Raw genomic sequence first — 109184 nt, 5'->3', positions numbered from 1 at the left:
GAGGAGTACCCAAGTCTGGCTGAAGGGGTCGGTCTTGAAAACCGAGAGGCGTCGAGAGGCGCGCGGGGGTTCGAATCCCTCCTCCTCCGCCATCAATATTAATAAGCTAATGATCATCGCGGGGTGGAGCAGCCAGGTAGCTCGTCGGGCTCATAACCCGAAGGTCGCAGGTTCAAATCCTGCCCCCGCAACCAAACAAAATGGTCCCGTAGTGTAGTGGTTAACATGCCTGCCTGTCACGCAGGAGATCGCGGGTTCGAGTCCCGTCGGGACCGCCATAAATGCGTATGGCTCGGTAGCTCAGTCGGTAGAGCAAAGGACTGAAAATCCTTGTGTCGGCGGTTCGATTCCGTCCCGAGCCACCATTTTTGTGTGAATGTTTGTAAATAAAGCGAATGAGTTGCTGAGAAAAGTGCTGTCTTTGGTGAATAATTTAGAAGAATAGCGCAAAAAAGCTTATGTCATGGCTGATTTTTCATAGAAATAAGCCGGCCTACCTCAATTGGTAGAGACGAGCGAAGCATCGGTGAAATGACTGCGAGTTGCCTCGACGCATTGGACATCTTGAAATATCTTGAAGAGGAAGAGGCACAGGACACATATGCTTTTATGGTTAGTTCTATGGATGAAGCCGACTTAGCTCAATTGGTAGAGCAACTGAATCGTAATCAGTAGGTTGCGGGTTCAAGTCCTGCAGTCGGCATTTTAACTTTTTTGAGTAATGGAGGGGTAGCGAAGTGGCCAAACGCGGCGGACTGTAAATCCGCTCCCTGTGGGTTCGGCGGTTCGAATCCGTCCCCCTCCACCAGTTAGGGGCATAGTTTAATGGTAGAACAGAGGTCTCCAAAACCTCCGGTGTGGGTTCGATTCCTACTGCCCCTGCCATTTTACAGCATGGCGGCTATGGCGAAGTGGTTAACGCACCAGATTGTGGCTCTGGCATTCGTGGGTTCGATTCCCACTAGTCGCCCCTTTTGAATATGAAGAGGATTGGGGTATAGCCAAGCGGTAAGGCAACGGACTTTGACTCCGTGATGCGTTGGTTCGAATCCAGCTACCCCAGCCAAATGCGGAAGTAGTTCAGTGGTAGAACACCACCTTGCCAAGGTGGGGGTCGCGGGTTCGAGTCCCGTCTTCCGCTTTGATGGCGGCATAGCCAAGTGGTAAGGCAGAGGTCTGCAAAACCTTTACCCCCGGTTCGAATCCGGGTGCCGCCTTTATCAAATGTAATGAATATAATTGTTGTTGTTTAATTAGTTGACTAATAGTTTGTTTTGTGGTATAATATATCATGTTCTGATGTTTGTGATTTGCCGATGTGGCGGAATTGGCAGACGCGCACGACTCAAAATCGTGTTCCCGTGAGGGAGTGTGGGTTCGACTCCCACCATCGGCACCATTTATTTTAACAGGGATGACCTGTTTTTTATTTTAAATTTGCTTCGACAAAATTTTACTTTTTTTGCTTCAAAAAATTACAATTTTGTTTAGCTGTGGTTGCTATTATAGTATATGCACGGGTGTAGTTTAATGGTAAAACCTCAGCCGCGAGCGATACATCATTGTATAGACGACGAGTTGCCTCGACGCACAAAGCATCTTAGAATGAACTGGTAGAGGAAGAGGCATGGCATATCGGGACACTAGAAATTTGTAATGAAAAATTTGATAATTATGCGGGTGTAGTTTAGTGGTAAAACCTCAGCCTTCCAAGCTGATGTCGTGGGTTCGATTCCCATCACCCGCTCCATTTATACATACATAGGGGACAACGCAGTGTTTCGTTTCTTAGGAGAACGGGGCATTGCGTTTTTTGTTTTTACATGCACGTTTATTGTATGATTTTCATTGTCGATTCTCCTCCATGAATCTGTGTGAACATGCTTTGAATGGAGCTAATCATTTTTGCACACTCGGTTTGCTCCATTGCTGGAGATAAGTATACGATTTGTATGGCTTGTTTGGTACTGTATGTAACGGCCGTGCGTTCAGAATCTACAATAGGGCTTCCAAATGGACCAAGCTCATCTTTGGCAATCAGTTTTTTAGCTAATTGAACATGGCGGCCATTGATCGCCTGATATTGATCTTCCTCTGTACCGACTTCAATCGAAATATCTCCCTTTATTTGGTCGGCGTCATAAATTCCGATCGGTATTTTATAATAAAGGGAAAAGAAGTTATTGATGTCGGCAGCTGAGTGAATGGAAGGAATAAATTGCTGTTTTTGTATACGCCGATATAAGCTTTCTGAAGAAGGACGATATCGACTTGGATCAGTTCCAATGGCTTTAAAAATTTGCCGCCATTCATTGATTTCTTTCATTTCAATAATAGGCTTCTCGTGCCATTCAAAATAAATGGATTCTTGAAAAAGCTGCAATCTTCCCTTCAACATTTGCGGAGAATCGTCTACTACGATATTGTTGTAAGTGATGACTCCTACTTTGAATGTTGGAATGATATGCTTGAGTGTTTGTGATATATTGATGTTCATATGTTCACCTCTAGTTTTTAATTTCATTTTACCATGAATTTAATATTTTAGCGAAAGGAGGGATTAGCATGGATGTGAAAAAATTGAAAGAAGATATTATTCAATACAGCCAAACCATCGGAATTGATAAAATTGGCTTTGCAAGTGCTGATCCGTTTGTGGAACTAAAGGAACGCCTTCGTCTTCAGCAACAGCTTGGATATCAATCAGGATTTGAGGAGCCGGATATTGAAAAAAGAACCGATCCCGCTCTGCTGTTGGATGAAGCGAAATCCATTATTTCTATCGCGCTTGCTTATCCTTCGAAAATGAAAAATGCGCCTCGAAGCACAAAAGAGGAAAAACGCGGAATTTTTTGCAGGGCGTCGTGGGGAACGGATTATCATATTATTTTGCAAGAGCGTCTGTTAAAGCTAAAGGAGTTTATTTTAGAAAGAGTGCCAAATGCAAAGGTTAAATCAATGGTAGATACGGGAGAATTAGCGGATCGGGCTGTGGCTGAGAGAGCCGGGATCGGTTGGAGCGGCAAAAACTGTGCGATTATTACTCCAGAGTTTGGATCATATGTGTATTTGGGAGAAATGATCACGAATATACCGTTTCCTCCAGATAATCCTATAGAAAATCGGTGTGGTTCATGTACAAAATGCCTCGATGCTTGCCCGACAGGAGCGCTTGTCCAAGGGGGACAGCTCAACGCTCAACGGTGCATTGCTTTTTTAACGCAGACAAAAGGTTTTATCGCAGATGAATTTCGTGAAAAAATTGGCAACCGTTTATACGGATGTGATACTTGCCAAACAGTGTGCCCAGAAAACAAAGGAAAGGACTTTCATTTTCACGAAGAAATGGAACCGGATCCAGAGGTGGTGAAGCCATTACTTAAGCCACTTCTCCATATGACGAATCGAGAGTTTAGAGAAAAGTTTGGGACTCTTTCGGGTGCATGGAGGGGGAAAAAGCCGATTCAAAGAAATGCTATTTTGGCATTAGCTCATTTTCAAGATCGGACAGCCATTCCTGATTTGTTAAAATTGCTAAAGGAAGATAGTCGGCCAGTCATCCGGGGAACAGCAGCTTGGGTATTAGGGAAAATTGGTGATGAAAATGTTATGCCCATTTTAGAAGAGGCCTTACAAATTGAAAAAGATGAAGAAGTATTGCGAGAAATAAAAAAAGGATTGCAGTTGTTGATGAATAGAAGGAAAGATGGAAAAAATCAGCCGACCATCACATAATGTAAAATAAAAAAGAAAAAGTGGTGGGCAATGTGAAAAAAGAGTTAGAAGAGCTGCTTAGAAAACGGGCACAATCCTTTGTTTCATTATCGAGATGCAAAGACGATCCAATGATTGAAAGAAAACTGCAATTATTCCAGAAACGGGATGCGGAAATCGTAAAATGTAGCATAAAGGGAACGGTTTGGCGAAAACAGAAGCTCAGGGAGAAGATCGATCTTGATTATATCGTGCATTATCAATTTTTAGTAAAGCAACGTGAATGGATGTATATAGAGGAAATGACAGAGCCAAGGCGCGCTTGTTTTGAGCAAAAACAATTAGTGGAAGATCATAAGCTGACGATTTTAGATAGAATAGAGCCTGAACATACAGTTGAACGAATGGCAAAAGGAGAAAAAAAGGCTTATGTATATGATCGAATCAAGGCTGTTCAATATGCAGAAACATGGTGGAACAGCTATAATCCCCGTTTCCCTAAATTTTCCGTTGATTGTACAAATTTTGTTTCTCAATGCTTGTACGCGGGAGGAATGCCGATGGTTGGCTATCCGGAGCGCGGCAAGGGATGGTGGATGCAAAATAACAATTGGAGCTATAGCTGGACCGTCGCTCATGCCTTTCGGTGGTATTTGGGAGGAGCGCATACCGGGTGGAACGCAGTAGAGGTTACCTCTCCAGAGCAGTTGTTGCCTGGCGATATTATTTGTTATGATTTTCAAGGAGACGGACGTTTTGACCACTCGACGATTGTAGTCGCGAAAGACCAAAAAGGCATGCCGCTCGTAAATGCTCATACAACGAATAGCCGGATGAGATATTGGTCGTATGAAGATTCGAGTGCCTACACTCCAAGTATTCAGTATAAATTTTTTCATATTGAGGATAAGGGATAGTATAATAAAACGAGAAAGATCAAATCTGAGGTGAGTAAACGTGGCTTTACATGTAGTATTGTATCAACCAGAAATTCCAGCGAATACTGGAAATATTGCACGTACATGCGCAGCAACGGACACAGTATTGCATTTGATCCGGCCGTTAGGATTTTCTACGGATGATAAAATGTTAAAGCGGGCAGGATTGGATTATTGGGAGTATGTCAATATTTTTTACTATGACTCGTTACAAGAGTTATTTGATCAGTATCAAGATGGGGAGTTTTATTTTATTACAAAATTTGGTCAAAAGCATTACGATTCTTTTGATTTTAGCGATCGCGAAAAGGACTATTTCTTTGTATTTGGACGTGAAACAAGCGGTCTTCCAAAAGAATTGATTGAAAACAATATGGATCGTTGCTTGCGCATCCCGATGAACGATAAAGTTCGTTCATTAAACTTATCCAATACGGCTGCCATTCTGGTGTATGAAGCCCTCAGGCAGCAAGGATTTAAAGGCTTATATTAACAAAAAACGACCTTCATGAGGAGGTCGTTTTTTATTGTTTAGTTTTTTACACTTGGCTTGTCGTCATATCCAGCTGTAAAAATGGCAGATAAAAAGGCAATGATGACCCCGAGCACGAGTAATGTTCTCATCGTGAATTTCCTCCTTATGTGATAAATAGTCGCTTCTCCTTACTATTATAGCCCATGGGACAAGTATTGTTTAGAGGAACAAGTAAATTTTTGTTTTATAGTGAATGATCAAGGACATCCTCGCATACATTGTAATAATCTCGTTGTTAGTCATCAAGTATTAAGGAGGTTCTTTATGGATATTTTAAAAAAAATCGAAAGATACAGGGAAGATGAGCAACGATTAAAGTGGGAAGGAACCTTCGCCGAATATTTGCAGGTTTTAAAGGAAAAGCCATGGGTTGCCCAGTCCGCTCATTCGCGTGTCTATAATATGATTAAAGATGCCGGGGTGGAGGAAGTAGATGGAAAAAAACGATACAATTTTTTTAGCGGGCAGTTGTTTGGGTTAGAAGAAGCACTTGAGCGCCTAGTAGAAGAATATTTTCACCCTGCCGCGAAACGATTGGATGTTCGGAAGCGTATTTTGTTATTGATGGGACCGGTCGGCGGAGGGAAGTCAACACTTGTTACGATGTTAAAGAGGGGATTGGAAGCTTATTCACTAACAGAACGAGGGGCTGTATACGCCATTAAAGGCTGCCCAATGCATGAGGACCCGCTCCATCTTATCCCCCATCACCTGCGTGATGATTTTTACAAAGAGTATGGAATACGGATTGAAGGAGAGCTTTCGCCACTTAACATGATGAGAGTGGAAAAAGAATATGGCGGTCGAATTGAAGATGTAATGGTCGAAAGAATTTTCTTTTCAGAAAATAAGCGCGTCGGAATTGGTACATTTAGTCCATCCGATCCTAAATCACAAGATATTGCCGATTTAACAGGAAGCATTGATTTTTCAACGATTGCTCAGTATGGTTCAGAGTCTGATCCTCGCGCCTATCGATTTGATGGTGAATTGAACAAAGCGAATCGCGGAATGATGGAATTTCAAGAAATGTTAAAGTGTGATGAAAAATTTTTATGGCATTTGCTTTCACTAACACAAGAAGGAAATTTCAAAGCTGGCAGATTCGCATTAATTAGCGCAGATGAATTAATTGTCGCTCACACAAACGAAACGGAATACCGCTCTTTTATCTCTAACAAAAAGAATGAGGCGCTTCATTCACGGATTATTGTGATGCCGATTCCATATAATTTAAAGGTGTCTGAGGAAGAACGAATTTATGAGAAAATGATTCGGGAAAGCGATGTTGCAGATGTGCATATTGCACCGCACACACTTCGTGTCGCAGCCATGTTTACGATTCTGACGAGATTGAAGGAGCCAAAGCGTCCAGATATTGATTTGCTGAAGAAAATGCGTTTATATGACGGTGAAACCGTAGAAGGGTTTAATGAAGTCGATGTAGAGGAATTGAAGAAGGAATATACCGATGAAGGAATGAGCGGAATTGATCCGCGTTATGTGATTAACCGCATTTCTTCATGCATTATTCGCAAGGAAGTGCCATCCATTAATGCATTAGATGTGCTTCGTTCATTAAAAGAAGGGCTGAACCAACATCCATCTATTTCAAAAGAAGATCGCGAGCGATATTTAAATTTCATTTCCTTGGCGCGAAAAGAGTATGATGAAATTGCAAAGCAAGAGGTGCAAAAAGCATTTGTCTACTCGTACGAAGAATCCGCTAAAACATTAATGGATAATTATCTAGACAATGTAGAAGCGTATTGCAATAAAACAAAATTGCGGGATCCGTTAACAGGAGAAGAAATGAATCCGGATGAAAAACTCATGCGTTCGATCGAGGAACAAATTGGCATTTCGGAAAATGCAAAGAAAGCATTTCGTGAAGAAATTTTAATTCGTATTTCAGCATATGCGCGAAAAGGGCAACGATTTGATTACAACTCCCATGAACGATTGCGGGAGGCGATTCAAAAGAAATTATTCGCTGATTTGAAGGACATCGTAAAAATTACAACATCCACAAAAACGCCGGATGAGCAACAACTTAAAAGAATTAACGAGGTGGTTGCCCGCCTTATCGATGAATATGGATATAATTCAACGTCTGCCAATGATTTGCTCCGTTATGTCGGAAGCTTATTGAATCGCTAGCATGCCTCAGCATCAGGCATGCTTTTTTCATCCATTGGGATTTTAGGCTTGTCTTACGGAGAAATGGGGACTAATTTTCTTAATTATTTGTCAATTATTTTTGGTTTTTGCATAGGATAGAGTAAACAACCGCCATTATTGTATGTTTGTAGACGCCAACACCAGTATATGATGAAAGGGTAAAAAATGTGATTAGGAGGGGAAACAATGAGTGGAAATTTTATTGTATCAAAAGAAGACTGGTCCCTCCATCGGAAAGGACATGATGATCAAAAAAGGCATCAGGAAAAAGTAAAAGAAGCGATAAAAAATAACTTAGCTGACTTAATTACTGAAGAAAGCATCATTATGTCAAATGGTCGCGATGTGATTAAAATTCCAATTCGTTCTTTAGATGAGTATAAAATTCGTTATAACTACGATAAAAATAAACATGTCGGCCAAGGAGATGGGGACAGTCAAGTAGGTGACGTGGTTGCTCGTGATGGTTCTGGAGAAGGACAAAAAGGACCAGGTAAGGGGCAAGGAGCTGGTGATCAAGCAGGAGACGATTACTATGAGGCCGAAGTTTCACTATTAGAGCTGCAAGAGGCTTTATTTAGCCAGTTAGAGCTTCCGGATCTAAAACGAAAGGAAGCAGATCAAAATACTGTTCAACACATTGAGTTTAACGACATTCGCCGAACCGGATTGATGGGAAATATTGATAAAAAACGAACGATGATGTCCGCATTTAAGCGAAATGCGATGAGCGGAAATCCAAGCTTTTATCCAATTTATCCGGAAGATTTAAAATTTAAAACATGGAATGAAGTCGTCAAGCCAGATTCGAAAGCGGTTGTTCTTGCGATGATGGACACGAGTGGCTCTATGGGTCTATGGGAAAAGTATATGGCTCGCAGCTTTTTCTTCTGGATGACACGGTTTTTGCGTACAAAATATGAAACGGTGGAAATTGCTTTTATCGCTCATCATACAGAAGCGAAGGTGGTAACAGAAGAGGAATTTTTCACAAAAGGGGAGAGCGGAGGAACCATTTGTTCATCAGCCTACAGAAAAGCGCTTGAATTGGTGGAAACTAAATATTCACCTTCGCGCTATAACATTTATCCGTTTCATTTCTCAGACGGAGACAATCTCACCTCCGATAACGCCCGATGTGTAAAGCTTGTGAATGAATTAATGAAGGTGTCCAATATGTTTGGATATGGAGAGGTGAACCAGTACAATCGCCATTCGACTCTCATGTCTGCTTATAAAAACATTAAAGATGAGAAATTTCGTTACTATATTCTCAAGCAAAAATCGGATGTGTTTCACGCGATGACCACATTTTTTAGAAAAGAGGAAAATAAAACACTTGTATAGCCCTTGCGTGATGCAGGGGTTTTTTATCATATCAGAATTTATGATCTTGCCTTTTTTAAAAGAAGTGAGGCGCTGTCTAGCTTCAAGCGCCATCGGCTCGAATCGCTCCTCTCCGTATTGCGGCGGTTCCTTCATTCAGCGACGGCGCAGGACCAAACTTGGCTTGGTTCGAGCTCTCCTCAGTGGGGCTTGTACGATCTTCGCCAGTAGGTGGATGTTTTGCCCTTTTCTTACGAAGCAGGCCATCGAGGTGTTGCTAGCTCCTCTCTCTCGATGATATGATAAACTCATATAGTAATAATTGGAATAGTGAGGATGATCATACATAGATGTTTATTTAAGAAGATGGCGTGGCCTGAATTCGCAGCAGAAGCCAGACCTGTAAAGATTGATCAATATGGGGAATGAAACGACAAAAGGATAAATGCAGAGAAGAAAGAGAGGGAATGGATCATGTCAAATTGGAAAGAAGAGATCGTATCATGGGGAAAGGCGGTTGGAATTGCCGTTATTATTGCAGTCGTAGTTAGAAATCTAATTTTTGCTCCTTATATTGTGAAAGGGGAGTCCATGCTGCCGACTCTGCAAAATGATAATCGCCTGATCGTGAGCAAGTTCAGCAAATGGGAGGGATACAAGCACTTTGATATCATTGTATTCAATGCTCCTGATTCAAAAGAAAAGTATATCAAAAGAATTATCGGCTTACCCGGAGATACCGTTGAAATGAAGCATGATACTTTATACATTAATGGTAAAGCCTATAATGAACCATATTTAAAAACATGGAAGGAGAAAAATGAGACGGAAGGCCTTGTGACAGGAGATTTTACTTTGCAGGAAATTACAAATAAAAAAGTCATTCCAAAAGGGTACGTTTTTGTGTTAGGGGATAACCGTTTAGTCAGCAAGGATAGCCGTTATTTTGGACTTGTGCCAATGAAGGATATTGTAGGTAAGGCTGTATTACGGATATGGCCAGTGGATGAGGCAGGATTAGTGAAATAAAGCAACTGTTTTTATACCTTTTAACATAATCCATCGAGGAGTCTCCCACTTCTTAACGGAGTGGAAGTGGGGCGGTTCATTAAAGATCATTTCTTTTATTTTCAAACTTATATAAATAACCCTCCCATCGTTTTTCGTTTTAAGCATTTGCGGGCGATCGCCGCGAATGCTTTTTTGTGTAAATAGGATCCTGTAAGATAAAGCGCTCCTGTCTTATCAGTCTGACATAAAGAATGGGTTAGTGAAACGCTAGGAAAGTGAAAGATTCAAGCTCCTCCCTCAGAAGGAAGCCATTTTATTAAGAAAAAATTAAGAAATGATTTGCATAATAGGACTAGCCAATTTAAATAGTTTCAATAAGGAGGAGTCTGTATTGAAAAAATGGATAGTTATATTCATTGTTGCCATTGTGGTGATTGGCGGAGGTGTTTGGATTTGGTCAATGGGCAAAAAAGATACTGTTGTAGCGCAAACACCTACAGCCTCTGTGCAAAAAGGAAAGTTGGAAGTGAAGGTAAGTGGCAATGGAACGATCCAGCCTGTTACAAGCGAAGATCTCAAAGCAAAAGCCAACAAGGAAGTAGACGAAGTCCTTGTTTCTGAAGGCGAGAAAGTGACAGAAGGGCAAGAGCTGATAACTTTTACAGATGGCAGCGATCCAATTACGGCGCCGGCAGCTGGAACGGTGACATCAGTAGCAGTAGAGCCAGGACAGCGAGTAACAATAGGTCAAGTTGTTGCTCATCTTACTAATTATGATGATTTACAAGTGACGGTACAAATCGATGAATTAGATATTCCGAAAATAAAAGCAGGCCAGACCGCAAGCGTGAAAATCAATGCATTTCCCAATACAACATACAGCGGCAAGGTGACCTCTATTGCAAATGAGGGAACCATCTCTAATGGTGTTTCAACATTTGATGTGACAGTGCATCTTGATAAATCAACCAATGTGAAGGTTGGCATGACAGCAGAAGCAAGTATTTTAGTAGAAAGCAAGGATAACGTGTTATACGTGCCGATTGAAGCTGTTAATACGATCAATGGACAAAAGTTTGTTGTTGTCACTGACCCATCTTCTTCGGAAAATGGCGAAGCTACTAGACGACAGATCATAAAAACAGGGATCAATAATGAAGATTACGTAGAAATCACTGAAGGATTAGAAGAGGGAGAGATTGTTCAATTGCCGAGAACGGCAGTTACAAGCTCAAATATGAATAACAGAATGGAGTTTGGCGGAATGATGAACCGTATGCCGCGAATGAATGGGGCAGGCGGTATGGGTGGCAGAAGCTACCGAGGAGGGGAGTAGGCAAATGGCCAAGTCAATTATTGAAATACAAAATATGACGAAAACATACCGCCTAGGCGGTGAGGTGGTCCAAGCCTTACAAGGAATTTCTTTGCAGATTCACAGTGGCGATTTCCTGGCGATTGTTGGACCCTCTGGTTCAGGAAAGTCGACTTTTATGAATATGATCGGATGCCTGGATCGACCAGATGCTGGCAGCTATTTTCTTGATGGAAAAGAAATTGCCAGATTGAATGACAATGAACTAGCAGCCATTCGAAATGAGAAAATCGGTTTTATTTTTCAAAATTTTTTCTTATTGCCGCGCCTAACTGCGCTGGAAAATGTCGAACTCCCTCTATTGTATAGAGGAATGAAAATAAAAGAAAGGCAGCAAATAGCGCAAGAATGCCTTAAAAAAGTCGGATTAATAGAACGTGCTCATCATTTGCCAAGCCAACTATCAGGCGGGCAACAGCAGCGTGTGGCAATCGCGCGAGCGCTTGTGGGCAATCCTCCTATTTTGCTGGCAGATGAGCCGACGGGAGCACTTGATAGTAAAACGAGTCAAGAGATTATTAACATTATGAAAGGACTAAATGAACAAGGGCATACGATTATTATCATTACCCATGATTGGGAAGTGGCCAAACAGGCGAAGCGCATCGTACGTATTCAAGATGGTCGTTTATTTGAAAGCAGAGGTGATTTCATTGAGGCTTCTTCAGTCGATTAAAATGGCGATGCGCAGCATTCGCGGCAATAAGCTACGTTCTTTTTTAACAATGCTTGGAATTATTATTGGCGTGTCTTCTGTCATTGTTTTAATTTCGATTGGCCAAGGATCAAGTAAAGCTGTAGCAGAGCAAATTAATCAATTAGGAACCAATTTATTAACGGTCAATGTGATGAATTCAGATATTGTAAAACTGACGGTAGAAGATACCGAAAAATTTCGTAAACTGGACGGGGTGAAGGAGATCGCTCCAGTTGTATCAGGGCGTGTAAGTGTTAAAAATGGCACGACCGCTACGCAAGTATCGTTGATCGGGACGACTGCTTCCTACCAGACTGTGCGAGAGGCTCAAGTTAGCCAAGGGCGCTTTTTGTCAGATATCGATGTAGAATATCGCCAAAAAATAGCTGTTTTAGGAGCTAATACTGCGCAAACGCTGTTTGGAATGGAAAATCCGGTCGGAAAATATATTCAGGTGGATGGAATATCTTTTAAAGTAGTAGGGGTGCTTGCATCCAAAGGAGGTTCCATGGGACAAAGCGGCGATGATGTTATTTTGCTGCCACTTTCAACGGCACAGCGTATCACGAAGAATACCAATGTACAAACCATGTATATTCAAGCAAAAAGTGCTGAACAATTAAACTGGATAATGGCAGAAATCGAACGAACTTTGATGCGCATGTTCCCAGACCATCAAGATAGCTATAGTGTTTTTAATCAGCAAGATTTAATGGATACAATGAGTTCGGTGACAAATACGATGACCATGATGCTTGGAGGAATTGCAGGTATTTCACTTTTAGTCGGCGGAATCGGGATTATGAATATTATGCTCGTATCCGTTTCAGAACGAACGAAAGAGATTGGAATTCGTAAAGCCATTGGTGCCAAACGAAGAGATATTTTACTGCAATTTTTAATTGAGGCCGCTGTGTTAAGTGCTTTTGGAGGGATAATCGGCATTGGACTTGGTTTAGGAATTGGCCAAATACTCTCTGTGACGCTGAAGTTATCTGTGTCTTATTCTGTGTCTGTCGTGCTCATTGCATTCTTGTTCTCGTTAATTGTCGGTATTGTCTTTGGGGTCTTTCCGGCTAGCAAAGCGGCAAAGCTCGATCCGATTCAAGCACTCCGTTATGATTGATTTTGGAAATGAAGCGATCGCCTTTTGCGACCGCTTCGTTTTGTTGTATATTGGAAAGAAGGAGGGGAACTGGGTGCGGCTATTAATCGTAGAAGACAATGTGGATTTATTGCAATCGATTATTCAAATTTTAAATGATGAGTTTACAGTAGACAGTGCGACAAACGGCGAGGAAGGGCTATTTTTGGCACGGCAAAATATTTATGATGCAATCATATTGGATGTGATGCTTCCTGAAATCGACGGCTTTGCGATTGTTCAGAAAATGAGAGCAGAAGAGATTCAAACGCCAGTTCTATTTTTAACGGCAAAAGATTCGCTTGAGGACCGGGTAAAGGGACTTGATTTTGGCGGGGATGATTACTTGGTAAAGCCGTTTCAGGCTGCGGAGCTAAAGGCGCGCCTGCGTGCTTTATTAAGGAGAAGCGGCAGCTTAACGACGAATCAAACCCTTCGCTATCGCGGGATTGAATTGCTAGGAAAAGAAAAGGATATTAAAGTCGATGATCATTTCATTCGCTTGACTGCGAAGCAATATGAGTTGCTGGAATATCTGATCAATAATAAAGGAACGATTTTAACGAAAGAACAAATTTATGATCGTGTATGGGGATTTGATTCAGATACGACGATTGCGATTGTCGAGGTATTTATTCATCATTTGCGCAAAAAACTGGAGCCGTTTGGCTATCATACAGATATTAAAACGATTCGCGGCGTGGGATACATGCTTGCGGAATCATAGGAGAGACCTCTATGTTTCGACGTACCCATATTCGACTGACGATTTTAAACTCATTTGTTTTTTTCATTCTTATTAGCATGCTTGGTGTTTTTTTATATTCGTATTTGCAAACGCGCTTATATAAAGATGTGGATGAGACCATTATTCGTGCGATGGAGCGAGTTCAATATGGGGAGGCGGGAGAAAGAATCGCTCCGCTGCGGGATCCTCGCCTTTTTATTATTGCTTGGAACGAACAAGGAAAAATCATTGATCCGAATGCGAACACAACATTGTTTCAACAGAACGAGCTCACCATTTATCCCCAACAGTTAAATGAGCTATATGATATCCAAATTGACCATTTATATTTTCGAACAATGGCTGTCTCTATAGATACGGCGTTTGGTAAAATAACTGTGCAAATATTGCGGAATATCAATTCGGAAAAAGAAATTTTAAATCGTCTGTTGCTGCTGATGATAGCAGGAGGCGGCGTCGCTCTTCTTTGCTCGGTGGCAGCGGGATATTTTCTTGCTGAACGAGCGCTGGTGCCCATTAAAAGCGCTTGGCAAAAGCAGCAGCAGTTTGTTTCCGATGCCTCTCATGAGCTTAGAACACCTTTAGCGGTTATACAGGCGAAAACGGATTTATTGTTTCGCTCTCCTTCGGCGACCATCGAAGAAAAAATTGTCGATATCTCCGTCATTGCTAAAGAATGCAGACGTCTTTCTAAGCTGGTAGCGAATTTATTAACATTGGCCCGTTCGGATTCAAATCAGATCGAGATGAAAAAGGAGCCATTTCGAATCGATGAGTTGCTGCGGGAAATTGTCAATCATTATGATGAAATTGCTTCCTATCAGCAAAAAGAAATGACGCTAGATAGTGAACCTTCTCTTTTATTTGCGGGAGATAGAGAAAGGATTCATCAGCTGATTGTGATTTTATTAGATAATGCCATGAAATATACAAAGGAAGGAGGAAAAATCCATCTTTCCTGCCATCAAAGCGCATCTTCTATTATACTAAAAGTACAGGATAATGGAATCGGTATTGCAGAAGAGGACATTCCGAAAATTTTTGATCGCTTCTACCAAAGCGATAAAGCTCGCGCCGCATCAGATGGAGCAGGTTTGGGGCTTTCCATTGCGAAATGGATTATCGACCAGCATTATGGGAAGGTGAAAGTGAAAAGTAAGCTAGGTGAAGGGACCTGTTTTGAAATTACCTTTCCTAAAAATCAAAAAATTTAACAGATCCACCGAGAAATCTCCCACCTTCCCATTGCCAAATCAAGCGAATTAATTCGTTTGGGAAGTATCCAGTTTTTGAATCGTCTCTAGCATTGCAAAAATAGGTTCCAGTACTTCTTGGTTACGCGGTGTCTGGATATTAACAATCATTGGAACGTTTCCTTTGATCCAAAGCACATTTACGGCCGTATCGTTTGTATAAGCTTTGTACCAGACCGCTTGATGAAGCATTCCTTGCAGGTTATTGGTTTCTTGCTGGACAGCGTCGGAGGTCACTGCCTTGGCTTGATCTTCGACCATTTTGGCATAGTCCGTTTCGTTGTCGTCTGGCTGCACTAGGCGGATTCTGACAAATGAACGATCTTTTAGGAGAACATCAGAATTCGGTTCTTCTGCTTCAAGCTTCCAGTTCCCTAAAACATAAAGAGAGAAGGATTGGTTTTCACTTGTTTCTAATTTTCCTGTTTCTTCATATGTTTTTCCATCTTTAGTATAAGATAGCTTTTTCTTAGTGGGAGGTTTGGCCTCTGTTTGAGATGCATTGTCCGTATTCGGGCTGTCAGTGCCTATGTTATGATGATCTGTCGAATTGTTATTATTCGTGCTGACGCTGCTGTCTTTGTTGCTGTTGTCTGTGCTACTGTTGTCTTGAGTGCTGGCAGTGTTAGCGTTTGGAGTTGTTGCCGTTTTTTCAGTTTCCTGCTTTGTGCCACAACCAGCTAGAAGAACAGTTCCTGCTACAAACAGTGTCAATATTTTGTATAGTGATTTCATAAAAAGCCCTCCTTAAATAAATGGAAGAATATCATTATTATATCATATGAAGAGTACGAATTATCCATTATTTTACTAAAAATGTGCCGCAATATGCGAAATAGAGGCTTTCTGCCTATTTTTTACTATAACCTTTTAACATCATCCATCGAGAAGCTCCTCATCTCTTAACGAAGTGTAGGTGGAGGGGGCGCTAGAAAATGGATGAAAATAGAAGTTCAAATGACGCTTATTACCTTAACGCTAATCGCTTTCTGAAAAATGGATAGAAAATCATTTAGAATCAAACTACTTTGTTGCTTGTTCTCCCACAAGCAGGGCATGGATATTCTTGATTTTGAATGAATCATGTGAAAAGGATGGATTATTCATCATTCTATCACAATCATAAGCTACATAGCATGATTGTATTTGTATGATAGAATTTGGCCGGTTTTGCGATGGTCTGGGCGCGGGCGGTCGAGCAGCGCTGCTTTCAGATCTTTATCTTACCTTCTTGTGACGAAAAGGCAAGTCGTAGATTTGTCTCCGACCATCGAAGAAAATAGAACTCTGCTTTTGGATGGGCCGTCTGTTCCCTTTTTTCGCGGGGCCTCGATCATTCGCAAATGGGGCCAATTGCTAAAGTCATTCATCACTTATATAGAAAAGCTAATGTTTTAACATATAGCGGTTAATAGGCCGGCCGACTCCGCCATATTGAATATCGATTTGCACTTTTTGTTGCTTTTCTAGATATTCTAAATAACGCCGGGCAGTGACGCGGGCAATTCCGACTCCCTCAGCTACCTCTTCTGCTGAAACAGGGATTGCCTGTTGCTGAAGGTAATTGATGATTTTTTGAAGTGTAATCTCATTCAATCCTTTTGGAAGTCCGCCATTTCTTTCGATCTGCGGCATTTGCAAAAGCCTGTCCAATTCTTGCTGTGTTAATGTGGTTTTAATAGTCAGCTTTTGTCGGAAAGTATGATAATTTTCTAATGCCTGTTTTAATCGTTCAAATTTGAATGGCTTCATAATATAATCAAATGCGCCGTTTTGCAGTACACGTCTTACCGTCTCTATATCGCTGGCAGCGGTAATGGCAATGACATCAACGGCGTGCCCCTCTGTTCGAATCTTCTGCAATGTTTCCAGTCCATCTTGGTGCGGCATATAAATATCAACGATGACTAAATCAGGATGAAGACGGCGCACCATTTCGATTCCTTGGATTCCATTTGAGGATATACCGATCACTTTAAAGTGCGGAACTTGCTCAATAAATTGTCGATTGACTTCTTGCACCATCGGGTCATCTTCGATTAATAGCACTTTGTACATTCTTTATTTTCCCCTTTTCTTACATGTCGAATGTAATAGTAAAAATGGTTCCCTTGCCCATCTCTGATTCTACATGGATTTTTCCGTTCCCTTTCCTGACGATTTGTTGAAGGAGATATAAGCCGATGCCCCGGTTCTTTTTATCCTTTGTTGAAAATCCTTCATCAAAAATATAAGGGAGATGGCGCTGATCGATACCGCAACCGTTATCCTCTACTGAAAGGCATAAGAGTTCATCATTCTGTTCAATGCTAATATAAATTTCTTTCTTTCGCTCAATCATCGTTTGAAAAGAGTCGAAGGCGTTTTCGATTAAATTTCCAAGTATAACCACGAAATCATGATGGTCTAACGCACTTGGGAGTTTTTTGAGCTTACTATGGCGGTCGATGATGACTTGAATGCCGAGCTCTTTTCCGCGGCGGATTTTGCTAAGCAGCAGTCCGGAAATACTATCATCTTTAATCTTTTGGCTTAAAAATTTAGTCAGTTCGGCCTGTTCTTCAGTTATCTTAAATACGTATTCAAGCGCTTTTTCTTTATGGCCGAGCTGAATAAGGCCAGCAATGGTATGAAGCTTATTCATATATTCGTGATTTTGAACCCGCAAGGCGCTGACGAAGGCTTTCACTCCTGTCAATTCCTCCGCCAGCTTTTTGACTTCTGTTTGATCTTGAAAAATAGCGACGGCTCCGACAATTTGACCATTTACTTTAATAGGAATTCGGTTGCTTAAAATATTTAAATGCCGAGTTTGCAGTTCTTTATTATAGATTGGCTCATTGATTTGCAGGATTTCCGGTAAGTGTGTATCGGGAAGGATCAAACGAATCGGTTTGCCAATGACATCTTCATAAATTCCTAACATTTGTTTCGCTTTGTCGTTAAAAATCGTAATTTTTTCATCTTTATCAATGGCAATAACCCCTTCATGCATCGCATTAAATGTCTCTGTTCGCTCAACAAGCAGCTTCGCAATTTCATGCGGCTCCAGTTGAAACATTTGCCGCTTAATATGAGAAGCAAGCAGCCAAGATCCGATTCCCCCAAACAATAAAGAAAGGCCAGCGGTAAGCAAAATTTCTATTTTTAAGGATAATAATGCTTCTAGGACGCTCGGAAGCTGATAAGCGGCGATAACGACGCCAATCTGCTGGTGATCGTTGTTCATAATCGGAACAAATGCGCGAATAACCGTGCCAATTTCACCGCGAGCTTTAGATGTGTATGTATGTTCAGCGAAGGCAGGGCCTTCATCTTTTCCAAATGACGGCTTGCCGATCATTTCTTGCACAGGATGGGATAATCGAATACGATGTTGATCTAATACGACGATATAGGTCGCTCCATGAATGATTCGTAAACGTTCCACCACAGCATTAATAGAGTGTCGCCCAGCTGGTGTTCCTATTATATTTTGCTTGATCTCTGGAAGTTCAGAGACCGTGCGCGCAGTTAAAAGAGCGCGTTGTTTCAGCTCTTCTTCCTTTGTGTGAACGAAATTTCCGACAATCACAATGCCGCCTAACAGTAAAGAGAAGCTCACAATAAAAAAGATAAGGGCTGTAATTTTCCAACGAATCGATAGTCTTTTCATCTGTCAACTCCTTCTCAGAAAGACAAAGCATGCCAGTTGTTTTGCCTGTTGCCTCTCTGTTTTTTGACCGTGAGAGGCAGCAGAAAAAACAGGAGAAAGATTGAAGCGATGGGTTCCCAAAACAGATCCTCCATTGTGTCTTGATCATAAAGCATAAAACTTTTCTTCTATCTATTTTATCATTTCTCTCTGTATATGTTAGAATTTTCTCAAAGCAGAAAACAGGTGACGGGAGAGAAGCATGAGAAGAAAATGGATGATCACCGGCTTATTGGCTATTTTAGCTGCTGTAATCGTATGGATGATACAAATTCAAAAGCCGGAGCAGCTTGTTTATGATGATGAACAGCAAGGGTTAAACAAGCAAATTGTGATTTATTTTAGCCACGTTGTCGCTGAAAATACACCAAAAGGATTAGCAGCGCAGAAATTCGCTCAATTGGTGGAGAAGAAGACAAATGGCCGGGTGAAGGTAGAAGTATTTCCAAATGGATCTTTATACTCAGACGGGGAAGAAATCGATGCCTTATTGCGCGGTGATGTGCAAATGATTGCCCCATCATTGTCAAAGGTCACACAGTTGATTCCAGAGTGGCAGGTTCTGGATTTGCCGTTTATTTTTCAAGATTATAGCGATGTCGAAAGAACCTTTACAGGAGAGGTCGGAAAGCAATTATTAGCGATGCTTGACCGCGAAGGGATGAAAGGGCTTGCGTTATGGAGCAATGGTTTTAAACAGATGATGAGCAATCGCCGGCTATTGATTGAACCAAACGATTTTTCAGGATTAAGGTTTCGGGTGATGCCGAGTGAAGTCATTAGCAAACAGTTTCAGGTTTTAGGGGCCAATCCGATCGTAGTTTCTTTTGACCGTGTTTATGAATCGTTAGAGAAGCATGAATTTGATGGGCAAGAAAATACGATCTCCAATATTTATTCAAAAGGGTTTTATCAATTTCAACCATACTTAACAATCAGTAATCATGGCTATCTTGGCTATGCTGTTATAGTCAACGGCAGGTTCTGGAATAGTTTACCAAAAGATATTCAAGAAAAAATTACCGAAGCCATGCAGGAGACAACGAGATGGAATTTACAGCAGTCTAAACAACAAAATCAAGAAGAATTGGAACGAATGAAACAAAATCAGCAAATGCATATTTATGAACTTACAGAAACAGAAAGAGAAAAATGGAAACAGTCATTTAGACCATTATATGAAGAATTTCAGAGAGAATTTGGCAACGATCTTTTGCGGAAGATTCAGCACTGAGCCTCATTGGCTCAGTATTTTTTATGGATTTGGTTTGAAGAACAAAATGAACAAAATGAACAATATTACCATAATATTCATACTCTTCTGTCGTTTGTTAAGATAAAGGCGATGATAAATGAAAGCGTTATCAAATAGAGGGGGACAGAAGGATGAGGATTCATTTTAAAAATTTAACGGTTCAAGTGCTCACGGGAATTGTGCTTGGTATTTTGGTAGGTTTTTTATTTCCCGATTTTGGAACGCAGCTAAAGGTGCTAGCCGATGGATTTATTAAGTTGATTAAAATGCTGATCGCACCCATTATTTTCTTTACTGTTGTCATCGGTATTGGAAACATGGGGGATTTGAAAAAGGTAGGACGAATTGGCGGTAAAGCGCTCATTTATTTTGAAATTGTGACGACGTTTGCTTTAGCTATCGGGATCATCGTTGTCAATCTTATCAAGCCTGGTGCAGGAGTTAATATAGACGCGATAAAGGGGGGCGATGTTTCCCAGTATACGAAGCAGGCAGAAGCAACGGACCACGGGATTGTCGAGTTTTTATTAAGTATTATTCCTGATAATGTGGTTGGAGCGATGGCGAAGGGAGACCTGCTTCCGATTCTTTTCTTTGCTGTACTGTTTGGATTAGCGACAGCGGCAATGGGAGAAAAAGCAAAGCCAGTAGTAGATTTATTTGAAAGATTAGCTGATATTTTCTTCCGTATTGTTAACATGGTAATGAAGGTATCTCCTCTTGCCGCTTTTGGCGCTATGGCTTATACGATCGGTACATTTGGATTAAGCTCTTTAGTGGCCCTTGGAAAGCTAATGGGATCTGTTTATATGACAATGTTTTTATTTATCGTGCTTGTGCTGGGGGCGATTGCTAAATTTTATCGATTTAGCATTTTTAAATTTATTGCATACATTAAAGACGAAATTTTGCTTGTGCTCGGGACATCTTCTTCAGAGTCAGCCTTGCCGAAAATGATGGAAAAACTCGAAAAGTATGGGTGTTCTAAATCGGTCGTTGGTCTTGTGGTTCCGACAGGATATTCTTTCAATTTAGATGGAACATCGATTTATCTTTCCATGGCGGCCATGTTTATTGCGCAAGCGTACGGGATTGATCTGACCATATGGCAAGAACTCACATTGTTAGGTGTGTTAATGCTGACTTCGAAAGGAGCGGCAGGAGTAACGGGATCAGGGTTTATTACGCTGGCGGCAACGCTCACAGCATTTCCGATGATTCCAGTAGAGGGAATTGCATTGCTTCTTGGAGTGGATCGCTTTATGTCGGAAGCGCGCGCTATCACGAATCTCATCGGAAACGGGGTAGCTACAGTTGTTGTTTCAAAAATGGAAAAGGAATTTCATACTGAGGGCAATCCTGAGATGAATCAAAAGATGACCATCGCCCAGTAATGGACGGTGGAGGATGACAGAAAAGATCATGGAATATAGCTAGCGCAAGATTTCGGCAAATGAATTCTTGGACATGCTGACTATATTGCTTTTGAAAGAGCGTGGTTCAGCATGAACCAATATCTTCAGAAAAATCGGCGGCCGAAGGCAAAGAAGTAGATTTTCCTTCAGCCGTCGTTACACTATATAGGCTCCATGTTCATACAAAAAAGTAAAAAAGGAAGTGTATGCTTTTTTATTCAAAATAGGTTGACAATGGTATTTATTGTTTGTATAATAAATCTCGAATTAAAAATTTATTAGATCGAAATTTATTATCTCGATTTCAAGATTTTTGACTTTTGGGAGGATGTGAGCTAGGTTGATTCAAATATATCCGGCAGATGAAAGATATCATGCAACTCATGGTTGGCTAGATACGCACTTTAGTTTTTCTTTTGCTGAGTATTTTGACCCAACTAACGTAAATTTTGGCCCCTTGCGTGTATTAAATGATGATGTGATCAAACCACTTCGTGGATTTGGTGCACATCCCCATCAAGAAATGGAGATTGTGTCGATTGTGCTTAGCGGTCAGCTGAAACATAAAGATAGTTTAGGCAATGAGGCCGTTACTACATTTGGCGGCATTCAGCGAATGTCGGCTGGAACTGGAATTGTTCATTCTGAGGTGAATCCATCAGCGACAGAGGATGTGAATTTGCTGCAGCTTTGGTTTTTGCCAGAACGTCAAGGCCTTGCTCCGTCTTATGAGAGAACCGACTTTGATATAAGCCAATTGAAAAACCAATGGCTTCCTGTTGTAGCGAAAAATCCACAATCTCCTAATGTGGCGCACATTCATCAGGATTTAACCATCTATTTGTCAGATATCGAAGCGGGAAATGAGATCATATTTGAGCAGGAGAGCGGCCGTCGCATTTTCCTGTTTGTGATTGATGGAGAATTGAAGGTTAACGAGGAGGTTAATCTATATAAACGAGATTCTGCACGAATGGCTCAAACCCCTCAATTAAAAATAGCCGCTGAGACCGATACGCGGGTAATGCTCATTGATCTGCCTTAAAAGGCGGAATGAGATTATATATTTATAAAGGAGAGAATGGATATGACCAATGTCAACTTAGCGATCATCTATTACAGTTCTACCGGAACCAATTACAAATTAGCGAAATGGGCAGAAGAAGCAGCGAAAGACGCAGGGGCAGACGTAAAGGTATTAAAAGTTCCCGAGCTTGCTCCAGCGGCAGCCATTGAATCTAACCCTGCTTGGAAGGCACATGTGGAAGCAACAAAAGATGTTCCAACGGTTACGCTAGATGACTTGGAATGGGCAGATGCGATTATTTTCAGCGTACCAACCCGATTTGGCAATGTTCCAGGGCAGCTTAAACAATTTTTAGACACAACAGGGGGGCTTTGGTTCCAAGGGAAGCTTGTCAACAAAGTGGTAAGTGCTATGTCAAGCTCTCAAAATCCTCATGGTGGTCAAGAGCAAACCATTTTGCAATTGTACACAACGATGTATCATTGGGGAGCCATTGTGGCAGCGCCAGGATATACCGATTCGGCGATTTTTGCTGGCGGAGGAAATCCATATGGTACAAGTGTAACAGTAGATCAAAACGGCAATATTGCTGAAGATGCTGAGGCGGCTGTCAAACATCAAGCAAAACGCACGGTGCAAGTCGCCCAATGGGTGAAAAACGGTTTACAAAAATAAAAAATTCATGAGATCAGATGAAACCGGCTTCTAACATCGCCATAAGGCGATAAGAAGCCGGTTTTTTGATCAAGCATATCTTTTGCTTTTTAAAAGCAAAAAAAGCGATAATGAAAACGTAAAATTTGGAAGGAGGAGAAGCAATGAACAGCTTACATGATGGAGCGATCTTACATAATGGTGTCAAAATGCCGTGGCTTGGATTTGGTGTTTGGAAAGTAAAGGATGGCGAGGAAGTAGTTCAAGCGGTGAAAACAGCGATTGAAGTAGGATACCGTCATATTGATACAGCCGCAGTCTATAAAAATGAACAAGGAGTCGGCCAGGCTATAAAGGAATCTGGCGTGCCGCGACAAGAGCTTTTTATTACTACAAAAGTGTGGAATTCAGATCAAGGATATGATACTACATTAAAAGCGTTTGAGGACAGTTTGCAAAAGCTTGGTCTTGATTATGTGGACCTTTATTTGGTTCATTGGCCTGTAAAGGGGAAGTATAAGGATACGTATCGTGCGCTTGAACAGCTATACAAAGATGGCCGCGTGCGCGCTATTGGAGTATGTAATTTTCAGATTCATCATTTAGAAGATTTGCTTGCGGATTGTCAAATTAAGCCGATGGTAAACCAAGTGGAGTATCATCCGCGCCTTACTCAAGAAGAGCTTCGATCCTTCTGCAAACAGCATGGAATTCAGTTGGAGGCTTGGTCGCCGCTTATGCAAGGGGAATTGCTTCATGATTCCACTTTAATTGAAATCGGAAAGAAATATGGAAAATCACCGGCACAAGTGATTCTTCGCTGGGATTTGCAAAACGAAGTGGTGACTATTCCAAAATCAGTCACTCCACATCGTATTAAAGAAAATGCAAACATTTTTGATTTTGAATTAACGGCAGAGGACATGGAGAAAATTAATTCCCTCAATAAAAATGAGCGGATCGGTCCCGATCCAGATAATTTTAATTTTTAACATATTCACTAAGAAGTTTCGCACCTTATAAAGTGGAGTTGGGAGAGATTCATGTATCCTTTCATCTCTAAGACGTCGTACTGTGAGAAAAAAGGTTGCTTGCTGTAAAAAGGTGTCATAAGAGAAGGTTTTCAGGTTGTAGTCAAAGTGAACATGGATTTTGGCTACAACCATTTTAATAGCCTCCATTTGTAGCGATGCTTCCACATCAAACTGGCTTGAAAACACAAATAAAGAATGCAGCTGGGAGGTGCAAATCGCACGAAAGAAGCTCATAAGCGGAAGAGCGATCGCCATTGATGGAGGATAAAAATGTTTATCATCAATTTAAGGCTTCATGATGGAAGCCTTTTTAATTTTATAGGGGGGAGAAGCTTCTTGTTCTGAAACCCAACGATGAAATAGAACAAGAGCTACGTCTATATATACATGACTTCGGCATTGGCTCCATTTGCGAATCATGGAGATCCAATAAAACGAAAAGATCGAAAGGTTCCCTCAATTTGATATGGCGAAAACACGGCTGAAGGGGAGAAGAGAATAAGCTATGAGCATGATAAAAAAGATGGAGCGAATCATCTTGAAAAAGCGGACAAGAATAAAAAGGAATTTGTATATGTATTCATTTTTTCCATACTAAAGGGTAAAGAGGACTTTGTTTGACGAAAAAATGCGAGGTACAGTAAAATATTAAATAGTATAACATGTTTTTCAGGATGTTATGCGACCATTAACGGAGGGTTTATGAATGTTTTTTCATCCGATGGATTTTTTAATTATGATTGCATTTGGCATTTCTCTGTGGGCGCAATTTAAAGTTTCGGGAAACTTTGAAAGATGGTCAAGAGTATTAGCTTCTTCCGGATTAACGGGAGCGGAAGTGGCCAGAATGATTTTAGACCGCAATGGTCTTTATCATGTGCCTGTTGAGCCAGTTCGAGGAAGATTAACGGACCATTATGATCCGATTTCCCGTGCTGTTCGCCTATCAGAACCAGTATATTACGGACGTTCCATCGCCGCCGTTTCTGTGGCAGCGCATGAGGTCGGCCATGCTGTCCAGCATAAGCAATCATATGGAGCGCTAGTGCTTCGCCACCGCATGTTCCCGATTGTTAATTTCACATCTGGAGCCGCTCCGTTCTTATTAATAGCGGGATTTCTTTTTAAGCAGCTTTCCCTTATTGGGCTAGGCATTATTTTCTTTTCCTTTGCTGTAGCGTTTCAGCTAGTCACGCTGCCCGTTGAATTTAATGCAAGCTCAAGAGCGAAGAAATTTATGCTTGCTGAAGGAATTATCCAGCGTGAAGAGGAGCGTGGAGTGAACAAGGTGCTGGGGGCAGCCGCTTTGACTTATGTGGCCGCTGCGCTTATTTCGGTGCTTGAGCTGTTGAAATATATACTTATCTTTACCCAAAGCAATAACGATGAAGAGTAACATACAATTCGTTTTGTAGGAGGTGTAATCCGCACACGGTCAACGTGTGCGGAAACTAATTGGACATATTTAATTTAGTGATAGTGGCTTTATTAATTGCGATTACCGGCTTTTTCGTTGCCTCGGAATTCGCTATCGTCAAGGTGCGGACATCAAGAATCGATCAATTGATTAGCGAAGGAAATAAACATGCGATTGCCGCGAAAAATGTTATTTCAAATTTGGATGAGTATTTATCAGCTAACCAGCTTGGGATTACGATTACATCGTTAGGATTAGGTTGGCTAGGGGAGCCGACTGTTGAGCGAATGCTCCTGCCGGTATTTGAAGGATTGGATTTATCCGAATCTCTCTCGCATGTTTTGTCTTTTATTATTGCCTTTGCTAGCATTACGTTTTTGCATGTGGTTGTTGGTGAACTGGCGCCGAAGACATTCGCAATTCAAAAAGCTGAAGCTATTACATTATTTACAGCAAAGCCGCTTATTTTGTTTTATAAGCTCATGTATCCATTTATTTGGACACTGAATACATCCGCACGCCTTGTAACCAATTTGTTTGGCTTGAAGCCTGCGTCAGAGCATGAGCTTGCGCATTCTGAAGAGGAATTGCGGCTTATTTTATCAGAGAGCTATAAAAGCGGGGAAATTAACCAATCTGAATATAAATACGTCAATAACATTTTCCGTTTTGATGACCGGGTGGCAAAGGAGATCATGGTACCGCGCAAAGAGATTGTAGCTCTTGATATGAATCATTCGATTCAAGAAAATCTCGAGATCATTAAAGAAGAAAAGTATACACGTTATCCGGTGATTGATGGAGATAAAGACCACGTTCTCGGTTTAATTAATGTAAAGGAAGTATTTACAGATCTCGTCGCTAATCGCTCACAAACGAAGGAGCTAAAGGATTATATTCGTCCAATCATTCAAGTGATTGAATCGATTGCCATTCATGATTTGCTTGTAAAAATGCAAAAAGAACGTATTCACATGGCGATTTTAGTGGACGAATATGGCGGAACGTCAGGACTTGTTACGGTTGAAGATATCTTGGAGGAAATTGTTGGTGAAATTCAAGATGAGTTTGACGTTGATGAGCTTCCGTTAATCCAAAAAATTGATGATCTGCATACAGTGGTTGATGGAAAAGTGTTGATTAGCGAGGTCAATGATTTATTTGGTCTGTCAATTGATGATAGTGACGTTGATACGATCGGCGGCTGGATTTTAACAGAACACTATGATATCAAAGAAGGCGACAGCATCGAGGTGGATCATTACTTGTTGAAGGTGCTGGAGATGGATGGTCATCATGTAAAAACGATTGAAGTCACGAGAAAGGAAGCTCAAGAGGAAGATCATTCGCTACATGGTGATGGAGAGGCCCAATTTCATTATTGATAGCAAAGTGTACAAAGCTAAGCTGTAGACAAAGTCCATTTGGACTTTGTCTACAGCTATTTTCATCCTCATCTATGGATGGCGATTGAAAAACGCTTGCAGACGATCAATGCAGCCGAGCGAGACTAATGGTGCATGATAAAAGCGTCTGCAAGGCAAGCTTTATGACCAGAGGGTATTAGGCAGCCATTTATCATTGCAAGGAGCTACGCAGCGAATGAATTCATTGGTAAAAGGGTGCGGGAAATCGAGCTTGAATGCATGAAGCGCCTGTCTTGACAATGGTTGGGCGCTTCCCTCATATAAACGATCGCCGACTAAAGGATGACCAATATAGCTCATATGCACGCGGATTTGATGTGTGCGTCCTGTCTCTAACGTAAGTTCGACCAATGAAGTTTGCTTTTTAAAGTCCGTATCGAGAACCCGATAATGGGTTACAGCGGCCAGGCCGGTTTTTGATACCCTTCGCCTTGTCGGATGATGGCGATCCCGTCCGATTGGTGCGTCAATGCTTCCGCTTTTCTCCTTTAAAATTCCATGAACAAGAGCTACATAGGTTCGTTTGATTTGCCGCTGTTCCAGCATACGGTCCAATATGGCACCTGCCAAAGCGTGTTTAGCAAATAAAATAGCTCCTGATGTATCCCGATCCAAGCGATGGATATGCCGAACCTTTGTAAAAATCCCCTTTGTTTGAAAATAGGCTGCTACAATGTTGGATAATGTGTTTGTTTGATTGGGAGAGGTTGGATGGACCTCCATTCCAGCAGCCTTATTTACGACGATAAGATGCTCGTCTTCCCACAAAATATCAAGCTCCTGATAGTTTGGTAAAATGTCGGACGTCTCAGGTTTATACACCCATATCTGGAATCGGTCGTTTTTTTGCAGGCGGGTTTGCCAAGACACTGTTTCTCCGTTTACTCTCACTCCTTTTTCCATTCGGAGTTGATGAAGCCATTTTTTTGGTGAATTCCACATGGTCCTTAATAAAGATTCGATCGTTTGTCCGTGCCAGTCGGACGGTACAGTAAATTCTAGCCATTCTCCTTTGCGAATTGTTAGCACATTTTTCACCTTCATTTTCTATCATTTATAAACTGAATAAGTAGTGCAGAGAGATAGCCAACAGCGTGCGCCCCGTTTTGGCCTATTACGCTCTAAATTCAACAAGAGTTAGGCGATTGGGACAAACCATATAGCTTTTAGAACATTCCTTATTTGGTCGCCTGACCGTCAAAAACGGATCGTCCTCCCAAGGGATCGAGTTATATCGATCATTTTTACATGTAACGTCCACTACCGCTAATAGAGTCATGAAACAATAGCAGTAAGAAACCGATGGGAGATTCTTGCATTGTGGAAATAATTTCTTTCACTATTGATTCAGCATGTATGATACACTCATAGTATCGTTGAACGATCTGAACATGCAAGAGTAGAATGTAGTAGAAAAAGGTGGTATGTAGCATTGAAGGTAGTGAATGCAGCGACAAAAGAGCATGAGGAGCATATCGGCGATTTAATTCATTGTTTTTATAGCGAAGTATTTCCGTGTTATTTTGACGATGAGCAGATTCAAAAATTTGAACAGTTGCAAATTCTCTCTATGGAAGGTTTGCGATATAACGGCACGATGAAAGAAGCATTCCAATTGATTTCGGCCTTGCAATCGCTCCTTACCGTCATTGAGTGCATTGAACATCATGGTATCCAAGAAGGATATCATCATTTATTTGAACGGAATGTTCAGTTGCTTGAGAAGTTTGGAATATCCTTTCCGTTTACTATTGACCAGTTCCGGAAAAAACGCCGCCGTATTTTTAGCATGTATTCGCGGCCGCAAAATGATTGGGTCATGTAAAAAGGACTCTTGCTGATGAGAGCCCTTTTTACTTAATCGATTCGAACCAATCGCGAAAAACGTTTTCCTCACGGTATCCGTCAATTCGCTTTACTTCTTTGCCATTTTCAAAGTGGACAATGGTCGGTGTCCCATCGATATGATACGTATCCCAGCCATCTTCAAACTCAAGCAAATTGAACAATTTCAAGTCAATGCCCATTTTTTTGGCAAGTGGAACGACGATCGGTGTTGTTTTTTCGCAGTGTGGGCAAGTAGGACTATAGAAATATACTGTCACCGTTTCATGATTATCGAGCTTTTTAGCAAGCTCATCTGGTAGGATGAGGTTTTTGTAGTTTGGATCATCCAGCTGTTCAATGGTGGCGGGATCTAACTTTTCTTTTTTATAAGGATTGTCTTTTGCTTTTTCAGTTTGCTGATAAGACGTGATCCAAGAGATTGCTAAGAATAAAGCGAGGATAACGGTCCCGAAAATCAAGATTTTTTTCAATTGAAATTCCCTTCCTTCACTGTTCGGATGATGAACGTGCTTAGTAGACTAATGATGGAGAACGCTGTGAGCGCTAAAAATGGAATGGTGATAAAGCCTAACCAATTAATGTATTGGCCTGTGCATGGAACGCGGCCGCAAGTAATCGCATGCTCTTGGAGTAGAGGCACTTTTTGGATTAAGTAATGGTAAAGTGAAATCGTGCCGCCGATCACAGACAGCGCCAAGCTATATCGTGCCATGCTATATTCCTTGCGAATAGCTGCTAGTCCTAAAAGAATGACCTGCGGATACATAAAAATGCGCTGAAACCAGCAAAGATCACACGGTATGAATTTCATCACTTCCGAAAAATAAAGACTTCCTAATGTGGCGATTAGAGCAGTTCCCCATGCACCCAGCAATAAATTTTCTACCATTTTTTCTTTTCGATTCATATCATGCTCCCTACTATCTTTTTTAATTGCTGCACGATGTGTGTGATGTCTATTACGGTTTGCCGTCTATGGCAGGCTTGAATCTTCCAATGATGGATTATCCATATAAACAGAAAGGTAGAAGAAGCGGACGACCGGAAGCAAGCGTGTGGACTTGCTTTCATCAGGGGCATATAACGCCATTGTTTGGCCGCCCGATCGTCGAAAATGAGCATGGCAAGCTGCATTCCATATACACGTGTGGCCGTGCACGCGATGGAATCTACCGTTATGTATTTTGAATAGTTTCATTATAGCGGAGGATAGGAAAAATGTAAAATTAGTAGGCACAGGTAGGATCTTGTAGTAAAATACATATATATGAAATCGTTTTCATATATACATAGATGGGAGTGATGAAAATGGAGAAGAAGTGGTGGAAAGAGGCGGTTGTGTATCAAATTTATCCGCGCAGCTTTAAGGATGCTGACGGTGACGGAATTGGCGATCTTCGCGGGATTATTTCTAAGCTTGATTATTTAAAAGAACTCGGAATTGATGTGGTTTGGCTATCTCCTGTATATCAATCGCCTAATGATGATAATGGATATGATATTAGCGATTACCGAAATATTATGGATGAATTCGGAACGATGGAAGATTGGGAAGAAATGGTGTCAGAAATGCATAAGCGCGGTATTAAATTGGTGATGGATTTAGTGGTCAATCACACATCGGATGAACATCCATGGTTTATCGAATCGCGGAAATCAAAGGATAATGCCTATCGAGACTATTATATTTGGCGCCCGGGAAAGGAAGGGAAGGAACCAAACAATTGGGAGTCGTTTTTTAGCGGTTCGGCATGGGAGTATGATGAAGCAACTGGAGAGTATTATTTGCATTTGTTTTCAAAAAAGCAGCCAGATTTGAATTGGGAAAATCCAAATGTCCGGAAAGAAATTTATGAAATGATGCGGTTTTGGCTCGACAAAGGGGTCGATGGCTTTCGAATGGATGTTATCAATATGATTTCGAAAGTGCCCGAACTGCCGGATGGAGAAGTATACGATGGGAAGAAATACGTATCGGGCAGCCGATATTTTATGAATGGACCGCGTGTGCATGAATTTTTGCAGGAAATGAATCGGGAGGTGTTATCCCATTACGATATTATGACGGTCGGCGAAACACCAGGTGTGACTCCAAAAGAAGGAATTTTATATACCGATCCGGCTCGATGCGAGCTAAATATGGTATTTCAATTTGAGCATGTTGATTTAGATTCTGGACCTGGAGGAAAATGGGATATTCGGCCGTGGAAGTTGGCTGATTTGAAAAAAACAATGACAAAATGGCAGAAAGAGTTAGAAGGAAAAGGATGGAATAGCCTTTATTTAAATAACCACGATCAGCCCCGCGCCGTATCTCGTTTTGGAGATGATAAGCAATATCGCGTGGAGTCTGCCAAAATGCTGGCGACCTTTCTTCATATGATGCAGGGAACGCCGTATATTTATCAAGGGGAAGAACTTGGAATGACCAATGTCCGTTTTTCATCGATCGAAGACTACCGCGATATTGAAACACTTAATATGTATAAAGAATATGTTGAAAAGTACGGTGAGAACCCGCAAGCCGTGCTTGAAAAAATTTATTATAAAGGGCGTGACAATGCACGAACGCCGATGCAATGGGATGATAGCAAACACGCCGGTTTTACCGATGGAACGCCTTGGATTCAGGTCAATCCAAATTATAAAGAAATCAATGCAAAAGCGGCACTTCAAGATCCGGATTCGGTTTTTCATTATTACAAAAAACTGATACAGCTCCGCAAGCAGCATCCTGTTATTGTATATGGAACGTACCATTTAATTTTAGAAGACCATCCATTGATTTATGCTTATACACGAGCTCTTGGAAACGAAAAGTTGGTGGTGATCACGAACTTTTCGAACGAGACCCCTGTTTTTCGCCTGCCTGAGGATATTGTATATACTGCAAAAGAGCTGCTTATTCACAATTATCCTGTCGAGGAAAGCGAAGAGCTTCATGAAATTCGCTTGCGTCCATGGGAAGCACGCGTTTATAAAATACAATAAAAGGAAAACGGGCGGCCTGATGTACAGCGCCCGTTTTTATTTTGACGATGACGAGATAAAAATATGCAAACATTAAAAATGTTGATGATCCATTATTAACATGTGAAATGGCTAAGCACAACCCTTTCTGGCTTTTCCCTAAACAAGAACGCCAGCGGCAAATTCATTTGTTGGCAAAGCATTCGTTGTTCAAGAACGATATCCTATAATCATGCTTAGTTCGCGACAAAAAACCGAGGGATTCAGTTTTTTCATTGGTGTTTATTGGATCATGAGCATACGTGTGCAAACATTATTTTCTATCTATATATCCGAACAAAGTGGTGACAATAATCGATGAAAGGAGAGGATGACATTGAATAACAACACTGTTGAAGGCATTATGACAAAAAATGTAGCGACAGTTTCTCCGAATCAAACGGTTCAAGAAGCCGCCGAGCTTATGAGCCAGAAAAATGTTGGCGCTCTTCCGGTTGTAGAAAACGGTCAAGTAAGAGGAATCATTACAGACCGTGATATTACATTGCGTACAACGGCAGATGGAAAAGGCGCTTCCATTCCGGTGTCCCAAGTAATGTCAACGAACCTTGTGACAGGAACGCCAAATATGAGCGTGGGAGAAGCCGCAAATGTGATGGCTCAGCATCAAATTCGCCGTTTGCCGATTGTTGAAAACAACCAGCTTCGCGGGATTGTGGCTCTAGGGGATATTGCTACTAATCAGCAGTATGACAATGCTGCAGAACAAGCCCTTACCAATATTTCTGAGCCTTCCCAGCCACAAGAATAACAAAAAGGATGCCTCTAATCAAGGGGCATCCTTTTTGTGCTAAATAAACATTTGCTTTTTTTTAGAACAGGAATATCGTATGATGGTGACGAATACAAAAGTAAGGGAATTTTGCAGGGAGGGATATGGCAATGAACTGGAAAAGCAAGTATGAGCAATGGATGACTTATGAGCATTTAGAAAAAGAGATAAAGCAGGAACTTCAGCAAAAAAGCAGGGATGAGAAATGGCTGGAGGATTGCTTTTATAAAAATTTGGAATTTGGCACGGGCGGGATGCGCGGAGAAATTGGCCCAGGGGTTAACCGTATGAACATATATACAGTTCGTAAAGCATCTGAAGGGTTAGCAAGATACATAGAGTCGTTCGGAGAAGAAGCGAAAAAAAGAGGGGTTGTTATCGCTTACGATTCTCGGCATAAATCGCCAGAATTTGCGATGCAAGCGGCGCGAACTTTGGCTACACATGGAATTCAAACATACGTATTCAATGAGCTCCGTCCGACACCAGAGCTTTCATTTGCCGTGCGCTATTTAAAGGCATTTTCAGGCATTGTGATTACTGCAAGCCATAACCCGCCAGAATACAATGGGTATAAGGTATATGGCCCTGATGGTGGACAGCTTCCGCCCGATGCCGCTGATCAAGTGATTCATTATGTGAATAAAGTGGAAAATGAATTAGCTCTCCATGTGGAAGAAGAAGCAGTATTAAAAGAAAAAGGACTTATTCAAATCATTGGAGAAGAGATCGATCAAGCCTATATCGATCAGATAAAGACAATTTCCCTTAATCCAGAGCTTCCTAAAGAAATTGATGTGAAAGTGGTCTTTACGCCGCTTCACGGCACAGCTAATAAGCCGTTGCGCCGCGCTCTTGAAGCGTTTGGTTATAAGCACGTTGCTGTGGTAAAAGAGCAGGAGCTTCCCGATCCGAATTTTTCAACTGTTTCTTCTCCAAACCCAGAGGAGCATGCAGCATTTGAACGGGCCATTCAACTCGGGAAAGAGATGGAAGCAGATTTGCTCATCGCTACAGACCCAGATGCGGATCGGCTTGGGATTGCCGTAAAAAACGAAACGGGTGAATATGTTGTATTAACAGGAAATCAAACAGGCGGTTTACTGCTTCATTATATTTTGTCGCAAAAAAAGAAAAAAGGAATCCTTCCTGAAAACGGAGTCGCTTTAAAAACGATTGTGACATCGGAATTTGGCCGCGATATTGCTGCATCATTTGGAATCGAAACAGTCGATACGTTAACAGGCTTTAAATTTATTGGGGAAAAAATTAAAGAGTATGAACGGACAAAGCAATATGTTTTTCTGTTTGGCTATGAGGAAAGCTACGGTTACTTAATTGGCGATTTCGCGCGCGATAAAGACGCGATTCAAGCAGCTGCATTGGCAGTTGAAGTATGCGCCTTCTATAAAAAGCAAGGGCTGTCTTTATATGATGCTTTAATGCAGTTATTTGAGCAGTATGGATATTATCGCGAAGGATTGGAATCGCTCACATTGAAAGGAAAAGAAGGGGCGGAGCAAATTCAAGCTCTGTTGGCTTCTTTCCGACAGCATCAGCCAACGGAGGTCGCTGGAAAGAAAATTGTGATGATCGAAGACTATGAAGCCCGTGAGCGCGTAGAAACAGCAACCGGAGAGGTCACGGCCATTACGCTGCCTAAATCTAATGTGTTAAAATACTATCTGGAGGATGGATCTTGGTTTTGCTTGCGCCCGTCAGGAACTGAGCCAAAAGCCAAAGTTTATTTTGGAGTGAAAGGCCGTTCGATGGATGATAGTGAACAGCGTTTACACGAATTGTCTGAAGCTGTTATGAAACAGGTGCATGCTTATTTAAATGAATCCGCTAACCGCTAAGCATGAAGTCTCGTATGTTTAAAAAAAGGATATAGCAGCAGAAAGGATGTTGACCGTGTTAAAAGATCAAGTAGCGATTGTCACAGGTGCTTCACGCGGAATCGGAAAGGAAATTGCTTTTCAACTGGCTCAGCATGGGGCAAAACTGGCGCTCGTTGGAAGCTCAGAGACGATTCATCAGACAGGAAAGGAACTGAAGGAGCAGGGAGCGCCATTTGTGGAAACATTTCAAGCTGATGTAGCAAATGAACAGCAAATGAGTGAATTGGTTGCCCAAACGCTGAAGCAGTTTGGACAAATTGATATCCTAGTTAATAACGCAGGAATCGGATTTTTTAAGCCAATAGAGGAAACAACGCTCGAAGAATGGAAAAAGATTTTTGAAGTCAATGTCCAAGGCGTATTTATTGGAACAAAAGCGGTCCTTCCTCATATGAAAGAGCGGAGAACAGGAACGATTATTACTATTTCTTCGGATGTGGGGCGCTATACGATCCCTAATGGAGCGGCTTATACGGCGACAAAATATGCGGTACAAGGTTTTTCTGGTTCGCTTGCACAGGAAGCGAGAGAATATGGCATTCGCGTTGGTACGATCAACCCGGGAATGGTGGATACATATTTTGCGAATTCGGTGCAAGGAGCACCGGAAAAGCAAAAATGGCTACAGGCGCGTGATGTGGCCAATGCCGTGATTTACATGGCTAGCGCTCCTAAGCATATGCTTATTGATGAGATTGTGCTTCATCCGTTTATACAGACATATCCAGTTGTTTAGCGGGTAAGGAAAGGACCATCCCTATTGCGGCATGCTTTCAGATTGTAGACAAAGTCAATTTTGACTTTGTCTACAATCATTTTAAGCCTCTATTGAGTTCTTTTTCTTCCATCTCAGACTGTCTTGAAAGCGTTTGTCCAACAGTCTGTGCCAATGCCTATTTCGGCATTGTCTTTTTTTATAGCAGCTGGAATCGCATCTTTTAGCATGGGGATTTTAATGATAAATATTATTTTTGTTTTCAACGATTAAACCAAAACAATGAGCTATTTCACACGTTTGCATCGAAGGCAGCATGGTTCAAGCTTGGTCACACGAATATATGAACGAAGGCAAGCTCATTTTCCACCAGTCATTGATCGTTCGTTGCGTGGATTCACTTTTGGCGAATGGTTATCAGGAGATTCATAAGAGGAAGCTTGAATCCTAACAGAAAGAAGGAAGAAAATGGTAAAAGAGATGAAGCGTGTTCAAGCATTGCAGACGATGAAAACGATCGCTGAAACATTAAATGAGGCCAATGATTTGCAAGAAATGCTGCCGACGGTGTTAAGACAACTAATCGATGTTACAGGACTGGAATGCGGATGGATTTTTTTGGTTGAAGAAGATGGAACCTATACTTTAATGGCTGATTATGAATTGCCGCCTGCTTTAATGAGAGAAAATAAAAAACCGATGTGTGAAGGGATATGCTGGTGTTTAGAACGTTATCAGGATGGCAGACTGAAAAACGCCGTCAATATTATCGAGTGCAAACGGCTAAAAGAAGCGATAGTAAAAAATCGAGGAGAAACAAACGGAATTACTCATCATGCGACCGTTCCTTTGCGTGCCGGAGACGAGCAGTTTGGGATTTTAAATGTTGCTTCTCCTCATAAACAGCGTTTTTCCAAAGAGGAACTAGCTCTTTTAGAGTCAGTTGCTTATCAGATCGGAACGGCTATTAAACGTATAAAGCTTGTGGAAAATGAACAAAAGCTTGCCTTGCTTGCGGAGCGAAATCGACTGGCGCGCGATTTGCATGACTCGGTCAGCCAATTGCTGTTTTCATTGCTGCTGACAGCGAGCGGTGCCAAGGAAATAGCGACAGAAGAAAACATAAAAGAAGCGCTAGAGCATATGCAAACATTAGCACAAGAGGCGCTTCATGAAATGCGAGCCTTAATTTGGCAGCTTCGTCCCCAAGGTTTAGAAAATGGTGTTGCCAGCGCATTGATGAACTATAGCAAAATGCTTGGATTAAATGTAAAGCTTGATATTGAAGGAGTGCTTGATTTACCCAATGAAATCGAACAATGCTTATGGCGGGTCGGACAAGAAGCGTTAAATAACTGTAAAAAGCATGCTGGTGTTTCCGAAGTGGAGATCATGCTGTCCGTGCAAAACGAACGCGTGGCTGTAAAAATTAGCGATAAAGGGTGCGGATTTCATTATACAGGAGCAGAAACGTTATCGCTGGGATTGAAGAGCATGAAAGAACGGGTAGAAGCAGTAAACGGCGTTTTTAGTATGAAAAGCTCCATTGGAAAGGGAACAGCAATTGAATTATCGATCCCACTAAAGAAGGAGGGGAAATTGTGAGTATAAAAGTGTTAATTGTCGATGATCATCATATCGTACGAAGAGGGTTAGTGTTTTTTTTAAAAACTCAAAAAGACATTGAGGTTGTTGGAGAGGCGGCAAATGGCGCGGAAGCCGTTCAACTTGTTATGGAGCATCAGCCAGATCTTGTTATCATGGATCTTGTTATGCCGGTCATGGATGGAATTGAAGCGACGAAGAAAATGAAGGAACGATCTCCAAAGACGAAGATTCTCATTTTAACAAGCTTTGCTGATCAAGACCATGTGATTCCAGCTATTCGTGCTGGCGCATCTGGTTATCAATTAAAGGATATTGAGCCTGATCATCTCGTTGCTGTTATCCGTTCTATACATAGAGGAGAAAGCGAACTCCACACTAAAGTGATTCCGCATGTTATGAATCATTTGCATTATCAAGAGCCAGCAAATAAGATAGAGGAACTGACGAAGCGCGAAAAAGAAGTATTGGCTGAAATTGCGAAAGGAAAAAGTAATAAAGAAATTGCCGCCTCTTTAATGATTACAGAAAAAACAGTCAAGACACATGTATCAAATATTTTGGCAAAACTAGGACTTGCTGATCGCACGCAAGCCGCTTTGTACGCTGTCAAACATCTCGGACTTTAGTTGTAGTGTCCTTTCCGTCCATTTTCGTAAAAGAAAATCAGTTTATTGAAGGAGTTAGCGATCATTTATGTAGCTTATATTAAAAATAGGAAAAATCATAAGGAGAGATGAGCATGAAACTAGTAGTAATCAATGGAAGTCCGCGTCAAATGGGGAGAACTGGAATCGTTGCAGAATATATTGCGAAGAATTATGGAGCTGAGCTAATTGATTTAAGCAAGCCCGCATTGCCGCTATACAACGGGGAAGAAAGCCAAAATCTGTTACCGGCTGTTATTCGCCTGCGTCAGCTCGTTCAACAAGCTGATGGTGTTGTTCTTTGTTCTCCGGAGTATCATAGTGCGATGAGCGGGGCTCTAAAAAATGCGCTTGATTTCTTAGGAAAAAACGAATTTGAGCATAAACCAGTTGCATTAATTGCTGTTGGTGGAGGAGGAAAAGGAGGCATAAATGCTCTCAATAACATGCGAACGGTTATGCGTGGTGTATATGCCAATGTAATTCCTAATCAGCTTGTGCTGGATCCGGTAAGCTTTGCAGAGAAAAGTTTGACAGCCACAGCAGCGGAACAGGTTGATGTGATTATAGCGACTCTGACTCGTTATATGAAGGCCTCCAAATGGCTAAAGATAGATCATGAATAGCCTCTATCGGGATCGCCGATTGCACTATTTGTTACTAGCCAATACCTTTTCATCTATTGGAACAGGGATTACGATGACAGCTATTCCTTGGCTTTTCGTTCAAAAAAGCGGCGGCGAAACGGCGTTCGGATATATGACAACTGCGATAACGATCATGATGTTTTTGTTGACGCCATATATCGGGATGTGGATCGACCGTTTTTCTCGGAAGAAAATATTGCTTGCTGGGGAGGTAATAGGATTTTCCATCTCGTTACTCTTTGCTTTGCTTGGAAGAGCAGGAGAATATAAAGTTTGGCATTTAGCCGTTTTGTTTGCAAGTGGCTCCCTTTATTATTTTCTTATTTATCCAACCTTGTTTGCTTTCAATCAAGAATTATTTGTTAAGGAGCAATATAAACAGTTAAATGGAATGATGGAAATTCAAGGTCAGTTGGCGACGGTCATATCTGGAGGAGCGGCAAGCGTAATGATTGACCACATTCCATTTTCATGGATTTTATCGCTTGATGCACTGACCTATGTACTGGCCTTTTTGTGCATATGGCTGATTCCGTACAAACGTTCTTTTGTTGAGAGCAAGGATCAATCATTGTTCCGCGAAAAGATGCTCGAAGCATATCGCTACATGAAGGAGAGACCATCGTTATTTTGGTTCCTTCTCGCTTCATTTATGCCGTTTATTGGAGTCATGATGACCAATTATCTTCATCCCATTTATATTGCCGATGTGCTGAAGCAAGGCAGTTCCGTATATGGCATCCAAAGTATGGTGTATGGAATTGGAGCCGCTATAGCTGGACTGGTGACTCCTATTTTATTGAAACGCATGGCGATAGAAAGAAGTGTCGCTTTAAGCGTCGGTATTTATGCAGTTAGTATCACGATGTTTCTTTTATGTCAACAGACGGCGATCTTTTATGTACTTGTGGTTCTTACGGCATTTGCCAATGCGGGGGCAAGAGTAGCGCGCAGTTCATTGATGATGGAAAGCATCCCCAATGATAAAATGGGTCGAGTGGACAGTTTGTTCCGCGCTTTAGGATTTATGATCCGGACTCTATTGTTAAGTGTGTTTACAGGCGCTGTTGCGGCTCAGCATATTTTGTTTCCGTATGCCATATTAAGCATCTTATTAATCATTTCTACTTTGGCTGTGATAAAGTTTTCCTCTCCAGTAAAAAAAGAGCATCATCTGTCTATTTAGAGAGGGAACTTCACACACTAGGATTTGCATCAATATGGAGTGTGGGCCGTTTTTGATGAAACAACACCGCTTTATAAAACGATCAATAAAATTAAAAGCGGCATGTTTGGCCGCAAACTTTTTATCAAAAATGCGCGGTAAATCGAGTAATTTTATCTGGTATAAAACATGCTAACAAGGAAGGGAAATCCCTTCCTTGTTTTTATGGAGAATAATGTATATATGGCTCATCTCCAATATCGTACTCCCTCTCGCTCATCTCTAAAGCATGGTCAATGTATCGCAGCAAGGAGGTGAGTCGTCGCTGAATGACAGAATAATCATACTCAAAATTATAAGCATGAAGAAAATGTTCAATTTTTTTGGAAAGCAAATCATCTTGTGTACGTACCATTAAAATAAGCAGATGATCCCATTCGGAACGGTGGGTGTAGTATAACGCTTTATCATAATCCATTGTGTTCAATGTGCATGCCTCCTTCATCGAGGAGCTATTGTTAGTTTATGATGTACAGCGTATTTGTTGTGGTGTAAATGTTGTTCAATGAGGTAAAAAATAATTATAAACGAAAATGGTATAAAATAGTTGTTAGAAATGTTGCAATTTTGTGACAAAAATATTATCCTTAAAGAAAGGGGATGATAAATATGAATACACGGTACGAAGGGAAAGCGATTACACAAATGTGTAAAATGATGGCTTCAGTAGGGTTGATCGTTGGATTTGCACTATTTTTACTAAGCTTCATTGCAAACAATTACAATAAAGATTTCTTTCTCACCATTATTAGCTTAGGGATTATGGGATCGTCCATGTTTATGTTTGGATTTGGAACATTTATGGGGATTTTAACCGACACCTTTCAAAAAGGAGAAGCGAAGCCTTAAGCGATTCTGCTGAGATGATTTTCACGATAGCACGCCAAAAGCACAAGGGTGCCCAATATTAAGCGGGATACCCTTGTGCTTTTATGATGCATTTTCCTTTGTTGTTATGCGCTGGTAGTAAACATAACCGGCAATCAATAAACCAATCATGAGGATGCCAAGAAGGTAGAGGCTGTAATGCTCCATATAATGCCGTATATTTCTCCAATCTCTCCCTAATATCCTTCCAAAAGTGGTAAAGGTAAATACCCAAAAAAAAGCGCCTGTATAAGCGTAAGCGGCAAATTTTTTAAAACGGTATTCATTCGTTCCGGCCAGAAATGCTGAAACATGCCGAATCCCGGGAACAAAATAGCCGATAAATAAGAGGAAAGGTCCCATTTTAGCGAAGAGAACTTTTGCTTGCTCAATCCTCTTCTCTGACATATGCATTTTTGGACCGAATTTGTGCAAAAACGAGGTTCCTAAGCGTATACCTAAGTAATAGCTGACTGAGATGCCGAGGAGCGCACCGATGAAGCTGCAGCCTAGTGCTGCCGGATATGACATGGCACCTGTAAAAACGTTATATCCAACATATGTTAATAGTACTTCATCAGGAACAGGGAGGCCAATGACTCCTCCTGCTAAAGCAACCATAATGCCAATGTAGCCGAATTGCTCGATAAAATGATGTAAATGCTGCTCCATCTAATCACCGCACTTTTTATTTTTAAATTTGTCCCTTCCCAATTATAAACGATTTCAACAAGCAAAAGAAATATACGAGTGACAATGTTAACTTTTCCTTGTGTGGAGTGGAATGTTTAACATACTCCACCAAGAAGTCTCCCGCCTCTTAACGGATCATGGGTGGGAGAGGGTCATTCGTCTATTTTAGGTGATATATCCACCATTGGATTACAAAAAGAAACGAGGGGTCTATTTTTTGGCTGTTGCCTGTCCGCCAAAATCGGTCATTATCTGTTCGTTAAAGAACCAACATCTTGAACTTCTATATCAAGAAGGCTTGTCCATGAGCAAAACCGCCAAATTCTTTATTGCAGCTTATATCCAGATATATGGATGATCCACCCTCTCTAAACAGAGTGTAGGCGGGGGCATAAGATGGAAGCTGACGCTTTTAGCATCAGCTTCTTGCTTGCTCAAGGGCTAAGATGGAAAAACGAAGCGCGTGCTCGATTTCATCGGTCATTGCGCGAAAGAACACATCGCGGATATGCTGATCATGGGTCGAAAGATAGGTGTTTCGATATTGTTCATATGCTTCAAATTCGTCTTCTCGAGCTATTTTTAATCCTTCAGCAAATGACGAAAAGGTTTTCGACTCAGCTTGATAAACAGGTTGTGCACCAAACAAGGAGATGTACAAATGAACAAATTGTTGTAAATGCGCTTGTTCATCTTTCAACGCATGAGAGATGTATAACTTTTCTTCGTTTGTCTTTGCCAGCTGCATGAGCTGGGTATAAAAATGAATAGCGGTAGCTTCTCCTTTCATTCCATTTAATAAATCGTTTGCTAATTTTCGGATACTGCCTGTTTTAGGCTGTTCACGATAATAAGTAGCATATGGATCATAGTAGTACAATAGCTTTCCCCCCTTTCTCTTCGCTTTATGATATGCGCGGAGAAAGAGGAGAGTGTATTTTTGAGCGGCAGATTTTGTGTATGTTTGCACATGGCTCATTGTCTATTTTTTTGCCGCTTAGATTGTGTGTCATGAAGATCATTCCTTTATTTATGCTGGTGTTTTTGTTGATTTTTATGCGTATATTCATTGAAACAATGGCCCATATTAAAATCGTTATCAATTTCAAAAGGGAGGACAAGTGCAATGGATGTAAGAAGGGCGCGAGAAATTGCTGCATCTCCGATCATGGCCGACGTCACTTATAACGGAGAACGCATTTATATTGAACAAGTAGATGAACAAAATGAAATGGCGGTTGTTTATCCGTTAGGAAATCCAAATCATAAACAACGGGTATCCGTATCAAGCTTACACGAACATTAAAAAGCAAGCTAGAAAAACACCACATTCACAGTGGTGTTTTTTGTTTGACTTTTTCAACTACAGTATGTAGGATATAACTACATATTGTAGTTGAGAGGAGGATAAAGATTGAAAATCAATCATTTTAAGATGAATGAAGAAGGTTTAAAACGTTTCTTTGGAGCATTGGAGTCACAGGTCATGAATTATATTTGGACAGCAGGAGAGGTTACGGCTAAAGATGTTCAACAGCATATTTGCCGGGAAAAGCCAATCTCGATCAATGCGGTGATGACCGTCATGAACAGGCTAGCGGATAAAGGCCATCTTCGTAAAGAAATGAGGGGAAGAATAGCCTATTTTACTTCCATTCAAACGAAAGAGCAGTTTTTGTCCGAGCAAACGAAATCAGTCGCATACGGTTTAATTGAAGAGTTTGGCGGACTGGCTGTAGCGCATATGGTGGATGCAATTCGTGATTTAGATCCTTCTTTGCTGGAAAAATTAAAGGAAAAATTAAACGAATCTAAAAGAGGGAAGAATGAATGACTTTAAAAAGCAAATCAACTCTTGTATTTGCTAGTGTGGTTTTGTTTGCGGCATTAACTCTAGCCGAAATAGCGCTATTTTTATTTCATCATTTTGCGGCCATTGTGCTTGAGTGGTTAAAATACCCATTTTCCATGACAGCCAACGATAAGAATGTTGTATTTGCAACAGCTCTAAGTCTGTTTTTTATTTTTTTATTAATAAAAATGATTGGGAATATGGGGAAGCAACTGTTTCTATCTAAAAAGTGGTACACGGCGTTTTTGCTTTTGGCAGATGAAGTTCGTACTCAGCATATGAACGTTAAGTACCCGGAATTGGGCAATCGAATTTTAGTGATTAAGAATGAAGAGTTTATTGCACTGACGATTGGTTTCATAAAGCCTAAAATCGTGCTATCCACTTTTGTTATCGAACATTTTTCAGAGGCGGAACTGCGCGCTATCTTGTTTCATGAACAATTTCACGCGATGCAGCGAGATCCGTTAAAACTTATGCTGATAAAGACGGTTTCTGAACAACTAGGTTACATTCCTCTTATCAAGCACCTTGCACAATATTACCGCATTTCACGAGAATTGCTTGCTGATCAACACGCGATGAGAAAAATGAAGAACAGCACTCCGCTTGGAAACGTCCTCTTAAAAGTAGCGGAAATGGGAGAACATGAATTGTTAAATGAAGGAGCGGCGCATTTTGCTAAATCACCGCTGAATTATCGCATTATGCAAATGTTGGAACCACAAAAGGATATTGCGTTCTCTTTTTTCCATAAAAAGTTATGGCCTGTTTCTTTGGCACTGTCGGCGGCTAATGTGTATATTTTTTTGGAGTGTGCCGTCAGTTTAGCATTTTGCCATACATTCTTTATTTGAGGGGAGAAAGAAGCGAAATGAGAAAAAAAATATGTTTCACTCTTATGGCGATTTTTATATCAGCCAGTGGCTGCAGCCAATCAAACAACAGCCATGAAAGCGAGCAAATGCATCACGGAGATCAGCAGCAGGGCGTGGCTCATAACGAAATGCACGAGCACATGAGTAAAGAAAATCATGCGGCTACGCAAATGGTTTGGAAGTTTGCGGAAAAGCCTCTGAAAAGCAATGAACAAGCCCATTTAACGATACAAATTCAGGATCAAAAAGGGAATCCCGTTCAAGATTTTGAAATTCAGCATGAAAAACAGATGCATCTGATTATCGTAAGCAGCGATTTATCGTATTTTGATCATCTGCATCCTAAATATAAAGGTAACGGCTTATTTACAACGGCCGTCACGTTCCCAAGCGGTGGCGAATATCAGCTGTATGCTGATTATGTTCCAAAAGGGGGAGATCCTACAGTTAAAAATGATGATGTTGTCGTTCAAGGAGAAAAGGCAAAGGCTGTTCCGCTTCAACCGGACGAGCATTTAACTAAAGTGGCAGAGGGAAAAGAAATTACGCTGTCTTTTGATAAGCTCGTAGCTGGACAAGAGGCGACATTGACATTTCGTTTAAAAGATGAAAAGAGCGGCAAGCCTATTCATTTACAGCCATATTTAGGTGCCATGGGACATGTTGTCATTATCCGAAAAGGAAGCTATGATTATTTGCACGCGCATCCGATTGACGAACAGGCCGAAGGATCAGAAGCTTCATTTATGGTCCAGTTTCCTAAAGACGGAATTTATCAAGTTTGGGCACAGTTTCAACACGAAGGAAAGGTGATTACTGTTCCGTTTACGGTGAGCGTTTCTTCATAAGAGGACAGTTTATAGGCATGCCTTGTTTCTAAAAGCTTGGGTGGATAAACAAGCGATCTACACGTATCAAATGCTCTTTTTTCTCATACATTTAGGATAAGAGAAAAAGGAGGAGATGCGCATGAGGCAAGGCGAGTTGAAAGAGCTAGAACGGGCGATTGCGGAGATTACGGAGATTGCTGAAGGCTTTGGCTTAGACTTTTATCCGATGCGATATGAGATTTGTCCTGCTGACATTATTTATACATTTGGCGCCTATGGAATGCCGACACGTTTTTCTCACTGGAGCTTTGGGAAACAATTTTACAAGATGAAGCTTCATTATGATTTAGGGCTGAGTAAAATTTATGAGCTAGTTATTAATTCCGATCCATGCTATGCATTTTTGTTAGATTCGAATTCATTAATTCAAAATAAATTGATTGTCGCTCATGTCTTGGCCCATAGCGACTTTTTCAAAAATAATGTCCGCTTTAGCAACACAAAACGAGATATGGTCGAAAGCATGGCTGCGACGGCAGAGCGGATTAAACATTATGAACACCAGTATGGAAAATTAGAGGTGGAAAAATTTTTAGATGCAGTCTTGGCTATTCAGGAGCATATTGATCCATCTCTGCTTCGGTCGAAGCTGTCGTGGACGCTTGCGGATACAGAAATTGAAGAAGAGGAAGAGGGCGTAAAGCCGACTCCATATGATGATTTATGGTTGCTCGATGAACGAAATAAATCCACCGCTCCCCCGCGTAAAAAACGGCGAAAAATTCCGCCGCAGCCGGAGAAGGATGTGCTTTTGTTTATTGAAGAATACAGCCGCGAGCTGGAAGAATGGCAACGCGATATTTTAACAATGATGCGGGAAGAAATGCTCTATTTTTGGCCGCAGCTTGAAACAAAAATTATGAATGAAGGCTGGGCGTCCTATTGGCACCAGCGCATTTTGCGGGAGATGGATTTGACGAGCGATGAAGCGATTGAGTTTGCTAAGCTCAATGCGGGAGTTGTCCAGCCGTCGCGCACAAGCATAAATCCGTATTATTTAGGGTTGAAAATATTTGAAGATATCGAAGAACGATGGAATAATCCAACAGAGGAGATGAAAAGAAGGGGCGTTCAGCCGGGATCAGGGCGTGCCAAAATTTTTGAGGTGCGCGAGCTTGATTCAGATATTTCCTTTCTCCGCAACTATTTAACGAAAGAGCTAGTGATGCGTGAGGATATGTACTTATTCCAAAAACAAGGCAAGGATTATAAAATTGTTGACAAAGACTGGGAGCATGTTCGCGATCAGCTAGTCAGTACTCGTGTGAATGGGGGATTTCCATACATTACCGTTAATGACGGAGATTATATGCGCAATGGCGAATTGTATTTAAAGCATTGGTATGAAGGAATTGAACTTGATATTAAATATTTAGAAAAGGTGCTTCCTTATATTTATCAGCTTTGGGGACGAACCGTTCATATGGAAACAATTGTTGAAAATAAACCGGTACTGTTCACATATGAAGGGAAGACGGTGCATCGGAAATTTATATAATGAACAAAGCTACTGGCAGTTGGGCACCCTAATTGTTAGATAGATCTAGCAATTAGGGTGCAATTTTTATGGGAAAATATCAATCAGGCTTAACCGTGGAAGGAGGGATGAGGAACATCGAGGTTGAAGACGAGGCGGTTATAGATTTGACTTCGTTATTTATTGAAGTGTATGACAAAAATCTAAAAAGTACTGTTTCAGCCCATTTTCCGGTTTTGTGCGGCCATCTGATCGTGAAAAAAATGCAAGCTTATCTATGCATCTATATTAGGGGCTGGTGCAAGGGACATTAGTATATACGAGATTCTAGCCATATTCCCGTGAGAACTTTCGTTAAAACGCAATCGAAAATTGGTAAAATGATCTTAGGATTGAACCCTATTTTTTTCTCATGTATAGTACAGGAAAGAGCGGGAGGTGCGCAATATGCAAGCGGAGAAAGAACGAGTCGCTACTATTGACTCAAAATATATTCAGCAGCATTTGGCAAACGAACGAACCTATTTAGCGTGGATTCGAACGGCGATTGCTATTACCGGTATCGGTTTTTTAATCATTAATTTACATATCAAATCTTCTTTCCATACGTTGCCGAATGCAGCTGTGCAATGGATCGGCATACTGTCGGTACTGGCTGGAGTCAGCACCATCATTTTTTCAACTGTCAGCTATTTTCAAAAAGCGAAACAAATTAATGAACAAACCTTTCGGACATCAAGACCGTTGATTCTCTTTTTATCAACTTTAATGTTTGCAGTTGTGGCCATGTTTGGACTGTATTTTTTTGCTGTTCTTTTATAATCAGCGATCCTTTTTATATGGATGTAACCGATTTTTGGATGATGGGCCTCGTATGATTTGGCGCAGTTAGCTTTCTAGAAAGAAGGTTATGAAAGGGATACTGTAGCGAAAAATAGATCCCGCATTTATTATTTAGCTGTTAAAGCTAAAGAAATCTGTCCATTGTTGTGAATCGTCCGAAGTCTTAATCAGCAGAAAAATACAATGTCAAATGTTGTGCTTATTCATTTGTTGCTGATTTCCGTCTTTTAGTGCATAAGATTTTAGACGTTCATACGCTGACACATTGTTGTTTTCAGATCAGGCCCCTAGTTTGTTGTTGATAACTGAGGGAAAACAACATTGACATCACACAATATTTATTTTACTATATACCTATATAGGTAATATACATGTATGGGTATTTATTTTTGAAAAGGAACAGTACAAGAATGAGACATCCAATGTCTTGCATATCAAGTGACAATGGATGAGCTGGTCCTTAAAAAGAGTATTTGGTTGATGGCACTGGTGTTGTTGGAACAACAGCATTCTTAAATTTTGCGCAAGACGCAGACATTACTTTAGTAAATGGATGGAGGGAAAAACATGAATCATGTAACCGTGTATACGACGACGACATGTCCTTATTGTGTGATGCTCAAAAATTTTTTGCAGGAGCAGGGGGTTCCATTTAAAGAAGTGAATGTCCAACTTGATCCAATAGCGGCGAAGCGGCTTGTGGAGACAACAGGACATACAGGAGTTCCACAAACAGAAATCAATGGAAAATGGGTACTAGGTTTTGATCCAGAAACCATTATGTCGCTGATTAGTCAGCCATAGGTCATGCAAAGAAGCGGGACAGCCTCATCGGTTGTTCCGCTTAAATGATGATATATGGAGCAACGCGATGCAAGTGCTTGAATATATACCTTTATAGGTATATAATTAAAGATATACATGTTATAATGTAAAGAAAGCAATGCTTTTGAAGATAAATGAAGATCAGCAGGCTAATCAAGGGCTAAAAAGAGGTGAATCAAAATGGACTATAGCAAAGAAATCAAAAATCGCCTTAAGCGAATCGAAGGACAAGTAAAAGGTGTGATCAGCATGATGGAGCAAGGAAAAGATTGCAAAAGTGTAGTTTCTCAGCTAGCCGCTGCCAGAAATGCGATCGACCGGGCCATGGCGGTTATTGTGAGCACGAATTTAGAGCATTGTATTCGAGAAAATATTGAAAAAGGAGAACAGACGGAGCAGCTTGTAAAAGAAGCAGTAGAGTTGTTAGTAAAGAGCCGATAAAATAAGGTGTCAACTCTTTAAAATAGGAGTTGACAAATTTTTTGCAGCGCAATAATATACATATAGGGGTAATGGTAAAAATGAAAATAAGGAGGAACTAACTAATGAATATTGCAAAAGTCGTTGATGCCAAAGGATTGTCATGTCCAATGCCTCTTGTGAAATCAAAAAAAGCTATCGATCAGCTTGCTTCTGGTGAGGTAATAGAGGTGAAAACAACGGACAAAGGTGCGAAAAAAGATTTAGCCGCATGGGCACAAGCAAGCGGACATCAGCTGATGGATATGAAAGAGGAAAATGGCGTATTTACATTTTGGATCAAAAAAGCATAATTATTTTTTTGTAAAAAAATATACCTATACATGTATTTGTGAAAAGGAGGAGTTAGATGGCGGATAACAAGAAAAAAACGACGATCGTTTTATTCAGCGGTGATTACGACAAAGCCATGGCGGCCTATATTATTGCCAATGGCGCTGCGGCGTATGATCATGAAGTCACCATTTTTCATACATTTTGGGGGCTCAACGCGCTTAGAAAAGATGAAGCAATCCCTGTCCAGAAGAGCTTTTTAGAAAAGATGTTTGCGAAAATGATGCCGCGAGGGGCAGATAAAATGGGACTTTCCCGAATGAATTTTGCGGGAGTTGGACCAAGGCTTATTAAAAGTGTTATGAAAAAGCATCACACGATGCCTCTTCCGCAGCTGATAGAAATGGCGCAAGAGCAAGGAGTCAAACTTGTTGCTTGTCAAATGACTGTCGACCTTCTAGGGCTTACGCAAGAAGAGTTGATTGAAGGTGTTGAGTTTGCTGGGGTAGCTGCTTACTTGGCAGATGCTTCAGAAGGAAATGTGAATTTATTTATTTAAGGTGAGAATCATGGCACAAACGATCATTAATACCATTCTTTTCTTACTGATCGCATGGTTTTTCGCAAGCCGCTTTCTTCCGGCTAAAGGTGTGCGAACGATCGCTGCGGCTGATTTAAAAAAAGAATTAGGCAATAAAAAAGTGCAGTACATTGACGTTCGAACACCGTTGGAGTTTCACGCTCATCATATTCATGGATTTAAAAATATTCCGCTTCACGAATTGAAAAAGCGTGCTCATGAGCTGTCAAAGGAGCAGGAAGTGATTGTAATTTGCCAAAGTGGCATGAGAAGCACGAAAGCAAACAGGCTGTTAAAGAAGCTAGGATTTCAGCAAGTGACGAATGTGAGAGGCGGCATGAATGCATGGCGCTAGAAAGCATGGGGAGGAAAAAACATGAAGGAAATAACAGCAAAAGAAGTGGAGCAACGGCTTAAAGGCGGGCATCGCCTGCATATTATTGATGTTCGCGAAACAGAAGAGGTAGCAGCGGGGGCCATTCCAGGCGCACTGAATATTCCGCTCGGACTTCTTGAGTTTCGGATGAACGAGTTATCAAAAGATCGAGAATACGTGATCGTTTGCCGTTCAGGAGGAAGAAGTGCAAAAGCTGTACAATTGTTAGAACGCTATGGATATAAGGCAGCAAACATGACAGGTGGCATGCTGGCATGGGAGGGGCCTGTCAAGCAATGGGAGGAGAGCAGATGATTCATGTAAACATGACGGTTGATGCGAAAGGACTATCATGTCCAATGCCGATTGTAAAAAGCAAAAAGGCCATCAACGAATTACAGCCGGGTCAAGTATTAGAGATTCAAGCTACAGATAAAGGTTCTAAAGCTGATATTAAAGCGTGGGCAGAAAGCACAGGACACCAGTATATTGGAACGATGGAAGAGGGGAACGTGCTAAAACATTATATTCGTAAGGCAGGTGAAAATGAGGAAAAAGAGCAACCACAATTTCCTCATATTATTTCGAACGAAGAGTTGCTTGCACGGTTAAATGAAGCGAACACGACTGTTTTAGATGTTCGGGAACAGGCAGAATATGCATTTGGACATATTCCTGGTGCGCTTTCGCTTCCGCTTGGAGAATTGGAGCAAAAAATGGACCAAATATCAAAAGAGAGCCATGTGTATGTGATCTGTCGAACAGGAAACCGCAGCGATCTAGCGGCGCAGAAGCTGATGGAATATGGATTTTTACATGTATGGAATGTAATTCCTGGCATGTCGCAGTGGACAGGACCGTTAGAGAAGGAACAGATGTAAGCGAGAGGGATTTGGGGGATTTCATCATACGATAAGGGAGGATTTTGGTTATGAAGCAAATGACTGTAAAAGAATTAACAAGTAAAGTGTTAAAGAAGGAGCACGTCTTTATCTTTGATGTTCGCAACGAAAGTGACTTTAAGGATTGGAAAATTGAAGGGAAAAATTTTGCGTATTTAAACGTTCCTTATTTTGAATTAATAGACGGGATCGAAGCAGTAGTGGATCGCATTCCAAAAGATCAGGAAGTCATCGTGGTTTGCGCGAAAGGTGGTTCATCTGAGTTTGTAGCAGAACAGCTTGAGGAGGCTGGATTCCAAAATGTCTTTACACTTGTCGATGGGATGCAAGCATGGAGCGAGCATTTGCATAAAGCGATGGTATATGAAGATGAAAACATGAAGGTGTATCAATTTATTCGAGTCGGTAAAGGTTGTTTGTCATATATGGTTATTTCTGGAAAAGAAGCTTTAGTTGTCGATCCTTCTCGTTTTATTGATGTGTACGAGGATGTAGCGAGGGAAGAAGGAGTGAATATTACCCATATTGTCGATTCACATTTGCATGCCGATCACATTTCTGGAGGTAGAGAGCTAGCAGAGCGGACAGGGGCGAAATACTATTTAATGAAAAGCGAAGGAGCGGTCTATCATTTTGAACCGTTAGAAATGCACGACACGATTGATTTTGAACAGGTTCAATTAGAAGTGCTGGCGGTGAAAACACCGGGACATACTCCAGGGAGTGTTTCGTTTTTTGTCAATCATAAGCTGCTCTTTTCAGGAGATACGATTTTCGTAGGCGGATTGGGACGACCGGATTTAGGAGGAAAAGCCGCGGAATGGGCGCTTGATTTATATGATACGGTTTACGAAAAAGTAGCGGCTATTGCGGATGATGTTGTGGTGTTGCCAGGCCATTATGCGAGTTTGGATGATGAGATGAATGGTGCCGGCTTTGTAGGAGATACACTTGGGAATATTCGTGCCCGCAATGAGATGATGCAGAATCAATCAAAAGAAGAGTTTGTGGAAATGGTAGTACAAAACGCCAATAATGAAACACCGCCAAACTTCGAGGAAATTGTAGCCATTAATCGTGGTTTAAAGGAAGCGGATGCTGAACAACAGCAAGAACTTGAGATCGGACCTAATCGCTGCGCGCTACACCATACACATTAAGCGGTAAAAACGCATGGGGGTACGCATAAAGTACCCTTTCTTTCTTTGATAAAGGGGGATTTATCAAGTGGACATTACGCTTAATTTTATTATTGTTATTTTTCTCATTGGCTTTATCGGTTCTTTTATTTCAGGAATGGTGGGGATCGGCGGTTCGATTATTAAGTATCCAATGCTGCTTTACCTTCCGCCGCTTTTTGGGTTGGCCGCGTTCAGCGCTCATGAAGTATCTGGAGTAAGTGCGGTGCAGGTGTTTTTTGCCACCATTGGCGGTGTATGGGCCTATCGAAAAGGTGGTTATTTAAATAAAAAGCTTATTCTATATATGGGTGTTAGCATTTTAATTGGCAGCTTTATTGGTGGATACGGCTCAAAATTTATGACAGGCGCAAGCATTAATCTTGTTTATGGAGTGCTTGCAGCGCTCGCTGCAATGATGATGTTTATTCCTAAAAAAGGAATTGATGATGTTCCGCTAGATCAGGTTACTTTTCATCAATGGCTTGCAGCGGGTCTTGCATTGATGGTTGGAATCGGGTCAGGCATTGTAGGGGCAGCTGGTGCGTTTTTGCTAGTTCCCATTATGCTTGTTGTGCTCAAGATTCCAACAAGAATGACGATCGCTTCTTCGTTGGCGATTACTTTTATTTCTTCGATTGGATCCACATTTGGTAAAATTGTGACAGGACAAGTTGACTTTATCCCGGCGCTGATTATGGTTATAGCAAGTATAATCGCCTCTCCGCTGGGGGCAAAAGCAGGGCAAAAGATGAATACAAAAGCGCTTCAAATCATTTTAGCGGTTTTAATTTTAGGAACAGCTATTAAAATTTGGGGAGAAATTTTGTAAAAAAGGCAGTTGGATAAGGTGGATGCTTTGAAGCGTAAATGACAACAGCTTGCCGTATTAACAATTAAAAGGATTTTCCCTTTATAACGGGACAATGAGATTGCCTCTTTGTTCATTTTTTATAAAATGGATAAATATCCATTTTATTTCTTTTTTTATATTTTTTATATTAATTATTATTTGATATTTATGATAAAAAGTAAAATATTTTTATTTAACCACTTGCTTATTTATCTCGAATTTAAATATTATTAAATTAAAATAAATCAAAGGAGTCTTCATTCATGAGATCTACGATTCATCCGAAAGTAGAGATTGGCCATGTTCATTTACGTGTCGCAAAGCTCGATCGCTCCATTCATTTCTATACGAAATGGATAGGGCTTCAACTATTAGAGCAGAAAGGAAACTTAGCGGTGCTAACAGCTGACGGGATCACGCGGCTTATTGTATTGGAGGAAAGCAGCGATACAGTAAGGAAACCGCCGCGAACGACGGGCTTATATCATTTTGCCATTTTAGTTCCCGATCGTTCTACCCTAGCACGTGTGCTGCTTCATTTGCTGAAGGTAGGTTATCCGCTGCAAGGCGCATCAGATCATCAATTCAGCGAGGCGGTGTATTTGGCTGATCCAGATGGAAATGGCATTGAAATTTATGCTGATAGGCCAAGAGAGCAATGGGAAAAAGCAGAAAACGGCGAATACAAAGGGGTGACCGAGTCACTTGATGTAGAGGGATTGCTAGCAGAGGCAGATCACGCTCCTTGGACAGGATTGCCGCCAAAAACGAAAATGGGTCATATTCATTTACATGTTGCCCATATGCATGAAGCAGAACAATTTTATCACCAAGGTTTAGGATTTGATATTACAATTCGCATGGACAATCATGCATTATTCGTTTCAGCTGGAGGGTACCATCACCATATTGGATTGAATACATGGATAGGTGTAGGAGCTCCGAAACCGCCGGAAAACGCGCTTGGTTTGCGCTTGTTTTCTATCGTTTTTCCGCATGAAAAGGAGCTTGAAAAGGCGATTGAAAGCTTGAAAGCAATAGGGGCTAAAGTTGAATGGACAGGAACAGAAGCAGCAACAGTCGATCCGTTTGGAAATCGAATTCAATTAAGAGTCCAGAAAGCATGATGTTGAAAATAGGAATAAAAAAGCAGAGGCTACCTGCTTTTTTATTTTGTTAAGGCGTTCGGGTTGAAAAATTGCTATAAGAAAGCCGTTTTAATGAACCGAAAGAATCATCGAAACGGTTAGTGAATATCGGAAAACCAGCATGGATTTATTGATAGAGCCTCCCTTACTTTGTGGAAACGAATTTTCATTGAACCGAAATAAAAAAATATAATTGACAATGATAATCTTTATCAAATAGAATGATTATTGATAATGATTATCATTCGTTTTTAGAAAAGGAGATTGTCATGATGAAGGTAATCATGGTGTATACAAGCATGACAGGAAATACAGAGGAAATAGCAAATGCCATCTTAGAAGGAATTCAAGAAGAGGGAATAGAAGTGGAGGTAAAAGAGGTGCTGGATGCGAGCGCAGATGAGCTGGAAGCGTATGATGGCATTTTATTGGGAGCATATACATGGGGAGATGGAGAGCTGCCGGACGATTTTCTTGATTTTTATGATGAAATGGATTCCATTCATTTATCAGGAAAAAAAGCAGCTGTATTTGGCTCGTGTGATTCCGGCTATGAAAAATACGGAGCCGCGGTTGATATTTTAGTGGAAAAATTACAGGAATTAGGGGCAGCTGTTGTGCTGGAAGGATTAAAGATTGAATTGGCACCGACTAGTGAAGAAAGGGAGAGTTGCAAACAGTTTGGCAAGCAATTTGTCCAAAAAATGCTAACTGAGCCAAGTACATATTGACAGTCTATAGCCAATCGACTATTATAAGGGTGTAAGCATATAGGAAAAATGCGCGTAAAAGGGGAGTAGCTTTTACAGCAAAGTCGTCAGTTCAGGGTGGCATATACCCTCGGCTTTGTTGGCAACGGTGATGTTGTTAGCAAGACCTTTACCGAACGATGGTAAAGGTCTGTTTTGATAGAAGGCCTTTACCATAACGGTAAAGGTCTTTTTTCATTACATGAAGAAAGGAGGAAGAGAATGAGAAAAGCCTGGAAAAAAGCGAGATTGCTTTTTCACACTTATCGCTTGATCCCATTTTTAGTTGGATTTTTTTGTTCTCATGAAATACCGCTTTCTAAAAAGATGACATATGTGCTGATCATATTTGCCTACTTTGTTTTTCCGTTTGATCTGCTCCCTGATTGGTTAGGTATTTTTGGTATTTTTGATGATGTGGCAATTTTTATGTGGATTTTGCAGAAAATGATAGAAGCATCGCCACATCACTTAAAGCGTAAATACGGAGTGTAATGGAAGGAGGAAATGCTAAATGGAGTTATTTTCAATGGAGTTTTGGTCCGCTCTTTTATCTATTATCATTATCGACTTAGTATTAGCTGGAGATAATGCGATTGTAATCGGGCTGGCGGCACGCAATTTGCCAAAACAGCAACAAAAGCAAACGATTCTATGGGGGACGGTTGGAGCGATTGTCATTCGCGCCGTGGCAACCCTGGCTGTTGTATGGTTATTAAAAATTCCAGGTTTGCTGCTAGTCGGTGGAGTTTTACTCATCTGGATTGCCTATAAGCTATTGGTGGAAGAAAAAGGGCATGAAGTACAGGCAGGGAAAAGCATGTGGGAGGCGATTCGAACCATTATTATCGCTGATGCGTTAATGGGTTTAGACAACGTATTAGCAGTAGCAGGAGCTGCGCATGGTAGCTTTTTATTAGTCGTTTTGGGATTGCTCATTTCGGTTCCAGTCGTTGTGTGGGGCAGTACCCTTATTTTGAAATGGGTGGAGCGTTTTCCAATCATTATTACAATCGGTGGTGCCATTCTTGCGTGGACCGCTTCAAAGATGATTGTTGATGAGCCGTTTTTAAAAGGATACTTTGCTAATCCTGTGATTAAATATGGTTTTGAGCTGCTTGTCGTTGCTGGAGTCGTTTGCGCTGGCATGATCAAAAAGGGAAAAGAAAATAATAAAGGGGAAGCTAAAGCCGCCAATCAATGATTGGCGGCTTTAGACTGTTGCCGAAACGCTTTTATCCGGCAGGGAGGCTTTATTTGTCTATTCGTGAACGCCTTGGTTTGATTTGTGTTTGCGTTCGGCTGTGTTTCTTGTCTGCCAAGCGTTTTTCAGTCCTTCTGATGCAGAAATAGAAATGACGGGATGTTTAATGGATTTTGTTTGCCGGCTCATCGGCCATGAATGATTGGCGGATGCTTTGTTAGAGCTCATCGAAGCCATTATCGACATTCACTTTTGTATATTGTCGCGATTTTTGTTCAAAAAAGTCGGATTTGCCTAGATCTACTTCTTCATAGGCTTTAATCCAGCGGAGCGGATTTGTCCGATAGCCTTCAAATGGACGCTCGAAGCCAAGCTGGTGGCAGCGGACATTCGCATAAAATTTAATGTAATCATGTAAATCCTCAAGATGAATGCCTTCAATATCATGGCCGATCATGAAGCTCGCCCATTCGATTTCTAATTCGGCCGCTTGAATAAAGGTTTGCTGAACAAATGCCGCTAAGTCATCTGTCCGATATTCTGGATATTCGCGCAGAACCTCTTGGAATATTTTTGCGAATAAGTCGACATGGATATGTTCATCGCGATTAATATAATTAATCATAGTGCTTGTGGCCACCATTTTTTGATTGCGTGCCAAGTTATAAAAGAAAGCAAAGCCGGAATAGAAGAATAAGCCTTCTAAAATGACATCATAGACAATGGATTTTAATAAATTTTCTACATTTGGCTGCTCGGCAAATTCTTTATATCCGTTTGTGACAAAATCGTTTCTTTTCCGCAATATAGGCTCATTTCGCCAAAATTCAAATACCTCATCTTGCTTTTGTTTTGGAACGAGGCTAGAAAGTACGTAAGAATAAGAATGATTATGAATGACCTCCTGTTGAGCCAGCATGATCATCAGCGCGTTGATGCTTGAGTCGGTAATGTAATCAGCAACCTTTCCTGCATAATCTGTTTGGATGCTGTCAAGTAAGGCTAGCAGGCCGATAATTTTTAAAAAAGCATCCTGTTCACGTGCGGTTAATAATGGAAATTGCTTGACATCTTGGGACATATTAATTTCAAATGGTGTCCAAAAATTGGCGAGCATTCGTTTATATTTAGCATATGCCCAAGGATAGGCAATATCGTCCCAATTGAGCACATTCGAGCATCGTCCGTTGATGATTCGCGTGGAACGGTTGGGCGCTTCAGGGTCCATAATGATTCGTTTCGTTAAAGCAGATGTCATCATAACTCCTCCTTATATTAACTTGCGCATGATTCACATTCTTCAATGTTGCTTGATGTTGAACGAACATAATAGGTTGTTTTTAAACCGGATTTCCAAGCGGCAAGATGAAGGGCTAATAAATCCTTTGCTTTAATGGTGTTCATTACGTAAAAATTGAATGAGATGGATTGGTCAATATGGCGCTGTCGCATCGCGTTTTGTTGAATGCTCCAATACTGGTCAATATGATAGGCTGATTTATAGTACCAAGTTGTTTTTTCGTTTAAGTCTGGCGCTGTAACTGGAATCTTATAATCTTTTTTTTCTTCGGCATACATCTTCAAAAAGATCGGATCAATGCTGGCGGTACTGCCGGCAATAATCGATGTCGAAGCATTGGGAGCAATCGCCATCACATAGCCGTTGCGCATTCCATGTTTAGCTACGTTTTCTTTCAGATGAATCCATTTGGAAGTGTTGTAGCCACGTTTATCGAAATAGGCCCCTGTCTGCCAATCAGATCCAGAAAACGCTGGGTAACTGCCTTTTTCTTGAGCAAGCTCCATGCTTGCTTGAATAGTGAGATAAGCAATTTGTTCATAAAGCTCGTCCGCATAATAAACGGCCTCTTCTGATTCCCAGCGAATGCCTTTTAAAGCGAGCAAATGATGCCATCCAAATGTGCCTAGTCCGACAGCCCGATATTTTTGATTTGTCAACTGTGCCTGCAAAACAGGGATTTGGTTTAAGTCAATCACGTTATCAAGCATGCGCATTTGAATAGGGACGAGCCGTTCAAGCACATCGTCCATAACGGCTTTAGCTAAATTGATCGATGATAGGTTGCAGACGACAAAATCGCCAGGGATTTTTTCAATGATGATTTTCCCATCTTTTACATATTGTTTTTCCATCACGGTCGGGCTTTGATTTTGGGCAATTTCAGTGCAAAGGTTGCTACAATAAATCATGCCGAGATGTGAGTTCGGATTTTTTCGATTCACTTCATCGCGATAAAACATAAATGGTGTGCCTGATTCTAGCTGGCTGCGCATAATGCTTTTCATAATTTCAATAGCTGGAACTCTCTCTTTTGAAAGGCGCTTTTCTTGAACGCATTCCCAATATTTTTGACGAAAACTGCCGTCCCCTTTTTCTTCATCATAAAAGTCTTCTAGACTGAATCCCATGATTTGTCGTATTTCGTGTGGATCAAATAAATACCAATCTCCGCGTTTTTCTACTTGCTCCATAAATAAATCAGGGATGCAAACGCCTGTGAATAAATCGTGTGTCCTCATCCGTTCATCGCCATTGTTTAATTTGGCATCTAAAAAAGCAAAAATATCTTTATGCCACACGTCTAAGTAGACAGAGATGGCTCCTTTTCTTTGGCCAAGCTGATCGACGCTGACAGCGGTGTTATTCAATTGCTTCATCCATGGAATCACGCCGGATGAAATCCCTTTAAATCCTTTAATATCGCTGCCGCGGCTGCGAATCTTTCCGAGATAGACGCCAATGCCGCCCCCTGCCTTGGAAAGGTTAGCAATATCGGTATTGCTGTCGTAAATACCTTGCAGGCTGTCATCAATCGTATCGATAAAGCAGCTTGATAGCTGACCATAGTTTTTTCCTGCATTGGCTAAAGTCGGAGTGGCAACCGTCATATATAAATTGCTTAATGCCCAGTATGCTTCTCGGATAAAGGCAAGTCGCTGCGTTTTTGGCTCTTTGGCCATCAATGTCATCGCGATGATGAGAAAGCGCTCTTGCGGCAGTTCATATAAATTTCTTTCATAATCACGGGCAAGATAGCGATCTGCAAGCGTGCGGAGACCGATATAGGTAAATAGCTTGTCTTTTTCTGGATTGATGATCGCTCCAATCTCTTTAATTTCTTCTTTTTCATAATCATCAAGCAAAGAATGGTTGTAAACTCCCTTGGAAACGAGAGAAGCGACCAGCTCGTAAAAATCACCGTAGCGTTCTTTTGGATGATAACCGCGATTTTGAGCTGCTTCGTGATAAAGCTTCTGTAAATAAATGCGGGCGCAAACAAAGGTCCAGTCTGGTTCTGCTTCGCTAATATATGAAAGTCCCTCAAGAATGCAATCATTTGCCATTTGTTCGAAGGACGCAGTGTCTTTGTTTTGAATCATGCGAAGCACACGCTTGATATATTCGGATGTGTCTAGATGAGGAAATTCATTTGTAAGATCATGAATCCAGGCAATCAATTCTTCTTGAGAAACGGTTTGAAAAGTAAACGTCATTATCGGCTCCTCCTCTTTCCAATAAAAAAATCCACTCCGGATTGAGTGGATGAAACGATAGTATAAAAAGGAATAAAACTTCCCTTCTTAAACCATCGCTTCATCTTCTCCCTCCCCGAAGAATGTGAAACGAAACAAGCAAGGCAGGTCTCCTGACTTGTGCTTCTTCCTACTTTGGATCCTTCCCGTATACGCGCCGTATAAGCTTTCGTATACAGTGGAGCTTCCATTTCGTCCGCACATACAGTTGCGGGGGCAGTTCTGGATTTACACCAGATTCCCTATTAAGTCCTAAGGGACACCTTTACTTGTGGTTTGTTCTACTATATATAGTTTTTGTTTTTATTCTTCGATACAATATATTGTGTTTGTTAGTTGCACTGGTATCATCATATAATAAATCAATGGAAAATTCAACTATAATATTTCTGAAGTGGAAAAATAAAAAACGCGCTCGATCGGCGCGTTTATTTTTGAAGTGGGAGAAATTTAATAAGCAGCGAGCGAATCAGTAAACCGGTGAGCACACCAGGAATAACTGAGAGCATTGGCAGCCAAATTGGTCCAAAAAAAATGCCGAAGATGGTAACGCGGGAAGAGTACATCAGTCCAACTGTGACAAAATAAGCTGAAAAAACGAATGGAAGAAAAGCGTAAGGAGAGCGACCACCGTCAGCATCTTTATAAGCATCCCACATTGCAAAAAAATACAAACACGGATAAAACATAAGCCATTGAAAATCAATGACTTGGGTTGCTTCGATTGTTTTTCCCAAAAAGCTCAGGCGAATGGCTTCATTAAATCGGGATTGAGAGTTTACAATAAATTCTAATAAAATAAAGATGGTTCCTTTGAAATACTTTTGATTCAAAAGCTGTCCGAATCCTGGTAAAGCAATACTCCATAACAACCGTTCAATTGCTTTCACGTTTTCTTAACCCTTTACTAATGGATTTTATTTGTTGATCATCGACTATATCCTATATCGCCTCGTATATAGAAAAAGAGCCCTGCCTTATTTTTATCATTTCCGCTTTTTACAGTTTATATAATTACATTTTATTGAAAATATACATTTTGTTCCTATTGAGATCGGGAATTTGAAAATGGTGCATGTTAGGTGTGTAATTTGACATGTTATGTCTAGTTTTGTTCATGTTAAGAAAATATTTGGGTAACTTTTCAGAATAGTTAGTATAATCGCTGTGAGTAGAGTATAATTTTTTAGTGCAAAGGGGGAGAGGATTTTGAAAGCGGTTAAATCAATCGTGATTTGGGGATTGATTTCGATCATTGGAGCCATTGGCTTTGCGGTATTGGCTCTGCACCGCGGCGAAACGATTAATGCGATTTGGCTCATTGTGGCAGCGGTGTGTGTATATGCAGTGGCTTATCGTTTTTATAGCAAATTTATTGCGCAGAAAGTATTTGAGCTGGATGATAATCGCAAAACACCAGCTGAAGTGATGAATGATGGAAAAGACTATGTGCCGACGAATAAATGGGTGTTATTCGGACATCATTTTGCTGCTATTGCAGGAGCTGGCCCGCTTGTTGGCCCTATTTTGGCATCACAGATGGGATATTTGCCGGGCACGCTTTGGATTGTAGTCGGTGTGGTACTAGCAGGTGCGGTACAGGATTTTGTCATTTTGTTTGCTTCAATGCGCCGCAACGGAAAGTCACTTGGTGAAATGATTAAAGAAGAAATGGGCTCCTTCACAGGGCTTGTTGCTATGCTTGGGATTTTAGGTATCATGATTATTTTATTAGCCGTGTTAGCGTTGGTGGTTGTGAAAGCGCTTGTAGGAAGCCCGTGGGGAATGTTTACCATTGCGGCAACGATTCCGATTGCGATTTTTATGGGAATTTACATGCGCTATCTGCGGCCAGGCCGCGTAGGGGAAGCTTCATTGATCGGTTTTGTTCTGCTGATTGTTTCCCTTATTGCGGGACAGCATGTGGCTGAACATCCGACATTAGCCAATATGTTTACATTTAAAGGGGAGACAATTGCTCTTTTAATGATTGCTTATGGATTTGTGGCTTCGGCGTTGCCTGTATGGCTATTGCTAGCGCCGCGCGATTATTTAAGCACTTTTCTTAAAATCGGAACGATCGTTGGTCTAGCGCTTGGTATTCTTGTTGTTGTACCTGATTTGCAAATGCCTGCTGTGACCAAATTCGTGGATGGAACAGGACCTGTATTTTCAGGAAATTTATTCCCATTTTTATTTATCACCATTGCGTGCGGAGCTGTTTCTGGATTCCATGCTCTTGTTTCTTCCGGAACGACGCCAAAAATGATCGAACTCGAAAGTCATGCCCGCCCAATCGGATATGGGGCGATGCTTATGGAGTCGTTTGTAGCGGTAATGGCTCTTGTCGCAGCATGCGTGCTAACACCAGGGGTTTATTTTGCGATTAATAGTCCAGCAGCTGCTATTGGCACAGATGTAGTCCAGGCTGCCCAAACGGTTTCATCTTGGGGATTTGTCGTTACCCCAGACGCATTGACAGAGTTGGCCAAAGATGTAGGGGAGCAAACGATTTTATCGCGTACAGGCGGTGCACCGACTTTGGCTATTGGGATGGCAGTGATCCTTTCAAAAGTGATTGGTGGAAAAGCATTTATGGCTTTTTGGTACCATTTTGCGATTTTATTTGAAGCGCTATTTATTTTAACGACGATTGATGCGGGAACGCGTGTTGGCCGCTTCATGATTCAAGATATTATCGGACATTTTTATAAACCATTTGCTAAAACCGATTCATTGCCGGCCAATATTATTGCAACGGCTTTATGTGTACTCGGATGGGGATATTTCCTCTATCAAGGAGTCATTGATCCGCTTGGCGGAATCAATACATTATGGCCGCTGTTTGGTATTGCCAACCAAATGCTTGCTGGTATCGCCCTTTTATTAGGAACGACTCTTTTATTTAAGATGGGGAAAAAGGCATACGCATGGGTAACGTTAGTGCCAACAGTGTGGCTATTAGTTGTAACGATGACAGCTGGATTTCAAAAATTGTTCCATCCGGATGCTAAAATTGGATTTTTATCACATGCGAAAGTATTCAGAAATGCGCTAAACGAAGGCAATATTTTAGCACCAGCGACGACAGAAGCGCAAATGCGGCAAATTATTATGAATGATTATGTAGATGCAGCGTTATGCGGCATTTTTATGCTCGTCGTTTTAGCTGTGCTCATTTCGTCGATTAACATTTGGATTAAAGTATTGAATAATAAAGCAACACCTCTTAAAGAAGCTCCTTATATTCCACGGGATGATGGAAATGGGGTTAAGCATTATGCGTAAGCTTCTAGCAAATATGATCAAATATCGGCGGCAATTTTTCGATTTGCTTGTTGGGGTGCCGAATTATGAACGTTATGTTGAACATATGAAAACGCATCACCCGGGAGAACCGATTAAGTCGCGAAAGGAGTTTTTTTGCGAGGCACAAGATGCAAGATATAACGCCAAAGGTGGAAAAGTATCTCGGTGTTGCTGAAAAAAGGGGGATTCTGATCTCCCTTTTCTCTTTCTTTGCTGTTTAGAAATGCCAGAGAACATGATAGGATTTTTTTATGGAGCCTTTATTTTGTTTTATCGGTGAAGGATTGTCGGTTTAGGGACGTTTCATCCAATCTGCTAAGGAGGAATCAAAGATGCGTATATTAGTAGTGGGGGCTGGAGCAGTCGGCGGTTATTTTGGCGGTCGTCTGCTGGAAAAAGGAGTAGATGTCACGTTTCTTGTTCGCGAAAAAAGAAAACAGCAATTAGAAAAACGAGGGCTTGTCATTCGCAGTGTCCATGGTGACGCACAGCTAACTCCCAAGCTGCTTGTTGCCGCAGAGGAAGCAGTACCGTTTGATGTTGTCATTTTTTCTAACAAAGCGTATCATTTGCCTGAAGCCATTCGCGATGTCAAGCCATATGTAGGAGAAGGAACGCTTATTTTACCGCTATTAAATGGTATTGCGCACATGGACTTGCTTTGGCAGGAGTTTGGAAAAGAGAACGTATTGGGAGGACTTTGTTTTATTGAAACAACCCTTGCAGAAGATGGAACGATTATTCAATCAAGTCCTACTCACACTGTCAAGTTCGGTGAATGGTCAGGTGAGATTACCCAACGGGTGAAAAGACTTGATGATCTGTTTTCATCATGCAATGCACGATTTGAGTTGAGTGAACAAATTGTCACTGATATGTGGCACAAATATTTATTTATTGCAGCGATGTCTGGTGTGACGACATTATTCCGTGTTCCGATGGGTCTGGTGTGCTCAGGAGAATACGGGCAAGAAATTCTTTTAGCTTTATTGAAAGAAATCGGAGCCATTATGAGAGCGCACGGGGCCCCAATTGAAGACGGCATTGAGGAAAAACAATGGGCGCAAATGAATAGCATGCCGCCGCAAATGAAATCTTCCATGCAGCGCGATATGGAAAAAGGGCAAATGGTCGAAGTCGATCATTTGCAAGGATATTTGCTTCAACTAGCGAAGCAGCATCAAATCACTACCCCGTTGCTTAAAGCTGTGTATCATCATTTAAAGTTATATGAGCGGCAAAGAGGATAGATTGAGAAGGGACGATGTTTGATTTGCTTGATATGGATAGCTTCAAATGGAAAAAATGGACAGAAGCGAGAAGCAAGAACGTTTCAGTGGACGGAATGAATAATTGAAAAGGGAGCAGTCGAAAGCAGCTAGTTGTTCGCCGCTTGGTTGCGTTTTGGTGCGGCGGAGGCAAGTTCACCGACTTGTCTCCGCCCATGTTTTTTACAGGCTTTAAGTTATGAATGGTGGGATTATTTGCTTTTCGGTTTATCATCGGCAAGTATTCCTTTGTTTGATGATGGCTGTTACTTCCTGTGAAAAATCCTGGTATCCGATGGCGCTACGAAAAAGGCTATTGTCCGTCTTGAGTATGCTTATGATTGGGGATCATTCAGGAGCGTTTTTACTTTTTTCTCAAAGTGTATTGTATCTCGATAGCGGATCATGTAACTTAATAATTAGGATATTGCATGTCGATGAATAGAGGAGGTACTACTTTGAATAAAGCATGGTGGAAAGAAGGGGTTGTGTATCAAATTTATCCGCGAAGCTTTATGGATTCCAATGGAGATGGAATCGGGGATCTTCGCGGCATTCTTTCAAAGCTTGATTATTTGCACGATCTTGGAATCGATATCATATGGATTTGTCCGATTTATCCATCGCCAAATGCCGACAATGGATATGATATAAGTGATTATTATGCCATTGCTGAAGAGTTTGGAGATATGAACGATTTTGACGAACTGTTGCAGCAAGCGCATAACCGCGGCATGAAAGTCATTTTAGATTTGGTGATTAATCACACAAGCGATGAACATCCGTGGTTTGTAGAGTCACGTTCTGCAAAAGATAGCCCGAAACGCGATTGGTATATTTGGCGCGATGGTAAAAATGGAAAAGAGCCGAATAACTGGGAAAGTATTTTTGGCGGATCGGCTTGGGAATATGATCCGTTGACAAAACAGTATTACTTGCATGTTTTCGCGGCGAAGCAGCCTGATTTAAATTGGGAAAATGATGAGGTGCGCCGCGCGTTGTATGAAATGATTAAGTGGTGGCTGAATAAAGGGATTGACGGTTTTCGTGTTGATGCGATTTCTCATATTAAGAAAAAGCCTGGGCTGCCAGACTTGCCGAATCCCAAGGGGTTGGATTACGTTCCTTCCTTTGCGGGCCATATGAATCAAGAAGGCATTATGGAATATTTAAAAGAGTTGAAAATGCAAACGTTTGCGCAATACGATATTATGACTGTCGGAGAAGCGAATGGCGTAAAGGTGGAGCAGGCGGGGGAATGGGTAGGAGAAAAAGAAGGCATTTTTAATATGATCTTTCAATTTGAACATCTGGGATTATGGGAGAAAACCATCAATCATCAAGTGGATGTCCGCCAATTGAAGCGTGTGTTGACGAAATGGCAAAAAGGGCTTGAAAATGGCGGCTGGAATGCTTTGTTCCTTGAAAATCACGATCAGCCTCGCTCTGTTTCAACATGGGGAAACGATAAGGAATATCTTAACGAAAGTGCCAAGGCGCTGGGGGCGCTCTACTTTTTCATGCAAGGAACTCCGTTCATTTATCAAGGACAAGAAATCGGGATGACCAATGTCCGTTTTCAATCGATTGATGAATATCGTGATATTGCGATTAAAAACCTTTATCGGATCGAGCGGGAAAAGGGACGTTCACATGAAGAAATCATGCCGTCGATTTGGCAAAAAGGACGCGATAATTCCCGCACGCCGATGCAATGGTCTGACGAGCTTCATGCCGGCTTTACTACAGGAACGCCATGGTTAGGAGTCAATGAAAACTATAAAACGATCAATGTAAAAAGGCAGCAAAACGATCCTCATTCGGTTTTTCACTTTTATAAAAAAATGATTCGTCTGCGCAAGGAACATGAAGTATTGGTTTACGGCATGTATGATCTAATTTTAGAAAATGATCAAGCGATTTACGCTTATACGCGGACACTTGGGCATGAACAAGCGGTTGTGATTGTCAATTTGAGCCCTAAATCGGTTCTTTATCGCTATGATGCCATCAAACTATCTTCAGACCATTTAGCGCTGCAAAACTATGAGGTCAAGCCGCATAAAAACGCGACCCGTTTTAAGCTGCGGCCGTACGAAGCGCGTGTTTATATAAATCAAATTTAGCATTTGGAGCCTATGCAATGATCTATCGTTTGATGAGTCAACATTTGCTCAAAGTGGGCAGGTGATCATCGATTTCAGTCCGTCCAACCGAACAGCATCGCTTTCAGACGAACGAAATTCTCTGGAAGCGGTTGGTTGTTCATCGCTTGCATTTATGTTTGATATAGAAAATGGAATTGATAGCGGATTGGAAAGAAGAAGCGCTATTTTTTCAATGGTCAATAACAGATCTACGGAGAAGTCTCCCATCTCTAAACAAAGGGGAGGGGGGAAGATCTATACTTTATAGATACGGTGTATTTTTTGTTAGGAACAAACAAAGGATTTACTTAGTGATAGGGCGAATGGTTAAGTGGGAGGGATGAAGAAATGAATGATATTCGCTATCCGATTGGAAAATTTGAAAAGCCAGCTTTGTTTCAAGAAGAGAAGATAAAGGAATGGATCGCTGATATTCGTCAATTGCCAACAGCGATGCGTGAAGCTGTCAGTGGATTCAATGAGGAGCAGTTGAACACACCTTATCGTGAGGGGGGCTGGACGGTAGCGCAAGTGGTCCACCATATGGCGGATGCCAGCATGAATGCGTTTTTGCGCACAAAATGGACGATTACCGAAGCGGCTCCTTCCATTAAACCATTTGATGAAAATGCTTGGGCCGAAACGGTCGATGCACGTTCGGTGTCAGTCGAGCTTTCTTTGCGTTTGCTTGAAGGAGTTCATGGACGTTGGACACAGCTGCTTGAATCGTTGGCAACAGAAGATTTTCAAAAAACGTTCTATCATGAAGGGACCAAAACGAAAATCGATTTATATACATTTGTGGCTATGTATGCTTGGCATGGGAAGCATCATACTGCACATATTCAGCAATTGCGCCAGAAAAAAGGATGGTGAAATGACGGACATCGTGCTTGATGTCCGTCATTTGCGTGAATGCACTTCGTAGATGGCAAATTTTAAATAATCGCCTTCATCGGCAGCAAGCAGCTTCGGATGATCATAGCCGGCTCCGCTCCAATGGACTTGGCGCAAAATTTTTTTTGCATCAAATGCAGCTTCTTCCACCATCGCTTGAAACATATCAGCATGGACATGGTAGGAGCAGCTGGCTGTAACAAAAAATCCCCCATCCTTTACTAATTTTAAACCGTTTAAGTTAATGTCCTTATATCCGCCCAAGGCCTTTGGAACAGAGTGAGCCGATTTGGCGAATGCCGGGGGATCAACAATCACGACATCCCACTGCTTTCCTTCGTGCACGGCCTCTCGCAAATAATCGAACGCATTGGCGACAACGAAATCAACGTTCGTAAAACCGTTTAGTGCTGCGTTTCGTTTCGCTGTCTCAATCGCGTGATCGGAAATATCGACAGCGGTGACATGCTTTGCTCCGTATAAACAAGCATTGAGCATAAACGAGCCTGTATGGGTGAAACAATCCAAAACGGTTGTATCCGTGTCGATGAGCGGGCGAATGGCGGCGCGGTTTTGCCGTTGGTCAAAGAAAAACCCTGTTTTTTGCCCGTTTTCAATATCAACGATGTATTTTACCCCGTTTTCTTCAATGATCACTTCTGTATCGCATGTGCCGTACCAAAATCCTTTTTCTTGCTCAAGCCCTTCCAGCTCGCGGACATATACATCATTGCGCAAATAAATCGCTTTTGGTTGAAATACTTCAAGCAAGCCTTTTAAAATCCAGTCTTTTCGCTTTTCCATTCCAAGGGAAAGAATTTGCACAACAAGTACATCTTCGTATTTATCGACAATAAGCCCCGGCAAAAAATCGGCTTCACCATAAATGGCGCGACAAGAACGGACACCTGGAATCATTCGTTCCCGATATGCCCATGCTTGACGAATCCTTTCCATGAAAAATGTTTCGTTCAATTCTTCGTCTGCATGGTGAGTTAAGACGCGCACAATCATTTGTGAGCGAGGATTAATATACCCCTTTGCGAGAAAGTAATGCTGATGGTTATAGACGTTCACAAAATCGCCTGGTTCAAAATCACCTTCAATGTAGTCTACTTCACTTTGAAAAATCCAAGGATGGCCTTGCTCCAGCCGCTTTTTGCGCTTTCGCTTCAAAAAAACGTTTGCCACATTCTTCACTCCATTAAATTAAGTTATTTGCCTTCTCTATCATACAGAATTGCCGATTAGGAAGCAATGATAGGAGGGGAGACTTGACAATCATACGAACAGTGATATGATAAATTTAAATAACTTTATATCCATGCTTCTAATCATCCACTAGGGGGGCCTTTAGATAGGCTGAGATCAAAGTGTGCCTTTGAGACCCTTAGAACCTGATCTGGATTATGCCAGCGTAGGGAAGTGGAAGTGGCGTACTGGCTTTATAAATGTTTGTAAACCACTTTCTTTGCGCTCGCGAAAGAAAGTGGTTTTTTATTGATTCAAGCATGGATATGTTTCCAAATGAAGGAGGGATTGACATGTCATTTTCACAGTTATTGCGTCAAAAGGTAGACGCTATTTGGGAGGCAAGCTTTCATCATCCATTCGTCAAGGAGCTTGGTGAGGGAGCGCTCGACCTGGCGTGCTTTCGTTATTATGTTTTGCAAGATTCCTATTATTTAAGCCATTTTGCTAGAGTACAAGCGCTTGGAGCTGCACGAGCGTTTGATTTGGCAACAACAGCGCGGATGGCGCATCATGCGCAAAATACTCAGCAAGCGGAACTATCTTTGCATGAGAAGTTTGCAAAGCAGCTCGGAATCACGGAGGAGGAAAAAGCTTCGTTCGTTCCGGCACCGACGGCTTACGCCTATACTTCTCATTTGTACAGGGCAGCGTATGAAGGTCATTTAGGCGATGTGATTGCTGCTATTTTACCATGCTATTGGCTTTATTACGAAATTGGTGAGAGATTAAAGCATTGTACGCCGCAGGAGCCGATTTATCAAGAATGGATTGCCGCTTATGGATCGGAATGGTTCCGTCAGTTAGTGGAAGAACAAATTCAGCGATTAGATACGGTAGCAGAAAACGTGTCGGAAGCGGATCGCAAGCGAATGGAACAGCATTTTATCATTAGCAGCCAATACGAATATTCATTTTGGGAAATGGCGTACCGTTTAGAAACATGGCCAATTCAAGGAAAGGAGAAAGTAAAGGATGCAGACAACCAAGGGATTGAAATTAGCTGATATTTTAATTACAATTGTCATTTCCATTGTATTTGGAATTGTGTATAAGCTATGGGGACCATTCTACTATTTTGTTAAGCCGTTTGGCTTCCATCTTGATCAACTCATTTATGGAATGTGGTTCATTGCCGCTACTGTTGCCTTTTTAATTATTCGCAAGCCTGGTATTGCCCTTTTGGCGGAAATTGCTGCTTCATCAAGCGAATTTGTGACCGGCTCTGAGTGGGGACTTGAAGTATTGATTTACGGTGTCGTACAAGGATTGTTTGCAGAGCTTGCTTTCGCTGCGTTCCGCTATAAGCGATTTGATGTGTTTGTTGTGTCGCTTGCGGCGATTGGCTCAACCATTGGTTCGTTAATTATGGACTATTATAAAGGATACATTGAAGCGCTGGCTCCATGGAATTTAACATTGTTCTTTGTTGCACGGTTTGTTGGCGCGATTTTAATTTCCGGCGTGTTTGCTTCCTCTTTAGTGAAAGCACTTGAAGCCACTGGAGTGACGCAAATGGTTCGTTCCGCATCAAAAGAAGATTATGATCAGCTAGACCGTTAAAGGGTGAAGAAAATGGAACTCGTAGCTTTTGTTGACCAGCTGCGGCTCAAATTCCCCGGAAAAGAAGGCTTGCTGTTTAAAGACTTGTCAGTTTCTTTTTCAAGAGGGGAGAAAGTATTGCTGTTAGGTCCATCTGGATGCGGCAAATCGACGCTGTTGCAAGTGCTTTGCGGATTAATTCCGCATTCAGTGGACATTCCTATGAAGGCGAAACATATTCAGGTGCCTGATAACTGGGGATATGTGTTTCAAGATCCTGATTCGCAATTTTGCATGCCGTTTGCGGATGAAGAAATTGCTTTTGCGTTAGAAAATATCAGGGTGCCCCGTGAACAAATGGATGATCGCATTTGTGAATTGCTGCAAATGGTTGGATTATCAATCCAGCCACATACAAATATTCATGAGCTATCGGGAGGAATGAAGCAACGTCTGGCGCTTGCTTCGGTTCTTGCGCTTGAGCCTGATGTACTGTTTCTTGATGAGCCGACAGCGATGATTGATGAAGAGGGAACCGCAGAAATTTGGAAGACGGTAAAACAAATTGCTCATGATAAAACGGTGATTGTCGTCGAACATAAAATTGAACATGTGCTGGATTTCGTGGACCGCATCATTTTATTTAATGAAAGCGGAGACATGATCGCGGACGGCGATGCGGCTTCGATCTTTCAAACCTATAAATCTGTGATTGCTTCACAAGGAATTTGGTATCCGGGAGTTTGGGAGGATTATAGGAAAAAGCGGAGAAATGAACAGCCAGCTTCTGCATCAGATCATGAAATCATTTATCTAAAAGAAATGAAAGGATATCGCAAAAAAGAAGCCAAAATTCACATCGACCAAGCAAGTGTCTGCGAAGGAGAGTGGATTGCGGTAACGGGGAAAAACGGAGCGGGCAAAAGCACGCTGCTGCATGCGCTCATGAAGTTGATTCCAACCGAGGGCACATATGAACTCTATGGCAAACAGCTGCAAAAAACGAAACAAATCGCTCGCCATATGGCTTTTGTTTTCCAAAACCCAGAGTTTCAGTTTGTGACCCATTCCGTCTGGGAAGAGATGGCTTATTCTCTTCGCTTAGAAAAGCGCACGGAAGAAGAAATTTCTAGAAAGGTTGAACAGCTGTTGGCGGCCTTTCACTTGGAAAAACAACGAGATCAGCACCCCTATCAGCTGTCTATGGGGCAGAAGCGTCGCTTGAGTGTTGCGGCCTCCATCATTGGCGGCCAAAAAGTGTTTTTATTGGACGAGCCGACTTTTGGACAAGATGCCAAAAATACGTTCGCGCTATTAGAATTGCTTGAATCATACCGGGAGCAAGGAGCAACGATTATGATGGTCACTCATGATGAACAAATTGTGCAGCATTTTGCCACAAGAAGATGGACCATTGCTGAAGGAAAGCTCGTTCATGATGAACCGATCATTAGGAAAACGACAGCTGATGAAGAATTAGGCAAGGAGGATGCGAGCCATGAGATGGAATATAAGCTATCGTGAAACATGGCTTCACCGAACGAATCCGAGCTTAAAATTGCTCGTGATGCTGGCATTATTTGTGGCTGTGTTATTCGTGCATAACCCAAATGTATTAATGAATTTTTCGCTTGGCTTTTTGCTGTTGTTTTTCCTTTATACTGGTTATCCGCTTAAATACTTGTTGCTTTTCTTTGTCCCTTTTTTCGTGATTTTTGTTTCGACCGCCTCTTCCATGACGATGTTTGGGGAGGGAACAACGACTTGGTTTCAATGGGGACTTGTGCATGTTACGAAAGAAAGTTTTTTAAGGGGAATGCATCTCGGTTTTCGCGCTTTATCATTTGCGCTTTTAGGCTTGCTTTTTTCCTTAACCACGCGTCCTGTTTACTTGTTTTATTCGCTGATGCAGCAGTTAAAGCTGAAGCCCAAATATGCGTACAGCTTTTTGGCAGGAATTCGCTTGCTGCCGATTATGCTGGAGGAATTTCAGACCGTGCGTAATGCTTTAAAAGTACGTGGAGCGGATGCGGAGCGCGGGCTCAACACCAAGCTAAAGCGATACGCGATTCCGCTTTTATCGCAAAGCATTCGCCGAGCACAGCGCATTGCGGTGGCAATGGAGGCGAAGAGGTTTTCTAATCAGACCAATCGAACGTTTTATTATCAAATTGGCTTTAGCAAATATGATGTTATCTTTTTGCTGATCATCATTGGCATAACGGCCCTTGCCTGCTATACAGGAATCGTTTTGCCGTATATTCCAGTAACAGATGTGCGTTAGTGAGGGATTTTGATGAAGAAAGCGCTTCATGTCATCTCAACGGGAACTCAGTCGCTTGAAGAGTTTGCTGCCATTTCTTCGCTCATTCATTCGCATGTGGATGCGATTCATATACGAGAAAAAAACAAAACAGCAAAAGAGCTGGTGAAATGGATTGAGGCTCTACTTTATGCTGGTGTGCCAGCCAAAAAGATCATTGTAAATGACCGGGTCGATGTAGCCGTTGCCTGCGGGGTAAAAGGAGTACAGCTGGCGTATCATAGCTTATCAGTAAAAGCGGTCAAAGCTCATTTTCCGTCGCTTCTCGTTGGGTGCTCCATTCATTCATTAGAAGAAGGGATCGAAGCGGAGCGGGATGGAGCCGATTATTGTATATATGGACATGTTTTTCCGACAGAATGTAAAGCGGGGATACCGGCAAGAGGAGTCAGCGAGCTGCAGGAAATCGCTGCAACCATTCGCATTCCTGTCATCGCTATTGGCGGGATTCAACCTGATCATGTTTCACAAGTATGGTGCGCAGGTGCTGCCGGAGTAGCCGTGATGTCCGGTGTGTTTTTAGCGAAGGATCCGTTGGCTCAGGTAAAACGTTATGCTATGCAAGCATGTGATCCTGATACGAAAGGATCGGCATGTAAATAAAGGAGAGGGGTAAGGATGGCTCATAATCATTATGATGTTGCGGTTATTGGCGGCGGAGTCATTGGTGGTTCAATCGCGTTTCAGTTAGCGAAACGAAATGTACGCACAGTCGTACTGGAAAAGGAGCGAATCGCGAGTCAAGCATCCAGTGCGGCTGCAGGGATGCTTGGAGCGCAGTCGGAATTTGCAAGCGATAGCCCTCTGATTTCATTGGCTTTGAAAAGCCGTGCCATGTTTGGACAAGTTGCAGAGGAGCTAAAGCAGCTGACCGGCATCGATATTGGCTATGTGCGAAAAGGCATGCTAAAAGTAGCCGTGACAGAGGAAGAGCAAAAATCGCTTCAAGAACACTATGAGTTTTGGCGGAAGATGGGACAGCCTGTTCAATGGCTGTCCGCTTCGGAGCTGGCAAATCTTGAACCGAATGTGAGCCCAACGCTTAAGGGAGTTATGTACATCGCTGAAGACGGACAAGTAAGCGCCCCGCATCTCTCGCTTGCTTTTGCTAAAGCTTCCATGGCATATGGAGCGCAGTGGCATGAGTTTACGGAAGTAATCGATATAAAAGAGCAGGGAGGTTTATATGAACTCCGTACCAATCAAGGAGTGATTGCAGCAGACGCTGTGGTTGTGGCTGGCGGGGCTTGGTCTGCGCTATTTCTCGAAAAGACGGGTCTTTCGCTTTCCATTTATCCTGTTAAGGGAGAATGTCTGCTTGTTAAAACAGAAAAGCCGCTTATTCAAGCAACGTTATTTGCTAAAAATGGCTGCTATCTTGTTCCGAAGAGGGGCGGCAGAATATTAATTGGAGCGACTTCCACTCCGCATACCTTTGATCAAAAGGTAACCGTACAAGGAGTCACTCACTTGCTTGAAAAAGCCCAAGAGCTCGTTCCAAGCATTGGCGGAGCCGAGCTGGAGAAATCATGGACAGGTATCAGACCGCAAACAAAAGATGGCTTGCCTTATATAGGAAAGCACCCTCATTATCAAAATGTTTGGATTGCTTCTGGACATTATCGGAATGGCATTTTATTAAGCCCGCTTACAGGGGTGCTCATCGCGGATCTTGTCGAAGGGAAGGGAAGCGGAGAACTTGATATCACCCCTTTTGCTGTGACAAGACATCACGATGCCATAAGCACAGTGTAGAGGTGAATAAATATGGAATTGTTGATTAATGGAGAAATGGTTCATGTGCCTGACCATGTTCGAACAGTTGCTGATTTACTTGTTCATTTTCAATTAGATCAAAAGATTGTCATCGTTGAAGTGAATGCGGATATTATCGAGAAGCCTAGTTATGCTGAAATATCTTTGTGTCATAGAGATCGCATTGAAATTGTTCATTTTGTAGGAGGCGGATGATGATGTTAAAAATTGGACCATATGAATTTCAATCACGGCTTTTATTAGGGACAGGAAAATACCCGAATTTTTCAATCCAAAAAGAAGCAGTTGAAGTGTCGGGAGCTGAAATTTTAACATTCGCTGTACGGCGGATGAATATTTTTGAGCCCAACCAGCCTAATTTTCTCGAACAGTTAGATTTAACCCAATATAAGCTGCTTCCTAATACAGCAGGTGCGAAAACGGCAGAGGAGGCTGTACGCATTGCCCGATTAGCCAAAGCTTCTGGTCTATGTGATATGATTAAAGTGGAAGTGATCGGTTGCGATAAAACGTTGCTCCCTGATCCGGTAGAAACGCTAAAAGCTGCGGAAAAGCTCTTAGCGGAAGGATTTATTGTACTTCCTTACACATCGGATGATGTCGTGCTGGCAAGACGATTACAAGAGATGGGATGCCATGCGATCATGCCAGGAGCATCCCCAATTGGTTCAGGTCAGGGAATTATTAACCCCCTCAATTTAAGCTTTATTATTGAGCAAGCAACAGTTCCTGTGATCGTAGATGCAGGTATTGGCAGCCCAGCGGATGCGGCGCTTGCTATGGAAATGGGAGCCGATGGCGTCTTATTAAATACAGCTGTTGCTGGCGCAGCAGATCCGGTAAAAATGGCTAAGGCGATGAAGCTGGCCATTGAAGCAGGACGCCTTGGCTACGAATCAGGAAGAATTCCGCGGAAACGGTATGCGACAGCAAGCAGCCCAACGGAAGGAATGAGCGTTGTTTGAATGAACGGTATTCACGCCAACAGTTGTTTGCCCCTATCGGCAAAGAGGGACAGCAAAGGATTTCCACTAAGCATGTCCTGATTGTTGGAGCGGGAGCATTAGGAACAGGAAGTGCCGAGGCGCTTGTAAGGGCAGGCATTGGCCAATTAACGTTGATCGATCGCGACTATGTAGAATGGAGCAATTTGCAGCGCCAGCAATTATATAGTGAGGAGGATGCGAAACAACGTCTTCCGAAGGCGATTGCCGCTAAGCAAAGGCTGGAACGAATTAATTCGGACGTTTCCATTCAAGCGATCATTGGCGATGCCAACGCGGAGGAATTGGAAAGAATAGCAAGCGAGCTTAAACCAGATGTCATCATTGATGCGACCGATAATTTTGAAACGCGCATGACCATTAACGACGTGTCATGCAAATATCGCATTCCTTGGATTTATGGAGCCTGTGTCGGCAGTTATGGATTAAGTTACACGTTTCTCCCTGGAGAGACGCCATGCTTCCAATGCTTGCTTGAAACGCTACCTGCGGGCGGTCCGACATGTGATACAGCCGGAATTATCAGCCCAGCCGTACAAATGGTCGTTGCTTATCAAGTGGCAGAAGCGCTGAAGCTATTAGTCGGAGATAAAAGCTCACTTCGCCGGAAGTTAGTCTCTTTTGATGTTTGGAATAATCAATATGCCGCCATTCGTGTGGATCAAGTGAAAAAGAGCCATTGTCCATCTTGCGGTCAACATCCGACTTATCCCTATTTATCGTATGAAATGCAAACGAAAACGGCCGTATTATGCGGACGGGATTCCGTGCAAATTCGCCCTGCTACAAAGCGCAATTATGATTTGCAGGAGCTGGCGCAATTGTTTTTGCGACAAGGATTGGTTGCGGAAGCTAACCCGTATCTCCTGTCGGTTTCTCTTGGAGACTATCGCTTTGTCATCTTTCAGGATGGGCGTGCGCTCATTCATGGGACGAAAGATATTCAAACAGCCAAAACGATTTATTATCGTTATTTAGGATAACTCGCCCTCTGATTATTCAGAGGGATTTTTTATGCAGGAAAAGCGCTATAATCAGCCGGCTTGAAGGTGAAATAAAGAGAGAAGAGGTCAACTGCGGTGTAGTACAAATGTGTAGCAAAGGTCTGAACCATGCGATTTTCAGTCGCTTTCGTGGCGCTGTGAAGCATTCGGTGATCGGCTAAAGTTTTCCCTTCTTCCTTAGGCTAAAAGATGGTGTTCAAATCAAGGAATAAAAAAGCGCCGGGTCATAGGATTGGTTTGAACCATTTGAATCTGTCAATAAATTGTACGATTTTTATTTCGTTTGTTTCCAAAGAAAGTGCTACCTTATAGGTGGGGGATTTTGTCGATGAATAAGGAGGGGGAAAAAATGGAGGAGCTATCGGTTACGTTAAATATTGCTTCGCTGTTAACATTGATTTTTGTGATTGGCGCTGTGATTTTAGATTCGTAAAGCTGCAGTCGTATGACTGCAGCTTTTTGCACTGTTTATGCTATAGGCATTTTGTGAAAAATTTGATATGATAATACATATAAATAGAATGGATAATAATAACAAGGAAACGGTTTAGGAGTGTGAATATTCTTTGGGAGAATTGCCTCTGAGCCTTCTTATTTCACTTCTTTTATTGATGTTTTTGTCAGCCTTTTTTTCTTCAGCAGAAGCGGCGTTTTCTTCGATAAATAAAGCGCGTTTTAAGCATGATGCAGACGAGCAGCGGAACGGAAGCAAGCGAGTTCTCTATATTGCAGAGCATTTAGACCATGTGTTAATTACCGTGATTGTAGCGAAATACATTGTCGATATCTCCGCTATCTTGATCGCTGCCAAAATGGCGTTTCCTTTATTAGGAGAAGATGTCGGTCTGTTGGTCAGCGGTATCGCGATGATGTTTCTTTTGTTAATTTTTGGGGAAATATTACCGAAATCGATTGCAAAAGAACACGCTGAATCGGTCGCTTTGAAATATTCAAGTGTGATGTACGTGTTTATCAAAATGCTATTTCCCATCACATTGCTGTTCGCTCGTTTAAAAGGAAAACTGACAAAATGGTTGACACATGGCATCGTAGGTCCGTCTGTAACAGAAGAAGAGATTAAAGAAATGATTGATTTAAGCGAAGAAGAAGGGATTATCGATAATAAAGAAAAGGAGCTTGTCCATCGTTCGCTTGATTTTAATGATATTTTAGTTGGCGAAATTTTTACGCCCCGCATTGATATGGTCGCTGTCGAGGCCGGCATGCCGATCGAAAAAATCCGCGATATTTTTTTAGAGGAGCGGTATTCGCGCATTCCTGTGTACGAGGAAGATATTGACCATGTGATCGGTATCCTGTCCGAAAGCGATTTTTTTAGCCAGCTTGTCCAGCAAAGGGATGTGAATATTCGCGAACTGCTGCGAAAGCCTCTCTTTGTTGTGGAGTCAATGAAAATTTCCGATTTGCTGCCGGCTTTACAGAAAAGTAAAGTGCATATGGCCATTGTTGTGGATGAATTCGGGGGAACAGCTGGTCTGATTACATTGGAAGATATTATTGAACAGATTGTTGGAGAAATATGGGATGAACATGACGAGGCGGTAAAAAATGTTCATAAAATTGATGAATACAGTTATGAGTTAAATGCCGAGTTGCCGCTTGATGAGTTTTGTGAACTGATGGAGATTGATGAGCCGGAAAGCTTATCTCATACACTGGGCGGATGGATATTCGAAATGTTTGAGCGCGTTCCAAACGTCGGAGAAACGCTCCAATATGGCCCTCTTACGTTAACGGTTCGTCAAGTGGAAAACCGAAGAATCCGCAAGGTACTTGTTTCATTAAATGAACCGATTGCTGAAAATGCGTAATGGAGTAAGTTGTAGACAAAGTCCAATTGGACTTTGTCTACAACTATTTTAGGCATAATCAAGAAGGTCGAGAAAGCGCTTGGCAACAGTCTGAAAAGAGTGATGAACACTCTTTTTTTATTGGCAGCTATAATAAATAGATCATCAACATTTGTAATATAAATTACTGATTTATTCTAAAAAGAAAGCCTTTGTTATGCGTTCCGAAGGCAGTCTGCTAGCTTCTCTTCCTCATCATCAGCTTGTCAAAAAACAATGGATTTGACAACTTCTTTTATTTCTTTTATGATGACATATGTTATAAAGCCAATAGGAATAATGGGGGTTCATCAATGAAAAAACTGTTTACTATGTGCTCTTTATTGCTCATTAGTGCTGCGTTGCTGTTAAGCGGATGCGGCAATCAGGAAGCGAATAATGGAGCGAAAAATAATGGAGCAAAAAATTCAACGGATTTATTGACAAAAATAAAGGAAGCCGGAGAGCTTCGCATCGGTACAGAAGGAACGTATCCGCCATTCACCTTCCATGGCAAAAATGGGGAATTAACAGGTTTTGATGTAGAGGTTGCGAAAGAGGTGGCCAAGCGTCTGGGTGTGAAACCAGTGTTTATGGAAACGCAATGGGATGCGATGTTTGCCGGGTTAGATGCGAAGCGGTTTGATATGATCGCCAACCAAGTGGGCATTCGGTCAGACCGGCAAGAGAAATACGATTTCTCTATTCCGTATACGACATCAGCTGCTGTTTTACTGATTCATAAGGATAACAACAACGTGAAAAAGTTTGAGGACATCAAAGGATTAAAATCCGCCCAATCCATGACAAGCAATTTTGCCGACTTGGCACGTTCATACGGCGCGGAAATAGTCGGAGTGGAAGGCTTTAATCAGGCAGTGGAATTGTTAAGCTCAAAAAGGGTAGATGTTACGATTAATGATAGATTGTCTGTGCTTGATTACTTAAAACAAAAGCCGAATGCGCCGATTAAAGTTGTCGCTACACACAAAGATGCTTCGCAAAGCGGTCTCATGTTCCGAAAAGGAAATGATTCATTGGTGGAAGCTGTTAACCAAGCTTTACAAGATATGATGAAGGACGGAACATACGCAAAAATTTCAGAGAAATGGTTTGGTCAAGATGTATCTAAGTTATCTAAATAACATAATGATGGATCATGATCGTTTGGAGCGGCTTGCATCAATCGCTCAAAGCTCCCTTCTCCCTCTAGTGAAGGGAGCTTTATATAATACGATTCCGTTAACGATTATTACATTTTTTATCGGATTGTTATTAGCGATTCTTACGGCGCTTGCCCGCATTTCCGGCATCAAGCTGCTTCATGGAATGGCCAGAGTATATGTATCGGCTATTCGCGGAACTCCTTTGCTCGTTCAGCTGTTTATCATTTTTTACGGCTTACCGAATTTAGGGGTCACCATTGATCCTTTTCCGGCAGCTGTCATTGGGTTCTCATTAAATGTCGGTGCTTATGCTTCTGAAATTATTCGTGCGGCGATTTTATCGATTCCAAAGGGACAGTGGGAAGCTGCTTATTCGATTGGCATGAGCTATGGACAAGTCTTGCGGCGTGTGATTTTTCCACAAGCGGCCCGCGTCTCGATCCCGCCTCTCTCGAATACGTTTGTGAGCTTAGTGAAAGATACATCGCTTGCCTCCTTAATTCTTGTAACAGAAATGTTTCGAAAAGCGCAAGAAATTGCCTCGACTAACTACGAGTTTTTGCTGGTGTATACGGAAGCAGGCTTGATTTATTGGGTCATATGCTTTGGATTATCGATCATTCAAGATCGGATCGAAAGACGTTTGAATCGTTACATTGCTCGATAAGGAGATAAGAAATGATGATTTCTGTACAAGGCTTATATAAGCAGTTTGGCGAAGTTGAGGTGCTAAAAGGAATCGATCTGAAGATTCAAAAGGGGAAGGTTGTTGTTATTATCGGACCTTCTGGATCTGGAAAAACCACCTTGCTGCGTTGCCTCAATGTGCTAGAAAAACCTGATAAGGGCAAGATTAGGATCGGAGAAAAGGAGCTTGATTTTGCTAAATCCGTTGCCAAGCAGGAGATTCATGCTTTCCGGCGGTTGACGGGAATGGTTTTTCAAAACTATCAGCTGTTTCCTCATATGACGGCGCTTGAGAATGTAATGGAAGGACCGGTAACGGTGAAAAAGGAAGCGAAAGCACAAGCGCGCCAAAAAGCCATGGACTTACTGAAAAAGGTAGGATTGGTTCAGCAAGCGGATCAATATCCATTTCAATTATCGGGAGGGCAGCAGCAGCGGGTTGGCATCGCTCGGGCACTTGCGATGGAGCCGGAAGTCATGCTTTTTGATGAGCCGACGTCAGCGCTCGATCCTGAACTGGTGGGAGAAGTGCTAAAGGTGATGAAAGATTTGGCCGCCGAAGGGATGACAATGGTTGTTGTAACGCATGAAATGCGGTTTGCAAAAGAAGTAGCAGATGAAATTATTTTTATGGATCATGGACGCATTGTTGAGCAGGGAAAACCGGAACAATTATTTATAAACCCTCAACATGAACGAACCAAACAGTTTTTGCGGCTTATCGAATAATGAGAAAGCCCCAAGCGATTCATTGCTCGGGGCTTTTTGCCATGTATATGCAGTTTTATCGAGTATACTGGCCACCAAGTTGTTGTTGTGCCATAGCAACTAAACGTTTTGTAATTTCTCCACCAACAGAACCGTTCGCACGAGAAGTTGTTTCAGCTCCAAGATTTACACCAAATTCTTGTGCGATTTCGTATTTCATTTGATCAATCGCTTGTTGAGCACCAGAAACTAGTACTTGATTAGAGTTGTTGTTACGAGCCATGTTAAATCATCTCCTTATTAATTTAAGTATTTAAATGGTGGGTTGGCTGGATTTGCACCAGCGCCGCATGCTGTTGATGCATGCTGCCCAACTTGGCGAACCCCAATGTAGTGAATGTGAAAGTAGTACTAGTAGTTTGAAACATTTTTTTATTATTATTCTTCATTCATTCTTAGTAATTTTTGGTATTTTTACACTTGTATCAATTCAGCTTGAAATATCACCGCACATTCACGTGACGAAGATTCGGAAAAACGCCGCTTTCACAGACCTATTGATGGCTCTGTAAAGCGGCGTTTTTCCATTGATCCGGCTGTCAAAAAAACAGACTCAGACGCTGGATCTATATAAATGTGAAAATGTCAAGTTGACCAAAAAACATTTATCATCATGGTGCCAATTCCAATCGACTGATTGCTGCTTCTTGTGCTATGTATATATGATGAATGGACAGAATTTGTAAAAAAACACGGGTTTGTGCTCGTTTTGCTGATGCCATGAATTATGCTCTGTTCACATAGAGGAGAAATATAGAGATCAAAGTGATATCGATCATTGTTGCGTTCAATGGCTAACTAGCAGCACGAGTACATCTATCTATGCTTATTTGGGAATATTGAGAAGAGGTAGCTTTTCAACAGGAGGATGCACAGATGAATATTTGTCCGCTTTGCAATGGATTAAGAGAACGAATCTTTTTTTGTTCCCACTGTGGGACAGATTTGGAGGATCACGGTAAAATAACAGACTACTTTGATGATTATAGCCCATATATGGAGATTGATACGATGAAAAAAGTGGATGGATATCCAATGACGTTGAAACATCATGAATGTGTTCATTTGTTTTATTGTCCTCAATGTCGAATAGAGGAGGTCCGTTTTATAAAAGAGTGACATCTGCTTCATGAAGAGGGCAGACTGATAATCAACATTTGAATTCTGTACCACTGTCCTTGTTTGTCAAGCGCAGTGCATGAATGGATGATGCGTAAAAAGACGGAAGACAAAGTTTATGTGGGCTTTGTCTTCCGTCTGACTATATGATGAGGAATGGTTTCAATAGCTGGAGACAAGTGACGGGCTTGCCTTGGATATTTGGCCTGTTTCTCATGACCGCAACTGAGCCGCTTCATTCATCATGCGATTGGGCTGAAACATTTGACGGCTAAAAGACCGCTTAAATTCCCTATTGATGCGGCAGATATTGAAGGGCATTATTCATTGCTGGACCGTATGCGTTGTTCCGTTTCAGTATCAAAGAAATGGGCTTTATTCATATCGAGGGCCAGCTCGATTTGTTCGCCTGGTTTAATTTCTGTACGAGCGTCGATGCGAGCAACGATCTCCTGGCCGTTGATTTGCGAATAAACCATCGTTTCAGCACCGAGCAATTCCGCCACCTCGACGTTTGCGATTATTTTCGTAGTTGGTGAAGCTTCAATAAACACAGGCTCGTCATGGAAATCTTCTGGGCGAACGCCTAAGATGACCTCTTTATTTACATATCCTTGTTCGCGCAGCATTTTCATTTTTCCTTCAGGAATGCCGATCGTGACGGAACCGGTTACGAATTGGCCATCTTCCAGTGTTCCTCGTAAAAAGTTCATGGCCGGCGATCCGATAAAGCCGCCGACAAAAATGTTTTCCGGCTTTTCATATACTTCTTTTGGCGTGCCTACTTGCTGAATGACGCCATCCTTCATGACAACAAGGCGGGTAGCCATCGTCATGGCTTCAGTTTGATCGTGTGTTACATAAATGGTAGTTGTTTCTAGGCGTTGGTGCAATTTTGCAATTTCTGAGCGCATTTGCACCCGAAGCTTAGCATCAAGGTTAGAAAGCGGCTCGTCCATTAAAAACACCTTGGCATCGCGGACAATGGCGCGCCCTAAGGCAACGCGCTGGCGCTGACCACCGGATAGAGCCTTTGGTTTGCGATCAAGATATTGTTCCAGTCCAAGAATGCGGGCAGCCTCGCGAACACGACGGTCAATTTCTGCTTTTGGGAATTTGCGCAATTTTAATCCGAATGCCATATTGTCATAAACGCTCATATGCGGATAGAGCGCATAGTTCTGAAACACCATGGCAATATCGCGATCTTTTGGAGCTACGTCATTCATGCGCTTGCCGTCAATATATAAATCGCCTTTTGAAATTTCCTCAAGGCCAGCAATCATCCGAAGCGTTGTCGATTTTCCGCATCCTGATGGGCCAACGAAGACAATAAATTCTTTTTCTTGGATATGGAGATTAAAATCCTTTACAGCCGTTACGTTATTATCGTAGATTTTGTAAATATGCTCTAAACGAAGCTCAGCCATTTGAATCCCTCCGCGAAATCGTTTTCACTTTTTCTTCATCATACGGAAAATAGCGGAAGGCGTAAATGGACAATGTGCACAAAAAATAGCGAAGATTTTAGGCAGCGTGATGAATTAGTGATTCTTTATGGATTCAGTTGCTAAGATGGCTAAATAAACAGCGACCGCGCCTTTAAAATGTTTAATATCGATTCCTGTTTTTTCGATAAATTTATCGAGGCGGTACTGCAGGCTGTTGCGGTGCATATAAAGTTTTTTGGCAGCCGATGAAACATTTAAATTGCATTGAAAAAATACTTTGATGGTTTCGAGCAATTCATCATCAATGCTATGAACGATGGAGCGGAGATGTTGAATGGTTTCCGAATCTGGATGATGATGAATCAATGCGATCGGCAATATATCTTCAATCGTATAAACGGTTTGTGTTTGAATGTATGTTTTAGCCCAGTGGAAATATTGTTTTTCAAGGCGAAAATGGCGATAAAGCTCATGATGATTTGGATGTGTTTGGCCAATGAATACATGGAGCGTTACATAAAAATCACTTGAAAGGGTATCGATCATCTCAAGAAACGGAAGATGCTTTTCCACCTGGCTGAGTCGCTTTTCTATAATCACTCCCCCATATTCATTTTCCCAAATAATCATAAATGTTTCATCAAGCAAACCGGCTATTGCTTCGTGGAAGTCCGCTTGATCTATTGCAGTTTGTTTGGTTTGAAAGTGAATAAAGCGGTAATAAGGAGAGTGGTTATCAAGAAGGCGAAGCGGTGTATCATCTCCTTGGATAACAAAACAATGCCAAGCGAATTCCTCTTTTGTCAGTAGCCGCTGATTCTGGAGCATAGGGATAAAGAAGATGGACAACAGCTGTTTTTCCCGCTCGGTCAGTGCTTTTTTTAAAATACCGATTCGATCTCCTTGTTTTGTATAAAACCATTCATATTTATCCATTTGTTCTGTTTGTTCATTGATGAGCAGCGCATCTTTAAAATGAGCTTTTAATTGTTCGAGCATTGTGCGCCTTCCTTTCTTTGTCATAGTTTTAACTTTTGGATGGAGCCTATTGTTTTTTGACGGACCTATGGCGGAACAATGGACCATTTCACAGTCGAATGAATGGAAGTGATGGTGCTTCAGTCTTTGGATAATGAAGCAGGCTTATCTGATCGTCGAGACTCCGGAGAAAATCTATTTTAGTTGCCAGTTGAACTGATATCGCGGTGTTAGGGAAATGATAAAATCCCTCAGCTATGGTGGTCATATTCTGATTTTATCTTGGCCCGATTCCTTATTTTCGCCGTCAGTCTTCTATTGTTTATTATACAAAAAAACCGATTTTCCCTGTAAAAAGGAAAATCGGCATCTGCTTTTAGCTTATTTCATGTGGCGGTTCTTCTTCTATTAGCTCATGTGCTTCTTCAATATTTGTTGCTTCATGGCGCGCATGTACGTAACCTCCTGCCATTCCTTCATTAATCATGCGATCAATGTCCATGTAATATTTATCGCGTCCTTCGTGACAGGAATCTTTTTGATGCTTGTGATCCATCTTCCCACCCTCCTTTGCTTGTTAAGTTTATTTTGTCATATATAAACTCCTTCATTCATATATATGAAGGCAAATGGACAAGCATAGTAGGAGGGAAAATATGTTGGATATGCTAGAACAAGCGATTCGCGCTACATTTGTGACATGGCAATTAGCGGAGCAATTGTTAGAGAAACTATGTGATGAACAATGGCAGTCATGGCTGACTTCATATATCGCGAAAGAACAAAAACAGCATGAAATATGGAAATATTTATTTATGGTATCAAGAGGAATTCCGTATGAAAGAGCCTTAAATGATAAAGGTCAAGCTGTGCAGCACGTTGAAGAAATGGTGGCAGCTTTGTTTTTTCATGAGATAGAAAAAAACATGCTGTATTATCGCATGTACACTCAGCTCGCGAAAGCACCGAAATATGCGGCAGAGCAAGCGCTAACGCATTCATTGGAACATAGCCGTTGTTTTTTTCAGTGGATGCAGAAAGAGAGAGAACAAGCACAGCTTATATAAAGCTGGTGCAAGAAATGATCGACCATCTTTTCCTCCGTTGTCACCTATTTGCGCTTTCACCGAACAAACGATATAATGAGACATTAGGCAAATAAGTAAACATCAGAGCGGAGGAAGGAAGATGGAAACCGTTTTGTATGTGCTGTTTATGGTTGCTGCTGGTGCGATTATCGGAGGAGTCACTAACGCGCTAGCGATAAAAATGCTATTTCGTCCGTATAAGCCGATTTATGTCTATGGAAAACGCCTTCCTTTTACACCAGGGTTAATCCCAAAGCGGCGTGAAGAACTGGCGCATCAGTTAGGGAAAATGGTAGTAGAGCATCTGTTGACAGCGGAAGGAATTCGCCGCAAGTTGATGGAGGCTGAACTGATAGACGGTGTGATTCAATGGGGACAACAGTTGGCCGATCGTTGGCTGAGCAGCGAGCAAACAGTGGACGGGCTGCTTCGCCAGCTTGGCATGAGAGCCCCGAAAGAATGGATTGATGCCAAAATAGCACAATGGCTCGAAGATACGTATGAAAGCTCACTAGCTCCTTTAAGAAATAAAAGGATTTATGATGTCCTGCCAGCTGAGGTGCGCGTTCAAGTAGAGAAAAGGGTAAGTGCTTTTGCTGATTATATCGCAGATCGGGCGCTCAGCTATTTTCAAAGTGAGGATGGAAAACAACGGATTGCCCAAATGATTGACGAATTTTTTATTGGTCGCGGCATGTTGGGAAACATGCTGCAAATGTTTCTAGGTAATGTAAATCTTGTTGACAAAGTCCAGCCAGAAGTGATTAAATTTCTTAAACATCAAGGGACAAGACAAATGCTAGCCCAGCTTTTATTGGATGAGTGGCACAAATGGTCCGCCGCTTCTGTTGCAGAGGCGGAAGCTTTTATTGGGAAAGAACGGATTCAGCAGTCGCTGCGCAATTGGGTGATAAAAGCCATTCATCAAAATGAAATATGGGAGAAAAAAGTAGCAGATCTTGCAGCTATGTATCGTGAGCCTATTATCAATGAATGGATTCCAAAGTCAATAGAGAAAGCGCGGCAATGGATTATTGGTCAAGTAGAAGCGCTTATCGAACGCTTGCAAGTCGCTGATATTGTTCGTAAAGAAGTGGAAAAATTTCCTGTTGAACGTCTTGAGCAAATGATTCTGTTAATTTCACAGCGCGAATTTAAGATGATTACGTATTTAGGAGCGCTCTTGGGAGGAATCATCGGAATCTTTCAAGCGATTGTCGGATTGTGGTTTTAGCAGGTCGCGTTAATATTAGGAAGAAGCAAAAAAGCTGACGTTAAGCCCTATCAGTTTGTTTTTTAGCAAATGAATGGAATCCCCAACAGTAGTGATATGTTTTCATTTTCTTGCCATCCATTCGGCAAGGGATCGGACGCCCCACTCATTCATCCGTTATATATGGGCTGAGGAGCTCGCTTGATCACTTGGTGTCATATTGTTTTTTAGGAGCGCATATGTTTAGGAATAACCGTAATTTTTATCTTTAGGAGGCTATTTTATGTCCAATTCATTGTATACACTGGCTCAACAATTAGAGCAGGCGATTCGCACGAGCGAGGATTTCCAGCAGCTCAAGCGGGCGTATGAAGCGGTGCGTCGCGATGAAACTGCCTATCGCATGTTTAATCATTTCCGGCAATTGCAGCTGCAGCTACACGAAAAGCAGTTTACGGGAGCGGCCATTTCTCCAGAAGAAGTGGAACAAGCACAAAAAGCAATGGCGCTGACACAGCAAAATGAAAAATTATCAACTCTTATGGCGCTTGAACAGCGCATGAGCATGACAATTGCCGACATGAACCAAATCATCATGAAACCGCTTGAAGAATTATATCGCTCATTTGCTGAATAAGGGAGAACACTCAATTGAGTGTTCTTTTTTTATCCTACTTGTCATAGCTATGTGATAGGCAAGTGTGACAACATGAAAAGGGGGAAGCTGCTTTGTCTTATAAATTACTTGCTCTTAATATCGATGGGACGATTTTAAAACAGAATGGGCGTCTGCAAAAGGAAACAAAGGAAGCAGTGGAATTTGTCAAACGAAAAGGAGTATATGTGACATTAATGACCGGGCGAAATTTGCTATCAGCGCGAAAAATAGCGAAATCGTTAAAATTAAATACGATGATTATCACGTTTCAAGGAGCGATCATCGGAAAATCGTTAAATGAGAAATTATATGAGGCGACCATTCCAGAGGAACGGACATTTAATATTGTGCAAATTTTGGAAAATTATTCATGCAATGTTCGGCTCATGCATGAACGATACTCGCTTGGAAATCGTAAAAAGGTTCAGAAGCAATTGGTGGTAAAAACCGTGCTGTCTTCTGGAGATCCGTTTTTTTATCCAACTCAATTTGTTGATTCGCTAAGTGATGTTCTGCGCGATGATCCAATTGCTGTTCCTAAAATTGACGTATATTTTGCCAATGAAAAAGAGAAAAAAGAGGTGACTTCTCTTCTAGGACAGGAATTTCCAACGGTTGATATGATTGAACATCCGAATGGAAAAGTAGAAATTGTGCCAAGCGGTGTCTCCAAGCTAGATGGACTCAAAAGACTTGGGGATGTTTTAGGAATTTCATTAAAAGAAATGGTTGTCATTGGTGATGGAATCGATGACATTCAAGCCATTGAAGCGGCGGGATTAGGAGTGGCAATGGGAAATGCGCCTGCTGAGGTCAAAAAGGCAGCGGACTGGATTACGCGTTCTAACGAACAGCTCGGGGTTGCTTACATGATTAAAGAGCATTTTCGCAAGCAGCAGCGTCCAGAGTTTTTGCATAAATTGAAAATGAAGCGATGAAAGGGGGCTGAGATGAAATCTCAGCCTTTTATGATGTTCGGAAATAATCGTCACTTGACGAGCATAAACGGCCTTCTGTACACTTAAATAAGTTTGACGTAGAAAGGTGATATCATTGCGCATTCAAATTTACGGATTACATGCCTTGGAACAAATTAAGCGCCCGCTTGAAGTGATAACAGGATTATTTTTTGAAGAATATGAGTTATTATTTGAACCAGCTTCTTCCGCTGCTGATATAGTTGCCACCTTTTCGCTGCATGGAGAAGAAATGGGCATCGTGAACGGGATGCTCATTGAAACGGCCAGCGGGCATGAATGGAAGCATGATTATCAAACAGATTTGCGTTTGTGCCACGACGAGAAAGCGCGGCTGAAACAATGGAAACAGGCGGTTTTTCATGTTTATCTAACACTTTTTCAAGAATATACGGGAATGATTCAGCAATGGGGAATTTTAACCGGAGTGCGCCCGATTAAGCTGCTGCACCAAAAATTGCGGTCAGGTCTGTCACAAACGGAAGCGCATCGCCAGCTTCGAGAAGATTATTTAATAACCGAAGAAAAAATTCAGCTGATGCAAAAAATTGTGGATCGGCAACTAACCGTTGTCCCCGATTTATATGACCTTGCCCATGAAGTAAGCATTTATATCGGCATCCCATTCTGTCCGACAAAGTGTGCGTATTGCACGTTTCCAGCCTATGCGATTAATGGACGCCAAGGCTCGGTTGATGCCTTTTTAGCTGGTCTCCATTATGAGATAAAAGAAGTCGGACAGTTTTTAAAGGAGCGCGGCGTCAATATTACGACCATTTATTACGGCGGCGGTACTCCAACCAGTATAACTGCTGAAGAAATGGATCGATTATACGAGCAGATGTATCAATCGTTCCCAAATATGGAACGCGTCCGAGAAATAACAGTAGAAGCAGGACGACCGGATACGATCACTCCGGAAAAGCTGGAGGTGCTTAAAAAGTGGAACATCGACCGCATCAGCATCAACCCGCAATCCTATATTCAGGAAACGCTGAGAGCGATCGGCCGGCATCATACGGTTGAAGAGACGGTGGAAAAATTTCATTTGGCGCGCCAGATGGGGATGAACAACATTAACATGGATTTAATTATCGGTCTTCCGGGAGAAGGAATCGAACAGTTTAACTACACACTTGCGCAAACAGAAAAGCTGCTGCCTGAGTCATTGACGGTCCATACTTTGTCGTTTAAACGGGCGTCAGAAATGACAAAAAACAAAGAAAAATACAGAGTGGCCGACCGTGAAGAGATTCAGACGATGATGAAAAACGCCGAAGCATGGACAAAGCGTCATGGCTATGTACCTTATTATTTGTACCGCCAGAAAAATATTCTCGGTAATCTAGAAAATGTAGGGTATGCGCTTCCGGGACAAGAAAGCCTTTATAACATTATGATTATGGAAGAGCAACAATCGATTATCGGTCTCGGATGTGGGGCATCAAGCAAATTTGTCCACCCGAAAACGCGAGCGATTACCCGTTTTGCTAATCCGAAAGAACCGAAAGTATATAATGAAAACTTTGTACACTATACAGAGGAAAAACTGAAAATGATGGACGAGTTGTTTCGTTAAACGTTCTGCGTAAATATGGCGGAAAGCGGGCATCCGTTAAAATCGGAAACCCGCTTTTTGTTTATATTTGCGACTGTGGGGCAAGAACCGTCCGCTTGCGGCCCGGACACACACTTCAAAACAAACGTATCGTTTGCCCGCGCGATTTGTTAAAACGGGAATATAGGATCGGCCCAGCTGTCGAACCATAACATGAACGCGTCATGGCGGACGGTGACGATTCACGTCAAATAAACACGATGGACAGTGGTATGAAACGGAAAAAACCCCGAATGTTTCGGGGTTTTTGTCATTAACGATGAAACAAAATCAATTTTCCGCTTGAGGTCGTGCAACGATGCGTTTTATCGTAACAGTTATGTTCACGCAGCTTTTGCTCGCCGATTTTTTTAGCTTCTTCTTCATTGTCTGCTTCAAATGTTTCGTTTAATAGGGTCTCTCCATTTTTATCAAAAGCAGTTAAAGTAAATGTCGGCACGATCGCTCCTCCTTTGCTGAATAATGAATGAACATTAAATATTTTGCTGTTTTTTGAAAATTTCCTTCTCAAATGTGAAACTTTTCGATAACATAAAACGTGTAATATAATGTGGAAATTTTATCTTTTATTTCAAAATTGGGGGAAGTAGCGATGAGCTTACGACTCGAGCAGGTAACGAAACGTTTTGGAAATGTGACTGCGGTTGATCACCTTACGTTAAGTATTCCGGAAGGAGAGATGTTTGGATTTCTTGGCGCAAATGGAGCGGGTAAAACAACGACATTCCGCATGATTTTAGGATTGCTTGAGCCAACGTCAGGAGCGGTCCAATGGAACGATGAAGCCATTACATACGCTAAAAGCCATTTAATTGGGTATTTGCCGGAGGAACGAGGCCTGTATCCAAAATTAAAAGTGAGGGAACAGCTTATTTATTTAGGAAGGCTGCGCGGCCTTGATAAGCAAACGATCATTCAAGAAATGGAAAAATGGCTCGACCGTTTTAAAGTGCCTGAATATGCGGAAAAAAGAGTAGAAGAATTGTCAAAGGGAAATCAGCAAAAAATTCAATTTATTGCTGCGATTTTGCATCAACCGAAGCTGTTAATTTTGGACGAACCGTTCAGCGGCCTTGATCCTGTGAATGTGGAACTGTTGAAAGAGGCGGTGCTTGATTTAAAAAATAATGGCGCTACTATCGTATTTTCAAGCCACCGCATGGAGCATGTGGAGGAGTTGTGTGAATATTTGTGTATTATGCATCGCGGCAAGCCGGTAGTCCACGGGGCCCTGAAAGAGATTAAGCGATCCTTTGGCAAAAAAAATATTATCATTCATGCCGATTTTCCGCTTGATGAGCTGCGCCATTTTCCGGGAGTCATGAAAGCAAAGCAAACAGCGGAAGGAATCCATCTGCAGGTGGAAAATGAAGACGTTTCCCAACACATCCTGGCCCATATTGCCGACAAAGGGTTTATTCGGAAATTTGCTTTAGAGGAACCTTCTTTGAATGACATTTTTATTGAAAAAGTAGGTGCGGCATATGAATAAATTTTGGATTGTCCTATGGCATACGTATATCACAAAACTGAAATCGAAATCGTTTATTATTACGACTGCGATTACCTCTTTGCTCATTCTTGGAGTGACGAATATCACCCACATTATTGACTTTTTTAACAAAAATGAAAAGAAAACGATTGCGGTGATGGATCAAACGGAGGAGATGTATAAGCCGTTGAAGGCGCAGCTTGAAAAAAGAGGCGACAAAAAGATCAGCCTGGAATTCTTTCAAGGATCGGAGAAAGCGGCGAAGCAAAAGGTAGAGAGCGGTCAATGGGAAGCTTTTTTAAAAATTGCTTATGATGATAAGCAGTTGCCTGAAGCGGTATATTATGCGAAGACGGTTGCCGATAGCGATACATCCGATCAAGTAAAAGAAGCGCTTCAGCAAATCAAAACGGCGATGGCGACGGCTAAAATCGGCTTAAAGCAGGAGCAAATAACGCAGCTGTATGAGCCGGTGTCGTTCCAAAAAATCGCGTTGGAGGAAAACGCGAAAACGGAAGAGGAATTAAATCAAGCAAGAGGACTTGTTTATGTTTTAGTGTTTGCCATGTATATGTTCGTGCTTATGTATGGATCGATGATCGCTTCAGAGGTCTCGACCGAGAAATCATCACGTATTATGGAAATTCTGATTTCCAGCGTTCCTCCCGTTCAGCAAATGTTCGGTAAAATTATTGGAGTGGCTCTCCTCAGTTTGACACAGTTTTTGGTTTTATTTGCGATTGGTTTTAGCTCCTTGAAAAGCAGTGGAAAAGAGCTATTGCAGCTTTTAGGCTTTGAACATCTTCCGGTTTCGACGCTCGTTTATGCTGTCGTCCTTTTCCTGCTCGGTTACTTTTTATATGCCACGTTATTTGCCGTTCTTGGCTCTATGGTCAGCCGTGCGGAAGAAGTGCAGCAGGTCGTTATGCCGGTCACCATGCTCGTCATTGCCGCTTTTTTAATTGCGATGTTTGGCTTGAATGCTCCTGAAACTTCGTTTATTACGGTGACTTCCTTTATCCCGTTTTTTACACCGATGATTATGCTTCTGCGGATCGGCATGCTGAATATCCCTTTCTGGGAAGTAGCGCTGAGCCTTGTGTTGTTAATCGGAACGATTGTGTTGTTTGCTTTTTTAGGATCGAAAATTTATCGTGGCGGCGTTTTAATGTATGGGAAATCGACTTCGCTTAAAGATATGAAAAAAGCGCTTGAGCTAACGAAGAAATAAGATCTTGCTTTAAGCAAGGTCTTATTTTTTGCCTAAGCTGGATATGGTATACTAGACGATAGGCAAATACGGAAACGGAGGAGAATGGCTTGGCAAAAGGGATTATTCATTACGAAGTCGGAGAACAAGTCGATGTTTATTTGTTGATAAAATCTGTTGCCAAAGGGATCGCAAGTAACGGGAAGCCGTTTTTAACTCTTATTTTGCAAGATAAAACAGGCGAAATTGAGGCAAAGCTATGGGATGCTTCATCAGAAGATGAAAATGTGTATGTGCCGGAAAGCATTGTCAAAGTATTCGGAGATATTAGCAACTACCGGGGACGTACACAGCTTAAAATTCGCAATATTCGCCCGGCCAATCAAGCGGATCCGGTACGGATCGCCGATTTTCTTGAAGTTGCGCCAATGAAGCGGGACGAAATGATGGAGAAACTCACGCAGTATATTTTTGAAATGAAAAATCCGAATATCCAGCGCATTACGAGGCATTTGCTCAAAAAGTATGAAAGCAAATTTTTGGAGTATCCGGCAGCTACGAAAAACCATCATGAATTTATTTCCGGTCTTGCCTATCATGTTGTTTCGATGCTTGATTTGGCAAAAGCGATCGCTCGCCTTTATCCATCGCTGGATCAGGATCTTCTATACGCGGGAGTCATTTTGCACGACCTTGGTAAAGTGATTGAGTTATCAGGGCCTATTTCTACGACCTATACGCTTGAAGGAAACTTACTTGGACATATTTCGATTATGGTAGGCGAAATTGGCAAGGCGGCTGAGCATCTTGGAATTGCTGGCGAGGAAGTCGTCATTCTGCAGCATATGGTGCTGAGCCACCACGGAAAAGCAGAGTGGGGGAGTCCGAAGCCGCCAATGGTGAAAGAGGCAGAGATTCTTCATTATATTGATAATTTAGATGCGAAAATGAATATGATTGATCGCGCATTGGAAAAAGTGAAGCCCGGAGAGTTTACCGAACGGATTTTTGCGTTGGACAACCGTTCATTTTATAAGCCGACATTTCAAAAATAACAGAACGGAAGCAGATCGCTTCTGTTTTTTTGCATAAAAACGATCGTTGGATCATATAGTGGAAATAAGACAAGCTGAGTAGATAGGGGGGAAGAATGTGCTATCTTTGCCATGGTGGATTTATATTGTCATTTCTGGAATTATTTTTAGCGGGTACATGACGGTGAGAACGGCGGCTAAAGAGAGAGAAATCGATGAAGCCTTCATTGAAAAAGAAGGAGAAATTTATATGCAGCGCATTCGAGAGGAAAAAATGCGCCGGCAGCAGCAATCCTTGTGATAGGCACAAGGATTTTATTTTTTATCCGTAGCGTCTTGATGTGCCAACATCAACATTTGGTCCATATAAGCGGATGGCGCTCCGATATGTCGGCGATCAAGAGATGGGGATTTACAAATAGCGATCACTCATATTTATAACAGCACAAGGACCATTCGTAAATCGATTGTATCTGATCCCAAAAGTTATTTTTTAGAATTTCCAAAAAATAAGCTTTATTTTTTTAGGTTTCATGTTAGGATAATAAATAACTGTTATTCAGTAAAGAAATAAAGTAGGGGGAATCTAGCAGATGAAAAGGGCATACAACTTTAATGCAGGTCCATCAGCGCTTCCGCTTGCTGTATTGCAGCGTGCACAGCAGGAACTGCTTGATTTTCGCGGCACCGGCATGTCGGTGATGGAATTAAGCCATCGCAGCAAAGAGTACGATGAGGTCCATAATCGGGCAAAGCAATTATTAAAAGAGCTTATGAATATTCCCGATACGCATGATGTGCTCTTTTTGCAAGGAGGAGCAAGCTTGCAGTTTTCGATGGTGCCCATGAATTTCCTGACAGATGGCCGAGTGGGCAATTATGTGCTAACGGGGGCTTGGTCGGAAAAAGCGTTGAAAGAAGCGAAAAAAGTAGGAGAAACGCATATTGCCGCATCGAGTAAAGAAGAGAATTACGCGTACATTCCAGCGAATGAAAGCATTCAGCTTTCCGAAGAGGCCGCTTACTTACATATCACATCCAACAATACGATTTTTGGAACGCAATGGAATGAGTTTCCGGATGTGGATACCGATTTAATTGCCGACATGTCGAGCGATATTTTAAGCCGAGAGATCGATGTGGCGAGATTTGCTCTCATTTATGCCGGAGCGCAAAAAAATTTAGGGCCGTCCGGTGTGACAGTAGCGATTATCCGCAACGATTTGCTTGAAAGAATTCCAGAAAATCTGCCGACCATGCTTGATTACCGCACATATAGCACAAGTAATTCTTTATATAATACGCCGCCGACCTTTGCGATTTATATGCTCTCGCTTGTGCTCGAATGGGTCCAAGAGCAGGGAGGAGTGGGAGTGATTGAAAAACGCAACCAAGAAAAAGCAGGGGTTATTTATGCCGCAATTGATGAAAGCGATGGGTTTTATGCGCCGCACGCGAAAAAAGGCAGCCGCTCTTTAATGAATATTACGTTTACATTGCCAAACGAGGAAGTAACAAAAAGATTTTTGGCTGAAGCAAAAGAACGCGGCTTTGTTGGATTGGCGGGACATCGTTCTGTTGGCGGCTGCCGCGCTTCTGTTTATAATGCGGTTCCTTTGGAAGCATGTGAAGCGTTAGCGCAATTTATGAAGGAGTTCCCAAAATATTTTGGTTAAAAATTTTTCTTCACTTTTATGCGATAAAGTAGTATAATGTAAAAAATCTTGTAATAGGCAAAAGGTACTAGAGAAGAGAAGGTTAGAAAGCTTAGATGAGGAGAGATGAGAAAATGAAAGCAAAAGTTTTAGTTTCTCTTGCACTGTTTGTGGGGATTGGTGCAGTGCTGCACAGTGCAATTCCTGGATTCTTTTTTGGCATGAAACCAGATATGATGCTGCTGATGATGTTTTTGGGCATTTTGTTGTTTCCTGATAAAAAGTCAGTCGGTCTGCTGGGAATGGCAACCGGCATCATTTCTGGGATTACGACAAGCTTTCCAGGGGGACTGTTGCCCAATCTGCTTGATAAACCAACGACAGCCTTTATATTTTTGGCTTTGTTGCTTATGATGAAAAAATATGGACAAACAACGAAGGGGGCCGCTGTTTTAACAGCGATAGGAACGATCGTTTCTGGCACGATTTTTTTGACAATCGCTCTACTTGTTGTCGGCCTGCCTGGAGGTGCGGCTTTTTCAAGCTTGTTCGTTACGGTTGTGTTGCCAACAGCCTTGATTAACACCCTTGCTATCTTATTCGTATATCCGCTTGTATCGTCCATTTTTAAGCGGACGAATATGGCGGCACAACCGTAAAACAACAAAACCCGATCGCTTCAGGTCGGGTTTTGTTATAAAAAGTGCTGCAGCGACCAGGCCAGCAAGAAAGAAAAAACAGCGGCAAATATATATAAAAGCAGCCTTTGCTGCAATATTCTTTTGGGCGGATACATTTTGGCCTTATGTAGCGAAAAAAATGTGGCTGCTGCAAGACAGAGAAAAACAACACTAAGAATATAACAAAAGGACATTATATAAACCATCATATTCTCCTCCTATGTTTCACTATATGTACCTTGTTCTTTAACTATGAGTCTCGAGATGTGTTATTCTTTATTTAAAAATTCTAACATTTGTATCTTTATTAATTTTTATTTTACTGGCATAATAGAATAAAATAATAATGGTGAGGGAAGAGTGGGTGGAACGATGAAACATGGAGAACAACATTATTCCATAAAAGAAGCAATGATGTTTAGCCAGCGGATTGCACAATTAAGCAAAGCGCTTTGGAAATCAATCGAAAAGGATTGGCAGCAGTGGATCAAACCGTTCGATCTAAACATTAATGAACATCATATTTTATGGATTGCTTATCATTTTAAAGGAGCTTCTATTTCAGAAATCGCAAAATTTGGGGTCATGCACGTATCAACCGCATTTAACTTTTCCAAAAAGCTAGAAGAAAGAGGACTGCTGTCCTTTTCTAAAAAACAAGATGATAAACGCAACACATATATTGAGTTGACAGAAAAAGGCGAGCAAGTGTTTTTGAAGCTGATGGAATCATATGATCCAAAGCAAAATGCTGTGTTGAATGGAGCACTGCCTTTGCGTGAGCTATACGGAAAATTTCCAGAAATTTTAGAAATGATGTGTATTATCCGCAATATTTATGGGGATGATTTCATGGAGATTTTCGAAAAATCGTTTGAAAATATTCAAACAGATTTTATTGAGGAAGAAGGAAAGCTGATAAAAAAGACGTTGCCAGAAGCTGAGAAGGAAGTAGCGAGCCAATCATGAGGAAGGAATCGTTTCGATCAACTTTTTAAATTCTTGCATCAGCGGAACAAACAAACGTTGTTTTAGCAAAGCATCAATAGTTTTTTCAAGCGGAAGACGAGGATGGAGCATGCCGGCAAAATGAAGCAAAAGCGGAGTGAAAATCGTCAAGCCTTCCGCTTTTTGTTTTTCATATTCTTTGTTCAATTCTTCACAAAGGGAAAGAACTTCTTCTACTTCTTCTTTTGCCAAATCAGCGGCGATAACGAGAGAATAAAAAGGATTTTTGGACTCATCCACCATTTGTAATAGCAGTGATCGGTGATACTCAAGTTTTGCCATTCGTTTTTCCATATGTCGTCTTCCCCCTTGTTATATATTTTATTCAAATAATAGAAAATAACCAACTATAAGTTTTTGTATGCATAACAGTCTGGCAACCATCAATTTTTAGCATTCTTTTCCTCCTATTAGCTCCATTTAGTTAGGAAGGGGGAGCTTCAACACTTGCGTGTCAGATTTAATTGATTCATTTGTTGTCTTTGTGCTCAATATGAGCGAATGTTATGCGTAAAAATCCAAGCTTGGAAGGCAAGTCGCCGATCTGCCCGGCTGCGCCAAAGCATGGCTGAGCGTCGGTTAACAAGCTGCTTACTCGTAAATGAACTTGGCTGTAAGCGGCATTGTTGGGTTGTGCGGCCATCGGAAAATACCGCAAACTTCATATTTTTGTCAATGTGAATATGTCGAGTGACAACGATTACATAAACATCGGTACATTTCTTCATTGATGCTGGAAAATTAAAGGTGGTAAAATACATATTGATTTATCCAGAAAAAAATTGTAAAGTAAATAAAGTAATTTTGTAAGGAATAGGAGGGGAGTTAAACATGACGATTTACTTCATACCCCTTGCTGTCATTATTTTATTTTCTATTAATCAGCTTACCAATACGCTTTGTGTTCAAAAAGAAATTCCCGAGGACAAACAGCCGGTCGTGTTCCGCACCATTAATGTACTTATCACTATTTTACTTATTTCTTCTTATTTTGAAATGTTATTTACATAAAAAAAGCTGACAGCCATGACTGCCAGCTTTTTTATTAGGCATTTAGAACCACCATGCACTCCCGACAATAATTAATAAAATAAACAACACGACAATCAACGCGAATCCACCAGCGTAAGGAACCGGTGCACCCATTATAACACCTCCTTTCAAAAAGGGGGCTCTCGTTTTTGGATAGTTTATTTTATGCAGCCGCGATAAAGTGTGTGTAGGCACGTGCCCTATATTCATTCACGCTCATTTTCAGTTCTGAAAAAGCGGCGTTGTTTCGGTCGTACGGCTGTCGAAATGCTTGCTTCAGGCACATGCTGACGCCTCTAGTTGTGATATAGATTTTTTCTTCATCTGCTATTCTTGTTTGAAGAAGAAGGATCATAAGATCGTTATATTTAGGAAAAAAAATCTTAATCGCAATGGTGAAATAGGGGAAAACATTTTTGTATTATGGGAAAATGTGTTATATTAATTGTTGTAGTTTTTTGCAAAAAATTTTGATAGTAGGAGTTGTGAATTGGATGAAAAAATGGACAATTGCTGTTGCGGCAGCAGCTTCTGTTCTTGCACTATCTGCTTGTAGCAATGGAGATTCAAAAGTCATTGCGGAGACGAAAGCGGGCGACATTACGAAGGAAGAATTTTATAACGCAATGAAAGAGCGGTATGGTAAAGAAGTCATCCGCGACCTTGTGTATGAAAAGGTGTTAAGCAAGAAGTATAAAGTGACGGATAAAGAAATTGATAAGCAAATTGAGAACTTAAAGGAGATGTACGGAACGCAATATGATTTAGCTGTTCAGCAAAATGGCGAAAAAGCGATCCGTGACATGGTGAAGCTGGACTTGCTGCGCCAAAAAGCAGCGGTAGCGGATGTCAAAGTAACCGAAAAAGAATTAAAACAATATTACGATCAATACAAGCCGGAAATACGGGCAAGCCATATTTTAGTCAAGGATGAAAAAACAGCGCAAGAGGTTAAGGCGAAGCTGGATAAAGGAGAAGACTTTGCTAAGCTCGCTAAAGAGTATTCGCAGGATACAGGCTCTGCACAAAACGGCGGCGATTTAGGCTGGTTTGGTACAGGCAAAATGGTGAAGGAGTTTGAGGATGCCGCATACGCCTTGAAGGTTGGGGAAATTAGCCAGCCGATTAAAACGGAGTATGGTTATCATATTATTAAAGTGACGGATAAGAAGAAAAAGCCGTCCTACGAACAAATGAAGGATGAAATCGAATTTGAAGTGAAAAAGAGCAAGGTTGACGCTTCACAGATTGAGTCAAAAGTAGCGAAAGTGATTAAAGACGCGAACGTGAAAATTGAAGATGAGGATCTTAAAGATGCCATTCAATAATCAAACAGGGAAGCAGATCGCTTCCCTGTTTGATTATTGCACTCCTTTTTGAATCGTCTCGGCAATGGTTTGTAAATCCGCAAACGTATAATCACTGGCATGTGATTTCCACACAGCGCCAAATCCATCGCCTTTTCCATAGCGCGGAATAAGGTGAACATGATAATGGAAAACCGTTTGTCCAGCCTGTTCACCATTGTTGTTTAACAGATTTAGACCCGCTGGGGCAAGCTGCTGTTTAATGGCGTTGGCGATTTTCGGAACAACGCGGAAAACGTGGCTTGCCGTATCGGACGTAAGTTCAAAAATATCCTTTGTATGTACTTTTGGAATGACGAGCGTATGCCCTTTTGTGACTTGGCTAATGTCAAGAAAGGCTAACACATGCTCGTCCTCATATACTTTTGCGGCGGGAATATCGCCATTGATAATTTTGCAAAAAATGCAATCACTCATAAAATCGGCCACCTTTCTCGCGATTTTAATTACATTTTACCATAAAAAGAACAGGATGTAAGCCGGAATGGCCACATCCTGTCAGTCATGAAAAGGGGTAAGGACTTATTCAATGAAATGGCGTTTGATGAACACCTCATTTACTTATGAGTTTTTACTTCATGAACATTTCTCTGTTCACAATGATCATCTTCTTTCACAAGGAACCAAAGCCTTGGATATCATTGGATGATCTCCGACAAACACCTCATTTACAAGAGATTTCTCTTTTGCTTTAAGCGGTGTTATCTTTTGTAAACACCTCATTTCAATTTGGACGATTCACCAAACCACAATGATCATCAATAGCTGTTTAAGCGGTTCCTCATCCCCTCTTCGTTATTTATCATCTCCTAATCAGCCGCTTATATGCTTCTCATTTTTGGAAAAAATCAAGTTTTTTTGATAAAATGACGGTAACGCGATTGAATTAGGAAGAAAGGAAAACGAATCATGGCGCTTTTAGAAGTGAAACATGTACATGGCGGTTATACGAACAGAAATGTCCTTGAGGATGTTTCATTTGCGGTAGACACCGGCAAAATTGTCGGGTTGATTGGTTTAAACGGCGCAGGAAAAAGCACGACGATTAAGCATATTATTGGATTAATGGAGCCGAGGAAAGGAACGATTACGATCAATGGAAAGATGTTTGCCGATGATCCACAATGGTATCGCAGTCAGTTTACATACATACCGGAAACACCGATCTTATACGATGAATTAACATTAAAAGAGCATTTAGAATTAATGGCGATGGCGTATGGCTTGCCAAAAGCGGAATATGAAAAGCGGCTGCCTCTGCTGTTAAAAGAGTTCCGCATGGAGAAAAAACTGTCTTGGTTTCCGGCTCATTTCTCAAAAGGAATGAAGCAAAAAGTCATGATTATGTGCGCCTTTTTAATTGAGCCGTCTCTTTATATTATTGATGAGCCCTTTGTCGGCCTTGACCCGCTTGGTATCCAATCGCTGCTTCAGCTGATTCAAAGCATGAAAGAAAAAGGAGCCGGTATTTTAATGTCAACCCACATTTTAGCGACTGCTGAGAGATATTGCGATGCATTTGTCATTCTTCATCATGGCAAGGTAAAGGCAAAAGGAACATTAGAAGAACTGCGCCAACAGCTTCAGCTCCCGACCGCGACATTAGATGAGATTTATATTGAATTAACAAAGGAAGAGGAATATGCTTGATAGCCGCTTACTGTGGAAGCAGCGCTTCGTTCGTTACGGCTCTGAACGAAGGCGTTATTTGCGGTATATGCTTAATGATCATTTGTTGTTTGTGCTGTTGATTGGCTTGGGAGCTGGTGCGTTTGCCTATCAGCGATGGCTACAAACGTTAACAAGCAGCTTTCCTTATGCAATGATAGAAGCTGTTGTTCTTTCGATGTTTCTTACATACGGCTCTGTCCGCACTTTTTTTAGAGAAGCGGATCTTGTCTTTTTATTGCCGGCTGAAGCAAAACTTACGCCTTATCTTCGCCGCGCCTTTGTATTCAGCTGGGGGATGCAGGCGTCTCTGCTTTCTTTAGCTGTTTTGGCTCTGGCTCCGTTACATCTCGAGTTTTCGGCATTATCGATATGGCTGCTGTGGATCATTTTATTAGCCTTAAAGGGATGGAATATGTGGATTGGTTGGAAAGAGCAAAATTTTGCAACGACGGGGGCTCGTTCTTTCGGCTATGGAACAAGACTGCTTTTTAATATGGTCTTTCTGTATTTTTTGTTAAAAAACGTATCCATACTATTTTGGGGTATGCTACTGCTTATTATGGCGGCTTTGTCTTTCTACTTTATGCAGACAACGAAGCGAAAAGGGCTGAACTGGGAATATCTGATCCTTCAAGAAGAAAAGGTACAACTATCATTTTATCGGCTAGCTAACATTTTTACAGATGTTCCTCATTTGAAAGAGCGGGCGAAGCGTCGTAAATGGATGAATTTTGTCTTATCCTTTGTCCCGTATCGTCAAGAGCAGGCGTTTCGTTATTTATATTTACGGACGTTTTTAAGAGCAGGAGATTATTTGGGACTTTACATACGGTTAACTTGTATTTCCTGCCTTGTCCTTTATATTGTACCGCCTATCTATGGGAAAATAATCGCTGCTTTATTTTTCCTTTATGCCACTGGATTTCAATTATTAAGGCTTCAGCAGCACCATCGTTCCAATCTTTTTTATAAATTATATCCATTGTCTGATCAGTTGAAGAAAAAAACCGTGCTTCAGCTTTTGTTTTGGCTTTTGCTTGGACAAAATATCGTGTTTGCGCTCTTTATGCTTGTATTCGGCTATGTGGTGCATGGTCTATTATTGCTGTTTATTGGTTTGGTTTTTAGTTACTGGCTATTGTTTTTTTATTTCAATCGGCGCAGGAGGGTGAATAGATGAAAAAGATATATGTGACCACAGGAACAAGAGATTATTTGCAAAAATTGAAAGACAGCTATGCTCATGAAACGATGCTATTGCTTGAAGGAGAAGATGGAGCCGCGCTTTTTCATGAAACAGATGGCAGTACGGTTTTTCAGGAGCCGCGTCATTACGAAGTGATTGATGCGGTTGGAAACTTAGGAGGATCATTTGCCGTGCTCAATCATATTCCGGTGACAGATGAAGGAAGGCCATTATTTGAATACCGCTTTAGTCAGCGGGCCAGATTAATTGAAAAAGAACCAGGATTTGTTGCTATTCGTGTATTACGCCCTTTATCAAACGATACGTATATCATTATGACATTGTGGGAAGGAAAAGAGCATTTTCAAAATTGGCAGCGTTCGCGCGCGTTTGAAAAAGCACATCACGAACGAAAAGCGAAAGAAGAAAAGGGACAGCAAGTTAAGCTCTTTCCCCGCCCTTCTTACGTAACAACTTATAGCATTATCGAATAAAATTTCAAATGCCGCTAAATTATAGCGGCATTTTTGTTTTTTCGACTATTTCCGAGGAAATGGGGCGGTCACACCTTTTTCCGTTTTTCATATCATGTAAGCACATCCGTTAGGTAAACGCCTTGTTTATCGTGATGGGGAAAACGGAAAGGGGAAATAAGGTATGGGAGTGGAGCTAACAGCGCTACACTGGATGTATTTGCTGTTTATCGTGCTGATTATTGGATTTATGGTCGCACGAAAAGATACATCGTTTGTTTGTATTATCGGTATTTTCTTGCTGGGGATGGTGGCGACACATTCACTAAGCACTGCCGTTAGCGTGGTGTTTAACAGTTTTATTTATGCGATTACCGAGCTATTGCCAACGATTTTGGTAATCTCCGTTATTGTGGCAATGAGCAAAATATTAACGGCCACGGGCATCAATGATATGATGGTTTCTCCATTTGCTAAGCTGATTCGAACGCCAGGTGGAGCATATTGGACGATCGGACTTTTAATGATGGTGATTTCGTGGTTTTTCTGGCCATCACCGGCAGTAGCGATTATGGGAGCAGTCCTTTTGCCTGTTGCTATCCGCGCAGGGCTTCCAGCTTTAGGAGTGGCGGTGGCTATGAACTTGTTTGGACATGGCATTGCATTATCAAGTGATTTTGTCATTCAAGGAGCGCCTAAGCTGACAGCGGATGCCGCCAATCTCCCGGTTTCACAGGTGGTGGCTGCGAGCGTTCCGCTTGTTTTAGTGATGGGGATCGTAACAACGGTAACGGCGTTTATATTGCTGCGCCGTGATATGAAAAATGGGAAGCTACGCTCACCTCTTAATGAAAACGTTACCGCGGCAAAAGCCGAACAGCCTCCTTCTCTGCTATCCAAAAAAGCGAAAATAGCGTTTGCTTTTATGATCTTGTTTTTATTTGCACTCAATGTTGTGGCTATGTCCTACTTGCATTTGCAAGGAGGAGATGCTACCGCTTTAGTTGGAGGCACCTCCATTTTTATCTTGATTTTAATCGCTTTGTTTGCTCATAAGCAAAACAGCTTTGAAGAGATTACGAATTATTTTATTGAAGGCTTTCAATTTGGTTTTAAAATATTTGGCGCCGTTATTCCGATTGCTGCATTTTTTTATCTTGGTGATACAGGATTTGCGAAGATTATCGGTGAGTACTTACCAAATTCTTCACATGGGATTGTCAATGATTTGGGAGTGGCATTAGCTCATCTTGTTCCTCTAAATAAGGGAATTAGCGCGGTCACATTAACAATTGTGGGAGCCATTACAGGATTAGACGGCTCTGGATTTTCAGGCATTTCATTAGCCGGTTCGATTGCGCATTTATTTTCAACGGCCATCGGCACAGGTGCTGCTACACTGACAGCGCTTGGACAAATTTCTGCCATTTGGGTGGGAGGAGGCACGCTTGTTCCTTGGGCTTTAATTCCAGCTGCCGCGATTTGCGGAGTTGATCCATTTGAGCTAGCCCGGCGGAATTTGGTGCCTGTTACGATTGGCTTAGTCGTAACCACCGTTGTTGCGATGTTTTTGATTTGACCTATTCACTGCCCCGCCCCTAAAAGAAATGTAGGCATGAGGATTTAGGAGATTTTTCGTTTGCATCTATTTCAGCTGCCTTTTGATTAAAGAGGCAGCTTTTGTCATATCATGATATAATAAGGAAAAAAACAGGGGGAGAGAAAATGAATATTCGATTATATGAACGCCTAGAGGCTTATTATGATGAAATGGTGTCGATTCGCCGCTATTTGCATCAGCATCCCGAGCTATCATTTCAAGAATATCAAACGGCCAAGTACATAGCTGATTATTATAAAGCGTTACACGTTCCTGTCCAAGAACAGGTGGGCGGTAATGGAGTAGTCGCCAAAATTCACGGGGGAAAACCGGGGAAAACGGTCGCGCTTCGAGCTGATTTTGATGCGCTGCCTATTCAAGATGAAAAGGACGTTCCATACAAATCAACAGTTCCTGGAGTGATGCATGCGTGCGGACATGATGGACATACGGCGTCATTGCTTGTACTAGGTAAAGTGCTTCACGAAATACGGGAGGAAATAGCTGGAACGATTGTTCTGATTCATCAACATGCTGAAGAATATGCGCCAGGCGGGGCCATTTCCATGATTGAAGCGGGATGCTTGGAAGGAGTGGATGCTATTTTTGGCACGCATTTATGGGCAACAGAACCGACAGGAAAAATTCAATATCGAACAGGGCCGATTATGGCTGCTGCTGACCGATTCGAAATAACGATCAAAGGGATGGGCGGCCATGGTGCGGAACCGCATCGCACCAAAGATGCGATTGTTGTAGCCTCACAGCTTGTGCTTGCTTTGCAGCAAATTGTCAGCCGCCGTGTGAATCCCTTGCAGCCAGCTGTCGTGTCAGTTGGATCATTCATCGCAGATAACGCCTTTAACATCATTGCCGATACCGCAAAGCTGATTGGAACAGTGCGTACCTTTGATGAAGCTGTGCGCGATGAGATTGAGAAAGAAATTGAGCGGATTACAAAAGGCGTTTGTTTAGCTGCGGATTGTTTGTATGAGTATACGTATACAAAGGGATATCCGCCAGTTGTCAATCATGAAGAAGAAACGAAGCTGATTGTAGACATCGCGAAGCAGGTTTCTGAGGTTACGATGATTGAAGAAGTGGAGCCGCGTATGGGCGGAGAGGATTTTGCCTACTATTTGCAAAAGGTAAGGGGAACCTTTTTCTTTACTGGAGCGAAAGCGGAGGAGGTTAGTTCCCCATTTCCGCATCATCATCCTAGATTTGATTTTGATGAAAGAGCGATGTTAATTGCTGCTAAAATGCTTGGAACAGCTGCTCTGTCATATTTGACAAAATAAATCGTCAATTTTTTGACACTTCGTTATGTTTTCTATACATTAAAGAGAGAAACTTGTATAGTTGTAATTGTACACAGCTTGGCTTGTGGCCAAGTTTTCTTATGTAACGGCATAAATGTCATAAAGGAAGGCGGATGATGATGACAACGAAACTACCATTTAATGATACATTTTTGCGCGCCTGTCTTGGGGAAAAAACAGAATATGTTCCTGTATGGTACATGAGACAGGCAGGACGCTCACAACCGGAATACCGGGCTCTAAAAGAAAAGTACTCTTTGTTTGAAATTACGCACCAGCCAGAGTTGTGCGCCTATGTCACTCGGCTGCCTGTCGAACAATATCAGGTTGATGCAGCCATTCTTTATAAAGATATTATGTCACCGCTTCCAGCAATCGGAGTGGAAGTGGATATTAAAGCGGGGATCGGTCCGGTCATCGCTAATCCGATTCGTTCCCTTCAAGATGTAGAGAAGCTGGGAGAGATCCAGCCAGAGGAAGATGTTCCTTATGTGTTGGAAACGATTCGCTTGTTAACGACCGAACAACTGACAGTTCCGCTCATCGGTTTTGCCGGTGCACCATTTACACTAGCAAGCTACATGATTGAAGGGGGACCTTCAAAAAATTACAATAAAACAAAAGCGTTTATGTATGCAGAGCCAAAAGCATGGTTTGCGTTGATGGACAAGCTGGCGGATATGACCATTCGCTACGTGAAAGCTCAGATTAAAGCAGGGGCAAAAGCCATTCAAATTTTCGATTCGTGGGTTGGGGCGGTCAATGTGCCAGACTATCGTTATTTTATTAAGCCGACCATGCAACGGATTTTCTCGGAGCTTCGCGAGGAAAATGTTCCGCTCATCATGTTTGGTGTGGGTGCTAGCCACTTGGCAAAAGAGTGGAACGATTTGCCGCTCGATGTCGTAGGGGTGGATTGGCGTTTATCGATTAAAGAGGCGCGAGCTCAAGGAATTACAAAAGCGCTTCAAGGAAACCTAGATCCTGCTGTGCTGCTTGCGCCTTGGGAAGTTATTGAAGCAAGGGTTAAACAAATTTTAGATGAGGGAATGGAGCAATCCGGGTATGTGTTCAATTTAGGACATGGCATTTTTCCAGAGATTCGTCCAGAGACGCTGAAGCGGTTAACCGCGTTTATACATGAATATACATCGCAAAATAGAAAATGAGGTGTTCAAAATGGCGAAAAAGAGAATGGGTCTGCTTGTTATGGCATATGGTACCCCATATAAAGAAGAGGATATCGAACGCTATTATACGCATATTCGCCATGGGCGAAAGCCGCCTCTTGAACAGCTTCAAGATTTAAAGGAGCGCTATGAAGCCATTGGCGGCATTTCTCCTTTAGCGAAAATTACGAAAGAGCAGGCTGAAGCGTTAGAACAGCATTTAAATGAAATCCAAGATAAGATCGACTTTCGCATGTATTTAGGTTTAAAGCATATTGAACCATTTGTCGAGGATGCGGTCAAAAAAATGCACGAAAATGGGATTGAGGAGGCTGTGAGCCTTGTGCTCGCACCGCATTTTTCAACCTTTAGCATTCAATCGTACAATACGCGCGCCAAGGCAGAGGCCGAAAAGCTGAACGGTCCAATCATCCATGCGATTGAAAGCTGGTATCAAGAACCGAAATTTATTGAGTATTGGGTGGAAAAAGTAAAAGAAATATATGGCCAAATGAGTAAAGAAGAACGAGAGAAAGCGGTGTTGATTGTATCGGCTCACAGCTTGCCGGAAAAAATTATAGCTGCAGGCGATCCGTACCCAAGTCAGTTACAAGAAACGGCAGAGATGATTGCCAAAGGAGCAGGAGTCACTCATTATGCAGTGGGATGGCAAAGCGCCGGCAATACGCCAGAGCCATGGCTTGGACCAGATGTGCAAGATTTGACAAGACAGCTGCATCAGGAAAAAGGCTACACGTCCTTTGTTTATCTACCGGTTGGATTTGTTGCTGATCATTTAGAAGTGCTTTATGATAATGATATTGAATGTAAACAAGTGACGGAGGAAATCGGAGCGAGCTATTACCGTCCAGAAATGCCAAATGCTCATCCTTCCTTTATCGATGCGTTAGCAACAGTGGTTTTAAAGCATATGAAACTTATGTAAAAGAAGGCGATGAAACGGTGAGTGAGGAAAAGAAAACGGTCATTGTCATTGGAGGAGGAATTGCCGGAATAGCCGCTGCTTACTATTTACAAAAAGCGATTAGGGAACAGCAGCTACCGATTGAATGCAAGCTGGTTGAAGCTACACACCGACTTGGCGGAAAAATTCAAACGGTCATTCATGACGGTTTTGTGATTGAACGGGGGCCTGACTCATTTTTAGCGCGAAAGCAAAGCGCGTCTCGCCTTGTCCATGAAGTGGGGCTTCAAGATAAAATCGTGCACAACGCAACAGGAAAATCGTATATATTAGTGAATGGAAAATTATATGCAATCCCTGGCGGTGCGGTGATGGGAATTCCTACGAAGATAGGCCCTTTTGTGACAACAGGGTTATTTTCACCGGTTGGAAAGCTGCGGGCGGCATTCGATTTTATTTTGCCGCCGACCAAAACAGACGCAGATTTATCACTGGGACAATTTTTTCGACGAAGACTCGGGGATGAAGTAGTAGAGAATTTGATTGAACCGCTTTTATCAGGAATTTATGCTGGAGATATCGACCAAATGAGCTTGATGGCAACATTCCCGCAATTTTTCCATGTTGAGCAAAAATATGGAAGCCTTGTGCTGGGAACCAAGCGGACAACTCCAAAACAAGAAGGACAGAAAAACAAAAAAGGGGCTTTTCAGACGTTAACGACGGGGCTGCAATCACTAGTCGATGAGATTGAAAAACGATTGGAGCACGGAAGCGTACTCAAAGGCATTCGCGTTGAAAAAATTGAAAGAAAACATACGAATTATTCGCTATATTTAAGCAATGGCGATGTATGGAAAGCCGATAGCATCGTGATTGCCACTCCGCATCAAACAGTGCCATCCATGCTTTCTGATTATCCGTTTTTTGCGCCATTTAAAGCGGTTCCGTCCACTTCAGTTGCGACAGTAGCGCTTGCTTTTCCAGAGAGAGCGATTGAACAAGATATAGACGGAACAGGTTTTGTTGTATCGCGACGCAGCGATTATACGATAACGGCCTGCACGTGGACGCATAAAAAATGGCCGCATACCGCTCCGGCAGACAAAGCGTTATTGCGTTGCTATGTCGGGCGTCCAGGAGACGAAACAATCGTGGAGCAATCGGATGATGAAATCGTCAAGGTTGTACTTGATGACTTAAATAAAATCATGCGCATTAATGGCAATCCGGAATTTTCGATTGTTTCTAGATGGAAGGAAGCGATGCCGCAATATACGGTTGGCCATAAAGAAAGAATCGAGACCATAAAATCACAAATGGCTGAACACCTTCCGGGCGTATTTTTAGCGGGCAGTTCTTATGAAGGATTGGGAATGCCCGATTGTATTGATCAAGGGGAGGAAGCGGTCAAAAAAGTACTGGATTATTTAGAAATGAATAGAAAAGCGCTAAAAGAGGTTAACTAACAAGGTTAACCTCTTTACTTTTTCTTTGTTCTATGGTAACATTCCTTATACCATATGACTGAAATGTTCATTTAGTCAATTTGCAGGAGGAAGGAAAATGTCAGTGAATCGAAAGCAGCAAATTATTGAGGCTGCTACGCAATCTTTTTCGCTGTTTGGATATAAGGCGACGACGATGGACCAAGTGGCAAAGATGGCGAATGTCGGAAAGGGAACGATTTATACTTTTTTTAATAGCAAAGAAGACCTGCTCGAAGAAATTATTTCATCCGTTATTATTGAAATTAAAGAAGCAGCTGAGCAGTCGATTGATGAAAATCGTTCCTTTTTTGAAAATGTTCATCGTGCGCTATACCGCATTTTAGAGTTTCGCAAACAGCATCAGCTGACGATTAAGCTTTTGCAGGAAGTACGTGATATCGGCACTCCTACGGTTCAAGAGGTGCTGCATAAACTAGATGAGGCGATTCTTGCCTATATTCGCGATAAAATTGAAGAGGCCATGCAGAAGGGGGAAATTCGTCCATGTGATGCTGAAATCACGGCATTTTTAATGCTGAAAATGTATCTTGCGCTTGTGTTTGAATGGGAAAAAAAGCACGAGCCGCTCTCAAAAGAAAAAATTGCCGAATTATTTGAGCTATATTTTTTCAAAGGATTATCAAAATGATGGTCCTTCTTCTTTTTTGAAAATATGACTGAATGAACAAAATGGTCAGGTGTCTAAAAAGGAGGGAGACAATGAAAGAGTTTTCATTGTTGCTTCAGGAAATTAAGTCGATTGCTACCAATCGAAAAATATTGATTCCGATTATTGCTATACTCTTTATTCCATTAATGTACAGCGGAATGTTTTTATGGGCGTTTTGGGATCCGTATGGGCAGTTAGATAAACTGCCGGTTGCTGTTGTTAATCATGATAAGGGCGCTGTCTTAAAT

The 109184-nt window shown here is 41.7% G+C and carries 114 protein-coding genes, 12 tRNA genes and 2 riboswitches (1 of these 128 only partly in view); of the genes, 103 read left to right on the top strand and 23 right to left on the bottom strand.

Going from position 1 to position 109184, the window contains the following annotated elements:
- Positions 1 to 117: 117 nt before the first annotated feature.
- The 12 genes from GGQ95_RS09795 (at position 118) to GGQ95_RS09740 (ending at position 1750) form a co-directional block, all read left to right on the top strand.
- Positions 118 to 194 (top strand) — tRNA-Met (locus GGQ95_RS09795).
- 8 nt (positions 195 to 202) lie between these two features.
- Positions 203 to 278 (top strand) — tRNA-Asp (locus GGQ95_RS09790).
- An 11-nt stretch (positions 279 to 289) separates the two neighbouring features.
- A tRNA-Phe gene (locus GGQ95_RS09785) sits at positions 290 to 365 on the top strand.
- Positions 366 to 630: 265 nt separating this feature from the next.
- Positions 631 to 703: transfer RNA gene (locus GGQ95_RS09780), tRNA-Thr, on the top strand.
- A gap of 20 nt (positions 704 to 723) precedes the next feature.
- Positions 724 to 808 (top strand) — tRNA-Tyr (locus GGQ95_RS09775).
- Positions 809 to 811: 3 nt separating this feature from the next.
- A tRNA-Trp gene (locus GGQ95_RS09770) sits at positions 812 to 885 on the top strand.
- A 12-nt stretch (positions 886 to 897) separates the two neighbouring features.
- Positions 898 to 970: transfer RNA gene (locus GGQ95_RS09765), tRNA-His, on the top strand.
- Positions 971 to 991: 21 nt separating this feature from the next.
- Positions 992 to 1066 (top strand) — tRNA-Gln (locus tag GGQ95_RS09760).
- Between the two features lie 3 nt (positions 1067 to 1069).
- Positions 1070 to 1141, top strand: a tRNA-Gly gene (locus GGQ95_RS09755).
- Between the two features lie 5 nt (positions 1142 to 1146).
- Positions 1147 to 1217 (top strand) — tRNA-Cys (locus GGQ95_RS09750).
- A gap of 95 nt (positions 1218 to 1312) precedes the next feature.
- Positions 1313 to 1399 (top strand) — tRNA-Leu (locus GGQ95_RS09745).
- 277 nt (positions 1400 to 1676) lie between these two features.
- Positions 1677 to 1750 (top strand) — tRNA-Gly (locus GGQ95_RS09740).
- Positions 1751 to 1831: 81 nt separating this feature from the next.
- Here the strand turns inward: GGQ95_RS09740 and GGQ95_RS09735 are convergent.
- The gene (locus tag GGQ95_RS09735) at positions 1832 to 2497 is read right to left on the bottom strand and encodes a B3/B4 domain-containing protein (protein ID WP_066147749.1); all 666 of its coding nucleotides are present in this window, start codon (positions 2495 to 2497) and stop codon (positions 1832 to 1834) included.
- A 68-nt stretch (positions 2498 to 2565) separates the two neighbouring features.
- On the opposite strand from GGQ95_RS09735, the gene queG reads away from it, so the two are divergent.
- From queG to GGQ95_RS09680, 11 genes are all read left to right on the top strand, one after another.
- On the top strand, positions 2566 to 3735 hold the full coding sequence (gene queG, locus GGQ95_RS09730) for a tRNA epoxyqueuosine(34) reductase QueG (protein WP_183186675.1): 1170 nt from the start codon (positions 2566 to 2568) through the stop codon (positions 3733 to 3735).
- A 32-nt stretch (positions 3736 to 3767) separates the two neighbouring features.
- Positions 3768 to 4631, top strand: a complete 864-nt coding sequence (locus GGQ95_RS09725; RefSeq protein ID WP_044745210.1) for an amidase domain-containing protein — start codon at positions 3768 to 3770, stop codon at positions 4629 to 4631.
- Between the two features lie 40 nt (positions 4632 to 4671).
- On the top strand, positions 4672 to 5145 hold the full coding sequence (gene trmL / locus GGQ95_RS09720; RefSeq protein ID WP_044745211.1) for a tRNA (uridine(34)/cytosine(34)/5-carboxymethylaminomethyluridine(34)-2'-O)-methyltransferase TrmL: 474 nt from the start codon (positions 4672 to 4674) through the stop codon (positions 5143 to 5145).
- A gap of 306 nt (positions 5146 to 5451) precedes the next feature.
- Positions 5452 to 7347 carry a PrkA family serine protein kinase gene (locus tag GGQ95_RS09715; protein ID WP_044745212.1) on the top strand — a complete coding sequence of 632 codons (1896 nt, stop codon included), beginning with the start codon at positions 5452 to 5454 and terminating at the stop codon, positions 7345 to 7347.
- A 207-nt stretch (positions 7348 to 7554) separates the two neighbouring features.
- Positions 7555 to 8715, top strand: a complete 1161-nt coding sequence (gene yhbH / locus GGQ95_RS09710) for a sporulation protein YhbH (RefSeq protein ID WP_044745213.1) — start codon at positions 7555 to 7557, stop codon at positions 8713 to 8715.
- A 453-nt stretch (positions 8716 to 9168) separates the two neighbouring features.
- Positions 9169 to 9723, top strand: a complete 555-nt coding sequence (lepB, locus tag GGQ95_RS09705; protein ID WP_066147887.1) for a signal peptidase I — start codon at positions 9169 to 9171, stop codon at positions 9721 to 9723.
- 373 nt (positions 9724 to 10096) lie between these two features.
- The gene (locus tag GGQ95_RS09700; protein WP_244963658.1) at positions 10097 to 11041 is read left to right on the top strand and encodes an efflux RND transporter periplasmic adaptor subunit; all 945 of its coding nucleotides are present in this window, start codon (positions 10097 to 10099) and stop codon (positions 11039 to 11041) included.
- Between the two features lie 4 nt (positions 11042 to 11045).
- Entirely contained in the window at positions 11046 to 11756 is a 711-nt protein-coding gene (locus GGQ95_RS09695; RefSeq protein WP_066147892.1) for an ABC transporter ATP-binding protein, read from the top strand.
- Positions 11734 to 12903, top strand: a complete 1170-nt coding sequence (locus tag GGQ95_RS09690; RefSeq protein ID WP_231734612.1) for an ABC transporter permease — start codon at positions 11734 to 11736, stop codon at positions 12901 to 12903. Before GGQ95_RS09695 ends, GGQ95_RS09690 begins: the two co-directional genes overlap by 23 nt.
- 73 nt (positions 12904 to 12976) lie before the next feature.
- On the top strand, positions 12977 to 13648 hold the full coding sequence (locus GGQ95_RS09685; RefSeq protein ID WP_066148364.1) for a response regulator transcription factor: 672 nt from the start codon (positions 12977 to 12979) through the stop codon (positions 13646 to 13648).
- 11 nt (positions 13649 to 13659) lie between these two features.
- Positions 13660 to 14883 carry a sensor histidine kinase gene (locus GGQ95_RS09680; protein WP_066147898.1) on the top strand — a complete coding sequence of 408 codons (1224 nt, stop codon included), beginning with the start codon at positions 13660 to 13662 and terminating at the stop codon, positions 14881 to 14883.
- Between the two features lie 48 nt (positions 14884 to 14931).
- Here the strand turns inward: GGQ95_RS09680 and GGQ95_RS09675 are convergent, their stop codons facing one another.
- The 3 genes from GGQ95_RS09675 to GGQ95_RS09665 all read right to left on the bottom strand — a co-directional run bounded on the left by GGQ95_RS09675 (position 14932) and on the right by GGQ95_RS09665 (position 18577).
- The gene (locus tag GGQ95_RS09675; protein WP_044745218.1) at positions 14932 to 15657 is read right to left on the bottom strand and encodes a DUF8580 domain-containing lipoprotein; all 726 of its coding nucleotides are present in this window, start codon (positions 15655 to 15657) and stop codon (positions 14932 to 14934) included.
- A 651-nt stretch (positions 15658 to 16308) separates the two neighbouring features.
- Positions 16309 to 16980 carry a response regulator gene (locus GGQ95_RS09670; RefSeq protein WP_183186673.1) on the bottom strand — a complete coding sequence of 224 codons (672 nt, stop codon included), beginning with the start codon at positions 16978 to 16980 and terminating at the stop codon, positions 16309 to 16311.
- 19 nt (positions 16981 to 16999) lie between these two features.
- Positions 17000 to 18577 carry an ATP-binding protein gene (locus GGQ95_RS09665; RefSeq protein ID WP_183186672.1) on the bottom strand — a complete coding sequence of 526 codons (1578 nt, stop codon included), beginning with the start codon at positions 18575 to 18577 and terminating at the stop codon, positions 17000 to 17002.
- A gap of 241 nt (positions 18578 to 18818) precedes the next feature.
- Here GGQ95_RS09665 and GGQ95_RS09660 point away from each other — a divergent pair, with 241 nt between their 5' ends.
- From GGQ95_RS09660 to GGQ95_RS09630, 7 genes are all read left to right on the top strand, one after another.
- Positions 18819 to 19850 carry a TRAP transporter substrate-binding protein gene (locus GGQ95_RS09660; protein ID WP_044745221.1) on the top strand — a complete coding sequence of 344 codons (1032 nt, stop codon included), beginning with the start codon at positions 18819 to 18821 and terminating at the stop codon, positions 19848 to 19850.
- Between the two features lie 152 nt (positions 19851 to 20002).
- The gene (locus GGQ95_RS09655; RefSeq protein ID WP_044745222.1) at positions 20003 to 21265 is read left to right on the top strand and encodes a dicarboxylate/amino acid:cation symporter; all 1263 of its coding nucleotides are present in this window, start codon (positions 20003 to 20005) and stop codon (positions 21263 to 21265) included.
- 361 nt (positions 21266 to 21626) lie between these two features.
- Positions 21627 to 22331, top strand: coding sequence for a pirin family protein (locus tag GGQ95_RS09650; RefSeq protein WP_066147910.1), 705 nt, complete (start codon positions 21627 to 21629; stop codon positions 22329 to 22331).
- A gap of 42 nt (positions 22332 to 22373) precedes the next feature.
- Positions 22374 to 22988 carry an NAD(P)H:quinone oxidoreductase gene (gene wrbA, locus GGQ95_RS09645; protein WP_183186671.1) on the top strand — a complete coding sequence of 205 codons (615 nt, stop codon included), beginning with the start codon at positions 22374 to 22376 and terminating at the stop codon, positions 22986 to 22988.
- A gap of 143 nt (positions 22989 to 23131) precedes the next feature.
- A complete protein-coding gene (locus GGQ95_RS09640; protein ID WP_044745561.1) occupies positions 23132 to 23959 on the top strand; it encodes an aldo/keto reductase in 828 nt (275 codons plus the stop codon).
- Between the two features lie 748 nt (positions 23960 to 24707).
- Complete coding sequence (locus GGQ95_RS09635) at positions 24708 to 25397, top strand: zinc metallopeptidase (protein ID WP_044745564.1); 690 nt, start codon at positions 24708 to 24710, stop codon at positions 25395 to 25397.
- 59 nt (positions 25398 to 25456) lie between these two features.
- Entirely contained in the window at positions 25457 to 26803 is a 1347-nt protein-coding gene (locus GGQ95_RS09630; protein ID WP_066147915.1) for a hemolysin family protein, read from the top strand.
- 162 nt (positions 26804 to 26965) lie between these two features.
- On the opposite strand, the gene GGQ95_RS09625 is transcribed toward GGQ95_RS09630, so the two are convergent.
- Positions 26966 to 27889, bottom strand: a complete 924-nt coding sequence (locus GGQ95_RS09625) for an RluA family pseudouridine synthase (protein WP_066147918.1) — start codon at positions 27887 to 27889, stop codon at positions 26966 to 26968.
- 397 nt (positions 27890 to 28286) lie between these two features.
- Between GGQ95_RS09625 and GGQ95_RS09620 the strand changes: the two genes are divergently transcribed.
- Positions 28287 to 28670, top strand: coding sequence for a DUF5365 family protein (locus tag GGQ95_RS09620; RefSeq protein ID WP_311975544.1), 384 nt, complete (start codon positions 28287 to 28289; stop codon positions 28668 to 28670).
- Between the two features lie 28 nt (positions 28671 to 28698).
- On the opposite strand, the gene GGQ95_RS09615 is transcribed toward GGQ95_RS09620, so the two are convergent.
- Together GGQ95_RS09615 and GGQ95_RS09610 are read right to left on the bottom strand one after the other, a co-directional pair.
- Positions 28699 to 29163: a thioredoxin family protein gene (locus GGQ95_RS09615; protein ID WP_066147924.1), complete on the bottom strand. Its 465-nt coding sequence runs from the start codon at positions 29161 to 29163 to the stop codon at positions 28699 to 28701.
- Positions 29160 to 29600 carry a disulfide formation protein C gene (locus tag GGQ95_RS09610; protein ID WP_159719366.1) on the bottom strand — a complete coding sequence of 147 codons (441 nt, stop codon included), beginning with the start codon at positions 29598 to 29600 and terminating at the stop codon, positions 29160 to 29162. The genes GGQ95_RS09615 and GGQ95_RS09610 overlap by 4 nt, the downstream gene beginning before the upstream one ends.
- Positions 29601 to 30001: 401 nt before the next feature.
- Here GGQ95_RS09610 and GGQ95_RS09605 point away from each other — a divergent pair, with 401 nt between their 5' ends.
- The 8 genes from GGQ95_RS09605 to GGQ95_RS09570 all read left to right on the top strand — a co-directional run bounded on the left by GGQ95_RS09605 (position 30002) and on the right by GGQ95_RS09570 (position 39196).
- A complete protein-coding gene (locus GGQ95_RS09605) occupies positions 30002 to 31684 on the top strand; it encodes a glycoside hydrolase family 13 protein (protein WP_183186670.1) in 1683 nt (560 codons plus the stop codon).
- 349 nt (positions 31685 to 32033) lie between these two features.
- On the top strand, positions 32034 to 32474 hold the full coding sequence (locus GGQ95_RS09600) for a CBS domain-containing protein (protein ID WP_044745572.1): 441 nt from the start codon (positions 32034 to 32036) through the stop codon (positions 32472 to 32474).
- Between the two features lie 131 nt (positions 32475 to 32605).
- Entirely contained in the window at positions 32606 to 34354 is a 1749-nt protein-coding gene (locus GGQ95_RS09595; RefSeq protein WP_183186669.1) for a phospho-sugar mutase, read from the top strand.
- Positions 34355 to 34409: 55 nt separating this feature from the next.
- Positions 34410 to 35132: an SDR family oxidoreductase gene (locus GGQ95_RS09590; RefSeq protein WP_066147937.1), complete on the top strand. Its 723-nt coding sequence runs from the start codon at positions 34410 to 34412 to the stop codon at positions 35130 to 35132.
- 447 nt (positions 35133 to 35579) lie between these two features.
- Positions 35580 to 36716: a GAF domain-containing sensor histidine kinase gene (locus tag GGQ95_RS09585; protein WP_066147939.1), complete on the top strand. Its 1137-nt coding sequence runs from the start codon at positions 35580 to 35582 to the stop codon at positions 36714 to 36716.
- The gene (locus GGQ95_RS09580) at positions 36713 to 37345 is read left to right on the top strand and encodes a response regulator (protein ID WP_066147941.1); all 633 of its coding nucleotides are present in this window, start codon (positions 36713 to 36715) and stop codon (positions 37343 to 37345) included. Before GGQ95_RS09585 ends, GGQ95_RS09580 begins: the two co-directional genes overlap by 4 nt.
- Before the next feature lie 113 nt (positions 37346 to 37458).
- Positions 37459 to 37989 (top strand): NADPH-dependent FMN reductase, encoded by a 531-nt coding sequence (locus GGQ95_RS09575; protein ID WP_066147943.1) that lies wholly within the window; start codon positions 37459 to 37461, stop codon positions 37987 to 37989.
- Between the two features lie 19 nt (positions 37990 to 38008).
- Positions 38009 to 39196 carry an MFS transporter gene (locus tag GGQ95_RS09570; protein WP_244963656.1) on the top strand — a complete coding sequence of 396 codons (1188 nt, stop codon included), beginning with the start codon at positions 38009 to 38011 and terminating at the stop codon, positions 39194 to 39196.
- Between the two features lie 202 nt (positions 39197 to 39398).
- Here GGQ95_RS09570 and GGQ95_RS09565 read toward each other — a convergent pair whose 3' ends face one another.
- Positions 39399 to 39662 (bottom strand): YhdB family protein, encoded by a 264-nt coding sequence (locus tag GGQ95_RS09565; RefSeq protein WP_044745579.1) that lies wholly within the window; start codon positions 39660 to 39662, stop codon positions 39399 to 39401.
- Between the two features lie 182 nt (positions 39663 to 39844).
- Here GGQ95_RS09565 and GGQ95_RS09560 point away from each other — a divergent pair, with 182 nt between their 5' ends.
- Positions 39845 to 40084: a hypothetical protein gene (locus GGQ95_RS09560; RefSeq protein ID WP_044745580.1), complete on the top strand. Its 240-nt coding sequence runs from the start codon at positions 39845 to 39847 to the stop codon at positions 40082 to 40084.
- A gap of 81 nt (positions 40085 to 40165) precedes the next feature.
- Here GGQ95_RS09560 and GGQ95_RS09555 read toward each other — a convergent pair whose 3' ends face one another.
- On the bottom strand, positions 40166 to 40774 hold the full coding sequence (locus GGQ95_RS09555; protein WP_066147948.1) for a DedA family protein: 609 nt from the start codon (positions 40772 to 40774) through the stop codon (positions 40166 to 40168).
- A 439-nt stretch (positions 40775 to 41213) separates the two neighbouring features.
- Complete coding sequence (locus GGQ95_RS09550) at positions 41214 to 41675, bottom strand: ferritin-like domain-containing protein (RefSeq protein WP_044745582.1); 462 nt, start codon at positions 41673 to 41675, stop codon at positions 41214 to 41216.
- A 246-nt stretch (positions 41676 to 41921) separates the two neighbouring features.
- Here GGQ95_RS09550 and GGQ95_RS09545 point away from each other — a divergent pair, with 246 nt between their 5' ends.
- The 20 genes from GGQ95_RS09545 (at position 41922) to GGQ95_RS09445 (ending at position 55303) form a co-directional block, all read left to right on the top strand.
- The gene (locus GGQ95_RS09545; protein WP_044745583.1) at positions 41922 to 42101 is read left to right on the top strand and encodes a small acid-soluble spore protein H; all 180 of its coding nucleotides are present in this window, start codon (positions 41922 to 41924) and stop codon (positions 42099 to 42101) included.
- Positions 42102 to 42209: 108 nt separating this feature from the next.
- Positions 42210 to 42629 (top strand): BlaI/MecI/CopY family transcriptional regulator, encoded by a 420-nt coding sequence (locus GGQ95_RS09540; protein WP_066147952.1) that lies wholly within the window; start codon positions 42210 to 42212, stop codon positions 42627 to 42629.
- Positions 42626 to 43504 carry a M56 family metallopeptidase gene (locus GGQ95_RS09535; protein ID WP_066147953.1) on the top strand — a complete coding sequence of 293 codons (879 nt, stop codon included), beginning with the start codon at positions 42626 to 42628 and terminating at the stop codon, positions 43502 to 43504. The genes GGQ95_RS09540 and GGQ95_RS09535 overlap by 4 nt, the downstream gene beginning before the upstream one ends.
- Before the next feature lie 17 nt (positions 43505 to 43521).
- Complete coding sequence (locus GGQ95_RS09530; protein ID WP_080860450.1) at positions 43522 to 44373, top strand: DUF8832 domain-containing protein; 852 nt, start codon at positions 43522 to 43524, stop codon at positions 44371 to 44373.
- 121 nt (positions 44374 to 44494) lie between these two features.
- On the top strand, positions 44495 to 45913 hold the full coding sequence (locus GGQ95_RS09525; protein ID WP_066147960.1) for a SpoVR family protein: 1419 nt from the start codon (positions 44495 to 44497) through the stop codon (positions 45911 to 45913).
- A 68-nt stretch (positions 45914 to 45981) separates the two neighbouring features.
- Entirely contained in the window at positions 45982 to 46206 is a 225-nt protein-coding gene (locus GGQ95_RS09520) for a hypothetical protein (RefSeq protein WP_066147962.1), read from the top strand.
- Positions 46207 to 46339: 133 nt separating this feature from the next.
- A complete protein-coding gene (locus GGQ95_RS09515; RefSeq protein WP_044745586.1) occupies positions 46340 to 46714 on the top strand; it encodes a YidH family protein in 375 nt (124 codons plus the stop codon).
- A 588-nt stretch (positions 46715 to 47302) separates the two neighbouring features.
- Entirely contained in the window at positions 47303 to 47539 is a 237-nt protein-coding gene (locus tag GGQ95_RS09510) for a glutaredoxin family protein (RefSeq protein ID WP_044745587.1), read from the top strand.
- A 201-nt stretch (positions 47540 to 47740) separates the two neighbouring features.
- Positions 47741 to 48001, top strand: coding sequence for a metal-sensitive transcriptional regulator (locus GGQ95_RS09505; RefSeq protein ID WP_066147965.1), 261 nt, complete (start codon positions 47741 to 47743; stop codon positions 47999 to 48001).
- Between the two features lie 104 nt (positions 48002 to 48105).
- The gene (locus GGQ95_RS09500; RefSeq protein ID WP_066147968.1) at positions 48106 to 48333 is read left to right on the top strand and encodes a sulfurtransferase TusA family protein; all 228 of its coding nucleotides are present in this window, start codon (positions 48106 to 48108) and stop codon (positions 48331 to 48333) included.
- Positions 48334 to 48389: 56 nt separating this feature from the next.
- Positions 48390 to 48872 carry a DsrE/DsrF/DrsH-like family protein gene (locus tag GGQ95_RS09495; protein WP_066147970.1) on the top strand — a complete coding sequence of 161 codons (483 nt, stop codon included), beginning with the start codon at positions 48390 to 48392 and terminating at the stop codon, positions 48870 to 48872.
- Between the two features lie 10 nt (positions 48873 to 48882).
- Positions 48883 to 49248 carry a rhodanese-like domain-containing protein gene (locus GGQ95_RS09490; RefSeq protein ID WP_159719373.1) on the top strand — a complete coding sequence of 122 codons (366 nt, stop codon included), beginning with the start codon at positions 48883 to 48885 and terminating at the stop codon, positions 49246 to 49248.
- Between the two features lie 21 nt (positions 49249 to 49269).
- A complete protein-coding gene (locus GGQ95_RS09485) occupies positions 49270 to 49584 on the top strand; it encodes a rhodanese-like domain-containing protein (protein ID WP_066147977.1) in 315 nt (104 codons plus the stop codon).
- Positions 49581 to 50150, top strand: a complete 570-nt coding sequence (locus GGQ95_RS09480; protein WP_066147980.1) for a sulfurtransferase TusA family protein — start codon at positions 49581 to 49583, stop codon at positions 50148 to 50150. Before GGQ95_RS09485 ends, GGQ95_RS09480 begins: the two co-directional genes overlap by 4 nt.
- A 50-nt stretch (positions 50151 to 50200) precedes the next feature.
- Positions 50201 to 51331, top strand: coding sequence for an MBL fold metallo-hydrolase (locus tag GGQ95_RS09475; RefSeq protein WP_082741657.1), 1131 nt, complete (start codon positions 50201 to 50203; stop codon positions 51329 to 51331).
- Positions 51332 to 51398: 67 nt separating this feature from the next.
- Complete coding sequence (locus tag GGQ95_RS09470; RefSeq protein WP_044745594.1) at positions 51399 to 52181, top strand: sulfite exporter TauE/SafE family protein; 783 nt, start codon at positions 51399 to 51401, stop codon at positions 52179 to 52181.
- Positions 52182 to 52465: 284 nt separating this feature from the next.
- Positions 52466 to 53329 carry a VOC family protein gene (locus tag GGQ95_RS09460; RefSeq protein WP_080860453.1) on the top strand — a complete coding sequence of 288 codons (864 nt, stop codon included), beginning with the start codon at positions 52466 to 52468 and terminating at the stop codon, positions 53327 to 53329.
- 290 nt (positions 53330 to 53619) lie between these two features.
- Positions 53620 to 54081 carry a flavodoxin gene (locus GGQ95_RS09455; RefSeq protein WP_044745596.1) on the top strand — a complete coding sequence of 154 codons (462 nt, stop codon included), beginning with the start codon at positions 53620 to 53622 and terminating at the stop codon, positions 54079 to 54081.
- A gap of 240 nt (positions 54082 to 54321) precedes the next feature.
- The gene (locus GGQ95_RS09450) at positions 54322 to 54594 is read left to right on the top strand and encodes a YkvA family protein (protein WP_066147989.1); all 273 of its coding nucleotides are present in this window, start codon (positions 54322 to 54324) and stop codon (positions 54592 to 54594) included.
- A 19-nt stretch (positions 54595 to 54613) separates the two neighbouring features.
- Positions 54614 to 55303 (top strand): TerC family protein, encoded by a 690-nt coding sequence (locus GGQ95_RS09445; RefSeq protein ID WP_066147992.1) that lies wholly within the window; start codon positions 54614 to 54616, stop codon positions 55301 to 55303.
- Positions 55304 to 55520: 217 nt separating this feature from the next.
- Here the strand turns inward: GGQ95_RS09445 and GGQ95_RS09440 are convergent, their stop codons facing one another.
- From GGQ95_RS09440 to GGQ95_RS09430, 3 genes are all read right to left on the bottom strand, one after another.
- Positions 55521 to 56561, bottom strand: coding sequence for a ribonucleotide-diphosphate reductase subunit beta (locus GGQ95_RS09440; protein ID WP_044745600.1), 1041 nt, complete (start codon positions 56559 to 56561; stop codon positions 55521 to 55523).
- A 17-nt stretch (positions 56562 to 56578) separates the two neighbouring features.
- Positions 56579 to 58819 carry a ribonucleoside-diphosphate reductase subunit alpha gene (locus tag GGQ95_RS09435; RefSeq protein ID WP_066147997.1) on the bottom strand — a complete coding sequence of 747 codons (2241 nt, stop codon included), beginning with the start codon at positions 58817 to 58819 and terminating at the stop codon, positions 56579 to 56581.
- Between the two features lie 125 nt (positions 58820 to 58944).
- Positions 58945 to 59141: riboswitch (cobalamin riboswitch) on the bottom strand.
- A 145-nt stretch (positions 59142 to 59286) separates the two neighbouring features.
- Entirely contained in the window at positions 59287 to 59748 is a 462-nt protein-coding gene (locus GGQ95_RS09430) for a hypothetical protein (RefSeq protein ID WP_044745602.1), read from the bottom strand.
- Positions 59749 to 60067: 319 nt separating this feature from the next.
- Between GGQ95_RS09430 and GGQ95_RS09425 the strand changes: the two genes are divergently transcribed.
- The 5 genes from GGQ95_RS09425 (at position 60068) to GGQ95_RS09405 (ending at position 66458) form a co-directional block, all read left to right on the top strand.
- A complete protein-coding gene (locus tag GGQ95_RS09425; protein ID WP_183186667.1) occupies positions 60068 to 62146 on the top strand; it encodes a carbon starvation CstA family protein in 2079 nt (692 codons plus the stop codon).
- Positions 62139 to 62342 (top strand): YbdD/YjiX family protein, encoded by a 204-nt coding sequence (locus GGQ95_RS09420; protein ID WP_044745604.1) that lies wholly within the window; start codon positions 62139 to 62141, stop codon positions 62340 to 62342. Before GGQ95_RS09425 ends, GGQ95_RS09420 begins: the two co-directional genes overlap by 8 nt.
- 157 nt (positions 62343 to 62499) lie before the next feature.
- The gene (locus GGQ95_RS09415; protein ID WP_066148003.1) at positions 62500 to 63417 is read left to right on the top strand and encodes a ketopantoate reductase family protein; all 918 of its coding nucleotides are present in this window, start codon (positions 62500 to 62502) and stop codon (positions 63415 to 63417) included.
- Positions 63418 to 63893: 476 nt separating this feature from the next.
- Positions 63894 to 65561 carry a glycoside hydrolase family 13 protein gene (locus tag GGQ95_RS09410; RefSeq protein WP_183186666.1) on the top strand — a complete coding sequence of 556 codons (1668 nt, stop codon included), beginning with the start codon at positions 63894 to 63896 and terminating at the stop codon, positions 65559 to 65561.
- Between the two features lie 369 nt (positions 65562 to 65930).
- Complete coding sequence (locus GGQ95_RS09405; RefSeq protein ID WP_159719375.1) at positions 65931 to 66458, top strand: YfiT family bacillithiol transferase; 528 nt, start codon at positions 65931 to 65933, stop codon at positions 66456 to 66458.
- 27 nt (positions 66459 to 66485) lie between these two features.
- On the opposite strand, the gene GGQ95_RS09400 is transcribed toward GGQ95_RS09405, so the two are convergent.
- Positions 66486 to 67670, bottom strand: a complete 1185-nt coding sequence (locus GGQ95_RS09400; protein WP_080860463.1) for a class I SAM-dependent rRNA methyltransferase — start codon at positions 67668 to 67670, stop codon at positions 66486 to 66488.
- A 142-nt stretch (positions 67671 to 67812) separates the two neighbouring features.
- A riboswitch (TPP riboswitch) is annotated at positions 67813 to 67920 on the top strand.
- A gap of 103 nt (positions 67921 to 68023) precedes the next feature.
- Here GGQ95_RS09400 and tenA point away from each other — a divergent pair.
- The 13 genes from tenA to GGQ95_RS09335 all read left to right on the top strand — a co-directional run bounded on the left by tenA (position 68024) and on the right by GGQ95_RS09335 (position 79811).
- Entirely contained in the window at positions 68024 to 68737 is a 714-nt protein-coding gene (tenA, locus tag GGQ95_RS09395; protein WP_080860465.1) for a thiaminase II, read from the top strand.
- Entirely contained in the window at positions 68706 to 69293 is a 588-nt protein-coding gene (locus GGQ95_RS09390; protein ID WP_044745759.1) for an ECF transporter S component, read from the top strand. The genes tenA and GGQ95_RS09390 overlap by 32 nt, the downstream gene beginning before the upstream one ends.
- A gap of 12 nt (positions 69294 to 69305) precedes the next feature.
- Positions 69306 to 70796 carry an ABC transporter ATP-binding protein gene (locus tag GGQ95_RS09385; protein WP_080860466.1) on the top strand — a complete coding sequence of 497 codons (1491 nt, stop codon included), beginning with the start codon at positions 69306 to 69308 and terminating at the stop codon, positions 70794 to 70796.
- On the top strand, positions 70771 to 71556 hold the full coding sequence (locus tag GGQ95_RS09380) for an energy-coupling factor transporter transmembrane component T family protein (protein WP_066148021.1): 786 nt from the start codon (positions 70771 to 70773) through the stop codon (positions 71554 to 71556). Before GGQ95_RS09385 ends, GGQ95_RS09380 begins: the two co-directional genes overlap by 26 nt.
- A gap of 12 nt (positions 71557 to 71568) precedes the next feature.
- Positions 71569 to 72198, top strand: a complete 630-nt coding sequence (gene tenI / locus GGQ95_RS09375) for a thiazole tautomerase TenI (protein ID WP_066148024.1) — start codon at positions 71569 to 71571, stop codon at positions 72196 to 72198.
- Between the two features lie 15 nt (positions 72199 to 72213).
- Entirely contained in the window at positions 72214 to 73350 is a 1137-nt protein-coding gene (thiO, locus tag GGQ95_RS09370) for a glycine oxidase ThiO (RefSeq protein WP_183186665.1), read from the top strand.
- A gap of 12 nt (positions 73351 to 73362) precedes the next feature.
- A complete protein-coding gene (gene thiS / locus GGQ95_RS09365; RefSeq protein WP_066148030.1) occupies positions 73363 to 73566 on the top strand; it encodes a sulfur carrier protein ThiS in 204 nt (67 codons plus the stop codon).
- Between the two features lie 2 nt (positions 73567 to 73568).
- Positions 73569 to 74336: a thiazole synthase gene (locus tag GGQ95_RS09360; protein WP_066148367.1), complete on the top strand. Its 768-nt coding sequence runs from the start codon at positions 73569 to 73571 to the stop codon at positions 74334 to 74336.
- Entirely contained in the window at positions 74333 to 75358 is a 1026-nt protein-coding gene (locus tag GGQ95_RS09355) for a thiazole biosynthesis adenylyltransferase ThiF (RefSeq protein WP_066148031.1), read from the top strand. Before GGQ95_RS09360 ends, GGQ95_RS09355 begins: the two co-directional genes overlap by 4 nt.
- Positions 75359 to 75945: 587 nt before the next feature.
- A complete protein-coding gene (locus GGQ95_RS09350; RefSeq protein ID WP_066148034.1) occupies positions 75946 to 77211 on the top strand; it encodes a hemolysin family protein in 1266 nt (421 codons plus the stop codon).
- Between the two features lie 332 nt (positions 77212 to 77543).
- Positions 77544 to 78374, top strand: a complete 831-nt coding sequence (locus tag GGQ95_RS09345) for an amino acid ABC transporter substrate-binding protein (RefSeq protein ID WP_159719381.1) — start codon at positions 77544 to 77546, stop codon at positions 78372 to 78374.
- Positions 78352 to 79062 carry an amino acid ABC transporter permease gene (locus GGQ95_RS09340; RefSeq protein ID WP_044745618.1) on the top strand — a complete coding sequence of 237 codons (711 nt, stop codon included), beginning with the start codon at positions 78352 to 78354 and terminating at the stop codon, positions 79060 to 79062. The genes GGQ95_RS09345 and GGQ95_RS09340 overlap by 23 nt, the downstream gene beginning before the upstream one ends.
- Before the next feature lie 14 nt (positions 79063 to 79076).
- A complete protein-coding gene (locus tag GGQ95_RS09335) occupies positions 79077 to 79811 on the top strand; it encodes an amino acid ABC transporter ATP-binding protein (protein ID WP_044745761.1) in 735 nt (244 codons plus the stop codon).
- A 55-nt stretch (positions 79812 to 79866) separates the two neighbouring features.
- On the opposite strand, the gene GGQ95_RS09330 is transcribed toward GGQ95_RS09335, so the two are convergent.
- On the bottom strand, positions 79867 to 80073 hold the full coding sequence (locus tag GGQ95_RS09330) for an alpha/beta-type small acid-soluble spore protein (protein WP_044745619.1): 207 nt from the start codon (positions 80071 to 80073) through the stop codon (positions 79867 to 79869).
- A 653-nt stretch (positions 80074 to 80726) separates the two neighbouring features.
- Between GGQ95_RS09330 and GGQ95_RS09325 the strand changes: the two genes are divergently transcribed.
- The gene (locus tag GGQ95_RS09325) at positions 80727 to 80969 is read left to right on the top strand and encodes a hypothetical protein (protein ID WP_066148042.1); all 243 of its coding nucleotides are present in this window, start codon (positions 80727 to 80729) and stop codon (positions 80967 to 80969) included.
- Between the two features lie 320 nt (positions 80970 to 81289).
- Here the strand turns inward: GGQ95_RS09325 and GGQ95_RS09320 are convergent, their stop codons facing one another.
- From GGQ95_RS09320 to GGQ95_RS09310, 3 genes are all read right to left on the bottom strand, one after another.
- Entirely contained in the window at positions 81290 to 82399 is a 1110-nt protein-coding gene (locus GGQ95_RS09320; protein WP_159719382.1) for an ABC transporter ATP-binding protein, read from the bottom strand.
- Between the two features lie 114 nt (positions 82400 to 82513).
- Positions 82514 to 83419: a PucR family transcriptional regulator gene (locus GGQ95_RS09315; protein WP_159719383.1), complete on the bottom strand. Its 906-nt coding sequence runs from the start codon at positions 83417 to 83419 to the stop codon at positions 82514 to 82516.
- Positions 83420 to 83774: 355 nt separating this feature from the next.
- Positions 83775 to 83954, bottom strand: coding sequence for a hypothetical protein (locus GGQ95_RS09310; protein WP_044745623.1), 180 nt, complete (start codon positions 83952 to 83954; stop codon positions 83775 to 83777).
- A gap of 100 nt (positions 83955 to 84054) precedes the next feature.
- Between GGQ95_RS09310 and GGQ95_RS09305 the strand changes: the two genes are divergently transcribed.
- The 5 genes from GGQ95_RS09305 to GGQ95_RS09285 all read left to right on the top strand — a co-directional run bounded on the left by GGQ95_RS09305 (position 84055) and on the right by GGQ95_RS09285 (position 88913).
- Positions 84055 to 84465: a hypothetical protein gene (locus GGQ95_RS09305; RefSeq protein WP_044745624.1), complete on the top strand. Its 411-nt coding sequence runs from the start codon at positions 84055 to 84057 to the stop codon at positions 84463 to 84465.
- A gap of 121 nt (positions 84466 to 84586) precedes the next feature.
- Positions 84587 to 85720, top strand: coding sequence for a DUF445 domain-containing protein (locus GGQ95_RS09300; protein ID WP_159719384.1), 1134 nt, complete (start codon positions 84587 to 84589; stop codon positions 85718 to 85720).
- Positions 85721 to 85982: 262 nt separating this feature from the next.
- Positions 85983 to 86336, top strand: a complete 354-nt coding sequence (locus tag GGQ95_RS09295) for a YlbF/YmcA family competence regulator (RefSeq protein ID WP_044745626.1) — start codon at positions 85983 to 85985, stop codon at positions 86334 to 86336.
- 92 nt (positions 86337 to 86428) lie between these two features.
- Entirely contained in the window at positions 86429 to 87295 is an 867-nt protein-coding gene (locus GGQ95_RS09290; RefSeq protein ID WP_066148056.1) for a Cof-type HAD-IIB family hydrolase, read from the top strand.
- Between the two features lie 106 nt (positions 87296 to 87401).
- Positions 87402 to 88913 (top strand): coproporphyrinogen III oxidase, encoded by a 1512-nt coding sequence (locus GGQ95_RS09285; RefSeq protein ID WP_236546393.1) that lies wholly within the window; start codon positions 87402 to 87404, stop codon positions 88911 to 88913.
- 292 nt (positions 88914 to 89205) lie between these two features.
- Here GGQ95_RS09285 and GGQ95_RS09280 read toward each other — a convergent pair whose 3' ends face one another.
- The gene (locus GGQ95_RS09280) at positions 89206 to 89391 is read right to left on the bottom strand and encodes a YhzD family protein (RefSeq protein ID WP_066148059.1); all 186 of its coding nucleotides are present in this window, start codon (positions 89389 to 89391) and stop codon (positions 89206 to 89208) included.
- A 153-nt stretch (positions 89392 to 89544) separates the two neighbouring features.
- On the opposite strand from GGQ95_RS09280, the gene GGQ95_RS09275 reads away from it, so the two are divergent.
- From GGQ95_RS09275 to GGQ95_RS09250, 6 genes are all read left to right on the top strand, one after another.
- Positions 89545 to 90444 (top strand): ABC transporter ATP-binding protein, encoded by a 900-nt coding sequence (locus GGQ95_RS09275; protein ID WP_183186664.1) that lies wholly within the window; start codon positions 89545 to 89547, stop codon positions 90442 to 90444.
- Positions 90437 to 91675 (top strand): ABC transporter permease, encoded by a 1239-nt coding sequence (locus GGQ95_RS09270; protein ID WP_159719386.1) that lies wholly within the window; start codon positions 90437 to 90439, stop codon positions 91673 to 91675. Before GGQ95_RS09275 ends, GGQ95_RS09270 begins: the two co-directional genes overlap by 8 nt.
- An 89-nt stretch (positions 91676 to 91764) precedes the next feature.
- Positions 91765 to 92709, top strand: coding sequence for a 3'-5' exoribonuclease YhaM (gene yhaM / locus GGQ95_RS09265; protein WP_183186663.1), 945 nt, complete (start codon positions 91765 to 91767; stop codon positions 92707 to 92709).
- A 97-nt stretch (positions 92710 to 92806) separates the two neighbouring features.
- On the top strand, positions 92807 to 92989 hold the full coding sequence (locus GGQ95_RS09260; RefSeq protein ID WP_159719387.1) for a sporulation YhaL family protein: 183 nt from the start codon (positions 92807 to 92809) through the stop codon (positions 92987 to 92989).
- Between the two features lie 292 nt (positions 92990 to 93281).
- Entirely contained in the window at positions 93282 to 94364 is a 1083-nt protein-coding gene (serC, locus tag GGQ95_RS09255) for a 3-phosphoserine/phosphohydroxythreonine transaminase (protein ID WP_183186662.1), read from the top strand.
- Between the two features lie 113 nt (positions 94365 to 94477).
- The gene (locus GGQ95_RS09250; RefSeq protein WP_183186661.1) at positions 94478 to 95002 is read left to right on the top strand and encodes a tryptophan transporter; all 525 of its coding nucleotides are present in this window, start codon (positions 94478 to 94480) and stop codon (positions 95000 to 95002) included.
- A 35-nt stretch (positions 95003 to 95037) separates the two neighbouring features.
- On the opposite strand, the gene yhzF is transcribed toward GGQ95_RS09250, so the two are convergent.
- Positions 95038 to 95217 carry a membrane protein YhzF gene (gene yhzF, locus GGQ95_RS18985; protein ID WP_139788074.1) on the bottom strand — a complete coding sequence of 60 codons (180 nt, stop codon included), beginning with the start codon at positions 95215 to 95217 and terminating at the stop codon, positions 95038 to 95040.
- Positions 95218 to 95395: 178 nt separating this feature from the next.
- Between yhzF and GGQ95_RS09245 the strand changes: the two genes are divergently transcribed.
- A complete protein-coding gene (locus GGQ95_RS09245; RefSeq protein WP_172798649.1) occupies positions 95396 to 95992 on the top strand; it encodes an HTH-type transcriptional regulator Hpr in 597 nt (198 codons plus the stop codon).
- On the opposite strand, the gene GGQ95_RS09240 is transcribed toward GGQ95_RS09245, so the two are convergent.
- On the bottom strand, positions 95987 to 96325 hold the full coding sequence (locus GGQ95_RS09240; RefSeq protein WP_044745637.1) for a YhaI family protein: 339 nt from the start codon (positions 96323 to 96325) through the stop codon (positions 95987 to 95989). The genes GGQ95_RS09245 and GGQ95_RS09240 overlap by 6 nt on opposite strands.
- A gap of 537 nt (positions 96326 to 96862) precedes the next feature.
- Here GGQ95_RS09240 and GGQ95_RS09235 point away from each other — a divergent pair.
- The gene (locus tag GGQ95_RS09235; protein WP_066148079.1) at positions 96863 to 97042 is read left to right on the top strand and encodes a hypothetical protein; all 180 of its coding nucleotides are present in this window, start codon (positions 96863 to 96865) and stop codon (positions 97040 to 97042) included.
- A gap of 42 nt (positions 97043 to 97084) precedes the next feature.
- On the opposite strand, the gene GGQ95_RS09230 is transcribed toward GGQ95_RS09235, so the two are convergent.
- On the bottom strand, positions 97085 to 97177 hold the full coding sequence (locus GGQ95_RS09230) for a YjcZ family sporulation protein (protein WP_063504933.1): 93 nt from the start codon (positions 97175 to 97177) through the stop codon (positions 97085 to 97087).
- 380 nt (positions 97178 to 97557) lie between these two features.
- Between GGQ95_RS09230 and GGQ95_RS09225 the strand changes: the two genes are divergently transcribed.
- Complete coding sequence (locus GGQ95_RS09225; protein ID WP_044745639.1) at positions 97558 to 98391, top strand: peptidylprolyl isomerase; 834 nt, start codon at positions 97558 to 97560, stop codon at positions 98389 to 98391.
- A gap of 33 nt (positions 98392 to 98424) precedes the next feature.
- Here GGQ95_RS09225 and GGQ95_RS09220 read toward each other — a convergent pair whose 3' ends face one another.
- Positions 98425 to 98847, bottom strand: a complete 423-nt coding sequence (locus GGQ95_RS09220) for an HIT family protein (RefSeq protein WP_183186660.1) — start codon at positions 98845 to 98847, stop codon at positions 98425 to 98427.
- Between the two features lie 489 nt (positions 98848 to 99336).
- On the opposite strand from GGQ95_RS09220, the gene GGQ95_RS09215 reads away from it, so the two are divergent.
- The 10 genes from GGQ95_RS09215 to GGQ95_RS09170 all read left to right on the top strand — a co-directional run.
- A complete protein-coding gene (locus GGQ95_RS09215; RefSeq protein WP_304439438.1) occupies positions 99337 to 100080 on the top strand; it encodes an ABC transporter ATP-binding protein in 744 nt (247 codons plus the stop codon).
- Complete coding sequence (locus GGQ95_RS09210; RefSeq protein ID WP_183186659.1) at positions 100073 to 101281, top strand: ABC transporter permease; 1209 nt, start codon at positions 100073 to 100075, stop codon at positions 101279 to 101281. The genes GGQ95_RS09215 and GGQ95_RS09210 overlap by 8 nt, the downstream gene beginning before the upstream one ends.
- Entirely contained in the window at positions 101278 to 101781 is a 504-nt protein-coding gene (locus tag GGQ95_RS09205; protein ID WP_183186658.1) for an antibiotic biosynthesis monooxygenase family protein, read from the top strand. The genes GGQ95_RS09210 and GGQ95_RS09205 overlap by 4 nt, the downstream gene beginning before the upstream one ends.
- A 163-nt stretch (positions 101782 to 101944) precedes the next feature.
- Positions 101945 to 103339: a hypothetical protein gene (locus tag GGQ95_RS09200; protein WP_183186657.1), complete on the top strand. Its 1395-nt coding sequence runs from the start codon at positions 101945 to 101947 to the stop codon at positions 103337 to 103339.
- A gap of 146 nt (positions 103340 to 103485) precedes the next feature.
- Positions 103486 to 104661, top strand: coding sequence for a M20 family metallopeptidase (locus tag GGQ95_RS09195; RefSeq protein ID WP_080860500.1), 1176 nt, complete (start codon positions 103486 to 103488; stop codon positions 104659 to 104661).
- A gap of 140 nt (positions 104662 to 104801) precedes the next feature.
- The gene (hemE, locus tag GGQ95_RS09190; RefSeq protein WP_080860796.1) at positions 104802 to 105851 is read left to right on the top strand and encodes a uroporphyrinogen decarboxylase; all 1050 of its coding nucleotides are present in this window, start codon (positions 104802 to 104804) and stop codon (positions 105849 to 105851) included.
- 10 nt (positions 105852 to 105861) lie between these two features.
- Positions 105862 to 106797: a ferrochelatase gene (gene hemH, locus GGQ95_RS09185; protein WP_066148102.1), complete on the top strand. Its 936-nt coding sequence runs from the start codon at positions 105862 to 105864 to the stop codon at positions 106795 to 106797.
- 17 nt (positions 106798 to 106814) lie between these two features.
- On the top strand, positions 106815 to 108245 hold the full coding sequence (hemY, locus tag GGQ95_RS09180; RefSeq protein ID WP_080860502.1) for a protoporphyrinogen oxidase: 1431 nt from the start codon (positions 106815 to 106817) through the stop codon (positions 108243 to 108245).
- 97 nt (positions 108246 to 108342) lie between these two features.
- Positions 108343 to 108915 (top strand): TetR/AcrR family transcriptional regulator, encoded by a 573-nt coding sequence (locus GGQ95_RS09175; RefSeq protein ID WP_044745648.1) that lies wholly within the window; start codon positions 108343 to 108345, stop codon positions 108913 to 108915.
- A 71-nt stretch (positions 108916 to 108986) separates the two neighbouring features.
- A protein-coding gene (locus GGQ95_RS09170) for a YhgE/Pip domain-containing protein (RefSeq protein ID WP_183186656.1) crosses the window boundary here: on the top strand, positions 108987 to 109184 show its 5' portion. It continues 2205 nt past the right edge of the window; the window shows 198 of its 2403 coding nt (coding positions 1-198); it begins with the start codon at positions 108987 to 108989; its stop codon lies beyond the right edge, outside the window.

This window comes from Anoxybacteroides rupiense (genome assembly GCF_014196195.1).
Classification (GTDB): Bacteria; Bacillota; Bacilli; order Bacillales; family Anoxybacillaceae; genus Anoxybacteroides; species Anoxybacteroides rupiense.
This window is presented reverse-complemented; position numbering and strand designations above follow the sequence as displayed.

Coding starts and splice junctions, on each gene's coding strand:
- GGQ95_RS09735 (WP_066147749.1), bottom strand. CDS start 2,497: ATGAACATCAATATATCACAAACACTCAAGCATATCATTCCAACATTC.
- queG (WP_183186675.1), top strand. CDS start 2,566: ATGGATGTGAAAAAATTGAAAGAAGATATTATTCAATACAGCCAAACC.
- GGQ95_RS09715 (WP_044745212.1), top strand. CDS start 5,452: ATGGATATTTTAAAAAAAATCGAAAGATACAGGGAAGATGAGCAACGA.
- yhbH (WP_044745213.1), top strand. CDS start 7,555: ATGAGTGGAAATTTTATTGTATCAAAAGAAGACTGGTCCCTCCATCGG.
- lepB (WP_066147887.1), top strand. CDS start 9,169: ATGTCAAATTGGAAAGAAGAGATCGTATCATGGGGAAAGGCGGTTGGA.
- GGQ95_RS09695 (WP_066147892.1), top strand. CDS start 11,046: ATGGCCAAGTCAATTATTGAAATACAAAATATGACGAAAACATACCGC.
- GGQ95_RS09680 (WP_066147898.1), top strand. CDS start 13,660: ATGTTTCGACGTACCCATATTCGACTGACGATTTTAAACTCATTTGTT.
- GGQ95_RS09675 (WP_044745218.1), bottom strand. CDS start 15,657: ATGAAATCACTATACAAAATATTGACACTGTTTGTAGCAGGAACTGTT.
- GGQ95_RS09670 (WP_183186673.1), bottom strand. CDS start 16,980: ATGTACAAAGTGCTATTAATCGAAGATGACCCGATGGTGCAAGAAGTC.
- GGQ95_RS09665 (WP_183186672.1), bottom strand. CDS start 18,577: ATGAAAAGACTATCGATTCGTTGGAAAATTACAGCCCTTATCTTTTTT.
- GGQ95_RS09660 (WP_044745221.1), top strand. CDS start 18,819: ATGAGAAGAAAATGGATGATCACCGGCTTATTGGCTATTTTAGCTGCT.
- GGQ95_RS09655 (WP_044745222.1), top strand. CDS start 20,003: ATGAGGATTCATTTTAAAAATTTAACGGTTCAAGTGCTCACGGGAATT.
- wrbA (WP_183186671.1), top strand. CDS start 22,374: ATGACCAATGTCAACTTAGCGATCATCTATTACAGTTCTACCGGAACC.
- GGQ95_RS09640 (WP_044745561.1), top strand. CDS start 23,132: ATGAACAGCTTACATGATGGAGCGATCTTACATAATGGTGTCAAAATG.
- GGQ95_RS09635 (WP_044745564.1), top strand. CDS start 24,708: ATGTTTTTTCATCCGATGGATTTTTTAATTATGATTGCATTTGGCATT.
- GGQ95_RS09625 (WP_066147918.1), bottom strand. CDS start 27,889: ATGAAGGTGAAAAATGTGCTAACAATTCGCAAAGGAGAATGGCTAGAA.
- GGQ95_RS09610 (WP_159719366.1), bottom strand. CDS start 29,600: ATGAATCGAAAAGAAAAAATGGTAGAAAATTTATTGCTGGGTGCATGG.
- GGQ95_RS09605 (WP_183186670.1), top strand. CDS start 30,002: ATGGAGAAGAAGTGGTGGAAAGAGGCGGTTGTGTATCAAATTTATCCG.
- GGQ95_RS09600 (WP_044745572.1), top strand. CDS start 32,034: ATGACATTGAATAACAACACTGTTGAAGGCATTATGACAAAAAATGTA.
- GGQ95_RS09595 (WP_183186669.1), top strand. CDS start 32,606: ATGAACTGGAAAAGCAAGTATGAGCAATGGATGACTTATGAGCATTTA.
- GGQ95_RS09585 (WP_066147939.1), top strand. CDS start 35,580: ATGGTAAAAGAGATGAAGCGTGTTCAAGCATTGCAGACGATGAAAACG.
- GGQ95_RS09575 (WP_066147943.1), top strand. CDS start 37,459: ATGAAACTAGTAGTAATCAATGGAAGTCCGCGTCAAATGGGGAGAACT.
- GGQ95_RS09560 (WP_044745580.1), top strand. CDS start 39,845: ATGAATACACGGTACGAAGGGAAAGCGATTACACAAATGTGTAAAATG.
- GGQ95_RS09555 (WP_066147948.1), bottom strand. CDS start 40,774: ATGGAGCAGCATTTACATCATTTTATCGAGCAATTCGGCTACATTGGC.
- GGQ95_RS09545 (WP_044745583.1), top strand. CDS start 41,922: ATGGATGTAAGAAGGGCGCGAGAAATTGCTGCATCTCCGATCATGGCC.
- GGQ95_RS09535 (WP_066147953.1), top strand. CDS start 42,626: ATGACTTTAAAAAGCAAATCAACTCTTGTATTTGCTAGTGTGGTTTTG.
- GGQ95_RS09530 (WP_080860450.1), top strand. CDS start 43,522: ATGAGAAAAAAAATATGTTTCACTCTTATGGCGATTTTTATATCAGCC.
- GGQ95_RS09525 (WP_066147960.1), top strand. CDS start 44,495: ATGAGGCAAGGCGAGTTGAAAGAGCTAGAACGGGCGATTGCGGAGATT.
- GGQ95_RS09520 (WP_066147962.1), top strand. CDS start 45,982: ATGGGAAAATATCAATCAGGCTTAACCGTGGAAGGAGGGATGAGGAAC.
- GGQ95_RS09515 (WP_044745586.1), top strand. CDS start 46,340: ATGCAAGCGGAGAAAGAACGAGTCGCTACTATTGACTCAAAATATATT.
- GGQ95_RS09510 (WP_044745587.1), top strand. CDS start 47,303: ATGAATCATGTAACCGTGTATACGACGACGACATGTCCTTATTGTGTG.
- GGQ95_RS09505 (WP_066147965.1), top strand. CDS start 47,741: ATGGACTATAGCAAAGAAATCAAAAATCGCCTTAAGCGAATCGAAGGA.
- GGQ95_RS09500 (WP_066147968.1), top strand. CDS start 48,106: ATGAATATTGCAAAAGTCGTTGATGCCAAAGGATTGTCATGTCCAATG.
- GGQ95_RS09495 (WP_066147970.1), top strand. CDS start 48,390: ATGGCGGATAACAAGAAAAAAACGACGATCGTTTTATTCAGCGGTGAT.
- GGQ95_RS09490 (WP_159719373.1), top strand. CDS start 48,883: ATGGCACAAACGATCATTAATACCATTCTTTTCTTACTGATCGCATGG.
- GGQ95_RS09485 (WP_066147977.1), top strand. CDS start 49,270: ATGAAGGAAATAACAGCAAAAGAAGTGGAGCAACGGCTTAAAGGCGGG.
- GGQ95_RS09480 (WP_066147980.1), top strand. CDS start 49,581: ATGATTCATGTAAACATGACGGTTGATGCGAAAGGACTATCATGTCCA.
- GGQ95_RS09475 (WP_082741657.1), top strand. CDS start 50,201: ATGAAGCAAATGACTGTAAAAGAATTAACAAGTAAAGTGTTAAAGAAG.
- GGQ95_RS09460 (WP_080860453.1), top strand. CDS start 52,466: ATGAGATCTACGATTCATCCGAAAGTAGAGATTGGCCATGTTCATTTA.
- GGQ95_RS09455 (WP_044745596.1), top strand. CDS start 53,620: ATGATGAAGGTAATCATGGTGTATACAAGCATGACAGGAAATACAGAG.
- GGQ95_RS09450 (WP_066147989.1), top strand. CDS start 54,322: ATGAGAAAAGCCTGGAAAAAAGCGAGATTGCTTTTTCACACTTATCGC.
- GGQ95_RS09445 (WP_066147992.1), top strand. CDS start 54,614: ATGGAGTTATTTTCAATGGAGTTTTGGTCCGCTCTTTTATCTATTATC.
- GGQ95_RS09440 (WP_044745600.1), bottom strand. CDS start 56,561: ATGACATCTGCTTTAACGAAACGAATCATTATGGACCCTGAAGCGCCC.
- GGQ95_RS09435 (WP_066147997.1), bottom strand. CDS start 58,819: ATGACGTTTACTTTTCAAACCGTTTCTCAAGAAGAATTGATTGCCTGG.
- GGQ95_RS09420 (WP_044745604.1), top strand. CDS start 62,139: ATGCGTAAGCTTCTAGCAAATATGATCAAATATCGGCGGCAATTTTTC.
- GGQ95_RS09415 (WP_066148003.1), top strand. CDS start 62,500: ATGCGTATATTAGTAGTGGGGGCTGGAGCAGTCGGCGGTTATTTTGGC.
- GGQ95_RS09405 (WP_159719375.1), top strand. CDS start 65,931: ATGAATGATATTCGCTATCCGATTGGAAAATTTGAAAAGCCAGCTTTG.
- tenA (WP_080860465.1), top strand. CDS start 68,024: ATGTCATTTTCACAGTTATTGCGTCAAAAGGTAGACGCTATTTGGGAG.
- GGQ95_RS09390 (WP_044745759.1), top strand. CDS start 68,706: ATGCAGACAACCAAGGGATTGAAATTAGCTGATATTTTAATTACAATT.
- GGQ95_RS09385 (WP_080860466.1), top strand. CDS start 69,306: ATGGAACTCGTAGCTTTTGTTGACCAGCTGCGGCTCAAATTCCCCGGA.
- GGQ95_RS09380 (WP_066148021.1), top strand. CDS start 70,771: ATGAGATGGAATATAAGCTATCGTGAAACATGGCTTCACCGAACGAAT.
- tenI (WP_066148024.1), top strand. CDS start 71,569: ATGAAGAAAGCGCTTCATGTCATCTCAACGGGAACTCAGTCGCTTGAA.
- thiO (WP_183186665.1), top strand. CDS start 72,214: ATGGCTCATAATCATTATGATGTTGCGGTTATTGGCGGCGGAGTCATT.
- thiS (WP_066148030.1), top strand. CDS start 73,363: ATGGAATTGTTGATTAATGGAGAAATGGTTCATGTGCCTGACCATGTT.
- GGQ95_RS09360 (WP_066148367.1), top strand. CDS start 73,569: ATGTTAAAAATTGGACCATATGAATTTCAATCACGGCTTTTATTAGGG.
- GGQ95_RS09345 (WP_159719381.1), top strand. CDS start 77,544: ATGAAAAAACTGTTTACTATGTGCTCTTTATTGCTCATTAGTGCTGCG.
- GGQ95_RS09340 (WP_044745618.1), top strand. CDS start 78,352: ATGTATCTAAGTTATCTAAATAACATAATGATGGATCATGATCGTTTG.
- GGQ95_RS09335 (WP_044745761.1), top strand. CDS start 79,077: ATGATTTCTGTACAAGGCTTATATAAGCAGTTTGGCGAAGTTGAGGTG.
- GGQ95_RS09330 (WP_044745619.1), bottom strand. CDS start 80,073: ATGGCTCGTAACAACAACTCTAATCAAGTACTAGTTTCTGGTGCTCAA.
- GGQ95_RS09325 (WP_066148042.1), top strand. CDS start 80,727: ATGAATATTTGTCCGCTTTGCAATGGATTAAGAGAACGAATCTTTTTT.
- GGQ95_RS09320 (WP_159719382.1), bottom strand. CDS start 82,399: ATGGCTGAGCTTCGTTTAGAGCATATTTACAAAATCTACGATAATAAC.
- GGQ95_RS09315 (WP_159719383.1), bottom strand. CDS start 83,419: ATGCTCGAACAATTAAAAGCTCATTTTAAAGATGCGCTGCTCATCAAT.
- GGQ95_RS09310 (WP_044745623.1), bottom strand. CDS start 83,954: ATGGATCACAAGCATCAAAAAGATTCCTGTCACGAAGGACGCGATAAA.
- GGQ95_RS09305 (WP_044745624.1), top strand. CDS start 84,055: ATGTTGGATATGCTAGAACAAGCGATTCGCGCTACATTTGTGACATGG.
- GGQ95_RS09300 (WP_159719384.1), top strand. CDS start 84,587: ATGGAAACCGTTTTGTATGTGCTGTTTATGGTTGCTGCTGGTGCGATT.
- GGQ95_RS09295 (WP_044745626.1), top strand. CDS start 85,983: ATGTCCAATTCATTGTATACACTGGCTCAACAATTAGAGCAGGCGATT.
- GGQ95_RS09275 (WP_183186664.1), top strand. CDS start 89,545: ATGAGCTTACGACTCGAGCAGGTAACGAAACGTTTTGGAAATGTGACT.
- GGQ95_RS09270 (WP_159719386.1), top strand. CDS start 90,437: ATGAATAAATTTTGGATTGTCCTATGGCATACGTATATCACAAAACTG.
- serC (WP_183186662.1), top strand. CDS start 93,282: ATGAAAAGGGCATACAACTTTAATGCAGGTCCATCAGCGCTTCCGCTT.
- GGQ95_RS09250 (WP_183186661.1), top strand. CDS start 94,478: ATGAAAGCAAAAGTTTTAGTTTCTCTTGCACTGTTTGTGGGGATTGGT.
- yhzF (WP_139788074.1), bottom strand. CDS start 95,217: ATGTCCTTTTGTTATATTCTTAGTGTTGTTTTTCTCTGTCTTGCAGCA.
- GGQ95_RS09245 (WP_172798649.1), top strand. CDS start 95,396: ATGAAACATGGAGAACAACATTATTCCATAAAAGAAGCAATGATGTTT.
- GGQ95_RS09240 (WP_044745637.1), bottom strand. CDS start 96,325: ATGGAAAAACGAATGGCAAAACTTGAGTATCACCGATCACTGCTATTA.
- GGQ95_RS09235 (WP_066148079.1), top strand. CDS start 96,863: ATGACGATTTACTTCATACCCCTTGCTGTCATTATTTTATTTTCTATT.
- GGQ95_RS09230 (WP_063504933.1), bottom strand. CDS start 97,177: ATGGGTGCACCGGTTCCTTACGCTGGTGGATTCGCGTTGATTGTCGTG.
- GGQ95_RS09225 (WP_044745639.1), top strand. CDS start 97,558: ATGAAAAAATGGACAATTGCTGTTGCGGCAGCAGCTTCTGTTCTTGCA.
- GGQ95_RS09220 (WP_183186660.1), bottom strand. CDS start 98,847: ATGAGTGATTGCATTTTTTGCAAAATTATCAATGGCGATATTCCCGCC.
- GGQ95_RS09210 (WP_183186659.1), top strand. CDS start 100,073: ATGCTTGATAGCCGCTTACTGTGGAAGCAGCGCTTCGTTCGTTACGGC.
- GGQ95_RS09205 (WP_183186658.1), top strand. CDS start 101,278: ATGAAAAAGATATATGTGACCACAGGAACAAGAGATTATTTGCAAAAA.
- GGQ95_RS09200 (WP_183186657.1), top strand. CDS start 101,945: ATGGGAGTGGAGCTAACAGCGCTACACTGGATGTATTTGCTGTTTATC.
- GGQ95_RS09195 (WP_080860500.1), top strand. CDS start 103,486: ATGAATATTCGATTATATGAACGCCTAGAGGCTTATTATGATGAAATG.
- hemE (WP_080860796.1), top strand. CDS start 104,802: ATGACAACGAAACTACCATTTAATGATACATTTTTGCGCGCCTGTCTT.
- hemH (WP_066148102.1), top strand. CDS start 105,862: ATGGCGAAAAAGAGAATGGGTCTGCTTGTTATGGCATATGGTACCCCA.
- GGQ95_RS09175 (WP_044745648.1), top strand. CDS start 108,343: ATGTCAGTGAATCGAAAGCAGCAAATTATTGAGGCTGCTACGCAATCT.